114 protein-coding genes and 1 tRNA gene (1 of these 115 only partly in view) are annotated in these 115,343 nt (G+C 48.5%); 40 read left to right on the forward strand and 75 right to left on the reverse strand.

All coding sequences use genetic code 11. The features are described from left to right. Positions 1-198: 198 nt before the first annotated feature. Positions 199-1,014, forward strand: coding sequence for a YggN family protein (locus I4W93_RS16020; protein ID WP_205311806.1), 816 nt, complete (start codon positions 199-201; stop codon positions 1,012-1,014). 100 nt (positions 1,015-1,114) lie between these two features. Here the strand turns inward: I4W93_RS16020 and I4W93_RS16025 are convergent, their stop codons facing one another. From I4W93_RS16025 to I4W93_RS16040, 4 genes are read right to left on the reverse strand one after another with little or no spacing between them, the layout of a single operon-like run. Beyond that, on the reverse strand, positions 1,115-2,089 hold the full coding sequence (locus tag I4W93_RS16025; protein WP_205311807.1) for an L-threonylcarbamoyladenylate synthase: 975 nt from the start codon (positions 2,087-2,089) through the stop codon (positions 1,115-1,117). Further along, positions 2,086-2,913: a DUF6671 family protein gene (locus I4W93_RS16030; protein WP_224673500.1), complete on the reverse strand. Its 828-nt coding sequence runs from the start codon at positions 2,911-2,913 to the stop codon at positions 2,086-2,088. The genes I4W93_RS16025 and I4W93_RS16030 overlap by 4 nt, the downstream gene beginning before the upstream one ends. Continuing rightward, entirely contained in the window at positions 2,877-5,300 is a 2,424-nt protein-coding gene (locus tag I4W93_RS16035) for a DUF2309 domain-containing protein (protein WP_205311808.1), read from the reverse strand. The genes I4W93_RS16030 and I4W93_RS16035 overlap by 37 nt, the downstream gene beginning before the upstream one ends. After that, positions 5,297-6,730: an NADH-quinone oxidoreductase subunit L gene (locus I4W93_RS16040; protein ID WP_205311809.1), complete on the reverse strand. Its 1,434-nt coding sequence runs from the start codon at positions 6,728-6,730 to the stop codon at positions 5,297-5,299. Before I4W93_RS16040 ends, I4W93_RS16035 begins: the two co-directional genes overlap by 4 nt. 33 nt (positions 6,731-6,763) lie before the next feature. Between I4W93_RS16040 and I4W93_RS16045 the strand changes: the two genes are divergently transcribed. The 4 genes from I4W93_RS16045 (at position 6,764) to I4W93_RS16060 (ending at position 10,042) form a co-directional block, all read left to right on the forward strand. After that, positions 6,764-7,645: a LysR family transcriptional regulator gene (locus I4W93_RS16045; RefSeq protein ID WP_205311810.1), complete on the forward strand. Its 882-nt coding sequence runs from the start codon at positions 6,764-6,766 to the stop codon at positions 7,643-7,645. A 75-nt stretch (positions 7,646-7,720) separates the two neighbouring features. Next, the gene (locus I4W93_RS16050) at positions 7,721-8,068 is read left to right on the forward strand and encodes a RidA family protein (RefSeq protein ID WP_205311811.1); all 348 of its coding nucleotides are present in this window, start codon (positions 7,721-7,723) and stop codon (positions 8,066-8,068) included. 241 nt (positions 8,069-8,309) lie between these two features. After that, the gene (locus I4W93_RS16055; RefSeq protein ID WP_205311812.1) at positions 8,310-9,137 is read left to right on the forward strand and encodes an ABC transporter permease subunit; all 828 of its coding nucleotides are present in this window, start codon (positions 8,310-8,312) and stop codon (positions 9,135-9,137) included. After that, entirely contained in the window at positions 9,134-10,042 is a 909-nt protein-coding gene (locus I4W93_RS16060) for an ABC transporter ATP-binding protein (RefSeq protein WP_205311813.1), read from the forward strand. Before I4W93_RS16055 ends, I4W93_RS16060 begins: the two co-directional genes overlap by 4 nt. An 18-nt stretch (positions 10,043-10,060) precedes the next feature. Here the strand turns inward: I4W93_RS16060 and I4W93_RS16065 are convergent, their stop codons facing one another. Continuing rightward, complete coding sequence (locus tag I4W93_RS16065; protein ID WP_205311814.1) at positions 10,061-10,987, reverse strand: matrixin family metalloprotease; 927 nt, start codon at positions 10,985-10,987, stop codon at positions 10,061-10,063. A gap of 123 nt (positions 10,988-11,110) precedes the next feature. Between I4W93_RS16065 and I4W93_RS16070 the strand changes: the two genes are divergently transcribed. Genes I4W93_RS16070 through I4W93_RS16080 form a run of 3 tightly spaced genes read left to right on the forward strand, consistent with a single transcriptional unit; the run spans position 11,111 to position 12,893 of the window. Then, on the forward strand, positions 11,111-11,560 hold the full coding sequence (locus I4W93_RS16070; RefSeq protein ID WP_205311815.1) for an NfeD family protein: 450 nt from the start codon (positions 11,111-11,113) through the stop codon (positions 11,558-11,560). Positions 11,561-11,586: 26 nt separating this feature from the next. Further along, on the forward strand, positions 11,587-12,519 hold the full coding sequence (locus I4W93_RS16075; protein WP_224673502.1) for an SPFH domain-containing protein: 933 nt from the start codon (positions 11,587-11,589) through the stop codon (positions 12,517-12,519). A gap of 20 nt (positions 12,520-12,539) precedes the next feature. Next, a complete protein-coding gene (locus tag I4W93_RS16080) occupies positions 12,540-12,893 on the forward strand; it encodes a hypothetical protein (protein ID WP_205311816.1) in 354 nt (117 codons plus the stop codon). 103 nt (positions 12,894-12,996) lie between these two features. On the opposite strand, the gene I4W93_RS16085 is transcribed toward I4W93_RS16080, so the two are convergent. Both I4W93_RS16085 and I4W93_RS16090 read right to left on the reverse strand, forming a co-directional pair. After that, positions 12,997-13,908, reverse strand: a complete 912-nt coding sequence (locus I4W93_RS16085; protein ID WP_205311817.1) for an arginase family protein — start codon at positions 13,906-13,908, stop codon at positions 12,997-12,999. Beyond that, on the reverse strand, positions 13,905-14,360 hold the full coding sequence (locus I4W93_RS16090; RefSeq protein ID WP_205311818.1) for a hypothetical protein: 456 nt from the start codon (positions 14,358-14,360) through the stop codon (positions 13,905-13,907). Before I4W93_RS16090 ends, I4W93_RS16085 begins: the two co-directional genes overlap by 4 nt. 308 nt (positions 14,361-14,668) lie before the next feature. Here I4W93_RS16090 and I4W93_RS16095 point away from each other — a divergent pair, with 308 nt between their 5' ends. Together I4W93_RS16095 and I4W93_RS16100 are read left to right on the forward strand one after the other, a co-directional pair. Further along, positions 14,669-15,085, forward strand: coding sequence for a hypothetical protein (locus I4W93_RS16095; RefSeq protein ID WP_205311819.1), 417 nt, complete (start codon positions 14,669-14,671; stop codon positions 15,083-15,085). Then, positions 15,082-15,276 (forward strand): helix-turn-helix transcriptional regulator, encoded by a 195-nt coding sequence (locus I4W93_RS16100; RefSeq protein ID WP_205311820.1) that lies wholly within the window; start codon positions 15,082-15,084, stop codon positions 15,274-15,276. Before I4W93_RS16095 ends, I4W93_RS16100 begins: the two co-directional genes overlap by 4 nt. Positions 15,277-15,363: 87 nt before the next feature. Here the strand turns inward: I4W93_RS16100 and I4W93_RS16105 are convergent, their stop codons facing one another. Continuing rightward, complete coding sequence (locus tag I4W93_RS16105; protein ID WP_205311821.1) at positions 15,364-16,653, reverse strand: Xaa-Pro dipeptidase; 1,290 nt, start codon at positions 16,651-16,653, stop codon at positions 15,364-15,366. A 3-nt stretch (positions 16,654-16,656) separates the two neighbouring features. Beyond that, positions 16,657-16,944 (reverse strand): ubiquinone biosynthesis accessory factor UbiK, encoded by a 288-nt coding sequence (ubiK, locus tag I4W93_RS16110; RefSeq protein WP_205311822.1) that lies wholly within the window; start codon positions 16,942-16,944, stop codon positions 16,657-16,659. 139 nt (positions 16,945-17,083) lie between these two features. Between ubiK and rep the strand changes: the two genes are divergently transcribed. Next, the gene (gene rep, locus I4W93_RS16115) at positions 17,084-19,099 is read left to right on the forward strand and encodes a DNA helicase Rep (protein WP_205311823.1); all 2,016 of its coding nucleotides are present in this window, start codon (positions 17,084-17,086) and stop codon (positions 19,097-19,099) included. Here the strand turns inward: rep and I4W93_RS16120 are convergent. Beyond that, positions 19,073-21,679: a bifunctional diguanylate cyclase/phosphodiesterase gene (locus I4W93_RS16120; protein WP_205311824.1), complete on the reverse strand. Its 2,607-nt coding sequence runs from the start codon at positions 21,677-21,679 to the stop codon at positions 19,073-19,075. The two genes, rep and I4W93_RS16120, sit on opposite strands and share 27 nt — an antisense overlap. Before the next feature lie 220 nt (positions 21,680-21,899). Beyond that, positions 21,900-22,295: a c-type cytochrome gene (locus I4W93_RS16125; RefSeq protein WP_205311825.1), complete on the reverse strand. Its 396-nt coding sequence runs from the start codon at positions 22,293-22,295 to the stop codon at positions 21,900-21,902. A 615-nt stretch (positions 22,296-22,910) separates the two neighbouring features. Here I4W93_RS16125 and polA point away from each other — a divergent pair. Beyond that, positions 22,911-25,703 (forward strand): DNA polymerase I, encoded by a 2,793-nt coding sequence (gene polA, locus I4W93_RS16130; protein WP_205311826.1) that lies wholly within the window; start codon positions 22,911-22,913, stop codon positions 25,701-25,703. Between the two features lie 631 nt (positions 25,704-26,334). On the opposite strand, the gene yihA is transcribed toward polA, so the two are convergent. Next, on the reverse strand, positions 26,335-26,961 hold the full coding sequence (gene yihA, locus I4W93_RS16135) for a ribosome biogenesis GTP-binding protein YihA/YsxC (protein ID WP_224673504.1): 627 nt from the start codon (positions 26,959-26,961) through the stop codon (positions 26,335-26,337). Between the two features lie 181 nt (positions 26,962-27,142). Here yihA and I4W93_RS16140 point away from each other — a divergent pair, with 181 nt between their 5' ends. The 4 genes from I4W93_RS16140 to I4W93_RS16155 all read left to right on the forward strand — a co-directional run bounded on the left by I4W93_RS16140 (position 27,143) and on the right by I4W93_RS16155 (position 30,063). Further along, positions 27,143-27,769 carry a c-type cytochrome gene (locus I4W93_RS16140; RefSeq protein WP_205311828.1) on the forward strand — a complete coding sequence of 209 codons (627 nt, stop codon included), beginning with the start codon at positions 27,143-27,145 and terminating at the stop codon, positions 27,767-27,769. A gap of 583 nt (positions 27,770-28,352) precedes the next feature. Beyond that, the gene (locus I4W93_RS16145) at positions 28,353-29,003 is read left to right on the forward strand and encodes a class I SAM-dependent methyltransferase (protein ID WP_205311829.1); all 651 of its coding nucleotides are present in this window, start codon (positions 28,353-28,355) and stop codon (positions 29,001-29,003) included. Positions 29,004-29,056: 53 nt separating this feature from the next. Then, the gene (gene yihI, locus I4W93_RS16150; RefSeq protein ID WP_205311830.1) at positions 29,057-29,605 is read left to right on the forward strand and encodes a Der GTPase-activating protein YihI; all 549 of its coding nucleotides are present in this window, start codon (positions 29,057-29,059) and stop codon (positions 29,603-29,605) included. Between the two features lie 2 nt (positions 29,606-29,607). Beyond that, on the forward strand, positions 29,608-30,063 hold the full coding sequence (locus I4W93_RS16155) for a DUF2489 domain-containing protein (protein ID WP_224673505.1): 456 nt from the start codon (positions 29,608-29,610) through the stop codon (positions 30,061-30,063). A gap of 26 nt (positions 30,064-30,089) precedes the next feature. On the opposite strand, the gene I4W93_RS16160 is transcribed toward I4W93_RS16155, so the two are convergent. The 3 genes from I4W93_RS16160 to I4W93_RS16170 form a co-directional block, all read right to left on the reverse strand. Next, the gene (locus tag I4W93_RS16160) at positions 30,090-31,373 is read right to left on the reverse strand and encodes a metal-dependent hydrolase family protein (RefSeq protein WP_205311831.1); all 1,284 of its coding nucleotides are present in this window, start codon (positions 31,371-31,373) and stop codon (positions 30,090-30,092) included. A 106-nt stretch (positions 31,374-31,479) separates the two neighbouring features. Continuing rightward, positions 31,480-32,019, reverse strand: coding sequence for a DUF1285 domain-containing protein (locus I4W93_RS16165; RefSeq protein ID WP_205311832.1), 540 nt, complete (start codon positions 32,017-32,019; stop codon positions 31,480-31,482). A gap of 92 nt (positions 32,020-32,111) precedes the next feature. Beyond that, positions 32,112-32,187: transfer RNA gene (locus tag I4W93_RS16170), tRNA-His, on the reverse strand. A gap of 161 nt (positions 32,188-32,348) precedes the next feature. Here I4W93_RS16170 and I4W93_RS16175 point away from each other — a divergent pair. From I4W93_RS16175 to I4W93_RS16185, 3 genes are all read left to right on the forward strand, one after another. After that, entirely contained in the window at positions 32,349-33,173 is an 825-nt protein-coding gene (locus I4W93_RS16175) for a mechanosensitive ion channel family protein (protein ID WP_205311833.1), read from the forward strand. A 2-nt stretch (positions 33,174-33,175) separates the two neighbouring features. Further along, entirely contained in the window at positions 33,176-33,922 is a 747-nt protein-coding gene (locus I4W93_RS16180; protein WP_205311834.1) for a DUF481 domain-containing protein, read from the forward strand. 143 nt (positions 33,923-34,065) lie between these two features. Further along, the gene (locus I4W93_RS16185; protein ID WP_205311835.1) at positions 34,066-36,033 is read left to right on the forward strand and encodes a putative bifunctional diguanylate cyclase/phosphodiesterase; all 1,968 of its coding nucleotides are present in this window, start codon (positions 34,066-34,068) and stop codon (positions 36,031-36,033) included. On the opposite strand, the gene sbcC is transcribed toward I4W93_RS16185, so the two are convergent. The 4 genes from sbcC to I4W93_RS16205 all read right to left on the reverse strand — a co-directional run bounded on the left by sbcC (position 36,017) and on the right by I4W93_RS16205 (position 41,446). Continuing rightward, positions 36,017-39,001, reverse strand: a complete 2,985-nt coding sequence (sbcC, locus tag I4W93_RS16190; protein ID WP_205311836.1) for an exonuclease subunit SbcC — start codon at positions 38,999-39,001, stop codon at positions 36,017-36,019. The genes I4W93_RS16185 and sbcC overlap by 17 nt on opposite strands. Beyond that, the gene (gene sbcD, locus I4W93_RS16195; RefSeq protein WP_205311837.1) at positions 38,998-40,215 is read right to left on the reverse strand and encodes an exonuclease subunit SbcD; all 1,218 of its coding nucleotides are present in this window, start codon (positions 40,213-40,215) and stop codon (positions 38,998-39,000) included. The genes sbcC and sbcD overlap by 4 nt, the downstream gene beginning before the upstream one ends. 122 nt (positions 40,216-40,337) lie before the next feature. Then, on the reverse strand, positions 40,338-40,880 hold the full coding sequence (locus I4W93_RS16200) for a BON domain-containing protein (protein ID WP_205311838.1): 543 nt from the start codon (positions 40,878-40,880) through the stop codon (positions 40,338-40,340). A gap of 101 nt (positions 40,881-40,981) precedes the next feature. Further along, positions 40,982-41,446 (reverse strand): hypothetical protein, encoded by a 465-nt coding sequence (locus tag I4W93_RS16205; RefSeq protein WP_205311839.1) that lies wholly within the window; start codon positions 41,444-41,446, stop codon positions 40,982-40,984. 220 nt (positions 41,447-41,666) lie between these two features. Here I4W93_RS16205 and I4W93_RS16210 point away from each other — a divergent pair, with 220 nt between their 5' ends. Beyond that, positions 41,667-43,013: a sigma-54 interaction domain-containing protein gene (locus tag I4W93_RS16210; RefSeq protein ID WP_205311840.1), complete on the forward strand. Its 1,347-nt coding sequence runs from the start codon at positions 41,667-41,669 to the stop codon at positions 43,011-43,013. A 369-nt stretch (positions 43,014-43,382) separates the two neighbouring features. On the opposite strand, the gene I4W93_RS16215 is transcribed toward I4W93_RS16210, so the two are convergent. The 27 genes from I4W93_RS16215 to I4W93_RS16345 form a co-directional block, all read right to left on the reverse strand. Further along, a complete protein-coding gene (locus I4W93_RS16215; RefSeq protein ID WP_205311841.1) occupies positions 43,383-43,559 on the reverse strand; it encodes a DUF1328 domain-containing protein in 177 nt (58 codons plus the stop codon). A 232-nt stretch (positions 43,560-43,791) separates the two neighbouring features. Then, positions 43,792-44,511 (reverse strand): PepSY domain-containing protein, encoded by a 720-nt coding sequence (locus I4W93_RS16220; protein WP_205311842.1) that lies wholly within the window; start codon positions 44,509-44,511, stop codon positions 43,792-43,794. Then, a complete protein-coding gene (locus I4W93_RS16225) occupies positions 44,508-45,230 on the reverse strand; it encodes a PepSY domain-containing protein (protein WP_205311843.1) in 723 nt (240 codons plus the stop codon). The genes I4W93_RS16220 and I4W93_RS16225 overlap by 4 nt, the downstream gene beginning before the upstream one ends. Before the next feature lie 72 nt (positions 45,231-45,302). Further along, positions 45,303-46,046, reverse strand: coding sequence for a hypothetical protein (locus I4W93_RS16230; RefSeq protein ID WP_205311844.1), 744 nt, complete (start codon positions 46,044-46,046; stop codon positions 45,303-45,305). A 35-nt stretch (positions 46,047-46,081) separates the two neighbouring features. After that, positions 46,082-47,008 (reverse strand): ketoacyl-ACP synthase III family protein, encoded by a 927-nt coding sequence (locus tag I4W93_RS16235; RefSeq protein WP_027669435.1) that lies wholly within the window; start codon positions 47,006-47,008, stop codon positions 46,082-46,084. A 56-nt stretch (positions 47,009-47,064) separates the two neighbouring features. Continuing rightward, positions 47,065-48,552, reverse strand: coding sequence for a class I adenylate-forming enzyme family protein (locus I4W93_RS16240; protein ID WP_205311845.1), 1,488 nt, complete (start codon positions 48,550-48,552; stop codon positions 47,065-47,067). Positions 48,553-48,561: 9 nt separating this feature from the next. Beyond that, positions 48,562-49,308, reverse strand: a complete 747-nt coding sequence (locus tag I4W93_RS16245; protein WP_027669437.1) for an ABC transporter permease — start codon at positions 49,306-49,308, stop codon at positions 48,562-48,564. Further along, the gene (locus I4W93_RS16250; protein ID WP_205311846.1) at positions 49,305-50,207 is read right to left on the reverse strand and encodes an ABC transporter ATP-binding protein; all 903 of its coding nucleotides are present in this window, start codon (positions 50,205-50,207) and stop codon (positions 49,305-49,307) included. Before I4W93_RS16250 ends, I4W93_RS16245 begins: the two co-directional genes overlap by 4 nt. A 33-nt stretch (positions 50,208-50,240) precedes the next feature. Further along, complete coding sequence (locus I4W93_RS16255; RefSeq protein ID WP_084153414.1) at positions 50,241-50,513, reverse strand: acyl carrier protein; 273 nt, start codon at positions 50,511-50,513, stop codon at positions 50,241-50,243. A 23-nt stretch (positions 50,514-50,536) separates the two neighbouring features. Then, entirely contained in the window at positions 50,537-51,799 is a 1,263-nt protein-coding gene (locus I4W93_RS16260; RefSeq protein WP_205311847.1) for a hypothetical protein, read from the reverse strand. Between the two features lie 12 nt (positions 51,800-51,811). Beyond that, positions 51,812-53,686, reverse strand: coding sequence for an acyl-CoA dehydrogenase family protein (locus I4W93_RS16265; protein WP_205311848.1), 1,875 nt, complete (start codon positions 53,684-53,686; stop codon positions 51,812-51,814). Positions 53,687-53,708: 22 nt separating this feature from the next. Beyond that, a complete protein-coding gene (locus I4W93_RS16270) occupies positions 53,709-54,524 on the reverse strand; it encodes a hypothetical protein (RefSeq protein ID WP_205311849.1) in 816 nt (271 codons plus the stop codon). A 22-nt stretch (positions 54,525-54,546) separates the two neighbouring features. Then, positions 54,547-54,948, reverse strand: coding sequence for an acyl-CoA thioesterase (locus I4W93_RS16275; protein ID WP_205311850.1), 402 nt, complete (start codon positions 54,946-54,948; stop codon positions 54,547-54,549). 3 nt (positions 54,949-54,951) lie between these two features. Continuing rightward, entirely contained in the window at positions 54,952-57,339 is a 2,388-nt protein-coding gene (locus I4W93_RS16280; RefSeq protein ID WP_205311851.1) for a beta-ketoacyl-[acyl-carrier-protein] synthase family protein, read from the reverse strand. Between the two features lie 12 nt (positions 57,340-57,351). Further along, positions 57,352-58,104 carry an SDR family NAD(P)-dependent oxidoreductase gene (locus I4W93_RS16285; protein WP_205311852.1) on the reverse strand — a complete coding sequence of 251 codons (753 nt, stop codon included), beginning with the start codon at positions 58,102-58,104 and terminating at the stop codon, positions 57,352-57,354. A gap of 8 nt (positions 58,105-58,112) precedes the next feature. After that, positions 58,113-58,784, reverse strand: a complete 672-nt coding sequence (locus I4W93_RS16290; protein ID WP_205311853.1) for a Rossmann-fold NAD(P)-binding domain-containing protein — start codon at positions 58,782-58,784, stop codon at positions 58,113-58,115. Positions 58,785-58,804: 20 nt separating this feature from the next. Next, the gene (locus I4W93_RS16295; protein WP_037053276.1) at positions 58,805-59,098 is read right to left on the reverse strand and encodes an acyl carrier protein; all 294 of its coding nucleotides are present in this window, start codon (positions 59,096-59,098) and stop codon (positions 58,805-58,807) included. Between the two features lie 27 nt (positions 59,099-59,125). Further along, positions 59,126-59,566 carry a 3-hydroxyacyl-ACP dehydratase FabZ family protein gene (locus tag I4W93_RS16300; RefSeq protein ID WP_205311854.1) on the reverse strand — a complete coding sequence of 147 codons (441 nt, stop codon included), beginning with the start codon at positions 59,564-59,566 and terminating at the stop codon, positions 59,126-59,128. Between the two features lies 1 nt (position 59,567). Continuing rightward, positions 59,568-59,984 carry a hypothetical protein gene (locus I4W93_RS16305; protein WP_205311855.1) on the reverse strand — a complete coding sequence of 139 codons (417 nt, stop codon included), beginning with the start codon at positions 59,982-59,984 and terminating at the stop codon, positions 59,568-59,570. A 15-nt stretch (positions 59,985-59,999) separates the two neighbouring features. Continuing rightward, positions 60,000-60,782 (reverse strand): outer membrane lipoprotein-sorting protein, encoded by a 783-nt coding sequence (locus I4W93_RS16310; RefSeq protein WP_205311856.1) that lies wholly within the window; start codon positions 60,780-60,782, stop codon positions 60,000-60,002. Between the two features lie 10 nt (positions 60,783-60,792). Next, positions 60,793-62,016: an ABC transporter permease gene (locus I4W93_RS16315; RefSeq protein ID WP_205311857.1), complete on the reverse strand. Its 1,224-nt coding sequence runs from the start codon at positions 62,014-62,016 to the stop codon at positions 60,793-60,795. 117 nt (positions 62,017-62,133) lie between these two features. Beyond that, a complete protein-coding gene (locus I4W93_RS16320) occupies positions 62,134-62,736 on the reverse strand; it encodes a hypothetical protein (RefSeq protein WP_205311858.1) in 603 nt (200 codons plus the stop codon). Between the two features lie 16 nt (positions 62,737-62,752). Further along, on the reverse strand, positions 62,753-63,412 hold the full coding sequence (locus tag I4W93_RS16325; protein WP_205311859.1) for an ABC transporter ATP-binding protein: 660 nt from the start codon (positions 63,410-63,412) through the stop codon (positions 62,753-62,755). A gap of 7 nt (positions 63,413-63,419) precedes the next feature. Then, a complete protein-coding gene (locus I4W93_RS16330) occupies positions 63,420-63,950 on the reverse strand; it encodes a hypothetical protein (protein WP_205311860.1) in 531 nt (176 codons plus the stop codon). Beyond that, a complete protein-coding gene (locus tag I4W93_RS16335) occupies positions 63,947-64,786 on the reverse strand; it encodes a hypothetical protein (RefSeq protein WP_205311861.1) in 840 nt (279 codons plus the stop codon). The genes I4W93_RS16330 and I4W93_RS16335 overlap by 4 nt, the downstream gene beginning before the upstream one ends. 1 nt (position 64,787) lies before the next feature. Then, positions 64,788-65,822: a hypothetical protein gene (locus I4W93_RS16340; RefSeq protein ID WP_205311862.1), complete on the reverse strand. Its 1,035-nt coding sequence runs from the start codon at positions 65,820-65,822 to the stop codon at positions 64,788-64,790. Positions 65,823-65,865: 43 nt separating this feature from the next. Then, complete coding sequence (locus I4W93_RS16345) at positions 65,866-67,005, reverse strand: type III PLP-dependent enzyme domain-containing protein (RefSeq protein ID WP_205311863.1); 1,140 nt, start codon at positions 67,003-67,005, stop codon at positions 65,866-65,868. Between the two features lie 208 nt (positions 67,006-67,213). On the opposite strand from I4W93_RS16345, the gene I4W93_RS16350 reads away from it, so the two are divergent. The 3 genes from I4W93_RS16350 to I4W93_RS16360 all read left to right on the forward strand — a co-directional run bounded on the left by I4W93_RS16350 (position 67,214) and on the right by I4W93_RS16360 (position 70,339). Then, positions 67,214-67,399 carry a hypothetical protein gene (locus I4W93_RS16350; RefSeq protein WP_224673507.1) on the forward strand — a complete coding sequence of 62 codons (186 nt, stop codon included), beginning with the start codon at positions 67,214-67,216 and terminating at the stop codon, positions 67,397-67,399. Beyond that, entirely contained in the window at positions 67,399-69,426 is a 2,028-nt protein-coding gene (gene asnB / locus I4W93_RS16355; RefSeq protein ID WP_205311864.1) for an asparagine synthase (glutamine-hydrolyzing), read from the forward strand. Before I4W93_RS16350 ends, asnB begins: the two co-directional genes overlap by 1 nt. Positions 69,427-69,535: 109 nt before the next feature. Continuing rightward, on the forward strand, positions 69,536-70,339 hold the full coding sequence (locus I4W93_RS16360) for a 4'-phosphopantetheinyl transferase family protein (protein ID WP_205311865.1): 804 nt from the start codon (positions 69,536-69,538) through the stop codon (positions 70,337-70,339). A 55-nt stretch (positions 70,340-70,394) separates the two neighbouring features. Here the strand turns inward: I4W93_RS16360 and I4W93_RS16365 are convergent, their stop codons facing one another. Beyond that, complete coding sequence (locus tag I4W93_RS16365) at positions 70,395-70,982, reverse strand: acyl-homoserine-lactone synthase (protein WP_205311866.1); 588 nt, start codon at positions 70,980-70,982, stop codon at positions 70,395-70,397. A gap of 800 nt (positions 70,983-71,782) precedes the next feature. Here I4W93_RS16365 and I4W93_RS16370 point away from each other — a divergent pair. Continuing rightward, positions 71,783-72,739: a hypothetical protein gene (locus I4W93_RS16370; RefSeq protein ID WP_205311867.1), complete on the forward strand. Its 957-nt coding sequence runs from the start codon at positions 71,783-71,785 to the stop codon at positions 72,737-72,739. A gap of 34 nt (positions 72,740-72,773) precedes the next feature. Here I4W93_RS16370 and I4W93_RS16375 read toward each other — a convergent pair whose 3' ends face one another. The 3 genes from I4W93_RS16375 to I4W93_RS16385 form a co-directional block, all read right to left on the reverse strand. Beyond that, positions 72,774-73,505, reverse strand: a complete 732-nt coding sequence (locus I4W93_RS16375) for a helix-turn-helix transcriptional regulator (RefSeq protein WP_205311868.1) — start codon at positions 73,503-73,505, stop codon at positions 72,774-72,776. Between the two features lie 446 nt (positions 73,506-73,951). After that, positions 73,952-74,560 carry a single-stranded DNA-binding protein gene (gene ssb, locus I4W93_RS16380; RefSeq protein WP_205311869.1) on the reverse strand — a complete coding sequence of 203 codons (609 nt, stop codon included), beginning with the start codon at positions 74,558-74,560 and terminating at the stop codon, positions 73,952-73,954. Positions 74,561-74,580: 20 nt separating this feature from the next. Beyond that, positions 74,581-75,945 carry an MFS transporter gene (locus I4W93_RS16385; RefSeq protein ID WP_205311870.1) on the reverse strand — a complete coding sequence of 455 codons (1,365 nt, stop codon included), beginning with the start codon at positions 75,943-75,945 and terminating at the stop codon, positions 74,581-74,583. A 325-nt stretch (positions 75,946-76,270) separates the two neighbouring features. On the opposite strand from I4W93_RS16385, the gene I4W93_RS16390 reads away from it, so the two are divergent. Further along, the gene (locus tag I4W93_RS16390; protein ID WP_205311871.1) at positions 76,271-77,707 is read left to right on the forward strand and encodes an alpha/beta fold hydrolase; all 1,437 of its coding nucleotides are present in this window, start codon (positions 76,271-76,273) and stop codon (positions 77,705-77,707) included. Between the two features lie 7 nt (positions 77,708-77,714). Here the strand turns inward: I4W93_RS16390 and I4W93_RS16395 are convergent, their stop codons facing one another. Then, complete coding sequence (locus I4W93_RS16395) at positions 77,715-78,050, reverse strand: hypothetical protein (protein WP_205311872.1); 336 nt, start codon at positions 78,048-78,050, stop codon at positions 77,715-77,717. Between the two features lie 244 nt (positions 78,051-78,294). On the opposite strand from I4W93_RS16395, the gene I4W93_RS16400 reads away from it, so the two are divergent. Further along, positions 78,295-78,519, forward strand: coding sequence for an HAD family hydrolase (locus tag I4W93_RS16400; protein WP_205311873.1), 225 nt, complete (start codon positions 78,295-78,297; stop codon positions 78,517-78,519). 213 nt (positions 78,520-78,732) lie between these two features. Here the strand turns inward: I4W93_RS16400 and I4W93_RS16405 are convergent, their stop codons facing one another. Further along, a complete protein-coding gene (locus I4W93_RS16405) occupies positions 78,733-79,764 on the reverse strand; it encodes a LacI family DNA-binding transcriptional regulator (RefSeq protein ID WP_205311874.1) in 1,032 nt (343 codons plus the stop codon). Between the two features lie 271 nt (positions 79,765-80,035). Here I4W93_RS16405 and I4W93_RS16410 point away from each other — a divergent pair, with 271 nt between their 5' ends. After that, positions 80,036-80,407, forward strand: coding sequence for a TonB-dependent receptor plug domain-containing protein (locus tag I4W93_RS16410; protein ID WP_224673509.1), 372 nt, complete (start codon positions 80,036-80,038; stop codon positions 80,405-80,407). A 515-nt stretch (positions 80,408-80,922) separates the two neighbouring features. Then, on the forward strand, positions 80,923-83,745 hold the full coding sequence (gene uvrA, locus I4W93_RS16415; protein WP_205311875.1) for an excinuclease ABC subunit UvrA: 2,823 nt from the start codon (positions 80,923-80,925) through the stop codon (positions 83,743-83,745). Positions 83,746-83,765: 20 nt separating this feature from the next. Here the strand turns inward: uvrA and I4W93_RS16420 are convergent, their stop codons facing one another. From I4W93_RS16420 to I4W93_RS16430, 3 genes are all read right to left on the reverse strand, one after another. Continuing rightward, on the reverse strand, positions 83,766-84,227 hold the full coding sequence (locus tag I4W93_RS16420; RefSeq protein ID WP_205311876.1) for a methyltransferase family protein: 462 nt from the start codon (positions 84,225-84,227) through the stop codon (positions 83,766-83,768). A gap of 174 nt (positions 84,228-84,401) precedes the next feature. Next, positions 84,402-85,154, reverse strand: a complete 753-nt coding sequence (locus I4W93_RS16425; RefSeq protein ID WP_205311877.1) for an HNH endonuclease — start codon at positions 85,152-85,154, stop codon at positions 84,402-84,404. Between the two features lie 115 nt (positions 85,155-85,269). Further along, a complete protein-coding gene (locus tag I4W93_RS16430) occupies positions 85,270-86,097 on the reverse strand; it encodes a putative porin (protein WP_205311878.1) in 828 nt (275 codons plus the stop codon). 273 nt (positions 86,098-86,370) lie between these two features. On the opposite strand from I4W93_RS16430, the gene I4W93_RS16435 reads away from it, so the two are divergent. Then, on the forward strand, positions 86,371-86,757 hold the full coding sequence (locus I4W93_RS16435; protein ID WP_205311879.1) for a DUF4920 domain-containing protein: 387 nt from the start codon (positions 86,371-86,373) through the stop codon (positions 86,755-86,757). Here the strand turns inward: I4W93_RS16435 and I4W93_RS16440 are convergent. From I4W93_RS16440 to ccoG, 5 genes are all read right to left on the reverse strand, one after another. Next, positions 86,754-87,224 carry a hypothetical protein gene (locus tag I4W93_RS16440; RefSeq protein ID WP_205311880.1) on the reverse strand — a complete coding sequence of 157 codons (471 nt, stop codon included), beginning with the start codon at positions 87,222-87,224 and terminating at the stop codon, positions 86,754-86,756. The genes I4W93_RS16435 and I4W93_RS16440 overlap by 4 nt on opposite strands. Then, complete coding sequence (locus I4W93_RS16445) at positions 87,214-87,756, reverse strand: DUF6942 family protein (RefSeq protein ID WP_205311881.1); 543 nt, start codon at positions 87,754-87,756, stop codon at positions 87,214-87,216. Before I4W93_RS16445 ends, I4W93_RS16440 begins: the two co-directional genes overlap by 11 nt. A 67-nt stretch (positions 87,757-87,823) precedes the next feature. Continuing rightward, positions 87,824-88,477, reverse strand: coding sequence for a thiol:disulfide interchange protein DsbA/DsbL (locus I4W93_RS16450; protein ID WP_205311882.1), 654 nt, complete (start codon positions 88,475-88,477; stop codon positions 87,824-87,826). A 49-nt stretch (positions 88,478-88,526) separates the two neighbouring features. After that, positions 88,527-89,522: a serine/threonine protein kinase gene (locus I4W93_RS16455; RefSeq protein WP_205311883.1), complete on the reverse strand. Its 996-nt coding sequence runs from the start codon at positions 89,520-89,522 to the stop codon at positions 88,527-88,529. 23 nt (positions 89,523-89,545) lie between these two features. Continuing rightward, a complete protein-coding gene (gene ccoG / locus I4W93_RS16460; protein WP_205311884.1) occupies positions 89,546-90,970 on the reverse strand; it encodes a cytochrome c oxidase accessory protein CcoG in 1,425 nt (474 codons plus the stop codon). A gap of 271 nt (positions 90,971-91,241) precedes the next feature. Between ccoG and I4W93_RS16465 the strand changes: the two genes are divergently transcribed. Together I4W93_RS16465 and I4W93_RS16470 are read left to right on the forward strand one after the other, a co-directional pair. Then, entirely contained in the window at positions 91,242-91,604 is a 363-nt protein-coding gene (locus I4W93_RS16465) for a hypothetical protein (RefSeq protein WP_205311885.1), read from the forward strand. A 13-nt stretch (positions 91,605-91,617) separates the two neighbouring features. After that, positions 91,618-92,040 carry a DUF3010 family protein gene (locus tag I4W93_RS16470; RefSeq protein ID WP_205311886.1) on the forward strand — a complete coding sequence of 141 codons (423 nt, stop codon included), beginning with the start codon at positions 91,618-91,620 and terminating at the stop codon, positions 92,038-92,040. A gap of 12 nt (positions 92,041-92,052) precedes the next feature. On the opposite strand, the gene I4W93_RS16475 is transcribed toward I4W93_RS16470, so the two are convergent. The 4 genes from I4W93_RS16475 to I4W93_RS16490 all read right to left on the reverse strand — a co-directional run bounded on the left by I4W93_RS16475 (position 92,053) and on the right by I4W93_RS16490 (position 96,023). Then, positions 92,053-92,373: a ribbon-helix-helix protein, CopG family gene (locus I4W93_RS16475; RefSeq protein WP_205311887.1), complete on the reverse strand. Its 321-nt coding sequence runs from the start codon at positions 92,371-92,373 to the stop codon at positions 92,053-92,055. After that, the gene (locus tag I4W93_RS16480; protein WP_224673510.1) at positions 92,330-93,055 is read right to left on the reverse strand and encodes a nucleotide-binding protein; all 726 of its coding nucleotides are present in this window, start codon (positions 93,053-93,055) and stop codon (positions 92,330-92,332) included. Before I4W93_RS16480 ends, I4W93_RS16475 begins: the two co-directional genes overlap by 44 nt. A gap of 146 nt (positions 93,056-93,201) precedes the next feature. Continuing rightward, positions 93,202-93,969 carry a peptidylprolyl isomerase gene (locus I4W93_RS16485; protein ID WP_205311888.1) on the reverse strand — a complete coding sequence of 256 codons (768 nt, stop codon included), beginning with the start codon at positions 93,967-93,969 and terminating at the stop codon, positions 93,202-93,204. A gap of 68 nt (positions 93,970-94,037) precedes the next feature. Beyond that, positions 94,038-96,023, reverse strand: coding sequence for a DNA topoisomerase III (locus I4W93_RS16490; RefSeq protein WP_205311889.1), 1,986 nt, complete (start codon positions 96,021-96,023; stop codon positions 94,038-94,040). 182 nt (positions 96,024-96,205) lie between these two features. On the opposite strand from I4W93_RS16490, the gene I4W93_RS16495 reads away from it, so the two are divergent. Beyond that, a complete protein-coding gene (locus I4W93_RS16495; RefSeq protein WP_205311890.1) occupies positions 96,206-98,047 on the forward strand; it encodes a coiled-coil domain-containing protein in 1,842 nt (613 codons plus the stop codon). Between the two features lie 80 nt (positions 98,048-98,127). Then, positions 98,128-99,216, forward strand: coding sequence for an MBL fold metallo-hydrolase (locus I4W93_RS16500; protein WP_205311891.1), 1,089 nt, complete (start codon positions 98,128-98,130; stop codon positions 99,214-99,216). A 14-nt stretch (positions 99,217-99,230) separates the two neighbouring features. On the opposite strand, the gene I4W93_RS16505 is transcribed toward I4W93_RS16500, so the two are convergent. Further along, the gene (locus tag I4W93_RS16505; RefSeq protein ID WP_205311892.1) at positions 99,231-99,509 is read right to left on the reverse strand and encodes a superinfection immunity protein; all 279 of its coding nucleotides are present in this window, start codon (positions 99,507-99,509) and stop codon (positions 99,231-99,233) included. Further along, positions 99,497-99,667, reverse strand: coding sequence for a hypothetical protein (locus I4W93_RS16510; protein WP_205311893.1), 171 nt, complete (start codon positions 99,665-99,667; stop codon positions 99,497-99,499). The genes I4W93_RS16505 and I4W93_RS16510 overlap by 13 nt, the downstream gene beginning before the upstream one ends. A gap of 179 nt (positions 99,668-99,846) precedes the next feature. Between I4W93_RS16510 and I4W93_RS16515 the strand changes: the two genes are divergently transcribed. Both I4W93_RS16515 and I4W93_RS16520 read left to right on the forward strand, forming a co-directional pair. Further along, the gene (locus I4W93_RS16515; RefSeq protein ID WP_205311894.1) at positions 99,847-100,371 is read left to right on the forward strand and encodes an RNA polymerase sigma factor; all 525 of its coding nucleotides are present in this window, start codon (positions 99,847-99,849) and stop codon (positions 100,369-100,371) included. Next, a complete protein-coding gene (locus tag I4W93_RS16520) occupies positions 100,361-100,957 on the forward strand; it encodes a hypothetical protein (RefSeq protein ID WP_205311895.1) in 597 nt (198 codons plus the stop codon). Before I4W93_RS16515 ends, I4W93_RS16520 begins: the two co-directional genes overlap by 11 nt. Before the next feature lie 72 nt (positions 100,958-101,029). Here I4W93_RS16520 and I4W93_RS16525 read toward each other — a convergent pair whose 3' ends face one another. Then, positions 101,030-101,818, reverse strand: a complete 789-nt coding sequence (locus tag I4W93_RS16525; RefSeq protein ID WP_205311896.1) for a putative porin — start codon at positions 101,816-101,818, stop codon at positions 101,030-101,032. A 160-nt stretch (positions 101,819-101,978) separates the two neighbouring features. Beyond that, positions 101,979-103,082, reverse strand: coding sequence for an SLC13 family permease (locus I4W93_RS16530; protein WP_224673511.1), 1,104 nt, complete (start codon positions 103,080-103,082; stop codon positions 101,979-101,981). 169 nt (positions 103,083-103,251) lie between these two features. On the opposite strand from I4W93_RS16530, the gene I4W93_RS16535 reads away from it, so the two are divergent. Then, entirely contained in the window at positions 103,252-103,653 is a 402-nt protein-coding gene (locus tag I4W93_RS16535; RefSeq protein WP_205311898.1) for a hypothetical protein, read from the forward strand. Between the two features lie 28 nt (positions 103,654-103,681). On the opposite strand, the gene I4W93_RS16540 is transcribed toward I4W93_RS16535, so the two are convergent. The 3 genes from I4W93_RS16540 to I4W93_RS16550 all read right to left on the reverse strand — a co-directional run bounded on the left by I4W93_RS16540 (position 103,682) and on the right by I4W93_RS16550 (position 105,073). Continuing rightward, positions 103,682-104,629, reverse strand: coding sequence for a glycoside hydrolase family 16 protein (locus I4W93_RS16540; protein WP_205311899.1), 948 nt, complete (start codon positions 104,627-104,629; stop codon positions 103,682-103,684). Between the two features lie 95 nt (positions 104,630-104,724). After that, positions 104,725-104,934, reverse strand: coding sequence for a hypothetical protein (locus tag I4W93_RS16545; protein WP_205311900.1), 210 nt, complete (start codon positions 104,932-104,934; stop codon positions 104,725-104,727). After that, positions 104,921-105,073, reverse strand: coding sequence for a hypothetical protein (locus I4W93_RS16550; RefSeq protein ID WP_205311901.1), 153 nt, complete (start codon positions 105,071-105,073; stop codon positions 104,921-104,923). Before I4W93_RS16550 ends, I4W93_RS16545 begins: the two co-directional genes overlap by 14 nt. A gap of 39 nt (positions 105,074-105,112) precedes the next feature. On the opposite strand from I4W93_RS16550, the gene I4W93_RS16555 reads away from it, so the two are divergent. Together I4W93_RS16555 and I4W93_RS16560 are read left to right on the forward strand one after the other, a co-directional pair. Continuing rightward, positions 105,113-106,420 (forward strand): short-chain fatty acid transporter, encoded by a 1,308-nt coding sequence (locus I4W93_RS16555; RefSeq protein ID WP_205311902.1) that lies wholly within the window; start codon positions 105,113-105,115, stop codon positions 106,418-106,420. A gap of 128 nt (positions 106,421-106,548) precedes the next feature. Continuing rightward, positions 106,549-108,684, forward strand: coding sequence for a TonB-dependent siderophore receptor (locus tag I4W93_RS16560; protein ID WP_205311903.1), 2,136 nt, complete (start codon positions 106,549-106,551; stop codon positions 108,682-108,684). Positions 108,685-108,731: 47 nt separating this feature from the next. Here the strand turns inward: I4W93_RS16560 and I4W93_RS16565 are convergent, their stop codons facing one another. The 4 genes from I4W93_RS16565 to I4W93_RS16580 all read right to left on the reverse strand — a co-directional run bounded on the left by I4W93_RS16565 (position 108,732) and on the right by I4W93_RS16580 (position 113,703). Then, entirely contained in the window at positions 108,732-109,520 is a 789-nt protein-coding gene (locus I4W93_RS16565; protein ID WP_205311904.1) for a LytR/AlgR family response regulator transcription factor, read from the reverse strand. Then, complete coding sequence (locus tag I4W93_RS16570) at positions 109,505-110,560, reverse strand: sensor histidine kinase (RefSeq protein ID WP_205311905.1); 1,056 nt, start codon at positions 110,558-110,560, stop codon at positions 109,505-109,507. Before I4W93_RS16570 ends, I4W93_RS16565 begins: the two co-directional genes overlap by 16 nt. 57 nt (positions 110,561-110,617) lie before the next feature. After that, on the reverse strand, positions 110,618-111,364 hold the full coding sequence (locus I4W93_RS16575; protein WP_205311906.1) for a hypothetical protein: 747 nt from the start codon (positions 111,362-111,364) through the stop codon (positions 110,618-110,620). 200 nt (positions 111,365-111,564) lie between these two features. Beyond that, a complete protein-coding gene (locus I4W93_RS16580) occupies positions 111,565-113,703 on the reverse strand; it encodes a TonB-dependent siderophore receptor (RefSeq protein ID WP_205311907.1) in 2,139 nt (712 codons plus the stop codon). Between the two features lie 137 nt (positions 113,704-113,840). On the opposite strand from I4W93_RS16580, the gene I4W93_RS16585 reads away from it, so the two are divergent. Both I4W93_RS16585 and I4W93_RS16590 read left to right on the forward strand, forming a co-directional pair. Continuing rightward, positions 113,841-114,989 carry a PepSY-associated TM helix domain-containing protein gene (locus tag I4W93_RS16585; RefSeq protein ID WP_205311908.1) on the forward strand — a complete coding sequence of 383 codons (1,149 nt, stop codon included), beginning with the start codon at positions 113,841-113,843 and terminating at the stop codon, positions 114,987-114,989. Continuing rightward, positions 114,979-115,343, forward strand: the 5' portion of a protein-coding gene (locus I4W93_RS16590; RefSeq protein WP_205311909.1) for a PA2404 family protein. The gene runs 100 nt beyond the window's last position; the window shows 365 of its 465 coding nt (coding positions 1-365); it begins with the start codon at positions 114,979-114,981; its stop codon lies beyond the right edge, outside the window. The genes I4W93_RS16585 and I4W93_RS16590 overlap by 11 nt, the downstream gene beginning before the upstream one ends.

Consider the following 115,343-nt stretch of genomic DNA (forward strand, 5'->3'; position numbering starts at 1 on the left):
ACGGCGCTCTGCCATGACAGGCTGCTACCGAAGCTTAATAAAATGACTAAAAATTGGTCTAATTTACTAACACCCAACGTCTTCGCCATAGCGGAAATAATATTTATCTATGTATAACAGCAAGTTAAATGTTGGCATCGAGCTTGTAATAGTTTTAGCGTAATTAACAGTGGCTACCGGCCAGAAGGATAACCAAAAATGAAAACTTTACTTATCGCCAGCGGTTTTATGTTAACCAGTATCAGCACTGCCGTAATGGCGCACGATGAACACAGCTGTAACGTTAATTTTGATAAAGACTTAAGCATTAGCAGCCAGCAAGTCAGTATGAAAGATGCGGGTTCAGAGTTATGGCGCATCAGCGACAACGGTGATTTGTGGCTGGAGGGTAAAACCGTAAAAATCGACAGCAGCACCCGCGCCATGTTGCGTGATTATCAAGCTGGTATTCGTACGCAAACATTAGAAACGGTAGCTCTGGTAGAGGATGCCTTGGTACTTGCAGCTGACGCGGTTAATTCCGTGCTGACAGAGCTGACCGGTGAATCGTTAGAGCAACACCCGGCGCTGCAAACTGCGCTGGATAAAATTCGCAGCACCACTGCGGGTGTAGTTGAACGTAGCGGTGACACAATTAATGTCTATGGTAGTCGGTTTGAAAACATTGATGAAGCTTTTGGCCCTGAATTTGAACAGGCGATTGAAGAAGCAGTGACCAGTTCAATGGGCAGCATTTTCACCATCATCGGCAAGGCGATGAGCAGTGGCGAAGGCAATTTTGAGCAGCGCATGGAAGCGTTCGGAGAGCGCATGGAGCGTTTTGGCGAAGATTTGGAGGCACGCATGAATATACAGTCTAGCGCTTTGGAGCAACGTGGCGAGGCGATGTGCGCGAATTTACAGCAATTAGATGTACTGGAAAGCCAGATCCAACAAGCAATACCACAAATGCAAAAATACGATTTAATTGATGTAAATAGTAGCGGCAAAACAGCGTTTTATTTATACAACTAATGCCCAAGGCATATCAATTAACCCGTTTCAGTATTCTCCCAACCACAACTTTGGCGCGCTGCTCTCATCCTGACAGCGCGTCTTTTTTTTGCCTTATTTATCAACTTCGGTTGCAGCTTGCACGGCTCAGCCTGTCATTTACCGCGCGCCATTCGTCCGTATCCGGCGGTAACTCGCACCAGATAGCAGTTACCGGCAATTTATCGGCGGCAAACAAGGTTTGATAAAGCGATCGGGCAAACGCAGTGGCCAGCGATGGCATCTTTAATTTAGTGACCACAGCACTGCCGACGGTTTCGCTGTAGTGCAATAACGCTATCGGCTGCTGCTGTTGTGGCAAATGCAATAACAACTCTGCGCGGCTAAAGCATAACAACGGTTTATCTGGCTGATAATGCGCACTAACATTGCCTGGCACTGCCACATTATGCTGCCGTGGCTGTGCCACCGGCCGCCCAAGCACAGCTTCTATTTGTGCCGCGCTGATAGGCCCGGCGCGCACTATGGTGGGAATGATTTGGGTAAGATCGATAATGGTCGACTCAACACCAAACTGGCATTCACCACCATCTAGCACTGCGCTGATTTTGCCTTGCATGCCAGCCATAACATGCTCTGCGGACGTTGGGCTGAGCTTTTTAAACAAATTGGCCGACGGGGCTGCAACAGCAAGCTGCTGCTGTTGCAGCACAGCAAGTAATACCGGGTGCGATGGCATGCGCAAACCTACCGTATTCAACCTGCCGGTTACAACCGGGCTGACATGCGGCGCTTTGTGCAATAACAACGTTAGCGGCCCCGGCCAAAATGCCTCTGCCAGCGCATAGGCGGCAGTACTTACTTTACACGCCCAATCGTTAATCGCTTTTTTATCATGCACATGCACAATTAACGGATGGTTTTCCGGACGCCCTTTAGCTGTAAAAATTGCTCTGACAGCATCAAGGTTGGTGGCATCCGCCGCCAGGCCATAAACCGTTTCGGTTGGCACCGCCACCAGCTTACCTTGTTTTAACCAGTCGCCACACATTGCCAAATCAACGGCATTATCTGCCTGTAACAATACAGTTTTCATGGGTTACACTCCTGGCAATATTGTGGGTTAGCGTAGCGCTGTGTAACACGCTGCACCGCACTGAACTGGCAATGCTGGCAGCATGCGTGTTTTTCTAAGGTTAAACCGGTAGCACTATCGCAGGCTTCACATGGTAAGCCCGGCACGGCCTTGTCCGGCCAGAACCCTGGGGTATGACAACGAGGGCAAAGACTCATCAGCCGTTGCAGCAGATCGTCTGCGGCTTTAACAATGTGGCCTTGCCGCTCGGGGCTTAAATGCGCGCGTAAGTCATAACTAAGGCTGACGTCACCTTTAGCCAGCAAAGGTAGCGCCTGTTGCATGGCCTCTGCACTGCTAAGGCCCTTAACCACAATGCTGCCTTGTTGCAGTAACAAAAACTGCCCCGCGGCCACCTTTTCCAGTGCCTGTTGTAATTGCTCTGGCGCGCTGATGTGCCACTGCTGCGCCAGCGATGGCCCGTAAAAGCGGCCGGTAACTGCCCAGCCTGCCGCCACATTAACGCAGCACAGCAGTTCAAGGTTAAAGGTGCCCAAACCGTAAGGCCCGGGCGAAAAACTGCCTTCACTACCAATGCCAATGTCGGCCCCAGACAGATCTGCTGCTATCGCGGCCTTTCGCAAAGCGCACTCATAAGGCGTCATAATCCTGGGGCGCTCACCGGAAAAGCTGCCCAAAGCATCAGTATCAAAACTACGTATCTCTGTAAGCTGCCAGTCAAGACAATTTAACGCCGGCGCAATTAGCCGGGCTTTGTCGTGCTGAGTCAGTATTGCCGCCTGCAACGTCATAAGGTGACCGGCTGCCAGCTGTGGTGGTACCATTGCTGCACTTGGCCATCTTCGGCAAGCTGATACAGATACAGCCACTGATTATTCACCAGCGCAGCGACATCGGCTGAACGATTAATTACGCCGGTAATGGCATCACGCGGTGCGGCAATAACCACGCTTAAGCGCACGGGTTGATGCATTAACTTTTTACCATCATGCACCGACTGCCAGGCTAAGCCGGTACGTAAGTCGCCGCCGTTGCCTTCAAACACGCCGATATGGCCCGCCACCACGTTGTGCAGCAGTTTATTGCCGCTACCGTATTTATCCGGCGCCACTACGGAGGCGTAGTACTGCAGGTTAATCCAGTTAGTTACCAGCATCGGCGCGGTCATAATAGTGTGCAACAAGCTGAAATTCTTATCCTTGGCGGCATCGTAATCGTGCAAAAACGCCCGGCCTTTTAAATCCAGCTGTTTGGTGAGCTGGCGTGGCGCCACAATAAAAGCGGCATTATTGGCCAGGCCCCATTCCGGCCGCAGTTGTGCCCAGTCGGTACTGCGCAACTTAAAAAAGCGCGCTAATGTGCTATCGGTTTGGGCGGTCTGACCAAATTGTGCTGCCCGTTGTTGGCGGGCTTGAATGCCAGCTGCAGTTAACCAGCTGAGCCAATCGGCTTGCGCCGGCGCTTGATAAACCTGTAGTTCATCTGTTGTGGTGTGATGCATGCCAGCATAAAACCGCGTATCCGCCGCTATATTGATGCCATGATGTGCACTTAGTTGCTGCCTGACTGCGTCATCGTTGAGCATTTGCACCAGCACCTTTACATTTACCTCGCCGGTTTGGCCGCCACAGGCGCCGCAATCCAGTGCCGCGGCATGCGGGTTATTGCAGCTGTTGCTACCATGACCAAACAGCAGTACCACCGTCGCCAAATTCGTGGTTAAGCCCATCGCGGTTAGTATCGCTGCTGCTAACGCGGCTTGTTCGGCGTTCGTCAGCGCTTGCTTATCGTTAAACAGCTGCCAGCGGCTATCATCCAGCAGTTTATTCAGCGCATGCGGCGCCGCCGGGCGAAAAAAGGCCCGCTTAATCAGGCTGAGCAGTTTTGTCGGGCCGGCCGCCTCTACCATACCTAAACTGGACGACGCCAAATCAAAGCTTTGCTTCCAGCCAAGATTGGGCTGGCGCGATAACGGCGCGCTGTCAGGCCTGATTTGCGTCACAGTTAGTGCCGGCGCCAGTAATCCGGGGAGCTGCGGCCGCTGCACTGCACTGTCGGCAGCTTTGTAGGCGATGGGTAAACCAAAGAAGCCGGCAAAACCCAGTGTTTGAATATTACTGTGTTGCTGCTCCAACGCACGGCGCATCGGCTCTGAACGCACATCAATACAAAAAGCAGCCTGCATAACAGGGCGAGCTGGCAACGCTGTGATCACTTCTCGCTGCTTTTGCTGCAGTTGTCTAAGCAGTGGCTGCTGCACGCTTAGCTCAAGAGCACGTTGCCATGCCTGACGCACGCTCAGTGAAGCCTGAGCGTGCACTAGCATTGCGTGGTATTGTCTGGCCTGCAGTTGCAATGTTTCCAGCAGCGCAGTGTGTTGCGCATTTTGCTGCTGACTGTGTTGCCAAAGTACCCAATCCCAACCCAGCAGCATGTATAACAGCTGACACACCGCATCATTACCGCTGTTGCCCTGCAACTCTTGCTGCCAATCCAGCCAGGCCTGCCAGCCGGCCCAGCCTGACAGGCTTTGTAACAAGGCTTCAAAATAGGCCAGCCGGCTTTGCTCATCGGCGCACCAGCTATCGAGCCAGGGTTGCATTTGCGCCAGCAGTTGGCCGGGCTCATCCGGCAACGCAACAAACAACGGTGTTAGTTTAGTGCCGGTCAGCACCTGCAGCCCTTTGTCCTGCCGCACCACACTCAGCCAGCTGTGGTAAGCATGGTCTTTACTGTCGGCATCAACACTGAAGCGCTCCGGATACTGATGATACAGCGCCAGAAACTGACTCAGCTGCTGCACAATAAGCTGCTGCCACGGTAGCTTATGCTGCCGTTGCGTGTCGGCTGCAAGGTGATCGGTTAAACGCTGCCAGTTGCCAGCTTCAACCGGCTGAGACAAGGCCGCAACGGCATCATCAACGCTAATTGCCAGCTGCGCTTCATCTAGTGCCCGGCGTAAATGCTGCGGCGTGATCTGGTGTTGGTATTGTGCCAGATACCAGGCCGCACTCATCAGGCAGTCGGTGCCAGCCAGTAATTGCTGCTCTGCGCATACGGCAGCAAAAGATTGCTGCCGCTTTGGCCACCATGGATTAACGGCAATCAACTGATCCAAAGGCCACTGTGGGGCGATTTGGCAGGCCGCCTGGTTAATCAGTGCCATCATGCTGTTATCTGACATTGGTATGCTGCGGGTTACTGCGCTCATTTTAACTCCTGCAATGCGGCCATTTTATGCTCTTCAGCTGCCTGTCTGGCGCTATAAGGCCAGATTTTTAACGTGATGCGTGTCGCCCATTCATCCAGGTAACCACCGGCATTCAGCCAGATAAATACCTTGTTCATGGTTTTGTGATGGCTCTGATAGCGCAACAGCAGCGCCAGGATAAATAAGCCAGCAAAGGCAATACTGCTTAGCAGATCTGCGGCCAGTGAGATGCTATGCGGCGTCGGCATAACCGGCTGTAACAGGGTTTTCAGGCTGAAATACAGCGCCAGTAAGCCAATAGCGTACGCCAGCGCCAGCAGCAAGCGCTGCATACGCCGGTTATCGGCGTTCATTAACGCAGGGGCCAGCAGTACTGTTATCGCCAGTACCAGCAATACCGCACTGCTTAAACTGGCAAGCGGTAACAGCAGCTGTGTCAGCCCCAGCAAGCCGGCCGCCAGTAACAGCGACAACAGCCAGTGCCAGGCACGCGGCTGGGTTTGCCCGGCCAATTGCGCCGCCAGGTAATGATTCACCGCATTACCGCTGTGTAAAAAGGCGTAAGCCTTGTAACAGGAGTGCGCCAGCAGGTGCAATAGTGCCAGGGTGTAAAGGCCAAGAGCAATTTCCACCAGCATCAAGCCCATTTGCGCCACCGTAGACCAGGCTAACCGAACCTTTATGCTGATGCGGGTACTCATTATCAACGCGGCTAGCACCGTGCTCACCAGTGCGGTAATCAGTAGCAGGCTACTGGCAATAGCGCTGTAACCCAGCAATGGCGCAAACAACAGCAACAAAATGCCACCTAAGTTAATAATGCCGGCGTGCAATAAGGCTGATACCGGGGTAGGCGCTTCCACCACCTGGATCAGCCAGCCATGCAGCGGTAACTGGGCACATTTGAGCAGGGCCACCAGCACCAGCAATACTGCAGCACTGTGCAGCATGGGGTTGGCCGCGTCTGCTGAACTCAGCAACTGGTTTATCTGGCTAATACTGGCGGTATCAAATTGCAGATACAGCAGCGCAAAAGCCAGCGCCAACAAGGTTTCACCCAAACGGGCGCTAAGGGCTTTTTTATGCGCCGCCAATTGTGCCCTTGGCCGCTCAGGGTAAAACAGCAGCAATTGCTGCAGCGCCAGGCTAATGCCAACCCAACCCAGCCAAAACAACAGCAAATGGTTACTCAGCAGCGTAAACACCACCGCCGCCAGAGTGGCGGCCAGGGCGCGCATAAAACGCGGTTTATCGGTTTCGCCGGCTAACGCTGTTGCGCTATAGCGCCAGATCACCACCGCTAATAACGCCACCAGCGCCAGCAATACCAGCTTAAAAGAGTTAATGGTGAATAACATTTGCATAGTGCACCCAGAGCCAGAATAAACTGGCGCTATTGTGCGCAGCGCAATAGTATAAGTAAAATACATAATAAATAACTGAACGTTCGTTAAAAGAGAACTATGAGCCGGCTAAATTACCACCATCTGTATTATTTCTGGCAGGTTGCCAAAGGCGGCAACCTAACCGAAACCGCACAGCGGCTGCATGTGTCGCAGTCGGCTTTGTCGGCGCAAATTAAGCAATTGGAACACAGCATGCAGGTGCAGTTGTTTTCACGCCAGGGCCGCAAACTGGTGCTAACCGACAGTGGCTATCAGACATTAAAATATGCCGACGATATTTTTAGCCGCGGTGCCGAGTTGGAGCAACTGCTGTTAAAGGGCATGCAGCCGCAAAGCAGCCCGATACGCATTGGCACTCTGGCTACTATGTCGCGTAATTTTATTGAAAGCTTTATTACGCCTTTATTGGCAACGGCTGACAGCCGCTACAGCCTGGTGTCGATGAACCAGACTGCGTTACTTAATGCCCTGGCGCAGCACCACCTGGATTTGGTATTGAGCAATATTGCAGTACAGGGTAATGACAGCCAACTGTGGCAATGCCGCCTGCTGGCCCGCCAGCCGGTGGCCGTCATTGGCCCGCCGGGTAAGGCGCTTAGCGATAATTTAGCTGCTTATCAACAGCAACGCTGGGTTTTGCCGCCGGTACAAAGCCCTATCCGTACCGCCTTTGATGCATTCGCCGCGCAGTATCAACTGCGGCCAGACGTAGTGGCGGAGGCCGACGATATGGCGATGTTGCGATTGTTGGCGCGTGATAGCGGCGCACTAAGCGTGATGCCCGAGGTTGTAGTAAAAGACGAGCTAAAAAGTGGCCGGTTGCAAAAATACCTGACCTTGCCACAGCTGTATGAGAATTTTTATATCATTACCACTCAACGCGAGCTGCTGCATCCGCAGCTTGCTGTGTTACTGCAGGCATTTACGCAAACAACATAAAGCAGACGCACTGCTCCGACTGGTCAGCGGCGTAAGTTCAGGTTAGCCTGTAGCCACTAATCTGAGGAGTAACGCATGACAATACAACGTATTTTACCTGCCAGCCGCTATTCTGAAGCGGTAATCGTTAACGGTTTAATTTTTTGTGCCGGCATGGTGCCAGACACCCACAGCACCGATGCAACTTTACAAACCGAAGATGTGCTGGCGCAAGTTGATGCTTTATTAGCACAGTGCGGCAGTGATAAAAGCAAACTGGTTGATGCCACCATTTATTTGGCTGATATGGCCGATTATGCCGCGATGAACTTAGCCTGGGATAACTGGGTAGCGCCGGGTAATGCGCCGGCACGTGCTACAGTTGAAGCTAAACTGGCCGACCCGAAGTGGAAAGTTGAAATTAAAATTGTCGCCGCACAATAAAGTGGCCCAGTCGACCGCCATTCCGCGGTGGTCGATATTCCTGAGTATCAACTGCAGCGGCAGCATATTTCTGGTTTAACTCTAGATTAGTCAAATTGACCATTTGTTCGCACACATTTTAAATCAAGTTACAGAGAATAAATTATATTATTGAAATTTATAAAGAAAAAGCTGGCATCAATACTGCTAAGTTAATGTTGTCGTTTACTAATCTGCTATTCACTTTGCACAGGAAGCTGCTATGTCCAATTCTTTAACCCTGTTTCAGCACGCTGGCATGTATGCCAGTTTTGAACTACGCCGCTTGTGGCAAACGCGGCCGGGCTTGATGACGCTGGCCGCGACCACGGTCATTTGGGCCCTGCTGTTTCGCTACGCCATAATGCCGGCGGCAGATCTTATTGCGTCGCGCGGCTTTATTGATTTTATCAGCGGTGTGTTTGGCAATACCGGCTTACAGCAACTTAGCCAATGGCCGGCACCTGAACTGGCGGTATATTGGTTTTTTAGTCTGTTGCTGCTGCCGTTGTTCAGCCTGTTTTTTACTGCAAATCAACTATGTAGTGATTTGGAGCGCGGTACATTACGTTTTCTTAGCCTGCGCAGTAGCCGCACGGCCATAGTGCTGGGACGATTTGCTGGCCAAATGCTGGTGCAGGCCTGTCTTATTTTACTAACCCTGTTAGCTACTCTGTTGCTGGCAAGCTGGCGTAGCGGCGGCGTGTCGTTCGACATGCTCAGCGCCACCCTGGTTATTCTGCTGAACCTGCTGATTGTACTGCTACCTTTTACGGCATTAATGAGCGTATTCTCGGCATTAGCACGCTCAGCTAAACTGGCCGTAAGCCTGGCAATTGTTACGTTGGGCTTGTGCTTCGCGCTATTAAGCTGGTTTATTTTCTACTTTCCGGATTTCCTGTTTTTGCTCGGCTACCTACCAGGCGCTCAGGTGTTCCAATTGCTGCCACTACATGGTTGGCAAACTCTGCAGCTGGCGATATTACCGATAGCTCAGGCGGCGGCATTGTTGGTATTGGCAAGCATTTTTGTAAACCGGAGAGCATTATGAGCGCAATTATTCAATGCAATGACTTGAGCAAAAGCTTTGGCCGAAAAACGGCGTTGCAGCAGGTGAGTTTTGAACTAATACCGGGTGAAACTGCCGCATTAATTGGCCCAAATGGTGCCGGTAAAACGACCTTGTTCAGCATTTTATGCGGTTACCTGCGCCCCGACAGTGGCAAGGTACAGATTTTTGGTCATCAGCCTGGCAGCCATAGTTTGTTTGGCAAAGTAGCCGCGTTGCCACAAGATGCCCAGTTTGACCCCGCATTCGGCATTGGTGAGCAACTAGACTTCTATGGCCGCCTGCAAGGACTAAGTCGCAAAGCGGCAAGGGCTGAAACCACACGAGTGCTGGCACTGGTTGATTTATCAGAGCACTACGCGCACAAGGCATCGGCTTTGAGCCATGGCATGCGTAAACGCGCAGCAATTGCGCAAGCGTTTATTGGCGCACCGCAGTTGATCTTGCTGGATGAACCTACTGCCGGATTAGATCCGGCCAACGCCTTGCATATCCGCCAACTGATCGGCCGCTTAAGTGGTGAGGTAAGTTTTATGATTAGCTCGCACAATATTTTTGAACTGGAGCAGCTGTGCAACAAAGTATTGTATCTGCAGCTGGGCCAGCTTAGCAGCCAAAGCAACAGCGACAACGGTACAGCCGAGCAGCAATACTTAACTTTGCAACTGGAGCAAGATAGCAGCGATGGCCTAATCGCGGCACTTAACCAGTTAACCGGGCTAATTAGCTTGCAGCAGCTACAAAAAAAGGAGCTGGTACTGTGCTACAACCCGGCGCAAAACGCACAGTTTGATTTGGCCGTACTGCAGTGTCTGGCAGTGAATGGCTGGGGTTATCGCAACTTCATTAAAGGCCAGACATTAGAGCAAAAGTTATTTAGTGTGTAGGCGCTGTCGGCAATGCGGCTAAAGGCCGCATTGCTGCTTTAATGCCTGAACATCGGTATCTGTAAGTCCGCTTTGCTCTGCACTTAACGCAAAATACATCACCGACTCCGCCTTATCGGTATGCCCCAAGCCCAATGCATGACCAAACTCGTGCAACAATGTCAGCTCCAACGCCGTTGCCGAGGTATAAGCAAAGATAGTCATGCTGCGGGTGCGGCCATTGATCTGCATGGTACCGACCTCCGATGCCGCTATTTCGGCAGCTTGGTTTGGTAATAACGCGTTTCTATCGGCAACGGTCTCGTTTAAGTAACGCTGTTCACGTAACAAACGTTGTTGCTGCTCGTTTAATGCATCGGCCTGTTGCTGCAACTGCTGTTGCCGCTGTTGCAACTGGTTTTGCTGTTGTTGCAACGCAGCCAGGTTAGCGGCGGTTGCCTGCTGAGCGCGCTGTTCAAAAGCCGACGCATCGGCAGTATATTGTTCATTCTGGCGGCTAAACTGCTCCTGACGTTGCTTTAATTGCTTGGCCTGTTGCTGCAAATTAGCCTGGCGCTGATCGATATTGGCGTCATAGCGCGCCAGATTGCGCTTTAACCGCGCTTGCTGTAACAGCTGCTGTTGGCGCTGATCAAAGGCAAAGTTTATAGCAAAACCATCCAGACTATCGTAGCGAAACAACTCGCGTCCCAAGGCTTTATTCCACTGCTCTGCAGCACGATGCGCAGCTTGCTCGGCCTGCTCCAGTGTTAAATCAAACGCAGGGTCTAACTGGCCAATGCGCCAGGTTACCGGAGTCTGACACAAGAACTGCTGCATGGCTTTATCAGCATATTGCTGCAACAACTGCGCGGCTGGCGCGTCTTTGCGCACCAGCGCCGAAACTACCTGATAACTTGCATACAGCAGCAACACATAAAACAGTGCGCGCAGAAAAAATTTCATTTTGCTCTCCACTACAAGCCAGCGCTATGACAAAGCCTGTTACAAAGTGGCGGGAGTTTAGATTGACCACTTTGTATGGCATAAGTTAATGTGCAGCATAACAATTGTTAAGGAGCAAATTAAGTGAATATTGCCACCCTGTGGATTATCATCGGTATCGTGCTAATTCTGTCTGAACTGCTGGCCACCAGTATTATTGCGGTATTTTTTGGCATTGCCGCTATCGTTGTCGGTTTATTACTTAACTTTGGCCTGATAGAAAGCTACAGCGTACAGTTTTTGCTGTTTGGTGTGTTATCGCTGGTGCTGCTATTTACTGTGCGCGGCCAGTTTAAACGCTGGTTTGTCGGTTACACCGCCGACAGCAACGAGCAACCCTCCCGTTTTAGCGAAGATATTGGCAGCCGGGTCAGTGTACATGCAGATTTTGTCCAGGGTGCCGGCCGCGTGATATTAAACGGCGTGCAATGGGACGCCGAATCCGCCGATAACCTAAAAGCCGGTGATGTCGCCTGGGTGGTTGCCAACCATGGTATTAAACTGCAAGTCTCGGCGAGTAAGCCCGCAGCATAATTTTAAACGTTAAGGAGTAACAACAGGTGCAATTAGATATCAATACTATTTTAATGGCTGGCTTCGCGCTGGCGGTGGTACTAACCATTGTGAAAACGGCGCGCGTAGTGCCGCAAAAAAGCAATTTTGTTATAGAGCGCTTGGGTAAGTACTCGCGTACGCTGGATTCGGGCTTTCATATTCTGATCCCGTTTGTCGACAAAGTGGCTTATGTACATAGTTTAAAAGAAGAAGTGATCGACGTGCAGCGGCAAACCTGTGTTACCCGCGACAACATTCAGGTGGGTATCGACGGTATTTTATACCTGCAGGTTATCGACCCACATAAAGCCAGTTACGGTATTAACGATTACCGCTATGCATCAGCTCAGCTGGCACAAACCACTATGCGTTCAGTTATCGGCCAGACCGACTTAGACAAAACCTTTGAAGAGCGGGCAAAAATTAACGAAGAAGTGGTAAAAGCGCTGGACGAAGCCGCTGCGCCCTGGGGCGTTAAAGTGCTGCGTTATGAAATTGCCGACATTGAACTGCCAATAAGCATTAAAGATGCACTTGAGCAGCAAATGCGCGCAGAGCGCGAGCGTCGCGCCGCTATCGCTAAATCAGAAGGTGAGCGTCAGGCGATGATTAACGTGTCAGAAGGCCAAAAGCAGGAAGTGATTAACCTGTCTGAAGGTGACAAGATGCGCCAAATTAACGAGGCCGAAGGTCGCGCCCGCGAAATCGAGCTTATCGCTATCGCCACCGCTGAAGGTATCCGCCAAATTGCTGAAGCAATAAACCACCCGGGTGGTTCAGAAGCGGTCAGCCTGCGCGTAGCCGAGCAATACGTAAAAGAGTTCGGTAACCTGGCCAAAGTGAACAACACCATGATAGTACCGGCCGAGCTAGCCAATATCGGCGGTGCGGTTGCCGGCTTGACTGAAATTCTTAAGATTGCCCAGCCGAAAAAGTAATAGCATTTAAGGATCACGTTATGGCAACACAACAACTATTCAACGAAGCGCTGCTGAAACTGGCCATTATGATGTACCGCATAGACGGTAAAATACGGCTGAATGAACAAGAGCTGGTAGACGCCATCGCCGACAATTTAAGCTGGGACGGCATTAACAGCATTACCGCTATCCAAAGCCAGGCCATGGCCGATGTGCGTGACGCTATTCGCAGCGATAAAACCGAATCCTATTTGGCCAGCCTGAAAGACGACTTAATGTTTGATAAACAAAAAGCGCTGGATACCGCTAAGCAAATTATGCAAAGCGATGGTGAAGAAGCACAGAAAGAGAGACGCCTTTACGATTATCTGCGCCAGCAACTGCTGGTATAATTAGCGTTAAGTTCCAACATTAAAAGCCAGCAGCAATGCTGGCTTTTTTGTCTGCGGTTTATTAAAAATTAAATGTAGAACCTGTCGGTGAATACTAAAATCACTAGTCTATTGCTGTCACAGCTTTAATTCCTGCCTGTATCGCTGCAGCGCTATCTTTGCCATAACCGCCACCACCTAAAAACACCGTGGGAACATGCAGTGCTTTTAAGCGCTGGTACACCAGCTTATGGCTTTGCGCTACTTCGGCCACGCTAAGTGCTAAACCACCCAACGGATCTGTGGCTAAAACATCTGTACCGGCTACGACAAAAGCGATTTTATAGCCGCTGCTTAGCTGCTCTAATGCAGCACTAAGTTTATTCAGATATAACTCACCGCCGGTGCCGCCGGCTAATGGCACGGCAATATCAACTCTGCGCCGGCTCACTGCGTCGTTGGGATAAATATCAGCGTTGTATACATCCAGCAAGGTCACATTTTTATTATCGCTAAAGGTGCGGGCATTGCCGTTACCATGGTGGGCATCGATATCAATAATCAGTATTTTGTCATCGCCTGCTAACTCGCCACTGGCGATAAGCTGCTGATAGCTAATGCCTATATCGTTATAAATACAAAAGCCTTCCATCCGGTGTGGGCTGGCGTGGTGATAACCACCGGCAAGATTCCAGGCATCGACTCCACTTAGTGCCAGTCTGCCTGCTGCTAACGTACCGGCGACGCCCCAACGCATCGGCGACAGTATTCTGCTATCCAACCATGAAAACGACAGAAAAGGGATTTTCGGAATTTCCAGCGCACGGCATAACGCGGCTTTATCTTTGATCTGAATTTTCAGCAACTCATTCAGAGAGTTGAGAATGGCATCTTCAGCAATAGGACCCTGCAGTGCAATAACATCTGCAGCATTTAACACCGCGCGCACTTTACTGAATTTGCAGCCATCAAACGGGTGCAGAAATTTAAATATACCAACGTTAATGTTGTAATTTTCGTGATAGATAATTTTCATGCTGACTTCAGTTCATTTGCATAGCGCATCACGTTTGCCGGAGTCCAGATGCCGTAACCTAATATGCGACCGACTTTAGCATATTCTGCCGCATTGGGTTTAAATGACGGCTTTTTATTCGCGCCTCTTTTCAAAACATCTACAACTAAGTGCGAGCAATTATGGCGGGCTATCTGGTAGCGTGGCACGTTGTTCTGCAGGAAGTTTACATAATGCAGCATTGGCACTTCATTGAGGTTAGCAATATCAATTGTAATCGGCTTGCGGCCACCTTCATTCTCAATGTCATGCTCAAGGCTTTCAACATAAGCGCCCGGGTGGCTGGTTTTTATCTTCAAGTCTTTTTTGCCTGCCTCACCATCTGGCCAGAAGCTGACATAAACGTCTCTTATAGTCAGCGCGGCATGGCCAACATGCTTCTCATCCCTTAACCAAATATGTACCTTTACCATGGCTTGTCCCTCTGCTTTGAAAAGCCATCATGATATTCATTTAAATAACATAGATAAATAATTTGTTGCATTTAATTTAAATTAAACTGCAGCACCAGCTTTAATAGAAACCTTTGGTTACTGACTAAGGCTGTATTGCACATAACTAAGTAGCTCGCTTCAGGCTGGATTTTTTATGGCAGCATGCAAAAATAATCAATTAGACTTTACACAATGACACTAACACTTGACATGGCAATTTATCCGCTCTACTCTTCACGTGTCAAGCAAGCTTTACTTAAAGTCAACAACACTTACGAGGCATGAGTATGAACGACACAGCATCAACTACGTTGGCGCAACGCAACAAAGCGTCCACCAAAGCATTATTTGTATGGACCCTAGCTTGGTTACTGTCTTTAGCGCTATTAGCTTTTGGCCCGAAGCTTTTATGGAACTTTAGCGTCACCATTAGCCTTGCCGTTATCGCAGTTAACCTGGTTTTTGGTTACTGCATGATTATTACTAATAAAAAATATCTGGATGGTTTAGATGAACTGCAGCGACAATTGCACATGAACGCCATGGCGATATCGCTTGGGGTAAGTGTAGTATTTGGCGCTATTTATGGCCTACTGGAACCCGCCCGGCTGCTTGACTCAACACCCAGCCCTTCCAACATTCTGTTTGTGATGGGTATTTCGTATTTTATTAGCTTGGTTATAAATTTTCGGAAATACCAATGAAAAACCGATTAAAAGTATTGCGGGCAGAGCGCAATTGGACCCAATCCGATCTGGCAAAAGCACTAGATGTGTCGCGGCAAACCATCAATGCGATAGAGAATGAAAAATTTGATCCCAGTTTGCCACTGGCATTTCGTGCAGCAAAGATTTTTGCTTTACCGATTGAGCAGATTTTCGATGACGGTGAGTAATGATAAAAGCGTGGCCGCGCCTGTCGCGCTAATACCGCCAGGCCTTGCTGCAGTAAATCGCGCAGCAAGGCCATAGCTTAATGATGTTTAGTCAACCTTCTTTACCAGCTCGCCACCCTTAATAACCACCGGAATATTCTCCAGCAGGGTAATTTGTTGTAGCGGGTTGCCCTTTACTGCCACCATATCGGCGTATGCACCAGCCTGCAGCACGCCAACATTAAGTTGGCCTTGCTCGTTGCGCCAGTTGAGTAATTCAGCTGCCGTTACGGTGGCACTTTGGATAGCCTGCAGTGGTGTCATACCCCATTGCACCATATAGTTAAGCTGACGGGCATTAAGGCCATGAGTGTACACACCAGCGTCCGTGCCGTAAGCGATGTTTAACCCGGCTTTTACTGCTTTGCTAAAATTTTGCCGTTGTAGCTGGCCCACGGTGCGCTCTTTGGCCAGCGACTCGGGCAAAATACCAGCTGCTTCGCCTTCCTGCAGAATGTAGTCGCTGACATAAACATCCATTACCAGGTAGGTACCCTGGCGTTTGGCTCGTTTGAGGCTATCGTCGTCAATAAAACTGGCGTGTTCAATTGAATCTACCCCGGCTTCCAGCGCACGCTTAATGCCGCGCAAACCGTGGGCATGGGCGGCAACGATAGCACCACGATCATGCGCCTCAGCCACCAGCGCCTGCATTTCGTCCAGGCTAAACTGACTGGCATTGACGTCGGTATTGCGCGACAACACCCCACCCGTAGCGGTAAATTTAATAACATCGGAGCCGTATTTCATATTGCTGCGCACTTTAGTGCGGATCGCATCAGCGCCATTAGCTACCCCATCACCACTGGCCTGGTAGGTGTGTGGCAGCAGGTTATTGTCGCAATGGCCACCGGTCATACAAATCGCCGGGCCGGAAACACGCATACGTGGGCCAGCAATTTCTTTAGCGTTAATAGCATCGCGCAGGTCAACATCGGCAAAACCTGCCGCGCCCAAATTACGCACCGAGGTAAAACCTGCCTGCAATGTGGCCTGTGCAGCGGTAACGCCAAACAATGCCTGCCGCGCCGGTGTTTGCTGCAAACGACGGTAACCATGCTGCGCTGGATTGGCCGTTAAATGGACATGCATATCAATTAACCCCGGCAGCACGGTGTAAGCAGATAAATCGGTAAGCGGCAAAGCCCATTGTGCACTAGTTAACGTGTTTAGCGGCACAATACTGTGTATGCGATCGTGCTCAAGTAAAATGGCTTGCTCCGGCATCAGCTTGCCACTTCGCACATCAAGCAATTGTCCGGTTATAATCAGCTGGTCAGGTTGTGCCATCAGCGAAGACGACAGTAATAGCAGGCTAAGCAGAGCAGCAGCTTTCATCACTTACTCCTGATCTGAGCTGGGGAGCTGCTGTGGCGTCATATCTTGGGTTTTTTCTGCCATTAAAGCGGCCAGTTGCTGTTCCATTTTTTCCAGTTTCTCGCGGGTACGCAGCAGCACCTGGCGCTGCACATCAAACTCTTCGCGGCTGACAAAATCCAGATCGGCCAGTTTGCTTTGCAAAACTTGTTTTACCTTGGCTTCAACGTCATCGGCAAATTGGCGTACCTGCGGCGGAATGGCGTTGCCGATTTGTTTGGCGATATCTTCAATTTTTTTTGGATCGATCATTTTATTCTCCTTTGTTGCATCAACTACTTGCAGCATTTATTAAAGCATTGGCTTCATTCTACAGAGCAAAAGCCGGATAGCGAATGCTATTTAACGGCAAATTTCGTTACAATGCCGCCTTGGCTATAAGGGTGTGTCAATGAAGTTAAATCCGCAACAAAATGCTGCTGTTAAATTTATCTCCGGGCCCTGCCTGGTGCTGGCCGGTGCCGGAAGCGGTAAAACCCGGGTTATTATCAACAAAATTGCCTATTTAATTCAGCAATGTGACATGCCGGCACGGCATATCGCCGCGGTTACGTTTACCAATAAAGCAGCACGCGAAATGCGCGAGCGGATTAACCACGAGCTGCCCAAGGCCGCCACCCGTGGCCTGACAATCTCTACCTTTCATACCCTTGGGCTGGAGATCCTGAAAAAGGAATACCGCCATATTGGCTATAAAGCCAACTTTACCCTGTTTGACGACCAGGACAGCATGGCGCTGTTAAAAGAACTGAGCGAAAACGATATTCAGGGCGATAAAGACTTATTGCGTGCGCTGCAAAGCCGTATCAGCAGCTGGAAAAACGAATTAACGCTGCCGGCCAAAGCTATTAGCGAGGCGCAGGATGCGCAAAGCATCAGCTTTGCTAATTATTATCAGCACTATACGCAGCAACTTACTGCCTACAACGCACTGGATTTTGACGACCTTATTTTAATGCCTACTTTGCTGTTTCAGCATAATGCAGAGGTACGGCAAAAGTGGCAGCAGAAAATTCAGTATCTGTTGGTAGATGAATATCAGGATACCAATACCAGCCAATACCAGCTGGTGAAATGGCTGGTAGGTGAGCGTCAGCGTTTTACCGTAGTGGGCGATGATGACCAGTCTATTTACTCGTGGCGCGGGGCAAGGCCACAGAACCTGGCGCTGTTAAAAACTGACTTTCCGTCATTAAATGTGATTAAGCTGGAACAGAACTACCGCTCGGCCGAGCGCATTTTAAAAGCCGCCAATATCTTAATTGCCAATAACCCGCATGAGTTCGACAAACAGCTGTTCAGTGAAAACGGTTATGGTGTGCCGTTAAAAGTGCTGCCCTGTAAGCACGAAGAAGACGAAGCGGAAAAAGTGGTGGCTGAGATCATCTCACACCGTTTTATTAACCGCAGTCAATACCGCGACTATGCCTTGTTGTACCGCGGCAACCATCAATCGCGCCTATTTGAAAAGGCGCTAATGACCAACCGCATACCCTACAAAATATCCGGTGGCACCTCGTTTTTTTCCCGCAGCGAAATTAAAGATGTGATGGCGTATTTACGTCTGGTGGTAAACCAGGACGACGACAATGCCCTGCTGCGCATTATTAACGTGCCACGCCGCGAAATAGGCGCCGCGACGTTGCAACAAGTGGGTAACCTGGCCAATGAAAAACACATCAGCTTGTTTGAGGCGTGCTGCGACAGCGAGCTGTCGATGCATTTATCGGCCCGCGCCCACAATGCGGTAAAACAGTTTGCGCAGTGGATAAGCAATATAGCCGACAACGTACAGCGCGCCGATCCGGCTGAAGCAATACGCGATTTAATTCGCCAAAGCCATTATGAAGCTTGGTTATTTGAAACCAGCACCAGCCCCAAAGCCGCCGAAATGGCGCTGAAAAACGTTAACGAGCTGTATCGCTGGATCAGCGAAATGCTGCAAGGCAAAGATGACGACGAGCCGATGACCTTGCCCGAAGTCGTCACCCGGCTGACGTTGCGCGATATGATGGAGCGCCAGGAGCAAGACGACAATGCCGATCAGGTGCAATTGCTAACCTTGCATGCCTCCAAAGGGTTGGAGTTTCCTTATGTATTTATGGTAGGCATGGAAGAGGGTATTTTGCCCCATCAGGTCAGTATAGATGAGGACAATGTTGAGGAAGAGCGCCGGTTGGCCTATGTCGGCATTACCCGTGCGCAACGCGAGCTGATATTTACCTATGCCAAAGAGCGGCGCCAATTTGGTGAAGTGATCCGGCCAGAGCCCAGCCGGTTTTTATACGAGTTGCCGCAGGATGATTTAGAGTGGCAGAGCGCTGTACCGGTAAAAACTGTCGAGCAGCGCCAGCAAACCGGTCAGGCGCATATTGAGCGTTTACGCCAGTTGCTGAAGAACAACTGAGGGGGCACAGGCTAAGTCTGTTGCATTAAGCAATTCTGATACGTATTTGCCTTGCATAAAGCAGCAGCCTTCAGCCAGCAGTAAATTGAGTAAATCAGCACTATCGACGCCATCAGCCAGCAAACGGAATTTATAGTTCAACGCCAGGCTTTGCAGCATCTGCAACAACTGACGCTTTTGTTCGTTGCGTAACAACTGCCGGCAAAAGCCCGCGTCTAGCTTGACGAAGTCGAATTGTTGCTGCAGCAATAAGCCAAGCGGCGCGACATCAGCTGCAAAATTGTGCAACGCCAAACGTACCCCTAACTGCTTCAGCTGTTGCATATTAAGGTTAATGGGCGTGCCAGCCTGAATTAAGTCACGCTCGGCAAAGGCCAAACACAACCGATGCGGGTTCTCCAGCGCGCCAATACGCTTTTTTAGCATCTCATACAAATCGCTTTGCAGCAGGTGCTGCACACTCAGACGAACAGTGAGCAGCCCAGTATCGCGAGCACTTACGGCTAGTTTTAGGCAAGCTTGATGCAGCATTAGCTGTTCTATTTGCGGCAAAATACCGACTTGAGTCGCTTGCGCTGTAAAATCGTACTGCGTACCCAATTGTGGGTGTTGCCACTGCGCATGCACCTCATAACCCATCAGATTACGACCCTGCCCACATAAAATCGGCTCGTACACCGGTATAAACTGCTGTTGCTCAAGTGCCTGCAGCATGACTTGCTCAATACTTAATGCCTGCAACATTTGTTCGCGCATCGTTTCATTAAAAATTACAAAACGGTTGCGGCCCATTGATTTTGCTTGATACATAGCGGCATCGGCATCGCGCAGCAAAGCTTCTTCCTTGCCATGATCGTGCCTGAAGTAAGCTATACCAATACTGGCACCCGAGTGCACTTGTTGGCTCTGCAGTAAAAAAGGCTGGCGAACCATCTCAATAATACGTTCAGCCACTTCTTCGGCATCCGCTTCATTGAGCAAACTGGTTAGCAATACCACAAATTCATCACCGCCCAGACGCGCCACAAGATCATGCTCACGCACCGAGGTTTGCAATCGCTTACTCACCTCTATCAAAAAGGCGTCGCCGATATGATGGCCGAGGGTATCGTTGATCAGTTTAAAACGGTCGAGATCGATAAATAGCAGTGCCATTTTCAACTGCGGTTGACGCTTACTCAAGGCAAATTGCTGCTTTAACTGCTGTAAAAACATTTGCCGGTTGGCAAGCCCGGTTAACGCATCGTGATTGGCTTCGTAGAACAGTTTTTGCTCTGCTTTTTTCCGCTCTTCTACCTGCAACCTTAGAAACAAGTTGGTTTGACGTAACTCACGGGTACTTTCAAAAACTTTACGCTCTAGATCTTCTTGATGCCGCTTTTGTTGTTCAGTGGCTAATTTACGCTGCACAGCCACAGCTATGTGTTGCGACACAAAGCGCAAAATATTCAATTCAGACTCAGAGTAGCTATAACTTTGCGCGTAGGACTGCAATGCAATAACACCAATAACACGCTGCTCAATCAACAACGGCGCACCCAACCAACTGGTAGAATGCCGTGCTGGTTTAGCGGGATCAGCCATCCCACGCCGAATTTCCCCACTTGCGACCAATTGCTCTGCCGTATCGGCATTAATAAGCCGGGCATCACCACAGCGGATGACATATTCTGTAAAACCGCGATTAAGTGGCCGTTCCCGTGCGGGCGGTGAATATTGATCCAAATAGAACGGAAAAGTCAGTTTAGATTTGTTGCTGTCCAGCAGGGCAATATAGCAATTATCTGCCGGCATCAGCTCAGAAAGCACCTGATGTACGGCTTGATAAAAGCTGCTCATGTCGCTGCTGCTAGCAGTAAGCTCGGATATGCGATACAACGCGGCCTGCAGTTGCTCGGCACTGGTTCGTTCTTTGATTTCTTTTTGCAACGACTTATTAATGGTTCGCAGTTCTGCAGTACGTTGGCGCACGGTATCTTCTAACAATTCGCGGCTTTTTACCCGGTCCAGCGCGGTAATTGTATGGCCACCAAAGCTGCTGAACAAAGCCAGATCTGCGGCGGTATAAAGCTGTTTCGCGTTATAAGACTGAATGGCCATCACACCAATTATCTGCTGCTCCCGGCACAACGGAATACCCAGCCAGTGCGCGCAAGGTGAGCCTTGTGCTTGAATGTGTCCGTCCTGCACAAGCTGTTCAAACTGCTCTGAATCACATAATAATGGCTGGCCTGTACGAGCGACATACCCAGTCAAACCGCTGGAGAAGGCACTGGACGGCACTTGGGCAATTATTTTTTGGTCTTTTTCGTCTGAGAAATATTGCGGTGAATACTGTTCGCTTATGCCGTCGTAAAATACCACGTAGAAGTTTTCTGCGTGCAGCAGTTCGGCTACCATCTTGTGGATAGCAGGATAAAACTCCCGCATATCACTGATAGTACTGGCAAGTTCAGAGAGCTGCAATAATGCGCCCTGAATAGTGTAGGCTTGCTTATACCGCGTGGCTAACAGGGTCAGCCGTCGCAGCTTTATTTCAGCCTGGCGTAAACGCTTGTTCAGTTCTGTTGTTCCCTGCAACGATGAGCCGACATTTATGCCACCAGTTACTACCGGTGCGCTTTATTTTACTGGCTCCATTATGCACAAAGTTTAATCACATGGAAGAACTTAATCGGTACTTATTAACAATTAGCCAGTAACACTCGCTGCAACAGCGCAGAAAACAACAAAGGCCACATATTGTGACCTTATTGCTGTTCTCTCAGCGCGTAATATTTACGCTAGCAAAGCAAACGACTTATACGCCGTCTACCATAAACTCAATTGCTGCAGCAATTTCTTCATCACTGCAATCACCACAGGTACCACGGGCAGGCATATTGCGAATGCCTTCTATAGCGTGCTTAAGCATAGTGTCAAAACCTTGGTCAATTCGTGATTTCCAGGCAGCGTCACCCTTTTTCGGTGCATCCAACGCACCAGTACCATGGCAGGCAAAACACGCTGTCTGATAGACCTTTTCACCACTACGTGGGCCAGATGGCCCTGCATCAACTGCTGCGGCAGCACCGGCTATATAAACTTGACCTACAGGAGCCAGACGTTTGGCCAAAGCTTCTTTATCTGCGTCAGCGCTGGCATGAATGCCAAAAGTGGCTAACAGTAAGGCGACCGCGATGGTGATTTTATTCATGTTGTAAGTTCCCGTGGTAAAGTCCGCACAAAGTTTGCGCCATTATAGCCCTCAAGCGACCGTCAGGGGAAGCCCCAGACAGGCGCCGTTACTTATCATAGGCCCCATATGCATTAATGCGGCAGATCTCGCGCACAACGGGTGGGGAATTGCCCGACCACACTCAGCTTATGCTTGCATCGATGATGCTGTCGTCGCTTAGGTCCCGCCATTGCTGACATATGCCTTTAGTGCAGGATGAAATACATTTTTAAAGCAAAATTATTTAACGGTTTTACTTTGAATCTGGTGTCATTATGGTAGTCTACTTGGCCGGTGAATCGGTTGTATTGATATATCCATCACCGGGTTTGGACAACGAGCAAAAGCGTTTTCCACATAATTAGAAGCATAAGAATAATAATATGGGCGCTGTGACACACCCCCTATTTTTTCATATAAAACAAAGCATTAAAATAATAGCCCACTGACTCCTGCCTGCAGAAGCCAGACTGTATTTATTTGTTTTGCACAAAGTTATCCACAGCTTATTATGCTCTGACACACACCAACCACGGCTGGCAGTGCTTAAACTGCTGTGGCATCCTATAGCTTTATTCTCAGCAGGTTTCTCTCATGGCGACAATCAACGACACTCCGCTGATCCTGGTAGACGGTTCATCATATTTATTTCGTGCTTATCATTCTCCACCACATTTAACTAATTCCCGTGGTGAGGCTACAGGCGCCATATATGGTGTGGTAAACATGTTAAAAAGTTTACTGCGGCAATATAAGCCAACGCAGATGGCGGTGGTGTTTGATGCCAAAGGGCCAACCTTTCGCAACGAGATGTACAGTGAATACAAAGCCCATCGCCCGCCAATGCCCGACGACTTACGTAGCCAAATTGCACCTTTACACCGCATTGTTACCGCTATGGGCTTACCTTTGTTATGCATTGCTGGGGTTGAAGCAGATGACGTTATCGGTACTTTGGCACGCCAAGCCAGCCGGGAAGGTCGACATACTTTAATTTCAACTGGCGATAAAGACATGGCGCAGTTAGTTGATGAACATGTCACGTTGATTAATACCATGACGAATACACTGCTAGATCCCCAAGGCGTAGTAGATAAGTTTGGTGTCGGCCCCGAATTGATTATCGACTTTTTGGCGCTGATGGGTGATAAAGTAGATAATATTCCAGGTTTGCCTGGGGTAGGTGAGAAAACCGCTGCCGCGTTACTGCAGGGCCTAGGATCTATTGCACAGATATATCAACAACTAGACAAAGTAGCATCACTGACTTTTCGTGGCGCTAAAACCATGCAAGCCAAGCTCGAAGAATTCCGCAGCCAATTGGAGCTATCTTATCAGCTTGCCAGTATAAAAACAGATGTTGAACTGCCGTATAAACTGGCAGATCTGACATTAAGAATACCAGATAACATCACATTGGCAGAGCTATATAAAGAGTGTGAGTTTCGACGCTGGTTAAGTGACGTATTAACCGACCAGACCCAAAAGGTGACGATACAAACTAACCCGGCACAGGCCGACATGTTTGCCGCAACAACTGACGAAGCAACCACGCCATTAACGACAACATTAGCGTCTGATCATTATCAAACCGTGCTGGATAACGACGCTTTCAGCGCTATGCTGGTACAACTAAACAGTAGCGACCTAACTGCTTTTGATACGGAAACCACCAGCCTCGACTATATGCAAGCACAGTTGGTGGGTCTATCGGTAGCAACAGAAGCTGGCAAAGCTTGGTACGTGCCATTAGCGCATGACTACATTGGTGCCCCGCCACAACTCAGCCGCGATGAAGTCCTCAGTGCGTTGAAACCCTGGTTAGAAGATCACAGCAAAGCAAAAGTTGGCCAGAATCTGAAATATGATAAAAGTGTATTAGCGCGTTATGACATTGAGCTTAACGGTGTTCGTTTCGACACCATGCTGGAGTCATACGTACTGAATTCCGTCGCTGCTCGCCATGACATGGACAGCCTGGCACTGAAATACCTCGGCCACAAAACGGTCAGTTTTACTGACATAGCTGGCAAAGGCGCGAAGCAATTAACCTTTAATCAAATAGAGCTGGAAAAAGCAGCACATTATGCCGCTGAAGATGCCGATGTAACATTGCAGCTACACCAGAGCTTATGGCCGCAACTGCAACAACATCCTGGCCTGGTAACAGTGCTAACTGATATTGAAATGCCATTAGTAGACATTTTATCCCGCATTGAGCGCCACGGCGTGCTGATTGATAGTCATTTGCTGGCGATTCAGAGCGAACAACTTGCGAAGCGCATCGCCGAATTGGAACAACGAGCCTTCGACCAAGCTGGCAAAACATTTAACCTGTCGTCGCCCAAGCAACTGCAAGAAATTCTCTTTGAGCAGATGAAGCTGCCCGTCATAAAAAAAACGCCCACTGGCGCGCCGTCAACTGCGGAAGAAGTACTCGCTGAGCTGGCTCTTGAATATGAATTTCCGAAACTGATTACTGAGCATCGTGGGTTAAGTAAACTAAAATCAACCTACACAGACAAACTGCCTAAGATGGTAAATCCAGCAACTGGCCGGGTACATACCTCGTATCATCAAGCTGTTGCCGCTACCGGCCGTCTAAGCTCAACTGACCCAAACCTGCAAAACATTCCCATTCGTACAGAAGAGGGCCGGCGCATTCGCCAGGCATTTATCGCCCCTGCAGGCAAAAAAATTGTCGCCGTAGATTACTCGCAGATCGAGCTGCGTATCATGGCGCATCTGTCACAAGACAAAGCGCTGTTAGACGCTTTTGCTAACGGTTTAGACATTCACCGAGCCACTGCTGCTGAAGTATTTGGCGTGGCCCTGGATGACGTTACAACTGAGCAAAGACGCAGTGCCAAAGCAGTCAATTTTGGTCTAATTTATGGTATGTCAGCATTTGGTCTGGCCAAACAACTTGGCGTTGGCCGCAACGAGGCACAACAATACGTTGATCGTTACTTTGAACGCTTTCCCGGTGTACTTAATTACATGGAACGCACCCGTAAACAAGCTCATGAACAGGGATACGTTGAAACACTATTTGGTCGCAGGTTGTATTTGCCGGAAATAAATGCGCAAAACATGGCGCGCCGCAAGGGAGCCGAACGCGCAGCTATTAATGCTCCAATGCAGGGTACTGCAGCAGACATTATCAAAAAAGCCATGATAGTAGTCGATGATTGGCTGCAGCAACAAACAGGCACCGCCGTAACAATGATCATGCAAGTACATGATGAATTGGTGTTTGAAGTAGATGCCGATAAACTCGATAGTGTGATACCAAAACTGGTAGCGTTAATGGCACAAGCCGCCACACTTGATGTGCCATTGTTAGCGGAAGCAGGACAAGGTGACAACTGGGATCAGGCTCATTGATACAGCCAGATGGGCTAACATAAAATTATTTTTCCGGCCACGGAACTCGCAGACAACACGGTAGTCTGATGTATTAGTTATGTTATCCCTTTCTCCTGTTACTCCTTAGTGCCCCACTTCTTGTGGGGTTTTTTTTGTCTCTGATAGAGCAAAATGGCAAACAAAAAGGTAATTTAATTACCAAATAAAACCGCAACCCTCCGATAAAAACAATTTATGTTGTTTTATTACAAAAAAACCTTGCATTCTGACACTGACTGGTTAAAATTTGGCTTGTAGGGTACAGAGGTAAGATGTTCTATCTTTCAATGTCAGAGCCAGCGTGCTCCCGCAGACGAAAGTAGGCTTATTTTAGCCGCCCCACTGCTTGCAGTGGGGCGTTTTTTTCGCCTAAAAAACACCAACCCGAGAGTAATCAGGTTGGTTTTTGCACAGTATTCAGCGGCACATTGCAGAGTGCTCTGGTGCAAAATGAAATTTTATTAGATATTTTAGAGTAAATACTTCAAACCAGATAAGAATACTGTATAATGACGTTGTCTTAGCGATAAGACACCCTGTTGATTTGAAATTATAGCTTCTCCCCGTTTGCTATGGCCGACACCCAAGGGTGTCGGTTTTTTTCTGTCTGTTACTCAGTAACTGCAGCACCTTCAGCCTCGTACCACAAGTCCAATACTTGCTCTAACTCAGGCAAACCATGTTTGTTTAATGAGCTAAAGGCATGCACCGTAATATCCCCCATGAAAGCCAGTGTTGCCTCACGCACTTCAAGTAAAGTTTTTTTACGGGCACCGGACGCAAGCTTGTCTGCCTTAGTCAACAATATCAACACAGACAACTTGCTATCCACTGCCCACTGAATTAAATCCTGATCTAAATCTTTCAATGGATGGCGAATATCCATCAATACAACCAATCCTTTCAAACTGGTGCGTTTTGTCAGATACTCAGCTAACGACTTTTGCCACTTTTCCTTTACTGCCAGCGGTACTTTAGCAAAACCATAACCGGGTAAATCAATGAGTCGACGCTGATCGTCCAAACTAAAAGTATTAATTAACTGGGTACGGCCCGGTGTTTTGCTAGTACGGGCTAAACTGTTTTGCCGTGTCAGCGTATTTAAAGCGCTGGACTTACCCGCATTCGAGCGGCCAGCAAACGCGACTTCAATGCCTGCGTCAGCGGGTAATGCTTTTATATCAGGAGCACTGGTTAGAAAAGTGGCGCGCTGATAATTGATTTTTGACTTGTACACTGCCTTCTCCGGCGAATAATTTGATGTCATTGTAGCGGATCTGGACATAGAGCATAAGCTTTTGCTGACGCAATGGGATTTTACTTTCAACAGTTTCGTGTAAAATAGGCATAAAAATTAAGGTTATTACACTTGGTTGCCAGTATGCTGGCGCTTTAATGCGGACAGAGACGGATAAAAAATGAAAAAACTTCTATTTCCACTGACGCTGGTATTCGGTTTAATCGGAACAGCCTATGCATTTGATGGTGACGCCGAAGCAGGTAAAGCGAAATCCGCTACCTGTGCAGCCTGTCATGGCCCCGATGGCAACAGCCCGGTTGATATGTATCCTAAAATCGCAGGCCAGCATCCAACTTATCTCTATAAACAGTTGCGTGAATATAAGTTAGGCATGGAGACCGGCGGTAAACAGGGCCGGAATAACAGCATTATGTTTGGCATGGTCGCAGCGCTGTCGGATCAGGATATGAAAGATCTAGCCGCGTACTTCGCATCACAAAAAATGAAATCAGGTACAACTCCGGAAGATGTTATTGCCAAGGGCGAACAGCTCTATCGTGGTGGCGATGCCGATCGAGGCATTGCATCTTGTATTGCTTGCCACGGCCCCCGGGGCTCAGGCACAAGCCTGGGTGGCTTTCCAAAAATATCGTATCAACATGCCAACTACCTGAAGACCACTTTACAAGAGTTTCGCAGTGGCAAGCGGGCGAATGATTTAAACGGCATGATGCAGGATATTGCGCGTAAATTAACGGATGAAGATATTGAAGTGCTGTCACAATACTTGGGTGGTTTACACTAATCAGCCTCGCTTTGTCGCAAAAAAACCGGCGTTTATCGCCGGTTTTTTTATTTAACACAACTTATTTTGTGCGATATATCTCACAATCCATGTAAGAAAAACACCATTGTTGTATTTTTATGGAACTTTTAAGAAATAAAACTTATTTTATAACCATATGAATACATACAATATTACTATTTATCTTAACCGGCTTGATGTTTTTTTTACCGCAGAGCCTTGTCATCTGAACAGATCAGAGTAGATTATACAGCTGTTACAATTTGTAACTGAATAAAAACAGGGATTAACAGCACGGAAGTTGCTGTACCAGTACGAAAGTGCGCGGTGCCTTTATAACCACATCTGGATGATGTGCTGCGTGATTCACGCTCAAGGATGATTACGAAAGTATCAGGATGATCGTAAACAATAAAATCAGATACGGAAAGCCAGAATAATAAAGGGAACAGACTAACAGGGCGTTATAGCAACATCAGGACGATGACAGCGAATGAGAGAAGTGTCCACTTGACACAAACATACCCGGGGCGATAAGACAATCTTATCGCCTTTTCTTTTTGCCCTAGTCAGCTACTTTTCTATGTCTAATAACACTTGCCCACTGTGTTCACACTTATGCTGTAACTTATATCATCGTGATAAACGCCGTTCTTATCATCAATGTTCACGCTGCCAACTAGTATTTGCAGACCGCAACAGCGTGCTATCGGCAAAAGATGAGTTGGCGCAATATCAACTACACAACAACGACCTCAATGATGATGGCTATCGTCAGTTTTTGCTGCGCCTGGCCACGCCACTGTTAGCTGCCTTGCCAGCTTCTGGTTTACAAGGTTTGGATTTTGGCTGTGGTCCTGGCCCACTACTGGCGCAAATGTTATCTGATGCAGGCCAGCATATGGCCGTGTGGGATCCCTATTTTGCAGCCGATAATAGCGTATTACAGCAACAATATGATTTTATTAGCTGTACTGAAGCAGTAGAACACTTTGTTAACCCTGCCAGGGAGTGGGCACTGTGGCTTAAGCTACTTAAACCCGGCGGCACTTTAGCCATTATGACTAAGCGATACACCACCGCAGAGGCGTTCGCGAGTTGGCACTATAAACTGGATCCAACCCACGTCAGTTTCTTTTGCGAACATACTTTTTCCTATTTAGCCCAACGCGATAGTTTTGACCTGCATTTCGTTGAAAAAGATGTTGTACTATTACAGCGGCGAAAGCATTAGTCTTTCTGCGTAAAACTGGTTAAAATGTGCGCCCTTTTTTACAGGTAACAAACATGACTCGTCAGAAAAAAACCCGCTCCGCCGGCCCAAACGGTTTGCGCCATTTGTCATCGGAAGATATCCGCAAAACCCGCCAGCCAAAAGAGCAAACCAAAAAGAAAGGGGCCGGGTTAAAATCAGGTAGTCGCAATAGCGAAGTTGCGGTATCTGGCGTGACAAATACCAGCGCAGCGAATAAAGATCCGCGCGTAGGCAGCAAAAAGCCCATTGCGTTGATCAGCGAGGCTACTGTGCAGCAAACGGAGCAAAACGTAGCAGCCTTGCTACCCAAAGCAAGCCTGGCAAAGGCAAAGCCGGTGCAGTTGAGCGCCCAGCAAGAGTTAACCTTGATTGAAAATGATAGTTATCTGCAACAGTTGCTGGAGCGGGTAGAGCAAGATGAAGTGCTAACCGGTAAAGATGCAAAATATTTTAACGCCAAAACAGCTAGACTGGAGCAGCTGCTAGACGAGCTGGGGTTGAATGACGAGGCGGAGACGGATCCACTGGCGGCATTTGAACGTACTGATTGGCGTAAAGACTTATTAGGTGATGAGGACTAATATTGAGCAGTACAACACTGAGCATAATGGTCGCAGCAGCGCTGCTTGTCGCCGGATTGGCATTTTATGCCGGCACTCTACTGTGGCGACTACAGCAACAAACTCAGGCTAAGCAAAAAAAACTGAATGAAAAGCGACAGTATCTACGTGACAGTATTACGCTAATTTGCAAAGCCATGCGTGAAGAGCAATGTGAGCTATCTGAGGGTGCACTGCGAGTTTGGGTATTGTTGGACCATCTGGTGCCCGAGCGTAAACCAGACCCGGAAACAACTTACCCGGGCTTATATCAGATGTATCAGGTCGTAAAAGATATGCCCACGCATCAGGCGCGTAAAGAGCAAGCCAAATCCCTTACTCTGCAGCAAGATGAGTTGCGGTTGAAAGCTGAGCAAGATTTAAAGCAAAGTATTCTGGCAGATGCCAAAGCGTTATTGCTGCGGTTTCAGCCGGACTAAGCCGGCTGGTCTAACAGTGCAAACGGTTATTGTTTATATATTTGGCCTGCCTTCATAACAAAGCTTACCTGGCCCATTAGATTAATATCTTGCAGGGGATCGCCTGGCACAGCCACAATGTCAGCAATTTTTCCTGCCTTAATACTACCCAGTTCATCAGCGACGCCTAACAAGCGAGCGCCTTCTATAGTAGCACTTTGTATCGCTTCCAACGCAGGCATGCCGACTTCCGTCATGTAAACAAACTCGCGCCAGTTGTTACCATGTTCATACACACCGGCGTCGGTACCAAAGGCAATTTTAACACCGGCTTTATAGGCTTCAGCAAACGTTTGCTGAATTCTGCCACCTATTGTTGCAGCTTTGGGCCGCACTAACTCGGGGAAAAAGCCAGCAATAGCCGATTTTTCTTCAGCCCATTTACCAGCGCTGATAGTAGGCACGAAGTAAGTGCCCTGCTTGCGCATCATGGCCATGGTATTTTTATCCATATAGGTACCATGCTCAATAGAGTCAACCCCGGCTTTAATTGCCCGTTCCATGCCTTCTTTGCCATGAGCATGTACCGCCACTTTCATACCGTAGTCTTTAGCTGTGCTGACAATGGCAGCCAGCTCTGCATCGGTAAACTGTGGATTGCTACCGCTTTTTGCCACACTGAGTACACCACCGGTAGCGGTAATTTTAATGAGATCCGAGCCTTCTTTGTAACGCTGCCGCACAGCCTTTCGCGCTTCATCAGCACCATTGATAACACCGTCTTTCGGACCAGGATCAGCCATATAGACTGCAGCAACACCATTAGTCGGGTCAGCATGACCACCGGTGGTAGCCAGCGATTTGCCTGCTGCGAAAATACGTGGGCCTTTGATATAACCTTTTGCAATTGCTTTTTTTAATGCCGTGCTGATTTGATGGTTGTCGCCTAATTCCCTCACCGTAGTAAAACCGGCCATTAAGGTCTTTTCAGCAAAGGTGGCTCCACGCAAAGCGTAATCAGCTTCATTCATGGTAAAGCCTTCGCTGTAAACTGTTGGACTAAACTGGGTATAAAAATGTGTGTGCATATCCATAAGCCCCGGCATTACCGTATGCTGAGTTAGATCAATCACCACATCTTCAGTTGTTGGCTGGCGAAAACCTGCTTCTAGCGCAACTATTTTGTCTTGTTTCACCACTATAGTGTGCTCAGACAATACCTGTTTGTTTTCTGCAGTAATCAGCTTGCCAGCATGGATCAGTGTAGCGCCACACACTTGAGCAGATGCAAACAGAGTACTTAGTAGCAGGGCAACGGGCGTTTTATACATGTTATTTTAGCCTTCTGATATTTGGATAGTGCCAGTGTTAACCGCCACAGTGAAATTGGACAACCAGCTTGAGACAGGGTGTCAGTTTTCACCGACCAGTATCCGTTTAGACGATGGCGAAGCTAAACGGATATCCGGCACTCTTCAATTGATAATGTTGTTTTTTATTACAACTAACAGGCACGGCCTGGGCCGCTAATTGATAGTAAACATTGCGGCTTAGTTTAGCCCGCAAGCCACGCCACAGCTGTAAGTAAGGCAGACATTGCTGCTGCGGGTCGGCCCTAAGCCGCAGCGGGTACTCAGGACTTACCAGTACCTGTTGTTGCACATTAGTGGTCAATTGCAAGGCCGGGCCTGTTGCTGTTTCAAGCCAACACCAGTCCGTAACTAAAAAGGGGGCATCAGCGACTGTGATACGTATTTTTTCGACCGGTGTTTGCAGAAAATATTCGCCATGCTGCTGCAATAACACTGAAGCAAATAGCTGTACCAGCGCTGGACGTTGAATTTTACTGCCTTGATAAAACCAATTAGCGTCGGCATCAATATGCAAAGGTAAATCACCACAAAAGGGTGGGTCCCAGCTTTCTACCGGTGCAAGGTCTGTTTGTTGCAGCTGTTGTTGTAGCGTAGCTAAATCCATAGCGATGTACCACCTTACGCAGTATTTACTATCAGTGAAATCAGCTTAGCAAAACTGAGCGGGCGCGTTGGGGTGCTAATGATAAGAAAAAGTGGGGTGACTGATGGGGCTCGAACCCACGACAACCGGAATCACAATCCGGGGCTCTACCAACTGAGCTACAATCACCGCCGTGCAAAGTATTTTACCTAAGTTTATGCAGCCAACCAAGCATTTTTCTGTCCGGCCTGAAATCACTAAGCTGTCATGCCGTTTTCATGCATTCCACCAAGCTTCTATGCTACTATTCGCCCTGTTTGCTTAAATTTATTGATGCACAGGAGCGTGTTATGGAACAAATCACCCAGTTATTTCAAGAAAATCATGAGGTGCTGTTAGGCTACTTTTTGCAGCTTTTTGCCGCTATCGTTATATTTTATATTGGCCGCATGGTAGCCAAAACCGTTAAACGCTTTATGGAAAAGGCCCTGCTTTCCCGCTCGGTAGATAAAGCTGTGGTGTCTTTTATCGCCAGTATTGTTTACGCCCTTATTCTAATTGCTACTGTGTTAATGGCTTTATCACAAGTTGGCGTACAAACCACGTCTTTTATTGCTATTTTAGGCGCAGCCGGTTTAGCGGTTGGTTTGGCGTTGCAGGGCTCGCTGGCTAATTTTGCCTCTGGTATCCTGATCATTTTATTCCGGCCGTTCAAGTCTGGGGATTTTATCGATGCAGGTGGCATTACCGGCACGGTAGATAAAATTGAAATTTTCCAAACCACTATGAAAACACCAGACAATAAGTTGGTTATTGTACCCAATGCCCAAGTTACCGGTGGCGCTATTACAAACTATTCTGCCGAACCGATTCGCCGTGTTGATTTAGTGATTGGTATCAGTTACGACTCTGACTTACGCAAAGCCAAGCAAATTCTTGAGAAGATGTTAGCTGACGACGAACGGGTTTTACCGCAGCCAGAAGCTACGGTAAAAGTGGGCGCTTTGGCAGACTCTTCGGTTAATCTGAATGTGCGCCCCTGGGTAAACTCTGCAGATTACTGGGGTGTATATTGGGACACGTTGGAAAAGGTTAAACTGGCATTTGATGAACAAGGTATTGCTATTCCATTTCCACAAATGGACGTGCATATAAAGAAAGACAAGCAGGAGTAAGTATGAAGTTCTATTCAATTCTGGCAGCCGCTGTGGTTGTAAGCATACAAGTGCAGGCCGATGACACTGCCGCGAGCGGTAAAGTATGGACAACTTCAGCAGAATTAGGCGCCATTACTACGTCAGGCAATACTGCAGGCACGTCGGTTACCGGGAAAATTGATGCCAAACAAGAGCTTGAACAGTGGAGCAATCAGTATATTTTCAGCGCCTTTTTTAAGGAAGACGAAAAAACCGATGATAATGGCGACAAATTCAATGAACGCTCAGCAGAGCGTTACCTGATTTCAGCTAAAACAGCTTATAAGTTAGAGCAAGAGTTCGATAAGCTGTTCGCTTTTGCTTCTTATACTGACGACGAATTTGGTGCCTACACTAAATACACCACCCTGGCGGTCGGTTATGGAACGCGACTGTTTAACGTAGAAGATAAGTCACTGGATGTGGAAATCGGTCCGGGTTATTTCAGCGGTAAAAGGTCAACAGGTGAGAGCGAAAGCGGTCTGATCGCGCGTGGTGCGGCATCGTTTAACTGGACAATTAGCGAATCAGCCAGTTTTGCCCAAACGTTGAGTGTCGAGTACGGTAATGACAATACCCGTACTATCGCTGAAACCTCATTACTCGCCAAAGTTAACGGTTCATTGCAGATGAAAGCGGCATTTCTGCTGCAAAATGACTCTGATGTGCCGGTTGGTAAAAAAAGTACTGATACGCAAACTTCTCTCACACTGGTTTATTCGTTCTAAGCCGGCTGTTTTGCTTAATTTAGCCCGCCATTGCGCGGGCTTTATTTATTGATTGATTTAACTTACGGTCACTTAGGCTGCATCACTGACTTTTTGCGCTATGCTTTGTTTACTACTTCCCCTCACCATCGACACCCAACTTAATGACAGCGAGAAAGAATGAACAGCAGGGTAAATTAGTACAACAACCCTGGTTTGCAGCTGTAATTTACCTGGTGCTGGGCCTGAGCTGGATAGCCGGCAGCGACACCGTATTGGCCTGGCTAATTTCGGATTCCACCACCCTGACACAATACCAAAGCTACAAAGGCTATTTTTATGTCAGCCTTACGGCAGTTTTAGCTTGGCTACTACTTAACCAGAAGCAGCAACATGCACGCTCATTGAATGCAGCAGAGAAGCGAGCCCAACAGCAGTTGGCGTTAAGTGAGCTGCGGTTACGTACGTTGCTGGATAACACTCCACAAATTGCCATTCAGGGTTATCTGCCCGATGGCACAACTTTCTACTGGAATAAAGCCAGTGAGCTTATCTATGGCTACAGCAAAGAAGAGGCTATCGGCACGAACTTACTAGAGCTGATCATCCCTTCATATATGCATGATGCAGTATCGGAAGCCATGGCACAAATGGCGGCAACCGGCATTGCAATTCCATCGGAAGAGCTTGCTCTGCGACGCAAAGATGGCTCTTTGGTGCCGGTATATTCCGGGCATGCCGTGGTGAAGCTGGCTGATACTGAGGCGCAAATTTATTGTATTGATGTCGATTTGACCGAACGGAAAAAACAAGCAGCAGAACTGGCTTTTTTAGCCGATTTTGATGCCGTTACCCGGTTACCGAACCGGCAGCATTTTAGCCAGTGTATTAACCGGGCCATTGCCACAGCTAAAGTGAATAGTAGCCAATGCGCCGTTATGTTGATGGATTTGGATAACTTTAAAGATATTAATGACAGCTTTGGTCACAGTGCAGGCGATAAATTACTAATGCAGGTCAGCCAACGCTTGCAGCAATGTTGCACGCCGCAACACACGCTGGCTCGGCTGGGCGGCGATGAGTTTGGTGTGCTGGTGCAATCGGTGCAGTCAGTTGACGAGCTGGCTGAACTGGCAAATATGCTGCTGCTGCAGTTCGAGCAACCCTGCCAGCTTGGTAACGGCAATGACGTTATTACTGCAGCCTCTATTGGTATCAGCCTATACCCTGACCATGCACTAAACAGTGAAGACCTCATCCGCGCAGCTGACGCCGCTATGTACAAAGTAAAGCATGCCGGACGTAATCATATGGCGTTTTATTCCGATGAATTAACCGCGCAAGCCCGCAATCGCGTATTACTGGAAGGCCGGCTACGCACTGCGCTTAAGCAGGACAAGCTTGAGTGCTACTATCAACCTCAAATTGATATCGGCAGCGGCAAACTGATTGGAGCCGAAGTTCTGCTGCGTTGGCATGATACCGAACTAGGATTTATTTCACCTACGGTGTTTATTCCGTTAGCCGAAAGTTGCGGCCTGATTCATGAGCTGGGATTGTGGGTATTACAACACAGTTGCCAGCAATTTAGTCGCTGGCTGGAACAAGGCATAACGCCATTTAGCCTGGCGGTAAACGTGTCTGCTCATCAGTTTAGCAAAGACCAATTGTTTGACGAACTAACACAAGTATTAGCAGACAACGCCATGCCCGCGCATTATCTCGAACTGGAAGTCACGGAAAGCGCGCTGATGATTGATGAAGCCAAAGTTGTCGCCACCATGCGGCAAATAAAAGCGCTGGGGGTGCGGCTGGCAATTGATGACTTTGGCACGGGCTACTCTTCCCTGTCATACCTTAAGCGCCTGCCGCTGGACATCCTTAAAATAGACCGTCGTTTTATTGAGCATATTCCTCAAGCAAATGACGATATGCAAATTGCAAGTGCCATTATTGCCCTGGCCCACACCATGAATTTTAAAGTGCTAGCCGAGGGCGTCGAAACAGCCGAGCAATTGGCGTTTTTACGCCAGCAAGGCTGCGATTATTATCAGGGCTACTACTTCAGCAAACCGTTGCCTGCCACTGAGTTCATTAACCTGCTACAGCAACAGCCTAACTCACTACGCTGATTTGGCTGAACCCCAACCCTTGTTGCTTATCTACTTTAACCTGCACAGCAATACGCTCTTTTAACGCTTCGACATGGCTAATGATACCGATCATTTTCCCACTGGCATTAAGGTTATCTAACGCACTCAGTGCACTGTCCAGCGTGTCAGCATCCAGCGTGCCAAAGCCTTCATCCAGAAATAGCGAATCAATACGGGTTTTATTGCTCGCTAAATCCGATAACGCCAGCGCCAATGCCAGACTGACCAAGAAGCTTTCACCACCGGACAAGGTTTTGGTATCCCGCTCACTGTCGGCCTGCCAGGTATCCAGTACCCTTAACTCCAATTCAGCGTCGTTGTGGCGGGCTAATTGATAACGGTTATGCAATACCGCCAGCTGGCGGTTGGCCAATACAATTAACTGCTGCAGCGTTAAGCTTTGCGCAAAACGCCGATAACGGGCGCCATCGGCCGAGCCTACCAGGCTGTTCAGGCGCTGCCAGCATTCATACTGTTGCTGGCGCGTAGCAATGTCCTGCAACAGTTGCTGCTGGCCATCGCGACGCGCAGCATCGCTGCTAAGCCGCTGCTGCAGCTGACCCAGGCGCTCAGTCAGTTGCTGCACCTGTTGCTCCAATTGCTGCAATTGAGTATTCAGTTCAGTAACCGGCATTGCCGACAATTGTTGCTGCGCCAACAGCTGGGCGCGCTGCTGCCATTCGGCCAGCATGCGTCGCGCAGCTATTTCGGCTTGTTGTAAGCGCTGCTCTAACTGCTGCAGCGCATTGCATTCAGCGTCACTCAGCAGTGCAGCGTGAAATGCGGCTTCATCTGCAAAGCTGCTATCACTCAACGCCTGTTGCCACTGCTCAAGACTATGCTCGCTGTCGGTTCGTATTTGCTGCTGCTGTCGCACCAGTACTTGCTGCTGCCCCTGCCATTGCTGCAATTGTTGCAGTAGCTGCTGTAATGCGGCACTAATGCTTGCCAGGTCTGTACTTTCTACCTGTTGCGCCGGCACGTCCTGCTGCATCGCTTGCCATTGCTGTTGCCAATGGCCAAGTTGCACGGCAAGCTCGGCCTGCTGCTCTGCCAGGCGGGCGCTCTGCTGTTGCAGCAACTGTTGCTGATGTTGATTGCCGGTTTGCGCCGCAGCGATTTGCTGCTGTTTATCTTTGCCATGCTGGCGCTGTTGCTGCCACTGCTCAAGCTGGCTTAAGCGCTGCCCGGTTTGATCCAGGGCCTGCACTAACGCCGCTATTTCAGTGGCTACAGAACTCGCACCATCCGGTGTTGACTGCTGCCCAATGCTGTCACTTAGCTCAGCCAGGCCCGCTGCTAACTGGGCTTGCTGCAGGTGCAGCTGACGCAGCTCGGCTTGCAGCCCTGCGTCCCTCTTATTTATCGCTTCACCCTGCTGCTGTACCGATAGTAGTTCCGCTTCTTTGGCCGCCAGTTGTTGTTCGGTATCAGAACTATGTAACTGTTGATAAGACTCAACGGCCGGATGCTCCGTCGCTCCGCACAACGGGCAGGCGTGACCAGGCTGAAGCCGCGACCGATGTTCAGACAGCTGCATAATGACCAGCTGCTGGGCTAATAACAGCTTTTTGTCTTTTACCTGCTCAGACAATTCTTTATAACGTTGGCGCAGCTGCGCCAGTTCAGCATCAAGAGGCTTGTGCTTTTGTTGAAGTTCGTTGATTTGCTGCACAACGACGTCGTGTTGTTGTTGCTGCTTTTGCTGCAATTGCAGCTGTTGCTGCAATTGCTGTAGTTGATAAATACGTTCTCGTTGCTGTTGTTGTTGCTGGCGTAGACTTTCTGGTTTTGCCTCTGCCAAGGCGCCATCCAGCTGGCTAAGCTGGTTAGTAAGTTCTGTTTGCTGTGACGACAAGCTGGCAAGTTGCTGTGCTAGCTGCTGTTGCTGCACACTCAGCCGCTGTGCTTTTTCCTGCCCTTGTTGTTGTTGCCGCGTTATATACTGCATCCCTTGCCACAGCAGGCGGCCTTGCTGCTGTTGTCCATCGGCTAACAGCTGCTGCAGCTTAACTTGCTCCTGCTGACATTGCTGCTGTTGCTGGCGCTGTATATGCAGCGTTGTGTACAACGGCGCCAGCTTACTAGCCGGTAGGTGGCTTTGTAGTCGCAGCAGTTCTGGCCGCTGTGCTGCAGTGGCGGCTGTCGCCTGGGCTAACTCTTGTTCGGCCTGAGCAACTTCACGCTCTGCACTGTTGAGCTGTTCTCGCCAATTCAACGTTTGCCGCTGCTTGAGCACGGCCTGCTGCTGCCGGGACAAATGCTGTTTTAACTCAGCTAACTCGTCACTTAACGCCAGCTGTTGTTCGCTGCTCAAAAGCTCTACTGCACCTGCTTTTGCTTGCAGCAACTCGAGTTGGCTTTTTAGCGCGCGGCAATCGTTAAATACCTGCTGCGAGATCCGACCATAAATATCGGTACCAGTCAGCTCTTCCAGCAGTTCGGCACGCTCATTGGCATCGGCATTTAAAAAAGCAGCAAAACCGCCCTGCGCCAGTAGCATCGACTTGGTAAAGCGGCCGAAATCCAGCCCGGTTATCTCGCTAACCAGCCGCAGCTTGTCGCTGGTTTTATCCGTGAGGATAGTGCCATCCAGTTTGGCTAATTCGACTTTGGCCGGCTGCAAGTTGCCGTCACTTTGGCCGCGGGCTCGGCGCTGGCTCCAAAATGCCCGGTAACCTACACCTGCTACTTCAAATTCGACTTCGGCCAGGCACTCACTGGTATGACGCGTCATCAATTCATTGCTGGTTGGTGACGTTTTTAAGCGCGGTGTCTGGTGATATAGCGCCAAACAAATGGCATCCAAAATAGTAGTTTTTCCGGCACCAGTGGGGCCGGTAATGGCAAAAATATTACTTTGGCTAAACGGCGGCTGGCGAAAATCAATTAGCCATTCACCGCGCAGAGAATTAAGGTTTTGCAAGCGCACCGACAGCACCTTCATTCGGCGGCCTCCAAGGTCGCCAGCACTTGCTGATGCAGCGCGGTTAGCTGCTGCTGTTGTTCAACGCTGAGGGTTTCGCCATCCAACCTGGCCTGCCATACCTGTTGTGGCGTCAGTTCAGCCAGGCTTTGCTGCTCTGGCACGGTAAACGCGTTTGCCGTGGTGCTGCGCTGACGGCGTAAACGCAACAGTTCTACCGGTAAGTCCTGCAATAGCGGTTCAACCCTTTGCTGCAAATCAGTTAGATAGGCATCTGTTGCACTTATCACCAACTCGAGCCATAGCGTTTGATCTGGCGCTAGCTTAGTTGTGGCTTGCTGCACCTTGGTTTGCAACTGCGCCAAACTGGCATTAATACTACACAACGGCTGAAAGCAGGGTACCGTTATACTGGAAACCGTTTTCTCGCTACCATTAAACTCAACCAACCATAGCTGCTTTTGCTGGCCGGCCTCATCAAAACTGAGTGCTATCGGCGAGCCACTGTAGCGGATATCCGTTGCAGCTTTTAACTGCTGGCTTTGATGAATATGCCCCAGCGCAATATAGTCTGCCGCAGGAAAAGCATCAGCAGGAAAGGCCTCCAGTGTGCCAATGTAAATATCGCGTACCGACTCAGACCGACTGACGCCAAGCGTGGTCAGATGCCCGGTCATGATAATCGGCAACTGCCGCTGATGCTCTAGATTATGCTGTTGCGCCAAGGCGAAAAGCTGCTGGTAATACTGTGCTATCGCTTGTTGTAAATTACGTTGTTTGTCAGCGCCCGTTTGTCCGGCCTGGCTTTGCAGTAAGTCGCGGCTACGCAAAAACGGAATGGCACAAAGTAGTGCTGCCGGTTGCTGCTGTTGGTTATGTAATACCACCAACTGCTCACTCAGGTCACTGGTACCGCTGGCAAACACCCGGGTATGCAAGTACTGCAGCAGATTTTTGCTCTCATTTAATACTGCGGCTGCATCATGATTACCACCTAACACCACCAGCTGACAGCGACTGGGCTGCAATTCAACGATAAACTGATTGTACAGCTCACGGGCATAGCTGGGCGGTGTGGCGGTGTCAAAAATATCGCCCGCGACGATAATGGCATCAATGTGCTGCTTTTGAACCTGTTCAACTAGCCAGCGCAAAAACAACTGGTGTTCAACAGCGCGGCTGCGGCCAATAAAGTGCTGGCCCAGATGCCAGTCGGATGTGTGCAGAATGCGCATGAAGTAATACGGCCATAACAGAAAGTGTCAAAAGCATACCGGATAGCTGAGCAGACAGCAAAAAGCCGATCTGGCCCGGCCGGGCGCAGATCGGCTGTTAATTGAAGCAGGTTACCAGTTAATTACTGTGCAACTTGCAGTTTATCTATAACCCGGCTAACGTCATCGGTGTTTTTTGCTATGGCAACCGCCAAGTCTTTTTCGGCATCAGACTCTACTTCACCTTGTAAGGTAACAACACCGTTTTTTGCATCTACATCGATACTGGTGCCGCTCACCTCAGACTCAAACAACAAGCGGGTTTTTACCACAGTAGCAATTTTGGCGTCTTTTAAGGCACTGCCATCTTGCTCAGTCATCGGCTTGCCTGTGGCCATTACATTCAGCTGATTATCTACACCAGTCACACCATCCAGATTCTCTATCAGCTCTTCTGCCAGCGCTTTATCCACTTCGCTTTCAACTTTACCGGTTAAGGTAACCGCACCGTTTTTGACGTCGGTATTTATATCAAACGAGTTCAAATTGCCATTTAGCAGCAAAGTAGTTTCCGCTTTACCGTCAATCCACGCATCTTTGGCACCGTCTTTCCAGTCATTTGCAGCCATTGCCGTTGTAGTGGTTAAAGCCAGAGTCATCATCATTGCTAAAGTTGTATGTTTCATGTTGTCGCTCCTTTGTAGTGAGACCCCATGACTGATGCCAGTTTAATGCCATAAAATATCTTATTGTTTATTAAGGAATTTATTTTATCATTCAGCTAATGTTAATTTTTTGTTTGTATTTTTTGCCCGCTAGTCGGTAAAACTTTCAGAAGTGGTGCTAACCGATCTATCGCTATTTGCAGCGCCGCTGAAAAATGAGCCAAAGTAATTTTTGCACTGGTCGCACTTACTTGCTTGATCAGCTGCTTTAAACCCTGCAACTGTTGCTGCAACAGCCCTTCTAGCTCCGCCATGATCAGTGGTTGCAGAGCGGGATTGTACAAAGCAGCACACTGATGCAGATACCAGAACTCCACAACCGCCAGCTGATTACGATGATCAGGCTCGCTCATTGCTGTAGCCGGTAATCGCCTGGCGGCACTTTGATGTAGCCTGGACAACTCAAGAAAATTATATCTGAGATTACTATTATTAATCTGCTGGGCCGCCTGTTGAAAAAAGTGCTGTGCCGCCTGACAGACTGCATAAACATAATATAAATGCTGCGCTTGCTGGGTGTTATCCATCCTGGACCTGTCTGCATACATCACAAAAAACCTCAATTGCAGTTACCAATGTAGTAATTCATATTCAATTCATGTACCAAAGTGTAAACTTATGATTTATATGACCATTTCTAGAAATTACATTTTGGTTAGCGGTCGCTTTGGTAAGTTTTACCCACTGGCATTGTTAAATTTACAGTGCTGACATAGAGTTAGATTCTGATAACCTGTGAGATAACCTATGACTCAACCACGCTTATTTTTACACGTAACGGATAACGCCCTGGCGACTCAGTTGCTGCAGTCTGCTGTAGTACGACGTTTTGTGGTGGTTAAAAGCAGTGATAGCACCTCTTGGGCAGAACAATTGCTGGCGCAACCTTGTGACCTGGCGTTTATTCAAGCCGATCAGCACAGCAAGGCAGATTACCAACGCCTTACCGCCAGTAGGTTGCTGGCAGAAATTGATTTTATCGTTGTCAGCGATGGCAGCCCAGACCCGGCGTTAGACCAGCTAACACGCTGCGGTGCTGGCTATCACTTTCGCCAACCATTTGATATGGCGAGCATCTTTGATACGCTGCAAGATTTTTATCAGCAATTAAGTCAGCACCAGCAACAGCTAAAAGCTAATGTCAGCGCACTAGATCAGTTTGGTTTATTGGTTGGTTCATCCAAGGCTATGCTGAAGCTGTACCGCACCGTGCGTAAAGTTGCGGTAACTGAGGCTAACGTATTAATTTTTGGCGAAAGCGGTGCTGGCAAAGAACTGGTCGCCAACACCCTGCATTTAGCCAGCCACCGGGCTGAGCAACCTTTTGTTGCCATTAACTGTGGTGCGCTGAGTCCCGAATTGGTCGATAGCGAATTGTTTGGCCATACCAAGGGCGCGTTTACCGGCGCGCTGCGTGAACATAAGGGAGTCTTTGCTCAGGCCCAGGGGGGCACGCTGTTTTTGGATGAAGTAACTGAAATGCCATTGGAGCAGCAGGTAAAACTGTTACGCGTGCTGGAAAGCGGCGAATACCGGCCAGTTGGCGACGATAAGGTGGTGCAGGCCGACGTGCGTATTGTCGCGGCGACAAATCGCGATCCGCAACAAGCAATAACAGATGGTGTACTGCGCGAAGATTTATACTTCCGCCTGGCACAGTTTCCCGTGCCGGTGCCACCACTGCGAGACAGGGGTAATGATATTGTAGGTCTGGCACAACACTTTCTTGCCTACCGCAATTCAAAAGAGCAGCAGCAAAAACAACTGGCCAACGATACCCTTGCCATAATTTGCCAGCATAACTGGCCAGGCAATGTCAGAGAGCTTAAGCATGCCATTGAACGCGCGTATATTCTTGCCGACAACCTAATTCAGCCAGAGCATTTATTGTTAGAAGCGAGCCGCGATGATAACAGCGACAGCTGCCTCAGCGAGGTGCCGTGCGGCGTACCGCTGGAGCAGTTGGAAAAAGCCGCCATTTTAAATACCCTGGCGCAAAATGCCGGCAATAAAACCGACACCGCACAACAATTAGGCATCAGCGTTAAAACCCTGTACAACAAATTGGAAAAGTACCAGCAATCCGAGCCTTAAAGCGCCTCAGTCGGCAACTGCTTTGTTGGCAAAGTCGAGAGACAGCATCACCTGAAGCGAAGCCGGTGCAATACTGATGTGTAGTGCCGTACCACTGTATAATTCACCATCTATCACATAGCACATAGTGTAGTTGCGCGGCGTGCCGTGGCCAGATGCTGATGTGACGTGCCTGACAATGCTGGCTACTTATATTCAGGCTCAGCTTGGTTAGGCCGGCCAGTGCCAATTCTGCCAGCCCCGGTAGGGCACATTGCAGCCCAACCCGCAGCCAGCTTCAATGGCCAAAATGACAGCTGCCAGCTGACAAACGCCAGCAGCATAGCCACCAGGCTGTAGTAAAGTGCGTCAGCATTATTACTAATGCCGCTACAGTTTTGGCGCCCGGCCACGTAGCGCGTTAACCAACAGCGAGATGACCAACAGTACGATAAAAATAAAAAAGATCACCTTGGCAATACCGGCCGCCGCACCAGCAATACCACCAAAACCCAGAACTGCCGCGATAAGTGCAATAATTAAAAATGTTAATGCCCAGCCCAACATAGTGGTCTCCTTAGTGCAGCTTGCACAATGTGATTTAGACGCTGTTACTACTGCCAGCGCCGTGCCAGCTTGCAAGAATCACGGTAGGCCATTGTTATATATGATGTTAATTTATAATCAGCTTGTAGTTTTTTAGTGCGGAGGCCTGTCTTAGCAGAAAAATTTACCGGGTACCAAGTAAATTTTGACGCCAGGCCAAGCAGTACATCAACACAACGCACATTTTGTCATCTTAGCCGGGAGAGCGCCGGACAAAGCCGCGCCGCGCCAGCACGATAGTCCATATCAAGCCGCTACCGCACAGACCAAGGGCGGCGATGGCAAAGAACATCATCAATACATTGTTAAAACTGCCGGTGTTGGCGTAATCCATAAAATGCAGCTTGAGGAAAAAATCCGCCAGGCGTTTGTGCTCATCACTGTGACCAACCAACCTGCCGGACTGCGCTTCTATATAGACACTGGTGTTAATTTCATCGGCAAAATTCACCTGCCACAGCGGGTTTTGTTGCTTAAGAAAATCGGCTATGGGCGGCTGCATTAAGGTGGTGGAAGCTACCGCCCCCGGACCTGAATACGATGTTTGCGCCAGTACTCGGGCAAATTCCGCATCTACTGTGATGGCCTGTCCGTTAGTGGCATCTATAAGTGAATACAGGTTAGCGAAATGCGCATACAAACCGCGCTGATGGTTGAGTAAATAATAGGGCTTATTTGCCAGCGAGATTAAAGTTAAGGTGGCGCTGGCTTCATGTTGAGCTAAGACATCAGCGGGCTCTAACAAACTTAATTCGTGCCATGCGGGTGCCGGCGAATGCTCTGCTTTGTAGGTATACCCTGCAGCTTTATGATGGTCCATCAGGTTAAAATACAGCCCGGTGCCAAGCCAGATTAAAAACTGCAGGCTAACAATAAGCGAAGCCCATTTATGGATTTTCCTTGCCCATTTCATGGCTTAGCCCTCAGCGCACGCTTAGGGCGACTTAAGCTAAAATACAGTAACACTAAGCCAAACATTGTTGATATCAGCCCTAACACGCTGCACAAAAATAGCAGCAAATTATCAATGTCTTTACCATCGTTATGGTCCATCACATGAAAGCGAAACATCCAGTCAAACAGGCGCCAGAAATTGTGCCGTTTAGCAACCAGTAAGCCCGTTTCAGCCGACACATATATCGCCGGATCACCCAGATCTGTGAAATTTACCCGCCAGGCGGGTAGTGCCTTAGGGTTTAATTCAAACGGCGCATGCTCGGTAAGTAATTCAATACTGGCAACCTCACCATTGCCGGCATAGTAAAATTTCGCAGCTACCGCCGCTTGTTGCCTGGATAACGCGGCAATACGCTGACCGGTTCTGGCATCCAGCATTATGTTGTCCGGCCCCAGACTAAACCGATATACCACCTGCTCCAGGTAGAGCCCAAGGCTAATGTCCTTTGCCTTGGGGTAACGCTGCAACACGTTATGCAGCGGATAGGTTAGCTGTTGTGGGTCAATTTTATCTTGCCGGTTGTTAACCAGAGTATCACCATGAATGTAGTGAATATCAAAAAATACCATATAAGTGCCAGTAACCGACCAAACTACAAACTGCAAGGCTAGCAGCGTCATCAGCCATTTATGGTATTTTCTACTGGTTTTCCTGATCTGCGTTATTGCCATCATGGCTTGCTTCCCGCCGCTTTAAACTGCGCCAGTATGTTACCCTCAAAGCGATAAAAGACAAAAGCCCTGATTCTACAGGGCTTTTGCGGGATGTTTATCAAAAACAGCACTGATATCCAGCACCAACTGGTTATATTCGTGTTGGTGCCTATAGTTCCAGTTTTCACCTGGCGGCAACTGCTGTAACTGGGTCAGCGACTGACAAATATCCAGCCAGCTTTGACTGCGATCAACCGGTTCTGCCTGATGGGTAGCAGCAGGTGCGCGGCACACCGATATTTTAGGCGACAAACCATCCCCGGCCGACGCCAGGAGCCGAAACCATAAACCCCGTCCAGGTTCTGACCAGAAGATCCGCTCTTCCCTGTCCGAACCGCCCTGGAATTGATTTAACGAAAATACCCAGACTTCCTCGTATTGGCAGGCGCGCATGGCTTTTTCAGCATACTCCAGGGCACTGAACACCACGCCGGGACCATTTTCACTGACCGCCATGGTCTCAGTGGCAGCAGCATCAAACATGGCACAAATGGTGGTTACCAGCGCATTGCCAACCCTGGTGTCTAAATCCGGCATCCAGTAAGACAAGATAATCAAATCCGGTCGCCCATGCGGAGCTAATGCCGCCACCATCTCAGTATGAGAGGGTACGTAGCTGGCATTGATAATTGCCTGCTCCTGCTCAGTGGCGTGTGTTAATTCAACCGTACCAAGCGCCGATAATTGCTCCAGATAATGGCGGGTGCCTTCATAGTTCATCCGGACACTGCCTTGGCCAACCGGAAATAACTGACTGCGCAGCTCTTTTAAATACATCGGAAAATCCTTCTGATCAATGGTGCAAAATCCGCTTAGTGACGGATTAACGCTGAGGTATAAAAGAAGCCGGTACCGGTGGACAATAACAGGCACAAATCGCCTTTTTTGATTTTCCCTTCGTCACGGGCCGTACAATAATTGATAAAATTATCTGCGGTAAAACAATGGCCAATTTTCGGCACGTTATCGACATAGATCATCGACTTGTTGATCCCTAAATGATTTGCCACCGTTTTCCAGGATGATTTGTTGGTGATCGGCGGCAAAATCAGCGTCAGATCAGCCAGTTCATAACCGGACTTACCAATACTATCAACGACAAACTGCTTCAGTAAATCCAGGCTGTCTTTTCTGAATTCTTCCAACACCTTCGGGTCGCCAAACCCCATATGAAAACGACTGTCGATTTTCATATGGGTGTTCAGCACTTTTGATTTCGTACCATTGCGGGTAATTAAAGCAGCAGAAGCAGCATCACCGGTAATGGCTGTTCCCGGCTGTTTGCGCCAGTTACCAAAACTTCGATCGCCCGAAAGAATAATGATCGCTTCATCATCATTGGCCTCATGCAACAGGTTTTCAGCGTACTTTAATGCCATAATTCCGGCCGCACAGCTGCCCTGCGTAATGGCCATCGCATTACATTCAGACAGACCATACTGTTGCACCAGCTCGTTTAATAACGGTTGCAACGGCGCCTGATTACAGCCAACTGTGTGCGTGTATAGCAGATGGGTAATTTTGTAACCGGTATATGCCGGGCTTACCACAAGCTGATCCAAAGCCCCTTGTAATAACTTGATCAATGGCAATTGTGGATCGTATGCCACTTTGCTCTGGCCCAGAAAAGTGGTGTGTACAAAAATATCTTCATCACTGAGCTGCAATTCACTTTTGAGATCCGCAATAGCAACACGGCGCTCGGGCACAAAACAGACTAGTTCTTCAATACCTATCATGATGTTACTCTCTGATTAACCCCAATGACCGCACCGGACATACCGATGAGGTTGCTCTATGCTGCTTTGGTCAGTTGTGAAACATCGACCTTGCCATTATTCGACAGCGGCATCTGCTGCAAGAACTGAATTTCGGCAAACATATAATCAGCATCGACATGCTGCTGCAGCCAGGTTTTAAATTCATCCTGCGCTTGTTTCGTCTGCTCGACCAACACCACAAACAGCTTGGCAATTTCGTTGTCGTAACTGTCTTTCACACCAGCCACCAGACAAATTTCCACAGCCGGATTCTTATAGACAATCGTTTCCATATCGCGGGGATATATACAGAAACCTCGCTGTTTAATCAGATCTTTGACCCGGCCCTTGAAGTACAGAAAACCATCTGCGTCCTGCATAAACAAATCACCAGTGGCCAACCAGTTATCATCGCGATAACGACCGGCTACAACTTTGGCCCCGGCATCATTTTGCAGGTTAAAATATCGCTGGAACACCGAGGTACCCCGAACAAACAATTGTCCAACCTCACCGCTTGGCAACTCCTCCAGCACCACCCTGTTATGTTCGGTTGCCACTTCACGGAAAATTTTGGCATCAAGACCAGGCATTGGGATCCCAACCGAATCGCTCTTTTCACCGAGATATCCCGCAGGTAAATACGACACCCGTTTTGATTCGGTCAAACCATACATTTTCACCACCTCAGCACCGATGAACTGTTGTTTTAAACCAAGTGCGGTGTGCGACGGAAACACCCCGCCGGTGCTGGTAATTAAACGCACACCGTTGATTTTCTTATTAAAGCGTTCCAGATATTTGTGCAAGCTGCTGGCCAGTGCCGGAATTAACGGTAATACCGTAATGCCGCGTTTTTCGACAATATTCAGCAGGCTGATTGGATTAATGGTTTTGCGACACATCACCAGCTGACAGCCGGTCGCAAGACAGAAGAACAACTGATACAGGCCATAATCAAACGACAGCGGCGAAATCAGCATAATGCGATCACTTTGCCGAATTTGTAGGTAGCCTAGAATTGAACGCAGCGCCGAAATCACATTGGCATGTGTCAACATGATGCCTTTAGGCTTACCGGTACTGCCGGACGTATAAATAATCAAAGCCAGGTCAACCCCCGTCAGCCGGGGCTGGGTCAAATAATGAAAGGCAGGTGGCACCACGGCATGCAATTGTTGCGTGGTGACAGGTTTTAAGCTGCGCGCTTCCGGGTCAAGTACAAAATCTGCACCACAGTCATCTATAATATTTTGCAGGGCCGCTTCAGACATCTCCCTTTTGGCTGGCACAACCACACCACCAAGCTGCCACACCGACAACAAAGCCGCGACCGTTTCCAGCGTGTTGGAAACCATCACTACAACTTTCTGCTGATGCTGGAGCGAATGGCAATACTTTGCGGCCAGTTCCAGCTCTGCTGTAAAAGAGCCGCCATCATCGGCTTCAGTGCTGATACAACCGCTGAAGTTACCATTAAGAACCGGAGTAATTAAGTCTTTTAAAGTAAAAATGTTGTCCATGATCAAGTCCTATTCCCACTTAAATGTTTTAACCGAAATGCCGAATGCAATCAGGCACATCGCCGACAAAACTAAAAAATCCTGTGAGTTTTCGAGCAGGCTTTCACCATAAAAAAGCTGTGACTCGATTAAATCAAACAGATAACTCGCCGGTAAGGTCTGAGAAATAACCGCTAGCCAATCCGGGAAAAATGTTTTTGGAAAAGTTGAACCGCTCAGAAAAATCATGATTAGAAATATTGCATTGGCGATGGCTATCGCCGTTTGTGGACGACTGCATAAATTAGCAATAATAATTCCAACTGAACTAAACAAGACGCTGCCGATAAAAATCAATAACAATACCGAAAAGAAATTGCCATTTGGGTAGACCGAAAATAGTACAGCTGCGCCGGCAGTAACCAACATAATCCCAAGCACAATAATAATAAGCTGTCGCAACATTAAACCGATGGTTACATGAAACCGGTTTAAATCAGTCACTTTAAGTCTTTTATATACACCCGATTGAAAATCTGCAGCAAGGACGGTGGTCAGTGCAAAAATGCCGCCTGACATAATGGTAATGACAAACACTCCGGTCACTGTCATGAGTCTTGGATCATCGCCGGTCACACCAGCACCTTTCGCATCACCGAAAACTGATAACATTAAAACCAGCATCGCCAACGGATATAAAAATGACCAAAAAAGAGCAGTTTTACTTCTGTATGCAATAATACATTGCATAATAAAAAAATTAGCTAGTTGTCTCATGATGCTGCCTTTTCGCCTGTGAGTCGGACAAATACATCTTCCAGCGATGATTTCCCGATGGTTATCTTCGAAATAGAAAGTTTTTCAGACATGTCTTTGACAATTTGCATCAAACGGCCATTAATTGAATCGACACTAAATGAATACACACCGTCAAAGAAGCTCATACCGACAACGCCAAATTGTTCAAACGATTCAACATCAACCGGTTGTTCAAGCGTAAACTCAACTTTGAAATTGTCGTTATAAAGTTTAATGATTTCTTCTGGCTTATCTGTCACCAGAATCTCACCTTTACTGAGGATAGAAACGCGATCAGCCAGCGCTTCTGCCTCTTCAATATAATGGGTAGTAAATATGATCGTCTTACCTTCACTTTTTAAAGTTCGGATAATATCCCATATCTTTAATCTTATTTGCGGATCCAGGGCATTAGATGGTTCATCAAAAAATAGAATATCCGGATCATTGACGAGTGAAAGCAAAATCGATAACTGCTGTTTCTGACCACCAGACAAATCTTTGTATTGGCAGTCCAGTTTGTCCTGCAAATTCACCAGGTCAAAATATTTATCTACATGGTTTGATGGCGTAACGTAAAACTGCGAGTAGTACTTAATTAACTCGCGTACCGTCAAATTGTCGTAATACACTGGAGTCTGAAAAACCGGTCCAATTTTCAGACCAACCTTCTGTTGACCAGCCGCATCGAAGTATCTAATTTCCCCTTCATTAAATGAGCGCAACCCCATAAGTATTTCCAGCGTAGTCGTTTTACCGGAACCATTTGGCCCCAGCAATGCGAATATTTCGCCATGCCGGACATCAAAGGAAATTCCCTTTAATGCCGGTATTTTGCCGTACCGTTTTAGCAGACCACTGATACTAATAATGCTCATTGTCGTTGTTCCTTTAAAAAAGGGGGCCGCCCGCTAAGCGGCCATCTCGAATGAAATCATCTGGTTATGCATATCAGCCAATGATGTCATGTCATCAAACTCCAGTTCGGAAGGATCAATCTGAAAGTCGCTATAAATTTCTTCACAGGCGATAATCACTTCGACAATGTTCAGTGAATCGATACCGATTTCCGCCAATGGCACATGTGGATCCACGGTATCTGTTTTTAACGCTTCGGCTGTTACTGTGATCAGCTTTTGCAGTAATTCTGGATGTACAACGCTTTTATTCTCAAAACTAGACATAACTGTCTCCTTATAATGATTAACTAAAAAACATGAAGTAAATATGAAACACCAAAACTTATGCCTGGAGAAATCGAACCAAAGTCTGATTCTTTTCCACCATGGTAATAATTCGCTTTTATAAGAAGCTCTGAATTACCACCAAACTCTTTCTTAACTGACAATGATCCGATATAGCTACCATCATCCATGTTTACTAAAACACTTGGCTTCACCTGAGCTTCATATCCAGGGTGAAAACCGGTATAGGCGACATAAAGATAATTACGCCCCAAGTACTGTTCTTCAAATATTTTTGAATCAATAAATAAACTACCACCACCACTTTTCATATAATGACTAACCGACTGGTCTATCATTTTCTCTTGCATACCGTGACGAAAGCCGCGGCCATTATGAAAATATTCGACACTGAACCGCTGCTTATCATCGATATATCGGGTTAACCCGAGAAAAATATCCTGGTAGCTGCCAATTCCACTTAAACTTTCTAGCGTTTTTCCAAAGTAAAATGGATCCGTCAGATTACTTTTATCAATCTCGACTTGCACTGCTTCCAATACAAACGTTGTAGCCCAGGGTAAATTTCCATCCAGTGCCAGACCAAATTTTTCTGAGTAATCGCCAACTTTTGCATAAAACAACGAACCGTCGATAAAACGTTTAAAACTTATTTTTGACGCAATTTGTTTTCCACGATAAAAACTTTTATCATGCGTTGACACTAATAATGAATAATCTACAAAACCACCTATCATTTCATATTGTGCTTGATCTATCCCTGAATAGCGGGCCGGATCCATAGAATCGAAATTTTTCGTAGTAAATCCATTATCGATTAAATCTGCTGGCCGCCATTGAAACCCAGCGCTCCAGCCTAAATTCTTCCGGCCAACAGACACATAATGACCAGCTTTAGACAGACGATGTTCGTAATAATACTCAAGCGCTTTAATATCACTTTCATCACTACTATTTCCGCCTAACTGTTTAAGGCTATAACTAACCATGCCTCTTGTTTTAATTTTTGCGTCATCGCTAATAGTCCATTTTATCTGACTATCAACAATGGCATTATTCTCAAACAATTCGTTACTTTGAATGTGTCTCAGCTCTGGAATGTATGTTCCTTGATAAATGAAATCTAAACTAGCTGTAAGATTTGACATGTTGCCAGCTACCAAGTCATCATTTTCTGACGTTGTAAATGGGTCCACACCTTCGGCATAAACCGAAGAACTGGTCGCTATCAACACACTAATACGGATTGCTTTAGAGATATTCATTGGCAGCCACTACTAAAATTGAGGAAAATGATCGGCGTTTAACTCTTTGAAAGTCTCATCGATGTCGGCAATTGCCCGCAGTTTTGAACCAAGATGCGCCAGCGTGTTGCGATAGAAATATTTAACTGCGTAAATTTTCCCCTGATAAAACGACAAGTCATACGCTCGCTGATTGTCAGCAATGGCCTTTTGCGCAGCAACTGCGTTTTCCAACAACAACCAGCCAACGGTCAAATCACCAAAAGCGTTCATAAACCTGGTCGACATCAGATAGATTTGTTCCATTTCTCCGCCAGATAACCAGTCACCGAAGGTTGCAAGAGCAGTACTAAGCGCTGTGGTTGCAGTCTCCAACTGTTCAAATTGATCGGCCAGCTGCGGAAACTGCTGTTTTTGCTCACAAAAATTGATGACTTCTTCTTTAAAGTAACCAAAAGCTCTGGACGACTTGCCGAGGGATAATTTCGAGCGGACTAAATCTGCCGCCTGCATATAGTTGGTGCCTTCCCAGATACTCATGATTTTCACGTCGCGGCACTGTTGCTCGACCGGGAAATCGCTGATGTAACCATAACCACCATGCACCTGGATTGCGGTTTCACACACGGTCCACGCCTGATCTGAACAATAGGCTTTCACCACCGGGGTCAGGAGATCAGCTAAGGTTTCATATTTCTTTTTCAGGGCTTTGGCGTCACCTTCGGCATCATGAAGAGTGATGGCTAATGATGAATAGTTGGCGGCTTTGAGCACCAATGCACGCATACCATCTACTTTTGCTCTCATATCAAGCAACATACGTTTGACGTCAAGGTGAGCAATAATCGGTAACCGCTCTGCTTTTGGTGACGACATCGCCCGGATGCTGGTGCCTTGGATACGTTGCTGAGCGTAGTCAGCCGCGCTGTAATAGGCTGACGAGGCCAACCCCAGAGCATAAGTGCCCGTAGCAACCCGCGCCAGATTCATCAACAACAACAGTTGCGATAAACCCATGTTTTCTTTTTCGCCCAACAAGGTGCCGTAACAAGACCCGGTCTGACCAAATGACAATTGCACGGTGGCATTGCCTTTAAGGCCCATTTTCTTTTCCACACCATCACAGCTAACGTGGTTGTATTCGCCCGGGCTACCATCGGCATTAAGCGCATATTTGGTTACAACAAAGCAGCTCAGACCCTGGGTGCCAAGCGGTGCATCGTCCAATCGTGCCAGCACAAAATAAACAATGTTATCGGTCAGATTGTGCATACCAGATGAGATAAAAATCTTCGAGCCTTCAAGGCGGTAGCGGCCATCCGGCTCACGCAGCGCTTTGGTCCGGATCAAGCCTACATCTGAGCCCGCGTCTGACTCCGTCATCACCATGGCGGCGGTCATCGTGGGTGTCGTCAGGGCCTGGCTGTACAGTTGGCGTTGCTGCTCGGTACCAAATTTTTGCAGTAAATAAACGGCGCCAATATTAAAACCCGGATAAATGCAGAAGGCCGGATCCGCACCATACAACACACTGTAAATCGCTTGATTGATCACATAAGGCGTGCCACATCCGCCGTATTCCATCGGTGCAGAAATGCCACAAAGTCCCAGCTCCTGAAATTTGGCAAACACATACTGATAAACCTCAGGTACTGTGACTTCGGTTGGCGACAGCATGTTGCAGCCGGCTTTGTCGGCGAGCTGGTAGCTGCGCCCTAAATATTCACGTGCAAATTTAATGGCTAAATCAATAACCTGAATGCATGTCTCTTTATTTAGATGACTGAACGCCGGGGTATTGATAATGTGCTGTTCGACGTTCAGCACGTCGAACAACTGGAAATGCAGGTCCCGTTGATCCAAGCGGAACGACGAGTTTTGATTTAAAAATTGTTTGATATCATTCATCACTATTGCTCATCCTAAGTTGTTAGAAGTGCCGGGTATGGACGTTCACAGCCACGCTGACATCGGCGAAGCAGTAATAGCCCCGCAGCGCCAGCGACCCAAACACAATGTTCTGATCAGCAAAATCTTGTTGCTGGTGATCGTTAATAAATGCAATCCAGGGATCACTACCAAAGGCATGGCCATAGTGCGCGTGGCCATCGGACAACAAAGCGACGTCTTTGAGCGAACGCCGCACCGGAACAGACATGCTCTCCGGGAAAAATGGCAACGACAATATGCTGGCCTGGCACTTGCGGGCGACCTGCTTGGCGAAACTGGCAAAACTGATAATATTGTTGCCGCCACTGGCGACGCCGGTGTGCAGTAAGTCAGCGGCGTCACCCTCTTGTTGAATTTCAAAGAACAAAGTGGTGATACCAAAACCTGATTTGCCCCACTGCTCATTTTCCGACCAGTACTTCATTTCCATTGAGTTAATGTCGAGAATAGAAATAGCCAGTAACGGCTGATGGGGTTTGTGCTCAAAGTGGTACCGCAGGCAATATCCCCAGCAGGCACATTCATAAGCATGGGTAAAACTCTGACTAACCAACGCATCGTTTTCCAGCAAATTGCCAGATGCAATGGCGCCGGCTGAAAACACCGAATCCATCATGGTGCTGCACAAATAATGATGGCCGGCATCGCTGTATGAATAATCTCGATCAGCGCCAATACTTTGGGTGTGCTGCCTGATGACATCACGGATCTGTTCGGCACTTTGCTCAATGCTTTTGTCAGCAAACTCTTCGCTGAACGGCGAGTAAAAAGCATCCTTTAAAATAATCTTTGGCATAGGTCACTCCCGATGTTGCCGGTTAGTCGCTTTCTACTTCAGCGGTTAGTTTTGCTATCAGATAGTCAGGCATCGCCATAATGGTTTTTTCAGCGGCTTGCACACAGACCATTCTGGTGGTCACAGCACAACACAGCGTGTTACGGCTGCTGATCCGGGTTTGCCATACCACACCGCTACGGTCGATGCTGCGTAACACGGTTTTCACTTCAAGCTCATCCTCCAGGAAGATGGCCGCCTGATATTTGGCAGCGATGGCATGCACCACCAGGGACACCCCGTGCTCCTTATTCAGCCTTGAAAACGATAGCTCCCTGCGTTTTAGCCACCAATGCCGCCCCGTTTCTGCAAGTTCGAGATATTTGGCGTGATGGAGCACTCCACCCGCATCAGTGTCGGCATAAGAGACCAGATAGGTATTCATGCTTTACTCCACTTTTCCAAGCACTAAAGCACAATGTTCAAAGGTGACCGAGGTGAACAGAACCAAGATATGTCGAGGCTGCTGATCACGCTGCAGCACTGCCGGCTGCCAGATCGCGCCTTGTTGATCGGCGCTCCAGTAAGGTGCACCATTTAAGATGGCCGCGCCCAGGTTAACCATTTGTGGCAATACTGCAGTGGGTGAATAGCCTAAATGCATTGCTGCAGACGTCAGCTGGGGTGGCGTATCGCCGAACAGGCTCTGTAAAGCGTGGTGTTCATTTTTCATAAATGCAGCACTGCCCTGACCGACGCCAATCACCAGATCAATATCAGCGATCGCCAGACCAGATGCGGTTAAGGCTTGCTTTGCCACATGCGCCAGTTGGCTGCCGTTACCTTGTAAATCATGACCAATACCATCCTGATTGACGGTAAACGCCAGCACTTCAGCCAGTTTTTTTCCACCGCGCTGCTCGATAGCTGCACCCGATTCCAGCACCGTCACACTGGCACCTTCGGTCAGATAAAAGCCTTCACCCGGCACGTCGCCATCAAACTTGCCAAGCACCTGAAAGTGCTCACACAAGCCAACAATCAGCGGTGTCATTTCATCGGTTGATAAGTCTAAGATCCGCTCCTGATGGCCAATTTTGATTGCATCAAAACCAAATTTCATTGATCCAACCGGGCCGCATAAGGTGGTATTAAACCCTTTAATCCCGAATTTAATTGACACCTCACCGGCAGCCGCATTCAGGGTTGTCAGCGGAAACTGCGTGGAACTTGCGTAAGCCAGGCCACCGTCAAACACCGACAACATGTACTTCTCCAGCGACTTCTGAGCACCATGTAATAACCCGGCAACCAGACCGGTTTCATATCGCTTTTCGGCCATGACTTCGGTCAGGCCAAAGTTCGCTATAGCATGCTCAGTAGCCGTCACCGCAAACTGAATACTGGGAGAACTGCGGCGGGCGCTGTTTTTCGCACCGGTTGGCAACGCTACTTTGCCGATAAAAGTCTGGTATTGATCGTCGTTCTGGCTAAAGCTGCGTCCCTGTTCCAGCTGGGTCAGCCAGTCCTGACCTTCTGCTGCATCCGCAACACAATGACCATAACCACTGATATAAACCTTGCGTTGTTGCGGTGCTTTTTTACCAAACACGCCTGCAGCACGCGACACCACCAGTGACGAGTTATTCCCGCCAAAACCATAGTTGTTACAAAGGATGGTATTGATGCTGGCAGGTTGCTGCGGGCCATGGACATAATCCAGCGCCGCACAGCCGTTCCGAGGTTCAATAAAATGATTATTCGGTGCGTAATAGCCTTTTTCGGCACAGATCAGACTGATAATCAGCTCTACCACACCGCTGGCACCTAAGGTATGACCAACACTGGATTTAACACTGGAAATCTTAATGTTGCTGCCAAAGACCCGTGCCACTGCTTGTGATTCAGGGACATCGTTACTATCGGTGCCCGTTCCATGTGCCGAAATGTAGTCAATGTCCCCAAGGCCCACACCGGCGTTATCAAGGGCACAACGGATAGCGGTTTCGATGCCTTCACCGTTGTCATCGACCGAAGTCTGATGAAAGGCATCAGAAGAAAGCGCATAGCCAAGCACTTCGCCCCGGTGCTGATTGCCACGTTGTTTTGAACTGGCTAGATTTTCCAGAATTAACACACCGGCGCCTTCCCCCAGGCTGATACCTGAAGGGCTTGAAAAGGGGGCCGCTGGCGACTTACTAAGAACTTTAAGGCTGTTAAAGCCAGCTGCGATACTCTCAGACAAAGTATCAGTGCCAATCACTATCACCCGATCGGCTTGGCCCGACAGCAACAAATCCCGGCCATAACCGATAGCGGTGTTACTGGAAGAACAAGCCGATGAAATGGTTACCTTTATACTCTTCAGCGCCAGATATTCACAAACCGTTGTGGATACGTGATCGGTCAATGCAGCGTAAAAATCGTGCGGATTAAGGGTGGCTTTGTCGCCAAACAACGCCGCTTTCATAATTTTTTCCACGTGTTGAATGCCGCTGTGTGAAGTCCCCACCACCACTGCAGTACGCTCGCTGTCAAAATCTGCTTTGCGAAGGCCAGCCGAAGTCATGGCTTCTTCCAATGCTTTGAGCGTGAACCAGACCCCACGGTCAGTTTTTTCAGTGAGTGCCGGGTCTAAACCAAAGGTGTCATGGTTCGAAAACTCTGAAGTCAGATTACTGAGCAACTGATCAGCAGCAATATTCTCTGAAGGGACAATAGAACACTGCCCTGTCAGAATGGCGTCGGCCAATGTAGTGGCATCCCGCCCAAGCGGGGTGAACACGCCTAAACCGGCAATTACAACAATGTCCTGATCCTGGATTAAATGTTTCATCTGTAACTGTCCTTAACGAAGGTGGCCGCCGTCAACTTTGATGGTGGTGGCTTGAATGTAGCCGGGGGTCAGTAAGCTGTGGACAACGTTAGCCACATCCGCAGGGGTGCCCATACTGCCAATCGAAGCATTGTTGAGCGTGTGTTCAAACATGGCCGGATCCAGCGCTGTCACCATATCGGTAGCGATAAAACCCGGTGCAACGGCGTTGATATACATCCGCTTCCGGCCAAATCGCCGTGCGAGCAACTGTGAATACCCAATAATGCCGCCTTTGGTGGTGGCATAAGGCACCTGGCCTTCTTTGCCATAAACACCGGCCGCCGATGCCATAAAAATCACCGACGAACAACCGGCTTGCTGCAGCAACGGCACCATTTGTTCAGTCAGCGCAATAGTGCCGCTAAGATTGGTGTGAATAAGGCTGGCAACATCGGCGTCTGCCATCGCCAGAAAAGAGCCATCATTGGTCATGCCGGCATTGTTAATCAGGACATCAGCCTTGCCGCAAGTCTGCGTAACGTGCTGGACAAAAGCCGTCACTGACGACAAATCGGCCAGATCCATTTGCTGAATATCCGCGTCGATCCCAAGATCTTTTAACTCGGCAGCCAGGGCGTCGGCTTGCGCCATACCACTGCGATAAGTCACTACCAACCGGGTTTGCGCCACGGCCGGAACGTTTTGTTGAATTTTGGCAACCAGCATGTCGACAATGGCTCTGCCGATGCCACGCGTGCCGCCTGTAACAATGATCGTTTTCATCGATATTCCTAGATATTACCTGCGGCGATGCCACTGCCAACCGGGATTATGCCGCCGGTGGTGGTTAGATTTTTCAGACCGGCATACATCTGCAGCAGCTCAGCAATGTGTTGTACCGGTTGCGGCTTGTACTTCATGCCGTAAACTTTCAGGCTCTGTTTCGCCTGCTTCCAGCTGTCGCTGGCGACACTTTCTTTGGGCGGATGGATCAGGAAGACATTCACTGACACGTCAAAACGTGCGACTTCCTTGGCGATACTTTGTACCGCCGCAATCACTGCATTGTTGGTGATGGGGTTTGACGGCGAAGCGACGCTGTAATTGACGCTGTGGTCATAACACAGCACCCAGATGCGGCCGCCGTCAGCTCTGGCCAGATGTTGCGACCCGTACTTCAACACTTTGAGGACCTCGGTTAACCGCAGTTCCAATCGCTGCATGGCGGTCACTGCATCTGCTGCAAATTCAGATAGCTCATTGAAACCACAGGTTAAATCAAGGTAGATATTGTAGTAATACCGACCTTCATTGCTCAGTTGTTCAAAATGCTGCCGCACTATGGCGGCACCATCAGTATGTTCTGGCAATTCAAGGACATGACACTCACGGCCAGCGGCCTGCAGTCGCTCGATCAGAGACTGCGGGATGAGGCCGTTGCTGTTGATGAAAAGGTCTGACATGGTAGCTCCCCGTTGCAGCGTTACGCTGCGATCTTCATGCGTGATTGCACCATATCGATGACACTGCCAATCGATGCACAAACTTCGTCAATAAAAGTGCTGTCGATTTCGATTGGCTTGAACTGGTACTTTTTCTCAATCCCAACCAATAAATCCAGGACGTCTACCGAATCCAGACCCAGTCCCTGCTCGCTGAGGATCAACGTCTCCTCGGAGAAGTCTTCAGCGCTGTAACCGTCATCCGCCAGCTCCAGACGGTCGAGGAAAATTGAATTCACAACAAAATCTAAAATTTCATTTCTTGAAAAGTTCATAGGTATTACTCCGTTAGTTAAGGTCAGTTACTTGTTTTGATAGAGCGTTAAGCTCGCTTTGGCGACGTTTTCGTCACCGCATTTCGACACACAGGAAAAACGACAAAATCTTGAAGTCGCAGTCCCGTGGTCGGATAAATCATTCAGTGGTTTAGACTCAATGATCACAACATCCCCTGGCCTGACCGGCTTTATAAACTTGGCCCGGTCAATCGAGGCGATAAATCCTTCGGCTTTTTCACCGAGTTGGTTGTTCAGCCAGGCACGGCATGACTGGGCCATGCTCTCTACCAGGATGACGCCCGGCACTACCGGATCCCCCGGGAAATGGCCGACGAAAAAATCTTCATCGCCCATATAAAGCCGCACTGATTTAATGAGGTTTTCCTCTTCACAAAAGCTGACTTCGTCAACGAATCTGAAAGGAGCCGTTTGTCGCAAAAATGAGTCAAGATCTATACCCTGCATATCAGCCTCGAATAAAAATACTAATCGTTCCCTGAACCATCAGTTCTTTACCGGCAAACACTCCAAACTCGAAGCTATATACCGGCCTTCTTTCTTCTATCAGCCGTGATTCCAGCCTGATAGGAAAGTGCACCTGGCAGAGAGATTTCCGTTCCACGTTCTGAAACGATGCAATAACGCCACGCTGCCCCTGTTTTTTGTCCCTTAAAATTAACCCCGACGACTGTGCTGCATACTCGAGCATCACATAGGTATCCACTTGCGCCGCATCGGCGAATTTGTACGGATTGTCACTGCCGTACAATTCGGTCACGACTTGGGTTTCATCGAGATACAGCACCTTATCGACAAACCGGAATGGCGCGGTCTGGGCCAGACCTTCGATATAACTTGCTGATAATTCATTACTCAGTTTCACAGGGAGCTCTCTTCGTTAATTTTTCCGCAATCCCGACTTGCTGAACGTCGTCTCCGGGTAACTGGAGATCTGGTAATCACTCATCCTGATCCACACCGCCGAGTTCTTCCGCAAGCTGTCGTAGATAGCAATTTTCTCTAACTTTGCTTTGCCCTGATGGTCGATAAAACTCTTGTACTGGATGGTTTTCAGTAACCGTCCCGACACGGTGAAATGCCTGGTTTCAATGGGCCGGTCGTGTTCCAGATCGTATTTAAGCTCGATTTTGGCAAACGTCGCCTTGGTATTGTTGCTGACCAGACTGACATCCAGCTGCTTGCCGTCAGCCGTTTGCTGGCTGGTAGCAACCGTATAACCATTCAGATAAGAGGTATTCAGTACATCTGCGATGGACGCGGAGCCAAACACCCGTTGCAGCGGCGCGATACGCACCACATTGGAACTGCCAGGTAAATACAGCCATAAATCTTTGTCGCGAATTAAGGTGCGGCGACCTTGTTCAGTTTTTGGATACAACACTTCTATCAGTGCATATCCCTGCTCACTAATCTTCACGTCAAGCTGATGTTTTCCGACAATTTTTTCGTCCTCTAACGTAATCACTTCGGAATCGAAGGAAAAATCAGTGCCTTTAAATCCGCGCAGGTATTCCATATTCTCCAGCACGGCCAGCACGGTACTGCCAGGCGCTGCAACATGGGCAAGGTCGGTCGGCAGTGAAGCAGCGGCTGCCTGCAACTGTGTACTGAGTGCCAGCAAATTTATTACGGTTGCGATCTGTTTGATGGGTAGTTTCATTCTTTAACTCCTAGCGTTGCATAGCTTCGTTGATAGGCAACCTGCCTGCCCGCCAGGCTGGGAAAAACCCCCCGACCAGGGTGGCAACCAGCGTCAGGAGTGCCGGTACCATCAGCACCTGCAAATCCAGCAAAATACGCAGTGGGTAGGCAAAGGTGGACCCTGGTGGTGTTGGCATGGCGATATTGGCGTAGTTGATAACCTGGGCCAGTAATGCGCCGCTGCTAATACCGACCAGCACCGCAAATACACCGACAATCAGTCCTTCAATCAGCACCATCAACAGCACTTCAGTGCGTGAGGATCCAAGCGCTCGTATCGTCGACAATTCCGACACCCGCTCCATCACGCCCATGGTCATGGTGTTGAAGATGGCGGCGAAGATGATGATGATGACCAGCGCAGTGACGAAGCTGAAAATGTTGTTAAACATCGCGACAATCTGATGATATTGGTCCGACATTTCCGACCATGATTTGATGCTCAGGCCAGCTCCGTTATTGGCAATCACTGCCCGGATCAGGCGGTCGCTTTCGTCCGTCAGTTTTGATTCGTCGAGCAGCACCACCAGATTAGTGACTGCGTCTGAATACTGTACTTCCTGCATCAATGACAGATTCATTTTGATGAAGCGTTTATTGAGTTCCTTGGCGCCGGTATCCATCACCCCTGTCACTTCCATGTCAACGGCATTGATAGCTCCGCCATCGGTCGTGGTTAAGAAGGTCAGAATGTCGCCGACTTTTGCCCCTAGTTCTGCCAGTAATTCGCGGCCAACTAATGCGCCTGCCGGCTTGTGGGAAAAGAGTCCGGACCCTTCGACAATGGATACCGCTTCGCTGATTTGCGCATCGGCATCAGCGTCGACACCGTAGGCCAGAATGCCAACCGATTTATCGCCAAATGAAATCAAGCCCTGGGCTTCCACACGATGGCTAACCAGCTTGACTTCATCCAGCGCCGCCAGCTTGTCCGCGACCAGTACCGCCTGCTCTTTGGCGATCAGGCTTTTGGTATAGGCTTCCTCACCGACAACTGCCGCATGCACCTGATAATGTCCTAACTGCGAATAGATGCTTCCCAGCCGGAGCCCTTCATACATTTGTGCAACATAACCACCAAACAGCACCAGGCTGATGGTGCCGATCAGGATGGCCATACAGGCAATCAAATTTTTACGCCAATCGCGCAAGACATTCAGCACGATAAGTTTGCCAAGAAATAACAGATACATAACTAACCTTCACTTTGAAGTTGATAATGCTTATAGCAACAACGCTTTGGTTGAAGACGCTGGGTTCGAAGCCTTGCTGTTCGCGGGAATGGCAGCGGCCAACCGGCGAGCACACTGCTACACATCCGTTGCCAATCGCGAGCTGACCTCTGCCAGCATCTGTTTAACGCTCTGCTGCAGGCCTGGATTGAACTTGGTGAATTCGCTGCTTTGCAGCACAAACTCCAGGTCAGAACGGGCAATCGCCGCTTTATTCATAAATTCCGGCACTCTGGCTGACACAATGCCGCGGTTTAGCCGGGCGGTGACATTATCCGGGTACTTGCTGACCGCTTTGTCGAGGTAGCGAAAGCCCCTAGCACTGAACGATCCGGCCTGCTGCGCGTTGTTGGTATAAAACAGCGCTTTACGGGCGTATAAAGATCCGAGGCTCGACATCAGCTCCGCTTCCTGCAACAACGCTTTATCCAGCGTCAGCTGATCCGCTAACGTCAGTAATTGTTCCAGCTGGGAAATCTGCGTATTCAGTTGTGCTTCCGTCAGGGCCGAATCAGCCATCAGCTGGTTGGTGGCAGCGACCTGGACCACGGCGGCTTTAAGGTACGACTTCTGATCCAGCTCGCCTTCAATTAAAGGATCAGCATGGCTGGCGGTGCTGACCGGTTGTTCACAGCCGGCCAGGCTGAGGACAACTAACGCGATTCCGAATTTCCTAAACATGTTTATTTCCTTTAAGTTATTGAATTAATTGGCCATCGTGCATATCGAGAGTCCGAACGGCGCTACTGGAAAAATTTCTATCGTGGGTTGCAATCACCACAGTGACCCCTTTGTCCTGATTCAGTTTTTGCAGCAGCTGATACACAACAGCGGTATTTTCGCTGTCGAGGTTTGCGGTGGGTTCGTCGGCAATAATCAGCTCCGGCTTTTTAGCAAAAGCCCTGGCTATCGACACGCGTTGCATTTGTCCACCGGACATCTGCTTCGGTTTTCGCTCGGCAAATTCCTCCATACCCACGTCAGCCAGTGCGGCAAGTGCTTTTGCTTTGGCCTGCCGATCTTTCAGTAAATAAAGTGGGTACATTACATTTTCGAGCGCGGTTAACGCCGGATGTAAATTAAACTGCTGGAAAATGATCCCGATGTGCTGCCGGCGAATGTTTGCCAGTTCACTATCACTGAGCTTTGAAATATGCTGATCATTTAACAAAATCTCGCCGGAACTTGGGGTGTTAATCAGCCCCAGCATGCCGAGCAAAGTACTTTTGCCACTGCCGCTTTTACCGGTCAGGCAAACCAGTTCGCCACGGTTAATCTGCAGACTGACGTTGTTGACTGCGACGGACTGCACCTGGCCGTTCCGATATTCTTTGCTGACTTGATTGAGTTTTAACATGTGGATATCACTCTTCGGGTTGCTGCGAACTGACGCAGGTAAAGTTGGCCGGCAATGTGTCAATCACATCCTGCATCTGCTGCAGCGCAGCACTATCGAGACGATACCCGCGAGGGCTGACAAAACGAATGGCAAAACTGTTATCACCAGCCGACCAGGAATACAGCTTGAAATTGGCGTCAATGCACAGGTGATCGAGGCCACGTGCGGTTAACTCGGCACTTTCAACCTCAAGATCGTGAAAGATAGCAACCCTGGCATCGAGCAAGATGCCCGGTAACGGGATGGTGGACGGCATTTTGATCCGCACCAGAATGCGAGGCGCTAGTTCATGCGTCAGCACGGTGCTGACAAAACGATCCAGAAACCGGTAGTACTCATAAAACGACACCACAATAGGTAACCGTTCATCAAACTGCAGTTGCATAGCAATGTGCAGCTCGTCTTCTGCCAGTAAGGCATTGCCCAGTAATGCTGGCAGGACTTCAGGCTTACGTCGCTGAATGTCTAAACTTCCAATAAATCCTTGAGTATTCATAGCACTTGGCACTCTTCAATATGGATGTGGGATTGCGCATTGAGGCTGGCATTCAAAAAGCAGAAATAACCTTCCGATGCGATTGACGACAATTGGTAGTGTTTGGACTCACCTTGCTGACGCTGCGGGTCTCTGGCGATGGAGAGCCATGGATCTGAACCGCACACATGGCCATATTCATCATATAAATCAGGCAAGTAGGAAAACTCAGCTAAAGTTCTTTTCAGCCCTTTACGCATCTTTCCTTCAAAAAAGCACAACGCAATGGTGCGCTCGGGGTGACGTAAAGCGGCCTTCTGAATTTCTCCGGCATATTCGTACAGCATCACGGTTGGATTGCATTTACCAATACGAATCGCTTCAACATCGGTTAACAGAGTTACAGGTTGATCCGGCAACTCCAGATGCACTTGGGTGATGCGGTGACTGGTTTTACCCCAGGACACATTGTCTTCCCAAAAGCGCATTTGCAGTGGATTAGCATCCACAATGGTGAGCAGGATATGTTTGACATCTGGTTTGTGCAGCAGGTGCTGGCGAACCAGAAAGCCCCAGGTTGCACACTGCATCGCATTGGAATAGGTGCAGCTGATACCGGTGCCGGTGGCGACAACCTGACTTAATTCGGCAGGCTCAAACCAAGCGCCTGAACAGACAATGTCGAGGGTCGAACTGCAGATATAGTGCGAAAACGCAGTCTGCGGGCGGGTTGATGTAACGGCCTCTGTTAACGCGATAAGCTTGCTGCTAAGTGCCGCAACAAAGTCCGCCGGCGGCAATCCATTCAGGAAACCACTTTGGACAATATTGATGCTGTTAATCCGGAGGCTATTCATGTTAGCGTACTTTCGTTTTGCTGTAGATTTCGAACAGGCAACGATAAGAACTGCCTTCCATCCGGGTAAATGCCATCAAATCCCGCTGGATCATGGGTTGTTTGACAGCACCGGAAATCACTAAGTCCAACAGGATCCGATTGGAAACAAACTTAATTGCCAGCGCCACCGGCAAACTTGGTTTACGTTCCACCAGGCTGTGGCAATAACATCTCGCAATTGCTTCCAGTTGCTGCACAGCTAAGAGCTGCTCGACCGACAACTCAATCCGTTCGTTGTTCTGCAGCCATTGCACATGACCCATTAACGCGCGGACAAAACGAGGCCGGACCTTTGACAAAAAGACCGACGTTGACGCCAGCCCGCCACCGGTAAGCAGATTGGTCTTTGCCACCCGGACTTTACCGCTGACATTGCCAAGCTGCAGCGATCCATCCAGAAATGGCATCCCAACGGCAGTTTTGGTTAATTTTTTAAATTCTTCCGGCGGCACCAGCACCGAACTTGGATAGAGCTTTTGCGTTGAAGCCGCTGAAATTGACCCGTAATCCAGGCGATGACCTTCAATGATCCACACTTTGTCAACATCCAGTTCCAGCATGTCTCCATCTTTGGTAAAAATGGTATTCCACTGCTGAATCGAAGGCCCGCCGCCATCAGCCATCAGAAAGCCGCCAAACTGGGCTATCCCCTGCTGATGCCAGGAATCAACTTCGCCAATTTGCGCATCGCTGGCAATAAACGAAAACAACAATTTGCCAAAATTGGTTACTAGTGCATGAAAGTTGTTATTCACTAAACCTTTAGCTGCAAACCCTTCCAGCAGATTCTCAATATTTTGTTCAATCTCATTAAAAGGTGCTTGTTGCTCCGACGGAAGCACCTTGCCTTGTTCAATCGCATGGAAATCATCATGGTCAATAATCATCTGTGTATCGACAGTTGAAATCACACCATTGCGGATAATACGTTTTAAGTAAGGTCCTACCTCGCCATACTGAGATAACCCTTCGTATATACTATTTTCAAGCTTCACGCTAAATTACCACCTTCATTAAAATTAAAGTTTCACAACAATCTCAAATTACATATTCTTTATATTCTTTCAACGCCAAAAACTTTGAGACGGTATACATTGAGTTATAGGCACCACAGTTTTCAAATAAAACCTTGTCACCTATATCAATATTATTTTTACAGCTTTTTGCCTCACCAATCACGTCATCGCGATTACATGAAGACCCTACAAAAATATAGTTTTTTGCTTCACCAGCTTTATCACTAAAAACAAAGGGAGTGTCATACTTACGAATAACATGTTCGGTTTTGGCAAGAAGAAAGTTCTGCGCCATACCGCCATCACAGACAATGATATTTTTTTCATTAATTGATTTTGTACTGACAACTTCAGTCAAAAAGTAACCAGCTGTTCCAAAGATTGCGCGACCTGATTCATGAATGACGGTGGCTTTTTGTTGCAGGCCGGATAAAGCGTCGCGATATGATTTGAAATCAATATTCTTTTCGCGCCAATTTGCCGGAATACCGCCGCCCAGATTAATTACGGCTAGCGGGTAGCCGAGCATTTCGCTGACCAGATCATAAAGTCCCTCCACTGCGGCAACGCAGGCCTGCGACTTTTTCAGAAAATTATTGGACCCGGCAAAGATATGCAGTCCGGAAACTTTGATACCTATATCAATAACTTTGGCAATTGCGGCGCGCAGTGCGGGCAAATCCATACCAAAGTGATCATCAGGATATGCAGCGGCACCTTTAACAACGGCATCAAAATTTAATCGCAACAACACGTCATTATTAAAATCACGCTCTTGCTTTACTTCAGCAATTACATCTAACTGAGCCAGGTGGTCGACAATAAATGTGGCATTGTATCGAGAAGCAACCTCTACCATTTTTTTCGAATACGCGGGTGTGTTTATATACACCTTTTGTTTAGTACCTGAGCGCAGCCGAAGTTCACCTAATGAAGCAACTTCGTAACCATCTTCAAAGTGATATGCAGCCCTGGACAATAACTCAGGACAATGGTTTGATTTTATTGAAACAACGAGTGGTGTACCCAAAGCTTCTTTCAAATCCTTATAATTCAAACCAACCTGCTCAACAGAATAAATGTATGCAGGTGTAACCAATTCATTTCGTGTAGCCCGAAGCAACTCAATGACACTATTTTTCACGTTATCCACTGTACTCATACAATTAATTCTCTAAGTTATATGCTTGACCACTTCCTTACTGAGAACATTCCAGCAAGGTATGCATACACAATAATTTAATTTTTACTGACTGCCTGCTGTCAGATGTGACAGATAACGGCATTAAAAACCCAACAAGTAATTAAGAGAGAAAACATTTTCATCAAGCATTCCGACGCTAAATGGAATAATTTTTCCGTCGAAAACAATGAATATTTCCACACAACAACTAAATAATAATTTCCAGCAGCATTTATTACTGCTGTCAGATGTGACAGCTGTCAGCAGGGTTGGATCTTGTAAGCTAGAGGCTGGTCATAAAACGGCTCACCTGAGTGCTGGAAAAAAACACGCAGCACGTAACGGTAATGTCATGATGGATAAGGGCACTTAATGTGTGGTTTAAGCGTAATTTATAAATTTCAGCAGGCAGCCGTCGATCCGGCAGATTTAGCCACCATGTCAGCAACCATAGCCCACCGCGGGCCTGACGAAGCGGGTTATGCCATAGTGGAGCAAGGTAAAGTGGGACTGGCGCATGTCCGGTTAAGTATTGTCGATTTAGCTCATGGTCAGCAGCCGATGTTTAGCCGGGACGAGCGGATTGGCATCAGCTACAACGGCGAAATTTATGATGCCGAGCTGCACCGGCAACACCTGCGGGCATTAGGTCATCAGTTCCGGACTACTTCAGATACCGAAGTGTTGTTGTGCTTGTACCAGGAATATGGCGTGGATTTTGTTAGTCAGCTCAATGGCGAGTTCGCTTTTGTACTTTGGGATGGTCATCGAAACAAACTACTGGTCGCACGGGATAGAACCGGTGTTAAACCCTTGTATTATCACCACAATTCCCATGAAGTGATCCTGTGCTCGGAAGCAAAAGGGATCCTGGCGTTAGATCGGATCGATCGCGCTTTGAACCCGGCATATTTTTTAAGTACGCCCTTTGCCTTCCAGGTGCAAGGAATTTCTGCATTCAGTCAGATCCTGTCGCTGAAACCTGCCCACCTGCTGTTGATTGATCAACAAGGCATCACCGAACACTGCTATTGGCAACCTAACTACAATACCGATCACGATATCTCATTTGCGACGGCACAGGAGCAGGTAGAGCAGTTGCTTGACCAGGCCGTAGCACGTCGGTTAGTTGCAGACGTCCCCGTGGGTACCTATTTAAGTGGCGGCATCGATTCAACTCTAACCTGCGCGATGATGGCGAGACATCATTCTAGTTTCAAAGCTTTCAACCTCAGTTACGTCAACAGCGAATACGATGAATCGTCACTGGCGGCAAAAATTGCCGCCCATTATGGTGTTGAAATGCATACGCTGCCCTGTACCAAAGACGATTTGGCGGAGCATTTGGAAGACGCAATTTTTCACAGTGAAATGTTGATTGCAAATCCGGGTCATGTCGGCAAAAAACTGTTGTCAAAGTTCGCCCGGCAACATGGCGTGAAAGTGTGCCTGACTGGGGAAGGTTCGGATGAGTTTTTTGCCGGTTACGCATATTTTAAGCAAGAGGCTTTGTGGCGCATGCTCGCTGCAGGCGGTGAGCAGGAAGTTCTTGGCCGGCAATTAACTCAGCAATTTGAAGAAAATGAATACCGCTCGCAGGAGCTGAGCTGGACTAAAAGTAATAACTGGCGCAGCGATCAGCATATTTTCGGCTTTCCAAGTTTTAAACAAACCGTGGTGACACAGCTAAGTAAAATGGTAGCGCCTAACTTATACCATCCGGATTTCATTGACTACTCCCGGCAACCAACGCCGTTTCAGTTGTTAAAGTCCAATTATCCGCTGGCGCAAATGCAGCAATTAGATCCAGTGAATGCATCACGGTTGTTATCTCTGAGTACCTTGTCCGACTACATTATTCCGGTGCTTGGCGATCGAGCTGAGATGGCAAATTCATTGGAATGCCGGACACCATTTCTGGACAACCATCTACTGGATTTTGCCACTCGGTTGCCGCAATCCTATTTATTAAAAATGGATACATTGCGCGAGAAATATTTACTACACGAAGCCTTTAAAAAAGATTTGCCGCCTTTTATGTATCAACAGCACAAACATCCATTTTCGGCTGATGACTGGTATGCATTGTCGCAGCAAAGCAAACGCGGACAAGCACTGTTTCAGCATTATCTGTCGCCACAGCAGATTGCGGCAGCAGGTATTTTTAATCCCAAGTATGTCGCAACGATGCAACAACTTTGGCAAAACCTGCCTCCAGCTTCACCGATGTTGAAAAAGATCCAATCAACGATGGGGGTCATTCTGGGATCACAAATCCTGCACGAGCGGTTTATTGCCAATCGCATCAAGCCGAGACAACCGATCATGCTGATTGACCGCAGCCCACGGCAGCAAGGGCAGCTTCCGGCACAGCAACAGACCGGATATTGCCTGTCATGATCCGGTGTGATACATCACTGTGGCAAAGCGATAGCATTGGCCATAGGCAACATCAATCTCAAACCGGATCACCAGTCGGTCAGTGGCAGGAATCTCCTTGGAGTGCCCAATGAAGCCGCACATTCAGGTTTATTTTTGTGAACATCGGCATTTTTTACAAGATGACTGGCAAGCTGAGGCGTTTGCTTGCCTGAATGCTAGTGAACTGAGCCGTTATCACCGGTTTACCCGACTACAGCCAAAGCGCACGTTTTTACTTGCCCGATTATTACTAAAAACTGCGCTCGCCAGCAGGCTGGGCCGAGCCGCCAGCGACATTCACCTGGCTGCCAGTAAAAACGGTAAACCCTATATTGTGGACGAAACCGAATTACAACTGAACATTTCCCATTCTGGTAAAGCGCTGGCGGTCGCCATTGCCGACTGTACTCTTGGCATCGATGTTGAGGATCAGCTTAAGTTGCAAAAAGTGCTGCCGCTGGCCGGCCAATATATTAATGACCAAGCAGCCGCAGATATTGCTTCCACTGCAAATGCCGCGCTGGCGCTGGATCGACTAACGTTGTACTGGACGACGCTGGAAAGTCTGGTGAAGTTTCAGGACAGTTCAATATTTAAGGCGAGGCGTGAATTTGTGCTACCGCCTGCAGTATGCAAAGACCGCTGCAGTTTTAACTTTGCCGGGCAGCAGTTTTTTTCCCTGGCGGTGGCGAACGATTTTAGGATCACCTTATGTAGCCCTTTGTCAGAGCACAGTTGTGATTTTCAGCAGGTAACCCCTGACACGCTAAACCTATTACACCAAGGGTCGGTGTCCGGGGCGGATAAGGTGTTGCAAAGCGCAAAGAGGGCGTCAATGCAATGGACTGTGACTAAAGCTGCAACAAACGACAGCAGCACAGCGACTGTATGAGAGATTCGGGACCGCTAGGCAGCAAGATCGCCGGCCACAGCGGCCGGCAAGACCATCAATGTTTTACAATACACAGGTTTTCGTTAACTTCAATTTGCAGAGCGACTGAACGTTCAACACCAATTTGTAGTGCTTTACCATCACCCATCCGGCGCATCGTCACGCCCAACTGGCGTAAAATTCGCTCGCAGGCCACGGTAGTGACGGTGACGTAGCTGGTAATGCCATGCTGTTTAGCAAAATCGTAAAACGAGCGGATTAACTCAATGGTGGTGTCAGCGAAGTAACCATCATCGGTATTGCGTTTGTCTTTGTTGACGGCAAAGCGGCTGATTTCCCAGATATTCTCTTCCACCGGTGCTTTTTCGCCTTGTAACAGTTGTGGGAAAATATCCTTGAGCATGTAGTCGCCTTGTGAAGGCAGAGCGCGCCAGCAGCCGAGGACTTGTTGGTCATCAGTGCTATTCACCGCTATGTGGTATGGCTGCAGGTCATCAAACTGATCCCGTTCACGTCCTTGATTTGAAGTAATTTCCCAGCCAAGGCGTTTAATAAACGTATCGTGCCGCAATTGAAACACTTGATCTAAAATTTGTGGGTTGTGGTTTACTGCATTTTCCTGGAAGAAGATTACATTTTTCATTTTGAGCACGCCTTGGTTGAGTTGACGTGTTCAAAACTATTTTCTTACCGGTTACTGTCATAGCTGATACATCTGACGGGGTCAGGTAATATCCTTTACTTTCAGATGGTTAATTCGAATTATGCTGCAGGTGTAACATCTGACAGGTAGCGGAATTTACCGTTGGCTGCTTGTCTAAAAAAAGTACATTCTAAAGGCCTGCAGCGCAGTTACGGTTGGATGGTGGCTATCTGGGGACAGCAAAAACCAGCATCGGCAATTCCACACTTATATCGTATTATCGGACTTAGGCTCATGGCTTCACCCAGACTTTTTAAACCGCTACGAACTCGTATTTACATCGCTCCGATATAGCCTCCCGTTTGCTGCTAAAACGTTATTTGCCCAAAACCAAAGACTTCATCCTTCCTGCTACCATCGTGATCCCTCAAGGTTATTTATTTGCCCATATCACACGCACCACCTGCGGGTAAGCTGATGGTGACAGTAGTTATGCTTGTTCCTGTTGCTGCAAAAGTATCAAGGTGAGTGACGCTATTGGGTACCTGTCACTAGTGACAGGTGTCGGCCTTGCCCCACTCTGCTAAATTGCTAGCCATAGTTAAAGCACAACAGTAGCGTGGGTCAAAACCGGTTGATATTGCAGCTGTCTGCCAATGGCAATGACTCGATGTCGAATAGCATATCTGTGCGGCTCGCAGCTGCAGCCGGATTTGTATCGCCATCAGCCCTGTCCTGACAAACCGTCACCAGCATGGATGGATCCACCAGTAGTTGCCTAGAACAAGCCGGAGTGAAGTTTGAACATTACCAACACCGAACGTGCGGTCAAAGAAGCGATGAATTTCGCGCTGACCGCAGCATTGAAGAAGTCACCCCGATCTGGATTTGGTTGGGTTCTGCTTGACGGACAAGGTCGATATCTTGATTCGAACAGTATGATTATTGGCGCCGACCTACTAAAGCTGTCGATGTCAGTCGAACGATTTTCTACAACTTTCAGGCACTTAGTGCTTACATCTGATCCTGTAACCGCCATGATTGATCAGGAAAGACTCATTCAGGCATTGGCGTCCAGCGAATGCAAGACCATCACTATTGGTTTTTGTTCTGATGTGCAACGTGACACGCCCTGGCAACAATGGCTGTCAACCTGGAAAGGGAGGGTCTATAACTTGCCACATACCCAGCTCACTGAAATGCTCAGTGCCGGGCCGAATAAAGTGCTGTTAAACGGTTTGCCATGGTTGACCAGTATTTCTACTGCCAACCTGCACGGTGCACCATTGAAGCTGATTGAATTTAAAAATGAATTTGGTTTTAGCGCCTACATCAGAGAACTCGCTAACCAATCCAGCGTAATTCTGTACACCGCCAGCCAAAAAGACATTCTGGAGTGTCTCGACAAAAAGAATTTCTCAGAAGCCGACCAGCTGATTTGTGAAGTTGACTCTTTGGCTCGACTGGAATCCATACTGCGGTATTGCGCTATGGAAAAACGCACCAGTGCGGTGATCTTGTGCGATATTGAGTTCCTGCAGCAACTGGTTTGTGCCGGAAAATGTGATGAAATCGTGCATCACTTGGGACTTATATCGGCCGAGCCAGCCGATGTGCAGCTGCAGCAGTGGACTATTCCATTTGATCTATGGTCGATTATTACCAGCGATGCCATCGGCAAATGTCTGCGGCTGGTATTGCGCCGTAACAAAACCGACGCCATCACAGCCCCAGAATACAGGATAAATAATAGCTGAAGCTATGCTGGTCAAAGAACGGTAAAACAACGATTTAATTCGGACGGGCTTTGATCAAACCATGAATAATTGCTTTAGCTACGGCATGTTGCCGATTCACTGCCCCTAACTTTTCCGTCACACTGGATAGGTGAAAATTTGCAGTACGTTCAGTTACACCCATGATCTGTGCTATTTCCCAGGCTGTTTTCCCTTCACAGGCCCAAAACAAGCTTTCTTGCTCTTTTGGCGTCAAAGCTTTCATTGGGTGACTTTCAATATTCAGGCGCAAACAAGCTTCAAAAGCTGAAAGACCAAAGTACTGGGCATAGGGTAAGGCATCTAACAACCTTTTTCGCAAATTCTCTGGCCGGCTGGAAGATAAACTGAAGATGCAAATTTCACCGCTCGGTGCTTTAACCGGTACCGACAGCCCATCGGATAATCCGAACTCTTTGGCTGCGTTCATTAATTCCATCCCTTGCGGGCCGCAGTACTTCTGATTGTCCATCAGTGTACTCCACATAATCGGTGCGGAGTTTTCAAAACAATAACGCACAACCGGATCATGCTTTTTCATGTCTTTTTCAAAATAAACTTTGTACCACTCGGTCGGATAATTCGACAGGACAAATATTTTTGGGGCACTGAGGGACACGGCGCTGACAGTGGCAAACAGGTAGTGTTCCAGATCGCACAATTCGCATAACTGTAAAAACTTTGCATCTAAATCGATCACATTTTCAGCCTTTTCAATCGAACCGACCAAACACTGCAGTATTTCCATGTCCATAACTCATTAACACCCATCAGTTGAGAGCTGTCATATTTTATTCAAAAATCAAACAAAATAAATTATTTGCGGAAAATAATAAACCACAAAAAAACATTACGCACAAGCTTATAATGTTTTATTTACATTGGGGTATTTGTACTGAATGTTATGGCTAAACGCTTTGTAGCAATGGAAATGCCACAGAGCGTGATTACCAGCGCAGAAGATTGGTTTTATTGTGTGTGAAAATGAAGGGGCTTGTTTTAAGAGTAGACGTATGTAGGCTGCTATCGACGACTTGGTATTTGACTTTACATTTTACAGTGGTTTAAATCCCCAATTCATAAACAAAATTCACCCAAAAGCTGAATAGCTTGGATTTTCAATATAAGCCTCTAATTAAAGAGGCTTCTTTGGCCTTCTTCTTAAAACGTCTTTACATTTTAAGAAGTGGTGAGTCAGAACGGAATATCGTCGTCGAAATCGATTGGCGGTTCCATTGGTGCACGTTGCTGCTGCGCCGGTTGCTGATACCCCCCCTGTGGCTGGGCTGGTTTTTGGTAACCGCCTTGCTGTGGTGCTGCTTGCTGGTACCCGCCTTGTTGTGGCTGCTGATAAGCTGGCGCTGTTTGTTGCTGTGGCTGTTGGTAACCACCCTGTTGCTGGGCTGGCTTTTGGTAACCGCCCTGCTGGCCGCCGCCCATACCACCGCCTTGCTGCTGGCCATCACCGCGGCCATCTAACATTTGCAGTTCGTTAGCGACGATTTCTGTGGTGTAGCGTTCGACGCCGTCTTTATCGGTCCACTTGCGGGTTTTCAGCTTACCTTCAATATATACTTTGCTGCCTTTACGTAGGTATTCGCCAGCTATTTCGGCTAAACGCTGGTATATCACCACACGGTGCCATTCGGTTTGCTCTTTTTTTTCGTTGCTGGCCTTGTCGGTCCAGCTTTCAGAGGTGGCCACCGTTAAGTTAGCCACTGCACCGCCTTGCGGCATATAGCGCACTTCCGGGTCGGTACCCAGGTTACCAATTAAGATTACTTTATTAATGCCACGCGCCATGCGAATTCTCCTAAAAAATGTTAAGCCCCGGCTGCGGTAATTACCGCCTGCGCCTGCGCTGTGTCAAATTGTGCTGAACTGACTTTCAGATAACAGCGCTTTTCTGCCAGAACAATAGTTACTTCCTGCACCCCTTGCAGCGCGGTGAGCTGAGCCGCCAGAGTGTTGGCTTGTTCGGTGTTAGAAACCGATAACCGCAGTGATAAACGCTGAGCGCGTGGTGGCAGCAGCAGGGTGCTGGCTACTGCCAGCCATATTAAACCAATAACGGCCAATGCAGCAAACAATGCTTGGTAGCTAAAATGTTGCAGCAGGGTACCGCCCAATACGCCACCTAAAAAGGCACCAAAAAACTGACTGCTGGAATAAATCCCCATAGCACTACCGCGCTGGCCGGCCGGTGCTATGCGCGATACCAGTGCCGGCAGGCTGGCTTCAAGAAAGTTAAAGCCGATGAAAAACAGTAATAATGCGCCGGTCAACGGCCAAAAGCCCGGTTGCAGCGCCGCCAGCAGCATGGCAGCGCTTAACAGCGCAATAGCCAGCAGAAAAAAGCCTTTTTCCTGTGCTTTACGCATAGCGATAAGCATCATTGGGATCATTAACACAAAAGAGCCCAGCAGCAGCGGCAGGTAAAATTGCCAATGTTGAGTAGACACCAGGCCATAATGCTGCAGCAAAGACGGCAGCACGACAAACATGGCGGTCAGCATTAAATGTAGCAGCAATACACCAAAATCTAACTGCAGCAACTGGCGGTGTTTTAGCATGGCGCCCAGGCTTTCTGGCAGTGCCAGCGTTTCCGCCATCGGCGCTTTATTTACGCTGTTGGGTAATAAAAACGCTACCAGTAACATAGCGCAGCAGGCCAGCAAGGCGGTAAACCAAAATACGCCGCTAAGCCCGCCCCATTTTGCCAACAAGGGTCCCAGTACCATAGCTGCGGCAAAACTTAAGCCGATACTGGCGCCAATAATCGCCATTACTTTGGGCCGCTGCTCTTCACGAGTAACGTCAGCAGCAAAAGCCAGAATTGCCCCGGCAATAGCGCCGGCACCTTGTAAAATACGACCTAAAGTAACCAGATAAACTGAATCGGCCAACGCGGCCACTACTGAGCCGAGCGCAAATAAGGCCAAGCCCCCCAGCATCACCGGGCGGCGGCCAATACGGTCAGATAACCAGCCCAGAGGAATTTGTAAAATAGCCTGGGTTAAGCCATAAGCACCGATAGCCAGGCCAATCCATAGCGGCGAAAAGCCCGCCAGCTCAGCGCCATACAGCGCAAACACCGGCAGCAGCATAAACAGCCCCAGCATGCGGCTGGAAAACACCAACGCCAAAGCCAGCGCAGCGCGTTTTTCTAATGAATTCAATTGATGCATCAGGTAAGAGTTAACCGCTTAAATAAGCGCGCAAGTGTAGCACAGTCAAGCGCCACGTTCAGTAGCTACGCTGAATTAAACCGGCCGTTGCCAGCGCCTGTTATCAGTTGCGGCCAAGCAATCTGAGCATCGCTTCGCTGTACTCAACTAGCGCAGCTTTCCCCGCCTGCGCTGTTAATTCTAAGCTGGCAGCAGTGGCATCTTTAAGCCAGCCCAGCATAATCCAGTGGTTTATCATGGTTTGACGACGTTCTGAAGTTACGAAAAAGCGTGCTAGTATACGCGTTCCTCGCCATTTTTAAACTTATGTTAATTAAATAACGTTATGAACCTGACTGCAAAACGCATTACTGTCGGACCTTACTTGTTGTTGTTGATTGTAGCCATGGCGGTGCTTAGTGCTATGCCAACCCATGCCAACGAAGAGCATAGTGTTGCGGCAGAACTGCCACAGCACTGGCGGCACACTACATTACAGGAACCCTTTTACAACGGTAATATCAGCGTAGTGCAGGCTGGAGACAGCGCCGCACCGGTATTGTTGCTGATCCATGGCTTGGGTGTAAACGGTATGCTGGATTGGCTGCCGGTAATCAGTGCCTTTGAAACACAGTATCATGTCATCAGTATAGATTTACCTGGCTTTGGTCAATCTGATAAAACCATTGCACAGCTGTCACCGGCACGCTATGCCGAATTGGTGCATTGGGTGGTTAAGCAATTTAGCAACCAACCGGTAATTGTTGCCGGCCATTCCATGGGGGGCGCCATTAGTTTGCGTTATGCCGCTGATTATCCACAACAGGTCAGTAAGCTGATAATGCTTGATACTGCCGGTATTTTACAGCGTACTATTTTTGTCCGGCATTTGGCCCAGCTACCTGAATCATACCAATGGATGGAGCAACTTGGCCCAGCTAAATCGCTGTTTAACGCGGCGCTGGGTAAATTTAACCGCTTTGCCGACAGAGTAACCGCTAAAGTCTTAACCGGGCTGGACCACTTACCCGATCCGGCCCAGTTACTGCTAAGCCAGCCACTGGCCCAACGTTATTTATACCGCGACCGAACTAATCTGAATGCGGCATTGGGGTTAATATACGAAGATTTTAGTGATGCCTTAGCCAGTGTTAGTGTACCCACGCACATTATCTGGGGTCAGCAAGATAGCGTGACGCCGCTGCGTACCGGGCAATTGCTGGCAAGCAGGATGCAAAATGCCCAGTTACATGTTATTGCCGGTGCCGGCCATGTGCCAATGGCTGATACACCAGAACAACTTTTAGCGGTGCTGAAACAGGCGTTGCAACAAGCACCAGAAAAAGCGGTGTTACCTGAGTTTGTTGCCAGCGCGCAGGATTTACTCTGCAACAACCAACGCAATCAGGATTACCGCGGTCACTACAGGCAGGTTCGTATTATTGGTTGTCGTTATATCAATCTGCAGCAACTGACGGCTGAGTCGGTGTATCTGGAAAATGCGGTGGTCAACATGCAGGATGTGCGGTTATTTAGTAGCGAAACTGCGCTAACATTGCGCAATGCGGCAGTTACGCTTACCAATGTCGATTTGCACGGCACTACGGCGCTGCATAGCCGCAACAGTAAAGTAGATGCAGCAGGAGTGCACTTTTATGCCTCTGAACAAGCCATCAGGCTGACAGATAACAATGCCCTGTATTTTTCGGTCAGCCGGATTGTCACACCAAAACAAACTGTTCTACACGGCTACTCGCTCGGCAGTCAGCTGAGGATGCAATAGCAAATTATTAACTGTCCGCCGATTCAGGCTTTACGCTATTACTCTGACGGTGAAATAACCCCACCGACAGCAGCAACAGACTCAGCGGCAATAAGCTTAAGTGAAATGCAGTCTGGCCATCAAAACTGGCAAAGGTATAGCCGAGAACCATAGAGCCAATGGTGCCGCCCAGTGCAGAAAATACCACGATCAGCCCGGTCATTGGCGCATGCTGCATTTTAGGCAGTGCGCTTAACATAACCGAGTTAATTACCGGGTATATCGGTGCCATAAACAAGCCAATTAACGGAAACACATATGCCGCCAGCGGCGCAGTAAACAGGTTAACAGCGGCGTTCGGCATAATATCCCGCGTTAACCGGCAGTGTTAGCAATATCAGCAATGCCATCGCCAACAGACAGCTGTTCAGCAGCCAATACCAGGATATTTTTTTTTACACAACCCCGGCCAATATGCGCCCCATTGCCAGACTGGCGGCAAAAATACTGGTTAGCTGCACACTCAGCTGGTTCGGAAGCTGCAATACTTCATTGTTAAAGGTTGGCAACCAACTGCCTATACCTTGCTCAATAAAGGCGTCGACCGTTTGGGCTCACTACGCTGGATTTTGCAAAAGGGCGGCTTAACGCTAAGTAGTGCAGAGGAAAACCGGCTAATGCAGCAAAAAAACACGCATTATCTTGAACTTATCGATCATATTACACCGGCTAACCTCTATCCTGGTGTGGCAGCCTTATTTGCGGATTTAAAGCAACACGGTATAAAAATCGGCCTGGCGTCAGCCAGTAAAAGCGCCAGCGTTAGCGGTTAGTCGGTATAAATTTTTTACTCCGGTGGCAACGCACAGACTGCAATACCCGCTGGGCTCGCCCCAGCAACTCGCCCTTTTGCCTACGGCAGGGCTCAGACACTCTGTGTCGCCCCATCTGGCATCACAGTCAGTGAGGACAAGCACATTGCTCCGTAAGCGGGCTCGGCGTCTAATAAACGCAAGCCACGAAAAAGTTTAGCCAAACCAGCCGCCTCAGTGTTTTCGTAAGCTCGACTGGCGTTCAATTAACTTTACCGGCAGCAACTGTGATGCGGCTTTGCCGCCGTTAATCCGGCTAAGCAGTTGTGCTACCAGTAATTTACCGCCAGCATGGGTGTCCTGTTTTACCGTGGTCAGTGACGGTGTGCAGTAGGCCGACATAGCAATATCATCAAAGCCCACCAGCGCCACCTGCTGCGGCACCTTAATGCCGTGCTCCAGCAAGGCTTTCATCGTGCCCATAGCAATGGCATCACTGGCGGCAAAAATTCCGTCCAGGCTGCCAAGCTGACTAAATAACGTCTGCTGCGTCTGCAAATAACCCGCCTGAGCAGTAAAATCGGTATTTAACTGCAGTGCCGGCTCGACGTTAATGCCCGCTGCTTGCAGCGCATCCAGGTAGCCCAGATAACGCATTTCAATTTCGGTATGACGAATGTCGCCTAGAAACGCTACTCGCTTGCAGCCTTGGGCAATTAAATGCGCCACTGCTAATTGCGCGCCCTGGCGGTTGTCGCTGCCAATAACCGGGAAGCTCTCATTGCCTGTGGCGGCGCCCCACACCACAAAAGGCACACCGGCACTACTTAACTGTTCAACCCGTTCATCATGCTCGCCCTGACCGATAACAATCAGGCCGTCGGCGCGTTTGGAATCAAAATAGTAACTGCGCCAGTCTTTATCGGTGGTTTTACTGGTGCTGAGTAACATGTCATAACCCTGCCGGGTGAGCTCATCGGCTATTACGCCAAGAATATCCAGTAAAAACGGGTCAGTAATCGCCTGCTGAGTTTTAGCATCGAACAGAATAATGACCGCTATAGTGTAGCTTTTTTGGGTGCGCAAGCTGCGCGCGGTGGCATTCACTTTAAACTGGTGTTCGGCAGCAATTTGCTGCACTTTCTGCCGTGTTTGCGCGTTAATGACCGGGTTATCGCGCAGTGCACGCGACGCAGTCGACTCTGACACCCCAGCTAAGCGGGCAATATCAGATAAAGTCAGGGTTTTTGCCGGTTTTATTCCCACGATAGCTACTTTTACTCAGGTTTTTACTCACAGTAAGGGCGATAATGCCTTAATGGGCACGGGGTCGCAACGACACTGTTAGCCACACTGCACAATTAAAGCGCAAAATTCTTTTGCAATCGTATGAAAAAACAGCATTTACGCTATTGCAATCGATTGCAATATCACCTATGTTTAAATCCGCCCGGCACCGAAGCGAGTAAAACAGGGTAAAAAACACCCATTAATAACCGCCGGCTTTATAATCGACAGGATAGCAGGAGAACAACAGATGGTAGCCCGACTCAATAAAATCAGCGCCGCACTGGCACTGCTTTGCAGTATGCCCCTTTTCGCCCAAACCAGTGCTGACACCACAACTGACACCGAAAGCCAAGGTGGCATAGAACAAATTGTTGTTACCGGTAAAGCCAGCGGTATGTCCGGCTTTAAAGTAGACACCAGTTACGCCATTACCAATGTGTCGGCCGAAAATATTGGCCGCTTGGCACCGAAAAGCACCGCTGAGTTATATACTGTAGTGCCTGGCGTCTGGGCAGAAAGCTCGGGCGGTGTTGCCGGCGCCAATGTGTTTGTGCGCGGCTTTCCCAGCACCGGTGATGCGCCGTTTTTAACTATTCAGCTTAACGGTGCACCAATTTAGCAAATTTAGGTGTGCAACTGGATATTACGCAGCAGTTAAAAGCCCAGTTATCGGTAGCTAACCTGACCGATAAAGACGGCATTACCTAAGGTGATCCGCGCAGCGCCGGCAGCCCGAACGGCCGCTACATTTTGCCGCGCAGTATCGATTTTAGTATCAGCTACAGCTTTTAAGATCCACTCCCTCGCTTCACCCGTATTGCATCCGCTTAGTCGGAGGCTTTTTTGCTAATCAGCTAAACGTTTGCAGCGCATTACAACACCCGCCCCGGCTCGCCACAGCAACTACTGCGGGCTTCCATGCCCTACGCGAGCCAGCTAAAGCTGTTCAAATTCGTTCCTGACGAATTTGTCGCCCTATGCTGTCGCAGCGCTCAGACACTCTGTGTCGACCGAAACGGGGTTATAATACGCAGCCGGCTGCACATCTAATCCACCTATGCTGGTTTTTTCTTAACCTTATATAGTGTATATTTGTACAGTTTCAGTATCTTTACTGCCTAACCGGAAACCATTATGGATAAAATCGATATTCGCGGCGCCCGTACCCACAACCTGAAAAACATCTCGCTGACCATACCGCGCGACAAGCTGATCGTGATCACCGGTTTATCCGGCTCCGGTAAGTCGTCGCTGGCGTTTGATACGCTGTACGCTGAAGGGCAGCGCCGTTATGTCGAGTCGTTATCGGCCTATGCGCGACAGTTTTTAAGTTTGATGGAAAAGCCTGATGTCGACCATATCGAAGGCTTGTCGCCGGCGATATCAATTGAACAAAAATCCACCTCGCATAACCCGCGTTCAACCGTGGGCACCATTACCGAAATTTACGACTACCTGCGGCTGCTGTTTGCCCGGGTGGGCGAGCCTCGCTGCCCCACCCATGATTTACCACTGGCGGCGCAAACCATCAGCGAAATGGTGGATAAAGTCACCGCCTTCCCCGAAGGCACCAAATTAATGGTGTTAGCGCCGGTGGTGCAGGAACGCAAAGGCGAACACGTAAAAACGCTGGAAACCTTAGCTGCCCAGGGCTATATCCGCGCGCGTATTGACGGCGAGGTGTGTGATTTATCTGATCCGCCAACGCTCGACTTACACAAAAAACACACCATTGAAGTAGTGATAGACCGCATTAAAGTGCGCGATGACGTTAAAACCCGGCTGGCCGAATCGTTTGAAACGGCGCTGAGTTTATCCGGTGGCGTGGCCAAGGTAGCGTTGATGGACCAGCCCGACGCGGCCGAGCTGGTGTTCTCGGCCAATTTTGCCTGCCCCAGCTGTGGCTATTCGATGGTCGAGCTGGAGCCGCGGCTGTTTTCGTTTAACAACCCGGCCGGTGCCTGCCCCAGCTGTGATGGTTTAGGTGTTAAGCAGTATTTTGACCCGAACAAAGTCATTGTTAGTGACGAACTCAGCCTGGCCGGCGGTGCCATTCGTGGTTGGGATAAGCGTAATTTCTATTATTTTCAGATGTTAAAATCATTAGCCGAGCACTACGGCTTTGCCTTGGATGTACCCTTTAACAGCCTGACGAAAAAACAGCAGGACGCCATTTTACGCGGTAGCGGCCATACGGTAATTGATTTCAAATATTTAAACGATCGTGGCGATATCGTGCAGCGCAGCCATCCGTTTGAAGGCATTTTACCGAATATGGAGCGACGCTATCGCGAAACCGAATCAAATTCGGTGCGTGAAGAGCTAAGCAAATATCTGGCGCATCAATCTTGCCCTAGCTGCAACGGTACCCGCTTACGCGAAGAAGCCCGCCATGTGTTTATTGGCCAAACTAACCTGCCAGAAATTGTCGAGTTATCGATTGGCGACTGCATGGCGTTTTTCCAGCAACTGGCGTTAACCGGCCAGAAGGCGCAAATCGCCGAAAAAGTACTCAAAGAAATTCAGGACCGCTTAAGCTTTTTAGTAAACGTTGGCCTGAACTACCTGAATTTATCGCGCAGTGCTGAAACGCTATCTGGTGGTGAAGCACAGCGCATCCGTTTGGCCAGCCAGATTGGCGCCGGTTTAGTCGGCGTGATGTATGTACTGGATGAACCTTCTATCGGCTTACACCAGCGCGATAACGACCGCCTGCTAGGCACACTTACGCACCTACGCGATTTAGGCAATACCGTGATAGTAGTAGAGCACGATGAAGACGCCGTGCGCATGGCGGATCATATTATCGACATTGGCCCGGGCGCCGGTGTTCATGGCGGTAATATTGTCGCTCAGGGTACGCTGGCGCAGGTAATGGCGGCGCCGGAATCCTTAACCGGCCAGTATTTATCCGGCAGCCGTAAAATTGCAGTACCGGAAAAACGGCATAAGCCAGGCAAAAAGTGGTTAGAGGTAATAGGCGCCAGCGGCAATAACTTAAAAGACGTCGATGTGGCTATTCCGTTTGGTTTAATGACCTGTATTACCGGCGTGTCCGGCTCGGGTAAATCCACCTTAATAAACGACACGCTATTTCGGGTGGCGCACCGCGTGCTGAACAAAGGCGAGGGCGATGACCCCGCACCGCACCGCGAAATAAAAGGCATGGATCATTTTGATAAAGTTATCGACATTGATCAAAGCCCGATTGGCCGCACGCCACGCTCTAATGCTGCTACCTATACCGGTATTTTTACTGCGGTACGCGAGTTATTTGCCGGCACGCAGGAAGCACGCTCACGCGGTTATCAGGTGGGCCGCTTTAGCTTTAACGTTAAAGGCGGGCGTTGCGAAGCCTGTCAGGGCGATGGTGTAATAAAGGTAGAAATGCACTTTTTACCCGATGTCTATGTGCCGTGCGATGTGTGTAAAGGCAAGCGCTATAACCGTGAAACATTAGAGATTAAATACAAAGGCAAGAATATCCACGAAGTGCTGGATATGACGGTAGAAGATGCGCAAGCTTATTTTGAAGCCATTCCGGCAATAAACCGCAAGTTGCAAACGCTGTTGGATGTTGGCCTGAGCTATATCAAGCTGGGCCAGTCGGCCACCACGCTATCGGGCGGTGAAGCACAACGGGTAAAACTGGCGCGCGAGCTAAGTAAACGCGACACCGGTAAAACGCTGTACATTCTGGACGAGCCCACCACCGGCCTGCACTTTTACGATATTCAGCAACTGCTAAACGTACTGCACCGCCTGCGTGACCACGGCAACAGCATTGTGGTGATAGAGCATAACCTCGATGTAATCAAAACCGCCGACTGGATCATCGACTTAGGCCCGGAAGGCGGCAGCGGCGGCGGTGAAATTCTGATCGCCGGCACACCAGAGCAGGTAGCAGCTTGTGAGAAGTCTTATACAGGGCATTACTTAAAGCCGTTGTTGGGCTAGTAACCTTTAAGGTGCGGCGCTTACAACCAGCGCCGCACTTGTTGGGTATAAGCCTGATACTCATTCCCAAATTTCTGCAGTAAATGCCGCTCTTCCGGCGCTATCTGAAACCGGTTCATATACCACACAAACAGCGGCAGCAACGCCAACGCCGCCGCGCTGCTTAAGTAAAACGCCCAAGCTGTTAGCAACAACAAAAAACCTAAATACATTGGGTTACGGCTATAGCGGTAAATACCACGGATAACCAGGCTGGAGCTTTGCTCCGGCACCCGCGGGTCTACCGTAGTATTGGCGCGGCGAAACGCCAACACACCTGACAGTGCCACAGCAATACCCGTAACAGCAAACACGGCGGCCAATATCAGCCGCCAGCTCTGTGGCAGCTCCAACGGCGAAAACCACTGCGCCAGCAACCACATCGCTAAAGCAAACAGCGCTACCAATACAATTGGCGGGATTTTAAGTTCAAGTGTTTGCATGACAGCCATCCGTGATTTTTCTTCGTTACATCATACTACTTGCAGTGGCTTTTATGCGGAAGTTTGCTTGCTACTACACTTTTAGGCGCAGAAAAGTGTTGGGTTCTCACATTTTTAGGCGCAGAAAAGTGTGAAATATTGCATTTTAAGGTGCAGAAAAGTGCGAAACAGCAGTCACGCCTGCTGAAAAATATGTTCACGATGAAAAGCTAGAAACTGTGCTGCAGGGTAAAATTTTTCTGGCAAGGCGATGCGCTTGCCATGAAAACTGGCAATCGCTGACATAAAAAACGCATCTGTTGCATCGGTAACTTGGCTTGATACCACTACTCGATAGTCACCATCGACGGTAATTATGCCCAAATCAAAGGCTTTATCATGTAATGCTGATAGGGCTAAGCCGTTATGAGGGTTTAATCGGTTCGCTTCGTCTTGGCTCCAAGGCACTATATGGCTGGCAACCAATAACTTGGGGCTAGCCAAACCGCTAATACAGCAGCGCTGGTTATAGGCACTTAATACCGCATTGCGAAAAAACTGCTGGCCTATGCGTACTGTTACTTCGGCTAACTTTGAGGTGCTTTTTTCAGCAATATTGCTCTGAGCAATGCCTTGTTCTGCACCAAATTCTTTCTCGGCTTGCGCCATAGCAATTGCAAAGGCTGCCCAGTCTTGCTGCATTTCTTGCCACATTGCTTTATCAGCCGCTGAGGCCCCAGTTAAACCCGAACGGCCTGTTGACGTGATTGCTGGGTCTAAGCTGGCAATATTAGACAGCTTCATTGCCAACGCCGATGGTGTGCGGCCGATTAAATGTGCGTACTGAATAATCTCTGGATTCTTCGAATGCAAGCGACCAAAGGTTAAACGACAATACAGGCTAAAAGCCACTAAGCTTTGTTGTCTTGTCCAACCTGATGTTGCCATGCTCGATTCCAAAATTGTGAAATGTTAGTTACACAATATAATGTCACTGAAACTGGCAATAAAAAAGGGGCAACAATTGTTGCCCCTAAAGCGCTAGTGAAGCTACCAGAGGAAATTAGAACTGGCCGGTAATGCCTAAGCTATAAGCCTTCATGCTATCGTTATCTGTATTGCTGGCAAAGCTGGCTTCAACTGCCCAGTTTTGCGTAAAGAAATGCTTAGCATTTAAGCTGTAATCGTCAGCTTTGCTGTATGTCAGACCTACAGAGGTCATTTTGCTGAAGTAGTAATCTGCAGCCATTGCCCAGGCGGAGCTGCCATCGTTATCTTCGATTGTAATACCAGCAGTGATGAAACGGTCACCATTCAAGCTGGCAAAGTATTTGCCGCTGATACCAAAATAGTCGAGCGAGTCATCGGTGTAGGCGGTAAAACCAACGTAGTCGCTGCCCTGCAATTGGTGGTTGTAGCTGGCAGAAAAGCGATAATCATTACTGCCGTCTGCTCTGATGGCTTCAGCACGTACGATAAAGTTGTTTGAAACCAAATAACCCAGTCCAAGTTGGTTGATATTTTCATCACCAAAACGGCTGTAGCCAGCTGACACGACCAGACCATTTTCGGCGAAGTACTCACCGCCGATGGTCCAGGCGTTGTTATCAAATACACGGTTGAAAGACGCTGAAACATTTGTCACTTTGTTAATATATTCAAACTGGTCAAGTGGACCAAGAGTTGTTTTTTTATCGAAAAAATAGCGCCCGTCCAACTGCCAGCCATTATCAGAAATGGTACGGTTTACTAAGATATCGTCTTGTAAATCGACATAGTCAAAACGCAGATGCGTCAGCTGTAATCCGGTGAATACTTGATATTCTTCAGCTGCAGCTGCAGCAGCAGAGGCCGCCATTGCGATAACAGGTAATACATATTTTAACGTCATTGTTTAAGATCCCTAATTTAGTGATAGCGGCGCGCATAATACAGATGGCCACATGAAATGTAAAATATAAGTACAAATTATTTTTACATAAACAGGCAATATGTTTACTTTACAACCTAATATAGGAATTTTTTAAACCGTACAGCATAAAATATCAGTCGCAGCTAAAATCACACTAAGTAAATATTTATTTTACATATTTGCAGTATAAATTATCTATTTGCTTTTATTTACTATTACGCCAAAATACGGCAAACCGTTGGGAGAATAAGTATGTTTAGAGCTCTATTTTTAATCATTGGTATTAGTCTGGGAAATGCTGCGCAAGCGACCACGCTGCTTGCTACGGCGATTGACAAAACCACCGCGATGCCAGTTGCGCAACTGTTGGCTGCACCGCAACACCATTTAGACAAAGTGGTCACCATTGCTGGTACCGTCGACTCGGTATGCAGCAAGCAAGGTTGCTGGATGAAATTTGTTGCTGCCGAAGGTATGGGGCCGTTTCGTATTAAAGTGCGTGATGGCGAGATGGTTTTTCCGCTAAGCGCAAAAGGTAAAATGGCCTATGCCAGCGGCACAGTTAGGTTATGGCCGCAGGGCGAAGACCAGCCGGATGCTTATCAGCTGGTGCCGACGGCAGTAGAAATAGCAGATTAACCCAGACTGTTTAAACGCAGCTGCACTAAATAACGCCGCAACTGCGCTACCCGATGCGGCCGGTTAAACAGCTGATACAGTTGTAACCAGTCGGCGGGTGGCATCCAGCAGATACCGTTGTGCCAATGGCAGTGCTGCGGCTTGAACACCCAGTTAACCACGGCGTTGTTTTGCTTAACAGCGATACCGGCCATTAGCTCAATATCCGGCCAGCCCGCGCGGCTAAAGCGGGCAAAGTTTGCTGAGGCATACTCCGCATGCGCCGCTGTTAACTGCGGCTGAAAACTTACCGATAACAACTGGTAGATTGCAGCAAAATCAGTCTCAGCACACACAATATCAATATCATTCGGTGCGGTTTCAAGCCCCAACTGCCACAACAGGCAACTGCCGCCAACACCAAACTGAAAGGGTTGCAACAAACCGCAAAGCTGCTGCAGCTGTGCCGGCAAATTATTATCGTTCATCTAAAACCTTTATCTGCCGGGCCAGATAGGCCAGCTTTTCATTGTTCAACTGCCGGTAGTCAAAGTAAGGACAGACTAATACGCGGTTGTGTTGATCAACCGCAAATTCATGATTCTGCCAGTTAAACTGCGCCGGCAAGCCCGCATCCAATAACGCTTTGGCATGAGTACGGCCAGCGATAATATGCACCGTTTCCGCCACGGGCTGAAGCTCAGGCACGCTAAAAAGCAATGCTGTACTGCTAGCAGCCTGCAGTAAGTGTTGCTCGCGATATTGCTGCCAGCTGCCGGCATGTCGTGTATAAACATATTGCTGAGTATCCAGCGCATACAACAGTTTGGCATAGACATTAAATACTTTTCGCCAGCCATTGCCACAGGCTCGATTAATCAGCTCTATCTCACCACTGTGCAGTGGTTGCACCGAGCGTAAATCGGTGTATTCCGCCATCGGAGGCCGGTTGGCAATATAAACACGAAGCCCTGCGCAGCTATCGCCCAGGCCGATCGCAGTGGCATTTTGCGCTGCCATAACTCAACACCATGCTAGTGGGAAAATAAAAAGGCAGCCGAAGCTGCCTTTATCGATACGACTGGAATCAGGCGTCTTTTTGCAGTAAGTAATCTATGAGCTGTTGCATTTCTTGTTCATAGTTGCGTGCATCCAGCGCTTCATTTTTAATTTTGTATTTGCCATTCACCACCAACATTGGCACGCCGGTTAAGATACGACGGTTGGACAACTCGTCCTGTTCTTTCTTCATCTGGTTGGCTGCACCGCGCACCGAAAAGCTTTTCATTGCTTTGTCATAAGTTTCGCCATCGATATCGTTAATTAACATCAGGCTACGGATATCGTTCTCGTTGGAAAAAGGCACTCTGCTTACGTGTATTTGATTGAAAATTGCGGTGGCAATCTGATTGCCCTTACCCTGACTTTTAGCTATTAAATAAGCGCGTGATAAAGCATTTTGCATTTCTGGAGTAGCTGCGCGGATAAAATCGACATGCACTTTTTTAAACTCAGTACCCTCTGGTAGCTTTTTAGCAATACTTTGCGCTATGGGTTCAAATGCATTACAGCCACCGCAATAGAACGAGAAGAATTCTTTTACTTCTGGCTTAGCCGTGGGTTGCTCGGCAATAACTTCGTAATGTTTACCTAATTCAAATTTAGATTTAGATTCCGTTTCAGCACAAGCTGCCAGTGGCAGCATTAATGACAGTGCAAATACAGATAACAGCTTTTTCATTATTTTAATGTCCTTTGTTAGAGCCTTTGGGCCACAGCTTAGCAAAAACTTAGTAATCTGGCACTAATGAAAGCGGGGCTTGTTGCAGTAAAAACAATTGCTCCTTCAATGCCAGACATTGTTGTTCCCAGTATTTGTCTGTCGCAAACCAGGGAAAGTTCATTGGAAAGGCCGGATCTTGCCAACGCCGAGCCAACCAGGCCATATAATGCACCATGCGCATCGCCCGCAATGGCTCAATCAGTTTCAGCTCTGCCGGGTCAAAGTCGCAGTATTGCTCGTACTCTTCCAGCATCAATTCAAGCGTGTCACGCTGCTGTTGCCGGTCACCGGACAACATCATCCATAAATCCTGTATCGCGGGTCCGTTGCGACAATCATCTAAATCAACGAAAAACGGCCCCTCGCTGGTATAAAACAGGTTACCAGCATGACAATCACCATGCAGTCGGATCAGGCGCTTAGGCTTATACTGTGTGATGCAAAGTGCTATAACCTGGTCCAGCGCACTGTCGAAAGCCGGTCGTAAATATGCCGGAATAAATTCCAGTTTGCTAAGCACATCACGGCTTTGTAACAAATGGCTTTCGATACTGAACGCCGGACGATATGCAAAGGCTTTCGCTTTACCCACCTGATGTAAGCGACCAAGAAAACGACCTAACATCGCTAGCTGCTCGTCATTATCGATCTCCAATGTACGGCCACCACGGCTGGGGAACAGTGCCAACTGGTAGCCGCCGTATTGTAACACCGACTGCCCGTCCTGCCGCAGCGGCACCACCACCGGAATATCAGCCGCAGCAAGCTCAAAAGCAAAGTCATGCTCTTCCTGTAATTGTGCGGTGCTCCAGCGCTGCGGCCGGTAAAATTTTACTACGTACTTTTGTGGTATCTCCGCCGCGCCGCGCCATGCACTAAACTGATATACCCGATTTTCATAGCTATTTAGCGCGGTGAGCCCGGAACTAATATCCAAGCCCAGATGCTGCAGGGCATCAATAATGATGTCCGGCTGCAGCGTAGAAAAATCAAATGCCGTCATAAAGCTCCCTGGCGGCTAACGTTTTAGCGGCCTACAAAAAATGTCGTCGACTGTTCAAGCTTTACATCCGGGTTTTCTGCCTGGCGCACAGTAAAACGAATATCCAGACTGCGCGACTCAGTAATATCCGGGTCCAGTGCCAAACTAACTGGTACATTTAGGGTTTCGCCGCCATTCAGGTTAACCTGCTGCGGACCTATCCAGCTAAGACTTTCACCACCGTCGACGCTCAAGTTAAACATGACAGCTTGCTGCGACTTATTAGAAATGCTTATGGTATAGGTGTTTTCTACCCAGCCTTCGTTAGTTTCCCGGTACATTGCACCGCGATCTCGGATAATATTCATCTCAAACGGCACCCGGCTATACAGCGTCCAGGCAAAGGCACCACAAACTGCAATAAGCACGAACAAATAACCTAGCAGTTTTGACCGCAGCACCTTGGTGGGTTTGCCATTCAAGCTGTGCTCTGTGGTATAGCTGATCAGGCCGGTTGGGTAACCCATCTTAGTCATGGTGTCGTCACAAGCATCAATACAGGCACCACAGTTAATGCATTCATACTGCAGGCCATTACGAATATCAATGCCGGTAGGGCACACCTGCACACAGAGGTTGCAATCGATACAATCGCCCAGGCCTTTTTCCTGGTAATCTTTGTCTTTACGGCTGCGCGGCCCACGGTTTTCGCCTCGCGTTTCGTCATAGGTAACGGTAAAGGTGTCTTTATCAAACATCGCCGACTGAAAACGGGCGTAAGGACAAATGTGTGTACACATAATTTCCCGCATCCAACCCGCATTGCCGTAGGTACAAAGGGTAAAAAACAGTACCGACACCAGAGCCCAGAAACCTGCTTGTAAGGTAAAAAATTCAATAAACAGCGGCCCTACCGGCGTGAAGTAACCGACAAAAATCAGTGATGTCAGTAAGGAGAACGCTAACCAGCAAAAGTGAGTAGCTGCTTTTTTAACAAACTTAGTGGCCGACCACGGATCAGCATCCAATTTCATGCGCTGATTACGCGTGCCTTGAATTTTCTCTTCAAACCAAATAAAAATGAAAGTCCACACCGACTGTGGACACAAATAACCACACCAGACCCGGCCATAAAAAGCGGTAATAAAGAACAATGCATAAGCGGCAATGATAAATATCCACGCCAGTATGGTGAAATCCTGCGGCCATAAAGTTAGCGAAAAGATATTAAATTTCTGCTCGGTAATGTCCAATAAAATGGCCTGATGACCATCATAGCGTAGCCATGGCAACAGCATAAAAAGGCCCATAAAGACAAAGCCCATATAACGTCTAATAGCTTGATGCAGGCCTTTTACTGCACGAACGTAAATACGGTCACGCGGGTTATACTGCGCCCCCTGTCCAGCCGGCTTATGCACCTCGACATGTACAGGAATATTCTTTATATCTATTTTTTGCTGATCCACGGCTTACCCCGCTACTGCCATTTGCCACTTGCCGCTGAGTATAACATTTCGCGACAAGAAGTTTTTGACCTGCAACAAAGCAAGTATCGTGCCCTGGCAGGTAACACCAGCAAAGTTGCATTCCCACTAGCGAAAACTGACAACTGAAGCAACAGAAGCAGTATTTATTGTAAACTTAGTTTACAATAATACGATATCAACACGGTCACGATGCAGTTGGTGCTGCAATCCGATACAATGGTGCTGTTATATATAATGGAGCACCCAATTTATGAAGAAGTTTTTTTGGCTCGTGTTAATAATACTGCTGGTCATTACGTTTTCTGATCATGATTTGATCAGGCCGTATAAAGAGCAGCTGTTTGAGCTAATCCTGGACCAAGCCGCTATTGCCGGTGACGATAAAGAAGCCGCACTGCGCAGAACTCGAAAGCAACTGCTGGCATTATCAGAGCAATGGGGTGAGGGCCAACGCACGCAGCTGGAAAAAGCCAGCAGCAGCCTGGACAACCTGTTGAAATTTCGGCGTAATTATTGTGTGAATAAAGATTTTAACCCAATTTTGTTTGGCGAGCCCTTGCGTCAGAGCTGCGATGTTATTGAAAAGAATTACCCAAATTTAAGCAAACCTTAAGCAGAGGCAACCCATGCGTACATGCGGTATAGAGATAAAAGGCAGTGAAGCCATCATCTGTCTGATGACATTACAAAGTGGTCTGTTTGAGTTACCAGACTGCCGGCAAAACCGCTTTGCACTAAGTAAAGATGCTGAACAGCTGCAAATGCGTCATTTTCAGTTCACCTTTGCCAAGTTCATTGAAGACTATCAGGTAAGCCAATTGGTGATTAAAGAACGCCCGCAAAAAGGTAAGTTTGCTGGAGGCGCCATTGGATTCAAGATTGAAGCCGCACTGCAACTTATTGCAGGTTGTGACTGCACTATCATCAGCGCCAGTCAGATCAAAGAAGCGATAAAACGTCACCCGATACCGGTGGATTTCAAAGATACTGGTCTGAAAGTGTTTCAGGAGACGGCTTTTTTAGCTGGCTATGCCTTTTTAGCAAAATAGCCGCCAATTCGGCTATTTTTTTTGCTTACCTAAATGTCGCTTTATGGGCTTACTGGCCTGTAAAATGAGTTTGCGGATCAGTTTAGACTTAGGCTCACCAGTCGCCTGGCTGAGTTGGTTTAATGCGTCTATCGCCTCCTGACTTAACGTAAAGGTGGCGTGGCGCATTGGCAAACGCGTGGTATCGTCAACTTCCTCGGGGGTAGGTTGGCGCATACTCACGATACGCGGCATGCCCATTGCATAATCGTTAGCATCATCAATAAATTCGTCAGCCGTAAAACCGGGTTTACCGGGCGGCCGCGACTTTTTCTTCAGATCGGTCAGCGCCATCTTCTTGTATCGCCTTCATTGCCAGTAACTCGGTCACTATATCACGGATTTCCTGAGCCGCTTTACCTGCGGGCTCTACATCCATTACTGATAGCCCCTTTTCCTCACTATCGTCATAAGCATTTCTATTGTAGGTAATGGCATCTAACACGCGGATATTGAACGATTTACACACTTCTTTTGCATCTAATATCCGACCGGCCTGGTTAGGCAAAGATGGACATTGCGTGATAACACAACCAACAATCATGTCAGGGTTGACGACATTGCAGGCACTGACTAAGTCTTCCAAATGTTCCAGCGTTTTCAAATCACGACGTTTCGGCCGCAGCGGAAACAAAACATGTGTGGCCACTACCATTGCAGAACGCAATGCCACACTGTCCTGGCCACCGCAGTCGACAATCACCACGTCGTAATGCATTTCAAGACTTTTCAATTCGTAGCGAATTTTGCCGTACATTTGCACACAGTTGATCCAGGGTAATTCAGCATCGAGATGCCGCTCCTGCACCCAATCTGACGAGGTTCGCTGCGGATCACAATCTACCAACATCACATTGGCATTTCTCTCGCGCGAGAAATACACCGCGATATTTTGCGCCAGACAACTCTTGCCGCTGCCGCCTTTTTCTCCACCGACTAACAAGATCATTACGTCACCCTCATTTTCGTATATCACCGATACCTAAACGGGTCGGATTTTAAGTGTAGATGAGGATGCTAATTTGACTAGCTAATTTACAAAATGATTTTATCTAAGCAGATGCTTTTATTCATAAAAGCAAGATAAGCGGGCTTCACAACAAGACAACCCGCTAAATTTACTTAAATTACACGCTTACGTCGCCACACCAGACCTAAACCAAGCAATAAACTGAGCCAACCGCTACTGCCGCCGCCGCTGTCGTCACTGTCATTGCCACCAGTTGCAGATGTATTGGCAACCGGGTTCAGTGTCGCGGCACTATCAGGGCGCGCATCAACAACAACCATACTTTCGATAGTAATTAGATTGGCTGCAACTAACGGCTTATTGTCTTCCCGGTCTGCTGCACTATAGTTTTGTAACGGCAGCTCGCTGATGCCGGGGAAGCTAAACCGCGGCAAACCGGCAATATTGTCTACAACATCCATATCCTGGCTTTTGATCTGACCGAATACAGTAAAACCAGCATTCTGCACGTCCAGGTTTGCAGCGTTATTAGTTAGGTTAATAAACCACTGATTGGTAGCACTATTTGGATCGCCACCCAACTTGGCCATAGCAATAGTTGCCCGAACATTAGACCACTTTGGTTCATTAATGATGGCTGCATTTGTCGCCACCGCCTTTAGTGGTAGTTGCTGATCAAAAATAAAACCACCGCCCTGAATTACAAACCCTGGCACAGAGCGATGTATAACCGTACCGTTATAACGGCCGGAGTTAACGTAGTTTAAAAAGTTTTGCACTGTTACCGGTGTAGTTTGATCGAACAAATTAATTTCAAATTTGCCCATGTTGGTTGTTACTTCTACTATTGTTGCCTGCGCTATATCACTGCCAGTTAACATTGCCAGTACCAGCAAGGTTTTTAGTGCTTTGGTTGCCATATTGATGCTCTCCGTTAATTGTCTGCAGAATAAGGCAGGCAGCAACGCAAAATCCAGCGGAATAACAATTAATTACGCTTAGTTACAGCGCCATTAGCTTTAGCCTTGTTGCGGTATCGACCAACAGCTGTTTTGCTATTGCTAGCTGGCTTGCTTTTACGCCACGTGCGTTTTTGTTGTGGCAAACCAGTTGGTATAACGACAGCTGCGGCAGCTACAAGCTGCTGTAGCTGAGCAAGTAAGGGCTGCATAAAACTTTGATAGCTCTGTTGACGCTGGCAAATGGCATTTAAAGCAACCTCCCAGCGCGCCGTCATATCCGGTAGAACCGCTTGCTCTGGTAAGACTGAGATTAACGCTGCCCCCGTCGTCGTAGCGCAGATTTTCTTTCCATCACGCTTTAAAAAGCCTCGCTTAAAGAGTAATTCTATAATGCCGGCACGCGTTGCTTCTGTCCCCAAACCATCGGTATCACGCAAAATTTTACGAATTGTCTCATCTTTTACATAACGACCGATACCAATCATGGCTGCCAGCAAACTTGCATCGGTAAAGGCTTGTGGTGGTTGAGTATGCTTCTCCAATACCTGTGCAGCCTTACAAATTAATTGCTGCCCTTGTACCAAGGTAGGTAATGTTTCGTTTCGCGAGTCGGCGTCATCAGTGTGCAAGTTTTCAGCGCCAAGCTGGTCACCACGATAGAGTTGTTTCCAGCCGGCACTGGTCTCTGTTCGTGCTTTAGCAATAAAACAACCGCCAGCAATGTCAAGCTCAGCTTTGGTGTCGTTATTGCAGAAGGCAGGATAAAACTGTGCCAGGTACTGCCGGGCAATCAATTGATACAACCTCTGTTCTGCCTGAGTAAGCTTTTGTATGTCAGTACGCTTTTCTGTCGGAATGATCGCGTGGTGCGCCTCTACTTTTTTGTCATCCCAGGCTTTACTGACGAGCTTAGTGTTTGCTTGCTGCACTGCTTCTGCTAATTCCAGCGAATTTGTTGCTATCGCCTGACACACTGCGGCGACCTGCCGTAAATGTTCACGCGGCAAATACCTATTGTCTGAGCGTGGATAAGTGATCAGCTTGTGCCGCTCGTACAATTGTTGACAACAATCAAGCACTTGCTGTGCGCTCATTCCATAACGTTTAGCTGCATCAATTTGTAGCGCAGATAAATTGTATGGTAATGGTGCTGCCTGTTTTGTCGCTTTCTGCTCCAATTTCATCACCGTGACCAATTGCCCGCTAACTTTCTGTTGCACTTTTTCCGCCAGCGCCTTCAACAACACCCGTCCTTCCTCGTCCTGCCAAGGTGCACAGGCATTACTTGGCTGCCACATGGCATTAAATCGGTACTGCTTATCAGTTTCGAGATGAGCGACCACCTGATAGAATGGCTTGCTGACAAAATCAGTAATGTGCTGGTCTCGTCGCACTACCAGCCCCAGTAGAGGCGTTTGCACCCTACCAACTGACAACACACCCTGATAACCAGCTTTTTGCCCCTGTAGCGTATAGGCTCTGGTCATATTCAGGCCATATAGCCAATCAGCGCGGCTGCGCGCCAGGGCAGACGTCGACAACGCAACAAACTCCTTATTCGGTCTTAATTGGCTTAGCGCCTTTTTTACTGCCGGTGGATTTAAATCATTAATCAACAGCCGCTGTGCTTTCGCTAACTTTTCCGTACCTACATTGCAATAAGCTAGTACCTCGTCTACCAAAAGCTGCCCTTCACGATCCGGGTCCCCTGCGTGTACTATACTATCGGCTTGTTTCAAAAGCTTTCTCAGTACATTAAGCTGCTGTTCAGCTGATTTGCGTACTGTTAACAACCATTTATCAGGCACTATCGGCAATTGTGTTGCCTGCCAGCGTTTGTAGTCTGCGTTATAATCCTCTGGTTCAGCTTGCTGTAGCAGATGGCCAATACACCAACTGACCACATCACCGTTGGCAAGACGTATAAAACCGTTATCTTTGTATTGCGGTTTAGGTAATACTGCAGCTATAGCCCTGGCTAAGCTGGGTTTTTCTGCGATGTATAGGATCATGCTAGCGCCTTACCTTGCACAGTTTAGCTGTTCATACATACAGTATGTTTAACCGGTATAGTCACTTATTGCAAATAAAATGTAATAAAAATTTGGTTTTGCTGGAAAAGTGAATAGAATATCTCCCAGCCACCACCGGTATGCTTTAAACACTTACATTTACGTCAGTTGGGTATATAACGATGCAATATAGTGAAGTTAAGAAAATCTGTGACGAATTGCACAAAACAGGCAAAACTGTTTCATTGGATTATTTAATTTCTCAAGTTCCTGGTGCTCAAGCCAGCCTTGTCGTACATTATCAAAAGTGGCGTAATGAACAAGCGAACCGTATGCCAGAAGCATCACCAACCGACAGTATGTTTAGCCCCGATTTTGTCGCTGCTTTTCAGCGCGAAGCAGATGCGCATACCAAAAAGCACACTGACCAATTAAATCAGCAGTTGCAGCAGGCAATGCAGGCTGAAGTTCTGGCAGCAGAGCATAACCGCGAGTTGCAGCTTGAAGTTGAACAGCTTCAGCATCGTAAAGCTGAACTTGAAGGTAGCTTACAACAGCAGCAACAACAGTTGTCTACTCAGGCTGAGAAATTTACCAGCCTGACTGAAGAGCGCGACAAAGCACAGGCAAAAAGCCGTGAACAAGAAGCTTCGCTGGAAAAAAGCCACACTGAACTTGAGCAAGTTAAGTCTGAGCTAGCGCTGGCTGATCAGGAAGTTAACGCCAGTAAAGATAAGCTGGCTCAATTGGAAAAGCAGCTTGAATCTACTTTGCAGCAGGCTGCCGAATCGAAAAAGTTGGCCAGTGAAACTAAAGCAGAAGTTGAACAATTGCAGTTGAAATTGATTGCAATGCAACAAGCTCAGGATGAACTGGAAGAGCAATTACAAGCCGAGCAGCAACTGAATCAACAAAAACTACAACAATTACAGACAGAGCTAGCTTCAGCAGAACAACAGTTAGAGCCGCTGCAGCAAAAAGCCAAACAGGCTGAGCAAATAGAACAGCAATTGCAGGCACTACAGCAGGCCGAAACAACCGCAAAAGCCGCGCTGGAAAAAGCACGCCAAGATCAGAAAAAGACCCAACAAGATTTGCAAACGCGTGAGCACGATGTCACCGAGTTGCAAGCCATGCTCAGCGAGTTTGAAAATAAACTGCAGCAGGCTACAAAAACCGAGACTCAAGCAGTCGCTTTAAATAAGCGCCTGCAAGCGCAGCTTCAACAGTTGCAAGACTCAACAGAGGCCCGGGATAGTCAACAAGAAAGTCAGCTAGGCTCCTCTGCTGATAACAGTGCAATTATCGCTGAGCGCGATCAGGCTCAGCAATTGCTTGCTGAGGCGCAACAGCATTTAGCAGATGCAAAAAAGCAATCCGAACAATTATTAACTGAGCGTGATGACGCACTTGCAAAACTTGAGCAGGCGCAATCTGAACAGGCTAAATTAGTGCAGACGCCACAACCTGTTGCTGTGGAAGTAGAGCAAGTTATGGCTAATCCAGAAGCGGATGCCACCATAAGCCGGTTAGAAAAAGAAGTTGATAGTCTTAGCAAAAAAATTAGTGAACTGAGTAAAGAACTTGACCATAGCAAGCGCGATGCCGAGACCCAGCATGACAATGCTGTTAAAGCTCAGGAGCAGCTTGATGCCATGCAAAAAGCGCAAAGCGCTGATATCGATGAAACCCAGGATATTCAGGCGACACTGGAGCAATTACGCGCCAACAATGCCATGCTAAAAGAGCAAAGCGCCATTACCGCCAACCATCAAGCCGAACAACGGGAAGTGATGCGTCAGTTGCGTGAAGAGCTGCAACAACAGCGCGATCTGGTTGCCGATATGCAATTAGAGCAAGAAAAACTGAAAAAGCAAAAATCACAACTTGAACAGCAAGTTAGCTTTGTTAAAGATAACGCCGCTGCTACCATTGAGCGCTTAACCCGCTACCGTGAACAAGCGCAGGAAAAAATTGAAAAGTTAGAGAGGAAGGTCGGCGGCAGGCCTTCGGATCAGCTTTAATTTTTTCAGCAGAATGCGCCCTTGTGGCGCATTATTTTTGTCTGCATCGTCTATTAAGTCAGGGCTCTAAAGGACTACCCATGCACTCTTCTGCATTTCTTACGTTAATCGTCATCTTCAGCCTGGCTGCCTGTAGCACACCCAACAACGTGCAACAACAGATTGGCGAGCGGGCAGTGATAGAGCAGGTTACTGAGGGTGAGAACCAGGGCATGTACCGCAATCTGTACCGCCCAGAAAAAGGCTACCCCGACTACCCGGTAACCTGTGAGGCTAACTGTTATCCGGCACACCCGGCTGTGGCTTGTAAGGCACCAGCACAAGATTGCCAGTTCACTGGCACGCAGCGGGCGCCGGAGCTAAAAACCGGCTATAGCCTGCAATGGCTGGGGCATGCCAGCTTTTTAGTTAACACGCCCGATGGCCAGCAACTGCTGTTTGATCCGGTATTTGGCCAGTTTGACTGGCCGGTAAACTGGGCGCAGCACCTGGCCGGCATTATCAAACGCCCCTACACACCTGCACTGAGTGTAGAGCAATTAGCCGCTACCGACGCTGTGCTATATTCGCATTTACATTACGACCACTTCAGCCATGCCAGTATTGCGCAAATAGGCACCGCTGCAACCTATTATTTGCCGCTGGGTATGGCGGCTTATATGCCTAATGGCGGCTACAACATTGTTGAACAAGCATGGTACAGCCAAAGTCAGCAAGGTGAACTGAACATTCATTTGTTGCCGGCGCACCATTTTAACAGCCGCAAGCTATTCAATGACAATAACCGCGCTTTGTGGGGCGGCTGGCTATTGGAATATGCCGATAAAACACTATTTTTCGCTGGCGATACCGGTTACTCGGACCACTTTAAAGATATACAGCAACGCTATGGCGATATTGATATCTGCCTGTTGCCGATAGCCTCTTATCACCATGAAACTGACGGTGACTGGTACCGCTATGTGCATACTACGCCGGAAGATGCGTTAGTGGCCGCAAAAGAGCTGGGCTGTAAAGTGATGATCCCCTGGGGATACGGCAATGCCAGCTGGCAGATGGGTGATATCAGCTCGCATTCACCCTTGTTGCGGTTGTTACATATGCAGCAGCAACTGGAAAGCCAGGTGCCGCTGCTGATTTTGAACGAAGGCGACAGCGTCGCCCTCTAACTAAGCTCTGAGCATTACAGTACCGGCTTTAACCGGGCTTTGGCGGCCAGCTTATTACTGAGTTTGCCGGTAATGGCCCATACCAGTAGCGCCAGCCAGGCAATCCAGGAAACACCCGCCGGAATATTTAACAGCGCGATTTTGCCCAGATGCTGGCGGTTAAACGCCAGCGCTAGCAGACTGGGTAAAAACCACAGCGCGAAAAAGAACAGACCAAAGCTAACTAAAAACAGTACATCAGCTTGTAGCCAGGCCTTGCTGAGTGCTGTGAGAAATTGATTTAACGTATCCATTTCTTAGCTCCCGTGGTGGCTTTTTCTATTGCAGCCTCCGCAACAATAGCAATTAGCCACATTGCCGCAAAAAAGATGCCGAACGATATAAGCTGTTGGCTATCAGCCTGATTCCAGGCTGTCGTAAATGGCGTTAATAATTGTTGTAGGGTTTCCATGGCGATATCCTCGTTGTTATAAAATCGTCATCAGTTAAGTCATTGATTGTTTGTCAGCTGTTACAGATTATTTTTTTATTTTTTTATGTAACACTTGGCGAAGACAACCAGACTTAACAGGTAAGCGTGGTAAAAAGCGGCGTTACCCGAACCCAAACTCAACAGCAAGGCAGCGTAGTTTGACAACAGCACCTAATAGCGCGCAAAGCGCGATCGATTTTGTATTGCAGCTGTGGCAGCAGCATCAGGGCGCTATTAGCCGTGCGCTGTTGGCCAATGAAGCCGACCCGGCAGCACGGCAGGATTTAAAACAGGACATTTTTCTGGCATTGCACCAAGCGGCAACTAGGTTGCAAGCCGCAGAGCTGCCGCGCGCTTACCTGTTTCGCATTGTGCACAATGTGACGGTAGACCATATAGCCAGGGCGCAACGACATAAGTGGCAACCGCTGGATGAAGAAATACAGCAACAAATGTTGGATGATTGTCCGTCAGAGCAGTTAGGCGAGGCGCAACAAAGCCAACAGTTAATGCAGGCGGTAAGACGCTTATCGCCGGCTAACCGCCAGGTAATTCTTTTGGCGATGGAAGATTTAGATGCACCGGAGATCGCAGACATTCTGCAAATAAGCCACGGTGCCGTACGGGTGCGGCTAAACAGAGCCAAAACAGAGTTGATGGAGTTAATGCAAGATGGCCGATAATTTTGATTTTGCCGCCCTGGCAAAAAGCTGGCAGCAACAACCCGTGGTGGACGACACGCCGCCCAGTGCGGCTGATTTAGCTCAGGCCAGTCAGCGCCAGCGTGAACAAAAGTTGTTGATGTATGCCGAGTGGCTGGGTGCGCTGGTCATGGCCGCTGCCGCCTGCTGGCTGGTATTGGCAATGCCGGATGCAATAGGGTACTTAGCCGCTGCGTTTTTGGCGCTGGGTGCGCTGGGTACCTTGTATGTTAGCTGGCATATACACCGGCCAATACTGGCCTACGACAACTGGAGCAGCAGCGGGCTGCTACAATTTCGCCAGCGCGCTTGCCAACTAAGTTTGCGTTACTATCGTTACACTCAGCTTAGCTGTGCCGCACTGATACTGTTTACGGCCGCATTGTGGTTGCTAGATTGGTGGCAGTTGGCTGCAACATCAACCACCCTGCTGCTGTTTTACAGCCTGATTGCATCGCCGCTATGCTTATTCGGTATGTACCGGATGCAGCAAAAAGTGCGGCAAAAAAACACTGAGCTGGCGCAGCTGACTAGGCTGGCAGAAGATTTTCAATACAGCGAAAAATGATAGTGCCTCGGAACCCAATGGCACTATCAACTTGATCAACCACAGCGCGCTATTATGCTGTGGTTGCTTAGCTTAAAAACGCCAGCTGACTCCCAAATCCCAGGCATACTCTGAGTCTGATGCATCTTCAAGCCCGATACCGGCTTTAAGCTGCAATTGTGGTGTAACAAACCAGCTACTGCGAACGCCGACACGATCGACACTGACTAAATAATCTTCCGTCGTATTTTCGTTAATAAAAGCGCCAACAGATAGCGCTGAATCAAAATAATAATCTAATGCCAAAGCCAGGCTATCACTACGAATCCCATCGTTATTGAAATAGCTTGCGCTAAAGTTTAAAAAACTGCCTGAGTCAAACACCCAGATTTTCTCTGAACTGACGCCAAAATGCTGATAGCTGCCACGGTTTTCTACGTCTTCATTTTGCAAATGCAGTTTTACCAGCCAACCAGGTTGAATATAGTAACCTGCACTGAAACTGGTTTTATGGCTGGAGAACTTACTTAACCGCATGTGCTCAAGCGAAAAATGCCAATCATGCTCAGTCGACTGATAGATGCCGCCAATATTCCAGGCGTCGAGTGATTGCCCGTCATACCAAAAGGTCTGGTCTATATCTGAACTCAGATAATTAATCGCCACTGAACTGCGCCGGCCAAATTGCTGCAAAGCCGCATAAGGCAGGTTTTGCTCAGAGCTATCGCCGCTGAGATAATAGCGGTAGCCCAGATTATTGCTGCTAAAACCATAGTCTTCATAATTGTTATTGAAATGGCTAAAGGTTACCTCTGAAGAAAATGGCTCTGCAGCCACAGCACTTACACAGACAAACAGCGTAAAAGGTAAAACAAATTTCATTTAAAATCCTTATTAAACAATACAATAACAGTCAATCATCTTCAAAGCTTGATGCACCAGCAGAAAGTGATTGAAGTTGTAAGCCCAGCTTAACTCATAAAACTGCTGTGCTGGAGGCTGGCGTATTTGACTGCAAAGTATTGGAAGGTTCAATTAAAGTTTACAAAATTAACAGACCAATGCCTAAACTAAGCAGAAACACCGGTAGCGACCAGCAATGAAATTCACGCCAAAGGCCCGGCTGTTTGCTTAACCTTAGCGCAATTAAATTCGCCAGCGAGCCGACAGCCAAACCAAAACCGCCTACTGTTACACCCCAGCTAAGTGCGCGCCAATCAGCGGTGAAGTGCTGCAGAAAAATCGCCGCAGGCACATTGGATATAAACTGCGACAACAAGGCTGAACCGTTATAGCTACCATGAGGCAACGCCATTAGCTGCGCGGCTAATTGTTGCAACAACGGCAGTTGCGCCAGCAAGCCAAGATCAATAAACATCAGCATAAATACCAACAGCAACAACCAGTCGATACCCGTTACCACGCTGCGCTTAAACACCGCATAGGCTGCCAACACGGTAATGGCAGCGATGGGCGCGAACTGATACTCCATTGCCAGAATAAACAGTGGATAACCGGCCAGCGACCAGACAAATAACCGGTGGTTATCACCACTGTTATCGTGCGGCACGGTAATGGTTAATGTAGCCGCACCAAAGGCCAGGCAACTTAGCAGCAGGACCAGCAGCAGTAGACTCAGCGCCAGCGGCGCCATCATCAGGCTAAATTGCCAAAAGCTATGGCCGGATGCTTGCCACAGCAACAGGTTTTGCGGGTTACCTATCGGCGTTAAAGCTGAGCCGGCATTAACTGCCAGCGCCAGAAAAATAATTAATCTGCCCACCGGCATACCGGTTAAACGGCCAATACTTAAGCTGATGGGTAGCAGTATAAACAAGGCGACATCATTGGTAACGATGGCCGACAGCAGCGCCGCAAACAGTAACATCAGCAGCGCCAACAGTCGCTCAGAATGGCAGCGCGGCAGCAGCCAGGCCGCAAACCGGGCCAGATAGCCGCTTTCTTCCAGTGCCCGGCTGAGTAACATTAAACCCGCCAGTGCGGCAATGATATGCCAGTCTACCAGCGCTACAAGGCCCACTGCGGTAGTGGGATTAAACCAGAGTAATACTGACAGCAAAAGCAGCAGTGTCAGTAGCAGGTAGTCTTCTGTTATATGGGATAATACTCGGCGCAACAATAACATGATGGCATAGTAAGGTAATGAAGATAAGTTGCTATTCTAACGCTAAAATCTCGAGCTGTATGCCCAAGCTGTGACGAAGCAGAAATGTATCCACACTTTATGTACAAACACGATATATCGTGCGATAACAGCGTCAATGTAACTTTTTTGTGATTAAAAAGGATTTCAAATGAAAGTTTGGCCGCTGTTTGCCCTATTCAGTCTATCTGTTTTTGCTTATGAGCCTGAAAATGATCAGGTGCTGCGCTTTGAGCATTCTCCGTTTAAAGATGTGCAATTGCAGTGTGAGCGCGATAAACACATCGTGCCTAAACGCAGTGAGTTACAGCTAGACAATTATGCCTTACTGGCAGCCGACAATGGTGAGCGGGTCGCGATTATCACTCTGACGAATACCGCTGGTGGCCAGCGTATTTTTAATCAGGACCATATAGTGGCGGTGATGGCCGATTGCGCCAGGCTGTTCCCTCAAGCCTTTGAGATCCGCCTGGCCCCTCGCCAGCAAACCAGTTTACAAATTCATTTTGGCCGCACCTTGCAACCGGTGTTGCAGTTAATCAGCAGCCAATAAGAAAGCTAATGCATAGGCATACCACTGTTTACAAACCACAGTAAGCAGGTAGGCCTTTGTCCGGCACCCTATCCACAGCATATTGCCCGTCGGCACGCAGTGCGGCAACCTTTGCCTCTACTTCAGCGGTACTAAGCCGCTGATCTTCCACATGTAGCACCCAGTCAATATCCTGTTGATACTGGCGTGATTCGCTTGAGTCAATCGGACCAACAGAGCCATCAGCGCCTTTGGGCATAAACCACAGGTTAAAATTCATCGACATTGGCACTTCCGGTGCCACGGCCGCACTGTGCTCGCCGACTAAATTACCATCAACATAGTAATGCACTGCGTCAGCGGTTACATTCATTACCAGGGTATGCCAGCCGGCATAGTCACCGGGTACGCGGCTGTATTCGTTGACCTTGGTCCAAGGCTCCAGCTGAAAGGTTTCCCAGGTGGTGGTCCACATCGCACTGTCACTGTTTTCACCCCAGCCACCGTTGGGCAGATACTCAAAATCCACTTCGCTGTAATCCGGATCCAATGGCGTCGCTAGCGGGCTGATGGCATAAAAGGTCTGGATCACTTCGTCACCATCCGGGCCGTAAGTAGGTTCGTTGCGGAAAAACACCCGCGCAGCATAGGTGCCATATAGGTATTTACGTGCATGGCAAATTTGCGTGTGGCGGGTGCCGGCACCGCTACCATCGGTTATTGAGCTCATGCGGGCAATACCGAACTGAGCACCGCCCGGCGCATCATGAGTACTAATGCCTTCTGCCGACCAGGCAGCGCCGGCAATACCCGGATGGCCGGTTTCTGTGCGTGCTGTCCAGCCGTTAGCAAATAAGGCATCGGAGTTGGCATAGTTAAAATCGTCAAACATAAAACCGGCCTGCTCAGGTGCAGCAGCAGTTTGGTTTGAACCCGGATCTGTATCCCGGCCGCAACCGGCCAGTAATAGCAGTACAGCAAATGATGAATAGCGCATAGTGTTCCCCATTATTGTTTAAAAAACAGCCTAACGGTAAAATGACAACGCTGTCAATTGCTATTTTTCCCAATTGCTATCTACTACATCGTTAGTTATCTGCCGCTGATGGACGCAAAGTTATGTTGTTGATCCAATGTGATAATACAATCTACCCGCTGCGGCTGGTCCAGCGCTTTATCAAACTGCGGCAAGGCTACCGGCATGCCGGCCAGTACAGCATTGGCATCCCTGATAGCCGTTTGCATATCATGAGTTCCCGGCACACCGCGCTGCGCCAGTAGCGGATGCTCAGCTTGCGCCAACTGTTGCCGCTGTGCTTTTGCCCGTGCCCTGAGCCCCACTGATACCGATAACCGCTGGCAGACAAAGGTCGGATTGCAGTTTCGCCATTAACCGGGCTAAGGTAGTTTGATACTGCGCGCTGTTGCGAAAATCGGCCATGCTAAATACCCGGATAAATAACCTGATAATGAGTCTACTATGCTAAACGCCGCTGCTAAACCCCTTGTTAAAATGGTAGAACGCTACCTGCCAGATCCCTATGTTTTTGTGTTGTTGCTCAGCATAGTGGTGTTTGCCGCTGCCGTGCTATTGCAGCAGCAAAGCCCGCTTGCAGTAATAGGTTACTGGGGCGACGGTTTTTGGGGGCTGCTGGGGTTTTCCATGCAAATGCTACTGGTGCTGGTGGCCGGCTATATGCTGGCCAGCACTCCTTTGGTTAAAGAGCTGTTAGATCGTTTGGCGGCGCTGGCAAAAACCGCCGGCCAGGCCATTTTACTGGTAACGGTGATCTCATTAATCGCCAGCTGGTTAAACTGGGGTTTTGGTTTAGTTGTCGGCGCGTTATTTGCCAAAGCCTTAGCACGGCGCATCAAGGTAGACTACCGCTTGCTGGTAGCCAGCGCCTATTCCGGTTTTGTGGTGTGGCATGGCGGTCTGGCAGGCTCAATACCGCTAACTATTGCTACACCAAACCATTTTAGCGCGGCGCAAATTGGTATTATCTCTACCAGCGACACCGTCTTTGCCGGCTTTAATCTGTTTCTTGTGGCGCTGTTATTTATCGCTATTCCACTGGTTAACTATCTGATGCTGCCCAAAACCGGCGACAGCGTCTATGTTGATGCAACCAAACTACAGGACGAAACACTGCCCGACAGCACCACAGAACGCCCGGCAGATAAACTGGAAAACAGCCTGCTATTGGCCTTACTGGTCGGTTTTGCCGGTGTCGCTTACTTGGTGCAGTACTTTGCCAAAGGCGGTACATTAAATCTGAATATCGTCAATTTTCTGTTTTTATTTCTCGCCATCGTGCTACACGGCACACCCCGGCGTCTGTTGCACAGCCTGCAGCAGGCTATTCAAGGTGGCGCAGGCATCGTTATTCAATTTCCGTTTTACGCCGGCATTATGGCCATTATGCTGCAATCGGGCCTGGCGCAAAGTATGTCGCAGTGGTTTGTCAGCTTTGCAAGCGCAGAAACATTAGCGTTCTACAGCTTTATCAGTGCCGGCATTGTAAATATTTTTATCCCCTCTGGTGGAGGCCAGTGGGCGGTACAAGCGCCGGTAATGTTGCCGGCGGCACTGGAGCTGGGGGCCGATGTCAGCCGCATTGCCATGGCCGTGGCCTGGGGCGATGCCTGGACCAATCTAATTCAGCCATTTTGGGCGCTGCCTGTGTTGGCCATAGCCGGGCTAAAAGCGAAAGACATTATGGGGTTTTGTTTGGTGCAGCTGCTAGTAACCGGGGTGATTATCAGCCTGGTGCTGTGCTTTGCCTAAACCGCAACACTAAGTGGCAGAACACTAAACTAACAGTTGGCAGCAACGTTTTACCGCAAGTTAAACTTAATGCTATTGATAATAGTTATCATTAATGTATGATCATCGGAACTTTTTTGGAGGTGATGATGCAGTTAACCATAAACAAATTAACACTGGCGTTGGCAGTGCAGCTGGCGAGTTTACCCGCCGTTGTTGTCGCTGCTGATTCGCAGAAAAATGATGACAAAGCCGTAGAAACCATTACCGTACGCGGCCAGTACACGGTTAACGAAACCATCGACACCGCTACCGGCCTGGGTTTAACCCTGCTGGAAACGCCGCAGTCAGTCAGTGTTATGACGGCACAACGAATAAAAGATTTAGATATCAGCGCTATTGCCGATGCGGTGCTGCAAACACCGGGCTTGTCATCCAAATCGTTTGACAGCACACGTAATACCTTTAGTGCCCGTGGTTTTGATATCGATAAATTTCAGCTTGATGGCGTGCCTATGGCCTGGAGCCTGGCGGGTGACTCCGGTGAAACCATTACCGATGTAGCCATTTACGAGCGGATTGAAGTGGTACGCGGAGCTACCGGTCTGTTAACCGGTGTCGGCGAACCGTCTGCGTCCATTAACCTGGTGCGCAAACATGCCAACGCTCGCGAACTTAGCGGTAACGTCAACGCTGGCATTGGCAGCTGGAATAAACGCTTTTTAACCACCGATGTGACCACACCGCTGACAACTGACGGTAATGTACGAGCCCGCATAGTGGCGAAAAAAGAGCTTATCCACAGCTTCCGCGATTTGGCGCAAGAAGATAAAACAGTACTGTACGGCGTGCTGGACGCCGATTTGAGCAACAGCATGACCTTAAGCCTGGGCAGCAGCTATCAGGACAATAACCCCACGGCTTCTACCTGGGGAGCGTTGCCACCGTTATTTAGTGATGACACGCCAACCAACTGGGACAGAAGTACCACCACCGCGGCTAACTGGACGCGTTGGAACTCTACCAGCAAAAACCACTTTGCCAGCTTAACCCAGCAGTTTAACAATGGCTGGCAGTTAAACGTTAATCTGAACCACAACAAAAACACCGCAGACACGCGCTTGTTATACATTTACGGCGCTGCAGATCAGGCTAGTGGCGAAGGCTTATTTGCCTGGCCGTATAACAGCACAGGTTTTAGCAAACAAACCAGCGTTGATATTCAGTTGCAGGGCAGCTACAGCCTGCAGGGTCGCGAGCATGAGTTTGTTATTGGCGCCTTAGACAGCCGGCAACAATCTGAAGTGCAAACCTATGCGGCCCTGGTGTGGCCTGGCACCGGTAACTTTTATCAGTGGGATGGCAGTGTCCCTGAGCCGGATTGGGCCACCACAGCGGAGCAAGCGGTAGATCTTGATACCGACCAACGTGGCTTTTATGCAGCAACACGCTATGCCATCACAGAACAGCTGAAACTGATTGCCGGTGGCCGCTACACCGAGTGGCAACGCGCCGGCGTAAACTACGGTGTCGCCCAGGATTTTGGCGATGATAAGTTTGTGCCCTATGTTGGCCTGACGTATCAGGCAGCAGACAACCATATGCTGTACGCCAGCCATACCGAAATTTTCACGCCGCAAAATGCGTATGACCGTAACGGCAACTTCCTCGATGCCATCGTCGGCAGCAACCAGGAAATTGGCGTAAAAAGCAGCTTCCTCGACGGCGTATTACAAACGGCTTTTGCCGTGTTTCGCATCGAGCAGGATAACCTGGCGCAGGCCGATGCGGCCTATAACGACCCGGCGAATAACTTTTTCCCGTCGTTTGCTGCCCGCGGTTCAGAAAGCAAAGGCTTTGAACTGGAAGTGATCGGCCGCGTAGATGACAGTTGGAATATCAGTGCCGGCTATTCGCAGTTTAGTGCGCAAGACCGCAATGGCGTGGATATTAATGTTAACCATCCACGCAAAAAGCTGAACCTGTTTTCTACCTATGAGTTTACCGATACGCTGGCAGGCCTGACAGTAGGCGGCGGTTTAAGCTGGGAGAGTGAGTCATACAGTGATGTAATACCGCTGTTGTTAACCGAGCAAAGCTATCAGGTTAAACAAGACAGCTTTGTACTGGCCAACCTGATGGCGCGGTACGAGATTAACCCGCAGCTTTCATTGCAGCTGAATGTGCACAACCTGTTTGATAAAACCTACTTCAACGGTTTAACCCAACAGTACAACTATGGTGCACCTCGTAATTTTAGCTTAGGCGCCACCTGGTCGTTTTAGCACTAAACACCAGCGGGCTTTGCTGCCGCTGGCCTTATGTCTGCAATTTAAAGCCCCAGCCAGCGGGTAAACTCACCATTGCGACTCTGGCTGGTTTTTAGTTGCACTGCCTGCCGCTTTAAATGCACCGTCAGGGTATTTTTACAGTACCGCTCTAATTTTTCGATATAGTCTGCATGCACGATATCGCTGCGATTAATGCGGAAAAAGCGGCTTGGGTCCAGCACCTCTTCTGCCGCGCTAAGCGAAGCATAGGGTAAATAATGCCGTTTGCCGCTGTGATCAAATGCCATCACCAGGCTACCATCGGCTTGCAGGTAAACGATATTCGCCACCTCCAAAAAATAAATATGCTGCTGATGGCGGATAGCGATGCGTGATACATAGTCGGGTTTAGCCTTTGCCGGTGGCAGTGTCTGCAATAATGCCCGCAGCTGTCCTACGGCGTTATCGGCTTTATTGTTGTCGGTTAAGGCGCGAAACTTTTGCCATGCCATGGCTAATTTAGCGCTATTGTAAGGTTTTAGCAGGTAGGCAATACCATAGGTATCAAATGCAGGCAGCATAAATTGATCATAGGCAGTAATAAAAATTAACGGACACGGCGGTATCAAACGTTGATAGCAGCTAAAGACATTGCCGTCGCTGAGCTCTATATCGGAAAAAATGATATCAGGTAGCAGCATACTGTGGTCAAGTTCGCTGAAGTAGCGCTCAACCTCAGCGATGCTGCTAAGCTCGGCCAGCACGGTCACCGGATCCGGTAATTGCTGCAGCAGGCGGCATAGTTTGCTACGCGCCAATGGTTCGTCTTCAATGATTACGGCGTTATACATACTGATCCTGCATCCATTAAGGGTACTGTTACGCTAAACTTATGCTCTTGCTCATCAATGTGTAAGTTTCGCCCGGTCAAAAACCGCAACTGCCGGGCTAAATTTTTTAACCCTATACCATTGCCGGCTTGCACCTTGGCTTTGGGCCGGCGCAAGTTAGTCACCACCAGGCTGTCTGGGGTGGCACTAATGTTAATTTGCAACGGTGCAGCATTGCTGCCCTGATTATGTAAAAACACGTTTTCTAACAAAACTTGCACGGTAAAAGGCGGAATAACGCGGCCTGCAGGCAGGGTATCTTGTTGTATCTGTAGCTGGTAACCCTCGCCAACCCGGGCCTGCATCAATTTAAAATAATGTGCAGAAAACTCAATTTCTTTTGCTAAATCCACCAGCTGCTTTTCGGCATTGTGTAGCGATAAGCGGTATAAACCGGCAAAGTTATCCAGATACTGACTGGCCCGTTCGGGGTCGAGGGTGATGAGCTCATCCAGCGTATTTAGCGAGTTAAACACAAAATGCGGGTTCATTTGCGCTTTTAATTGCTGGATGTGTAATTGTGCTAATTGTTGATTGTAGTCAGCCAGTTGCTGCCGATATTGTTCAGCTTGTTTACTATGGTGATAGGCCAGGTAGATGCCGGCATAGATCACCACTTCAACGATGTAGCTTAAGTTAGCTTGCAGCAGCGCATTGGCGTTATAGTTGCGCGCAATATTGCCAAATATCGCCGCTATAAGCAGGCCCGTCATGTTGCTAAAAGCCAGATAACACAGCAGGGCAATGATTAAAATCTGTAAATAATGCCGCCAGTTAAGTTGCTGCTTGGCAAACTTATGCCGTGTTAACCAAAACTTTAGCAGGATAAAAATGAGTAGTGCTGACAGAAATTGTGCAATCGGCCCTTCCGGCGTAAAGGTATACCAGGACAACATGCCTGAGCGCACTCTGTTGCTAATCACCATAAAGTAGCTGAATAAAAACACCAGTAGTAAAAATGTGCGGTCGACCTGAAGATAAGCCATAAATCGTTGCAGCATAGCGTGACCATTATCCTTAAAGCTAAAAGGCGCCTGGCAGCGCCTCGTTAGGTTGTGTTATTTCGCGTCACCGCCAGACCAGGTATGTGTCACCTCGCCTTTACTGTTTATAAACTGTAACTGCACCTCGTCATGCTCGTCTACAAAAAACATTGCTCGGGGTGAGCCATCTTTAGCAAACAGAAACAGGCCGTTGTTTTGTGCTGCTGTTTTGCCTAATAAAATACGCGGTGCACCACCAATAAGGCCTTGCTGTTCGTATTCTGAGATTTTCTTATTCCGCTCGGCTTTATCAGTTATTTGGTTTAATTCGCGCATAATTTCACGGGTACTGCTTTGCGTTTCAAATTCGGCACGGTCATTAAAGGCTAAGCCTGAGCGGATAACCCGCTTGTCACCACGTTTTTCATCCACGGTGAGCAATTGCATAACCTGATCGCCGTCGTATTTATCAAATGTCAGCGACATACCGGCACTGTGGCCACGTTCATTTTTGCTGCCATCATAAATAAACCCACCGGCTTCAATACCTTCTTCATTGAAAAACAGCATACCGGAACGTTTTTTACGATCTTCGTTAAGTACGGTGCCGTTAACCTGTTCAGTGGTTGGAAAACGGGCGGTGTTGGTTAGCAGCATTTTTACGGTACCATCGGCCTCCACAATATTTAACCGCTCAACCGTCAGAGTTTCAAAATGGCCCTGCCGTTCTGCTTTCATACCGGTAGTCAGGATAACCGCAGACAGTGCCAGGCTTGCGATAGCAGCGCCACGTAATAGTTTGATTTCATTTTCGATTTTCATAATGTTTCCCGCTGCTAATTTATGTTGTTGTAATCAGTTGCACTCAGTTTGCTGCGCTGAGATGCTTTACGCCAACACTGTTGAACGAGCTAAGGAATATTGCTGATGAGCTGAGGAAATCCGCTGATAAGTTTTACGGGATCTGAATTCTGGTTGGTTACCGGTGCAGCAGGTAATTACAGCTGCACCGGGTAGTCGTATCAGAATGAATAACGCAGGTTGGCACTGATCGCACGGCGCTGGCCGTAGAAGCAGTCACCGCGGGCTAAACAGGAGGTGATCACCGTTTTATCGGTAATGTTCTGTGCTTGCAGGCTCAGGCTATAGTCGCCAAAGTTGTAACCTACCATGGCATCAAACAGCGTGTAACTGTCGGTAGTCAGCGGTTCATTCAGTACGACACCGCCTTGCTCAACATAAGCTGTGCCATCGGATGTTTCACCAACGTAACGCACACCGGCGCCAAACTGCCAATTTTGCAACATGGCCGGGCGCCAGGTAGCCCAAACGGAAGCTAAATGCTCTGGCTGGGCAGACAAGGTTGCGCCCATCTCACCCAACGTATTGCTCTGACTCACATAGGCATCGATATAGGCATAACTGGCGTAGATATCCAATTCTTCCCAGGCCAGCTGAGCTTCCAGTTCGATGCCCTCTGCAGTTACTTCACCGTCCTGCACCTGACCATTCGGGTTTATCACCGCCGGATCAGACGCCTGAGCTGCCGACAGTGTGGTAGTGCGATTTTGCTCGGTAATATTAAATACAGCAGCCGTAAGTAAATGCTCAGTACCCTTGGGTTGGTATTTTAAACCCGCTTCCCACTGCTCACCTTTTTTCGGCTCAAAAGCATTGCCGTAGGCATCTGCACCCAGTAGCGGTTCAAACGATTCGCTAAAACAAATATAGGGAGAAACGCCGCTGTCAAACAAGTACATAAACCCTAAGCGGCCGGTGGTTGCATATTGGCTGGCTGACGAAGATAACTCAGGGTTTGTGGTCGCCTTATCGCGACGAATAGCGGCAGACAGCAACCATTTGTCGGCAATTTTCATATTGTCCTGTAAATATACCCCTGCCTGATAAGTGGTACTGGACGGATAATCGATAATATCGGCTTCGGTAGGCAGGTTAGCTACCTGGCCATATACCGGGTTGTATAAATCCAGCAGGCCGCCGCCAGCCGCATAAAAACTGTCGTTGTCGGTGTAAGCATGCTGATAATCAAAACCCGCAACCAAAGTATGCTCTACTGCGCCGGTTTCCAGCTTGCCATGCAGCTGTAAATCACTGGTCAGGGCGCGAGAGCTGGCATCACTCAAATACACTACCCGGTTTACACTGCGGTTGTCGTTCTGCAACTTAGGCGCCCAACCATACATGGTATGGTAGTCGGCATGGCTGTCGCTATAACGGCTGGCCAGGCGCAATTGCCAGTCGGCGGATAAATCATGTTCAACAATGGCGGTTAAGGCGGTTTGCTCCGTGTCGTATTGATCAAAGCCCGGTTCCGAGACAAAACGGCTGCTGGGGATTTGGCCAAACTCGTTCGGCAATATAGTGCCCTGATGCGGAAAAAACTGCGTACTGGAACCGGATTCATTTTTTTGGTAATTGGCTAAAACGGTAATTTTAGTGGCATCGCTGGCTTGCCAGCTCAATGACGGTGCCAGTACCACACTGTTGTCCGGTACATAGTCGGTTTGGGTATCGCTGTCGCGCCACAGCGCGACCATGCGCCCTTGCAATGAGGCGTCTTCGTTTAATGCCCCGGTAATATCGCCGGCCAGCTGCTTGCGGGAATAATTACCCAGTTGCGCCCAAACTTGTCCGCTGGTTACCGGCTCTGGTTTCTTGCTAACTAAGTTAACGATACCGCCAATGGAGCCCTGCCCATATAACACTGAGCTGGGGCCTTTTAAAATTTCTATTTGCTGCAGTGCATAAGGTGCAATACGCACATTATTGTAGTAACCAAACAGCGATTTTAACCCATCCAGATACTGCACCGGCGACACGCCGCGAATTTGTGACCAGTCGCCACGGGTATCAAGGCCGTAGGGGCCGTTATATAAACCCGCGACATAACCCAGGGCGTCTTGTACGGTTAGTGCGCCTAAATCGGCAATACGCTCTTCAGTTAACACGGATACGGACAAGGGTGTTTCAATAATGGGCGCGTCTGACTTGGCCCCGGACGCGCTGACATACGAAATCAAACCACGTGAACTTTTCACGGTAATCACTTCGACGGCGTCTTCACTGACGGTTGGTTGCTGAGCATTTAAAGAAAAGCTAAGGGCGGCGGCAATACCGGTGGCGAGCATTGAATACTTCATAAATCACAAATCCTGTCGCTGTTTAAGATGCTGATCATTGTAATTGAGAATCAATATCAATTACAACTACGGTTGATAAGCATTACCATTAGCATTAAACTATGCGGTAAGAATGAAGGTACAAAGGCAGTGGTAGTATGGCAAAACTCAATAATCGTTTTTGGTTTCAGTTGCACGGCTGGTTTTCACTGCCTATCTGGCTGATTTTCTGCTTCGTCTGCCTTACTGGCACTATTGCGGTATTCAGTCACGAATTGACCTGGTTAACCAACCCGGCCTCACGCGCCACTAACCCGGATAAGCTGCCGGCAAAACCAGTGGCAGAGCTGGTAGCTAAAGTGCAGCAGGCATATCCAACGGCTGATGTTGGTGGTGTTATGCTATTTGAGCCTTATCTGGTGCATGCGATTACATTTACCGATCAAGACAAGCCGTTTGCTATTGCCTACGTAAACCAGTACAGCGGTAAAATTCAGCAAATCAATGAAGGTATTACCTTTATTGGTTTTATGCGCAGCCTGCATGGCTGGTTGCTGTTTCCGTGGCAAAGCAGCCATAGCATTGGCTATTACTTAGTGTCTGCCATGGCGCTGGTAATGCTGGGTGCGCTGGTGACCGGCTTAGTGATTTACAAAAACTTCTGGCGCAGCTTTACCCAACCGAAAATACGTTTTAAGCAGGGTAAAAAAACCATCCTGACTGATTTACACCGTTTAGCCGGTGTTTGGTCTATTTGGTTTTTGATGGTGATGAGCGCCACAGGGCTGTGGTATCTGGTACAGGCGGTAATGTGGCATGCCGATATTGATATCGAGCCACATGCACCATTGGTGGCGGTAACGGATATTCCGGCGCAGCACAGCGCCCCCCCGGTTAGCTTTGCTGATGCCATGCACATTGCGCAGCAGCGCTTCCCCAATTTTCAGCCCAGCTATCTCATGTTGCCCGAGCACAATCGCGGCATGTATAGCCTGATGGGCGGCGGCGAGCATATCTTTTATGATCAGTACTCGTACAACCTGAGCATTAATCCCTGGACCGGCGACATAGCCCACGAAAAATCGCCAGCAAACATGACAGCACTGCAATCGGTAATGCATATTGCCGACCCATTGCACTACGGCACACTTGGCGGCGTTTGGACCAAAGCCATCTGGTTTTTGTTTGGCCTGATTTTATCTGGCATGTCAGTTACCGGTTTTATGATGTGGGGCAGCCGCACCGTTAAAGCCGTGCGTGCAAGCCGCAATGCCCGCTCTTTACAGGAGATTAACCATGGCGCGTAGTAACAGTTTTTGGCAGCGACACAAATACAAACTTAACGCTCTGGTGCTGTTGTTGCCACTGTGGTTTTTGTATCAGTCATTAACGCCCCAATTCCCGCCAGCCTGGCCGGCACAGCAAGTAGGCGAATTTGAAATAGCGCCAATGCCACTGAATTTAGAACCACCCTATGCACACCACGACGAGTACGTTAAAGACTTTATGCTGATGTTTAGCAAAGGCGATATCCGTACCATCCGCCAGGGTTATGTAAATATCGGCCCGGCCGCCTTGCCGCTGGCGCAGTTGCAACAAAGTGAAGAAGGTATACTACACGGCAGCCGCCACGGCCAGCATGTGCACGCTATAGCGCCAGC

It is taken from the genome of Rheinheimera maricola, assembly GCF_016918075.2.
Taxonomy (GTDB): domain Bacteria; phylum Pseudomonadota; class Gammaproteobacteria; order Enterobacterales; family Alteromonadaceae; genus Alishewanella; species Alishewanella maricola_A.

Coding starts and splice junctions, on each gene's coding strand:
- I4W93_RS16020 (WP_205311806.1), top strand. CDS start 199: ATGAAAACTTTACTTATCGCCAGCGGTTTTATGTTAACCAGTATCAGC.
- I4W93_RS16025 (WP_205311807.1), bottom strand. CDS start 2,089: ATGAAAACTGTATTGTTACAGGCAGATAATGCCGTTGATTTGGCAATG.
- I4W93_RS16030 (WP_224673500.1), bottom strand. CDS start 2,913: ATGGTACCACCACAGCTGGCAGCCGGTCACCTTATGACGTTGCAGGCG.
- I4W93_RS16035 (WP_205311808.1), bottom strand. CDS start 5,300: ATGAGCGCAGTAACCCGCAGCATACCAATGTCAGATAACAGCATGATG.
- I4W93_RS16040 (WP_205311809.1), bottom strand. CDS start 6,730: ATGTATTTTACTTATACTATTGCGCTGCGCACAATAGCGCCAGTTTAT.
- I4W93_RS16045 (WP_205311810.1), top strand. CDS start 6,764: ATGAGCCGGCTAAATTACCACCATCTGTATTATTTCTGGCAGGTTGCC.
- I4W93_RS16050 (WP_205311811.1), top strand. CDS start 7,721: ATGACAATACAACGTATTTTACCTGCCAGCCGCTATTCTGAAGCGGTA.
- I4W93_RS16055 (WP_205311812.1), top strand. CDS start 8,310: ATGTCCAATTCTTTAACCCTGTTTCAGCACGCTGGCATGTATGCCAGT.
- I4W93_RS16060 (WP_205311813.1), top strand. CDS start 9,134: ATGAGCGCAATTATTCAATGCAATGACTTGAGCAAAAGCTTTGGCCGA.
- I4W93_RS16065 (WP_205311814.1), bottom strand. CDS start 10,987: ATGAAATTTTTTCTGCGCGCACTGTTTTATGTGTTGCTGCTGTATGCA.
- I4W93_RS16080 (WP_205311816.1), top strand. CDS start 12,540: ATGGCAACACAACAACTATTCAACGAAGCGCTGCTGAAACTGGCCATT.
- I4W93_RS16085 (WP_205311817.1), bottom strand. CDS start 13,908: ATGAAAATTATCTATCACGAAAATTACAACATTAACGTTGGTATATTT.
- I4W93_RS16090 (WP_205311818.1), bottom strand. CDS start 14,360: ATGGTAAAGGTACATATTTGGTTAAGGGATGAGAAGCATGTTGGCCAT.
- I4W93_RS16095 (WP_205311819.1), top strand. CDS start 14,669: ATGAACGACACAGCATCAACTACGTTGGCGCAACGCAACAAAGCGTCC.
- I4W93_RS16100 (WP_205311820.1), top strand. CDS start 15,082: ATGAAAAACCGATTAAAAGTATTGCGGGCAGAGCGCAATTGGACCCAA.
- I4W93_RS16105 (WP_205311821.1), bottom strand. CDS start 16,653: ATGAAAGCTGCTGCTCTGCTTAGCCTGCTATTACTGTCGTCTTCGCTG.
- ubiK (WP_205311822.1), bottom strand. CDS start 16,944: ATGATCGATCCAAAAAAAATTGAAGATATCGCCAAACAAATCGGCAAC.
- rep (WP_205311823.1), top strand. CDS start 17,084: ATGAAGTTAAATCCGCAACAAAATGCTGCTGTTAAATTTATCTCCGGG.
- I4W93_RS16125 (WP_205311825.1), bottom strand. CDS start 22,295: ATGAATAAAATCACCATCGCGGTCGCCTTACTGTTAGCCACTTTTGGC.
- polA (WP_205311826.1), top strand. CDS start 22,911: ATGGCGACAATCAACGACACTCCGCTGATCCTGGTAGACGGTTCATCA.
- I4W93_RS16140 (WP_205311828.1), top strand. CDS start 27,143: ATGAAAAAACTTCTATTTCCACTGACGCTGGTATTCGGTTTAATCGGA.
- I4W93_RS16145 (WP_205311829.1), top strand. CDS start 28,353: ATGTCTAATAACACTTGCCCACTGTGTTCACACTTATGCTGTAACTTA.
- yihI (WP_205311830.1), top strand. CDS start 29,057: ATGACTCGTCAGAAAAAAACCCGCTCCGCCGGCCCAAACGGTTTGCGC.
- I4W93_RS16160 (WP_205311831.1), bottom strand. CDS start 31,373: ATGTATAAAACGCCCGTTGCCCTGCTACTAAGTACTCTGTTTGCATCT.
- I4W93_RS16165 (WP_205311832.1), bottom strand. CDS start 32,019: ATGGATTTAGCTACGCTACAACAACAGCTGCAACAAACAGACCTTGCA.
- I4W93_RS16175 (WP_205311833.1), top strand. CDS start 32,349: ATGGAACAAATCACCCAGTTATTTCAAGAAAATCATGAGGTGCTGTTA.
- I4W93_RS16180 (WP_205311834.1), top strand. CDS start 33,176: ATGAAGTTCTATTCAATTCTGGCAGCCGCTGTGGTTGTAAGCATACAA.
- I4W93_RS16185 (WP_205311835.1), top strand. CDS start 34,066: ATGACAGCGAGAAAGAATGAACAGCAGGGTAAATTAGTACAACAACCC.
- sbcC (WP_205311836.1), bottom strand. CDS start 39,001: ATGAAGGTGCTGTCGGTGCGCTTGCAAAACCTTAATTCTCTGCGCGGT.
- sbcD (WP_205311837.1), bottom strand. CDS start 40,215: ATGCGCATTCTGCACACATCCGACTGGCATCTGGGCCAGCACTTTATT.
- I4W93_RS16200 (WP_205311838.1), bottom strand. CDS start 40,880: ATGAAACATACAACTTTAGCAATGATGATGACTCTGGCTTTAACCACT.
- I4W93_RS16205 (WP_205311839.1), bottom strand. CDS start 41,446: ATGGATAACACCCAGCAAGCGCAGCATTTATATTATGTTTATGCAGTC.
- I4W93_RS16210 (WP_205311840.1), top strand. CDS start 41,667: ATGACTCAACCACGCTTATTTTTACACGTAACGGATAACGCCCTGGCG.
- I4W93_RS16215 (WP_205311841.1), bottom strand. CDS start 43,559: ATGTTGGGCTGGGCATTAACATTTTTAATTATTGCACTTATCGCGGCA.
- I4W93_RS16220 (WP_205311842.1), bottom strand. CDS start 44,511: ATGAAATGGGCAAGGAAAATCCATAAATGGGCTTCGCTTATTGTTAGC.
- I4W93_RS16225 (WP_205311843.1), bottom strand. CDS start 45,230: ATGATGGCAATAACGCAGATCAGGAAAACCAGTAGAAAATACCATAAA.
- I4W93_RS16230 (WP_205311844.1), bottom strand. CDS start 46,046: ATGTATTTAAAAGAGCTGCGCAGTCAGTTATTTCCGGTTGGCCAAGGC.
- I4W93_RS16235 (WP_027669435.1), bottom strand. CDS start 47,008: ATGATAGGTATTGAAGAACTAGTCTGTTTTGTGCCCGAGCGCCGTGTT.
- I4W93_RS16240 (WP_205311845.1), bottom strand. CDS start 48,552: ATGGACAACATTTTTACTTTAAAAGACTTAATTACTCCGGTTCTTAAT.
- I4W93_RS16245 (WP_027669437.1), bottom strand. CDS start 49,308: ATGAGACAACTAGCTAATTTTTTTATTATGCAATGTATTATTGCATAC.
- I4W93_RS16250 (WP_205311846.1), bottom strand. CDS start 50,207: ATGAGCATTATTAGTATCAGTGGTCTGCTAAAACGGTACGGCAAAATA.
- I4W93_RS16255 (WP_084153414.1), bottom strand. CDS start 50,513: ATGTCTAGTTTTGAGAATAAAAGCGTTGTACATCCAGAATTACTGCAA.
- I4W93_RS16260 (WP_205311847.1), bottom strand. CDS start 51,799: ATGAATATCTCTAAAGCAATCCGTATTAGTGTGTTGATAGCGACCAGT.
- I4W93_RS16265 (WP_205311848.1), bottom strand. CDS start 53,686: ATGAATGATATCAAACAATTTTTAAATCAAAACTCGTCGTTCCGCTTG.
- I4W93_RS16270 (WP_205311849.1), bottom strand. CDS start 54,524: ATGCCAAAGATTATTTTAAAGGATGCTTTTTACTCGCCGTTCAGCGAA.
- I4W93_RS16275 (WP_205311850.1), bottom strand. CDS start 54,948: ATGAATACCTATCTGGTCTCTTATGCCGACACTGATGCGGGTGGAGTG.
- I4W93_RS16280 (WP_205311851.1), bottom strand. CDS start 57,339: ATGAAACATTTAATCCAGGATCAGGACATTGTTGTAATTGCCGGTTTA.
- I4W93_RS16285 (WP_205311852.1), bottom strand. CDS start 58,104: ATGAAAACGATCATTGTTACAGGCGGCACGCGTGGCATCGGCAGAGCC.
- I4W93_RS16290 (WP_205311853.1), bottom strand. CDS start 58,784: ATGTCAGACCTTTTCATCAACAGCAACGGCCTCATCCCGCAGTCTCTG.
- I4W93_RS16295 (WP_037053276.1), bottom strand. CDS start 59,098: ATGAACTTTTCAAGAAATGAAATTTTAGATTTTGTTGTGAATTCAATT.
- I4W93_RS16300 (WP_205311854.1), bottom strand. CDS start 59,566: ATGCAGGGTATAGATCTTGACTCATTTTTGCGACAAACGGCTCCTTTC.
- I4W93_RS16310 (WP_205311856.1), bottom strand. CDS start 60,782: ATGAAACTACCCATCAAACAGATCGCAACCGTAATAAATTTGCTGGCA.
- I4W93_RS16315 (WP_205311857.1), bottom strand. CDS start 62,016: ATGTATCTGTTATTTCTTGGCAAACTTATCGTGCTGAATGTCTTGCGC.
- I4W93_RS16320 (WP_205311858.1), bottom strand. CDS start 62,736: ATGTTTAGGAAATTCGGAATCGCGTTAGTTGTCCTCAGCCTGGCCGGC.
- I4W93_RS16325 (WP_205311859.1), bottom strand. CDS start 63,412: ATGTTAAAACTCAATCAAGTCAGCAAAGAATATCGGAACGGCCAGGTG.
- I4W93_RS16330 (WP_205311860.1), bottom strand. CDS start 63,950: ATGAATACTCAAGGATTTATTGGAAGTTTAGACATTCAGCGACGTAAG.
- I4W93_RS16335 (WP_205311861.1), bottom strand. CDS start 64,786: ATGAATAGCCTCCGGATTAACAGCATCAATATTGTCCAAAGTGGTTTC.
- I4W93_RS16345 (WP_205311863.1), bottom strand. CDS start 67,005: ATGAGTACAGTGGATAACGTGAAAAATAGTGTCATTGAGTTGCTTCGG.
- I4W93_RS16350 (WP_224673507.1), top strand. CDS start 67,214: ATGAATATTTCCACACAACAACTAAATAATAATTTCCAGCAGCATTTA.
- asnB (WP_205311864.1), top strand. CDS start 67,399: ATGTGTGGTTTAAGCGTAATTTATAAATTTCAGCAGGCAGCCGTCGAT.
- I4W93_RS16360 (WP_205311865.1), top strand. CDS start 69,536: ATGAAGCCGCACATTCAGGTTTATTTTTGTGAACATCGGCATTTTTTA.
- I4W93_RS16365 (WP_205311866.1), bottom strand. CDS start 70,982: ATGAAAAATGTAATCTTCTTCCAGGAAAATGCAGTAAACCACAACCCA.
- I4W93_RS16375 (WP_205311868.1), bottom strand. CDS start 73,505: ATGGAAATACTGCAGTGTTTGGTCGGTTCGATTGAAAAGGCTGAAAAT.
- ssb (WP_205311869.1), bottom strand. CDS start 74,560: ATGGCGCGTGGCATTAATAAAGTAATCTTAATTGGTAACCTGGGTACC.
- I4W93_RS16385 (WP_205311870.1), bottom strand. CDS start 75,945: ATGCATCAATTGAATTCATTAGAAAAACGCGCTGCGCTGGCTTTGGCG.
- I4W93_RS16390 (WP_205311871.1), top strand. CDS start 76,271: ATGAACCTGACTGCAAAACGCATTACTGTCGGACCTTACTTGTTGTTG.
- I4W93_RS16395 (WP_205311872.1), bottom strand. CDS start 78,050: ATGCCGAACGCCGCTGTTAACCTGTTTACTGCGCCGCTGGCGGCATAT.
- I4W93_RS16410 (WP_224673509.1), top strand. CDS start 80,036: ATGGTAGCCCGACTCAATAAAATCAGCGCCGCACTGGCACTGCTTTGC.
- uvrA (WP_205311875.1), top strand. CDS start 80,923: ATGGATAAAATCGATATTCGCGGCGCCCGTACCCACAACCTGAAAAAC.
- I4W93_RS16420 (WP_205311876.1), bottom strand. CDS start 84,227: ATGCAAACACTTGAACTTAAAATCCCGCCAATTGTATTGGTAGCGCTG.
- I4W93_RS16425 (WP_205311877.1), bottom strand. CDS start 85,154: ATGGCAACATCAGGTTGGACAAGACAACAAAGCTTAGTGGCTTTTAGC.
- I4W93_RS16430 (WP_205311878.1), bottom strand. CDS start 86,097: ATGACGTTAAAATATGTATTACCTGTTATCGCAATGGCGGCCTCTGCT.
- I4W93_RS16435 (WP_205311879.1), top strand. CDS start 86,371: ATGTTTAGAGCTCTATTTTTAATCATTGGTATTAGTCTGGGAAATGCT.
- I4W93_RS16440 (WP_205311880.1), bottom strand. CDS start 87,224: ATGAACGATAATAATTTGCCGGCACAGCTGCAGCAGCTTTGCGGTTTG.
- I4W93_RS16445 (WP_205311881.1), bottom strand. CDS start 87,756: ATGGCAGCGCAAAATGCCACTGCGATCGGCCTGGGCGATAGCTGCGCA.
- I4W93_RS16450 (WP_205311882.1), bottom strand. CDS start 88,477: ATGAAAAAGCTGTTATCTGTATTTGCACTGTCATTAATGCTGCCACTG.
- I4W93_RS16455 (WP_205311883.1), bottom strand. CDS start 89,522: ATGACGGCATTTGATTTTTCTACGCTGCAGCCGGACATCATTATTGAT.
- I4W93_RS16465 (WP_205311885.1), top strand. CDS start 91,242: ATGAAGAAGTTTTTTTGGCTCGTGTTAATAATACTGCTGGTCATTACG.
- I4W93_RS16470 (WP_205311886.1), top strand. CDS start 91,618: ATGCGTACATGCGGTATAGAGATAAAAGGCAGTGAAGCCATCATCTGT.
- I4W93_RS16475 (WP_205311887.1), bottom strand. CDS start 92,373: ATGGCGCTGACCGATCTGAAGAAAAAGTCGCGGCCGCCCGGTAAACCC.
- I4W93_RS16485 (WP_205311888.1), bottom strand. CDS start 93,969: ATGGCAACCAAAGCACTAAAAACCTTGCTGGTACTGGCAATGTTAACT.
- I4W93_RS16490 (WP_205311889.1), bottom strand. CDS start 96,023: ATGATCCTATACATCGCAGAAAAACCCAGCTTAGCCAGGGCTATAGCT.
- I4W93_RS16495 (WP_205311890.1), top strand. CDS start 96,206: ATGCAATATAGTGAAGTTAAGAAAATCTGTGACGAATTGCACAAAACA.
- I4W93_RS16500 (WP_205311891.1), top strand. CDS start 98,128: ATGCACTCTTCTGCATTTCTTACGTTAATCGTCATCTTCAGCCTGGCT.
- I4W93_RS16505 (WP_205311892.1), bottom strand. CDS start 99,509: ATGGATACGTTAAATCAATTTCTCACAGCACTCAGCAAGGCCTGGCTA.
- I4W93_RS16510 (WP_205311893.1), bottom strand. CDS start 99,667: ATGGAAACCCTACAACAATTATTAACGCCATTTACGACAGCCTGGAAT.
- I4W93_RS16520 (WP_205311895.1), top strand. CDS start 100,361: ATGGCCGATAATTTTGATTTTGCCGCCCTGGCAAAAAGCTGGCAGCAA.
- I4W93_RS16525 (WP_205311896.1), bottom strand. CDS start 101,818: ATGAAATTTGTTTTACCTTTTACGCTGTTTGTCTGTGTAAGTGCTGTG.
- I4W93_RS16530 (WP_224673511.1), bottom strand. CDS start 103,082: ATGTTATTGTTGCGCCGAGTATTATCCCATATAACAGAAGACTACCTG.
- I4W93_RS16535 (WP_205311898.1), top strand. CDS start 103,252: ATGAAAGTTTGGCCGCTGTTTGCCCTATTCAGTCTATCTGTTTTTGCT.
- I4W93_RS16540 (WP_205311899.1), bottom strand. CDS start 104,629: ATGCGCTATTCATCATTTGCTGTACTGCTATTACTGGCCGGTTGCGGC.
- I4W93_RS16550 (WP_205311901.1), bottom strand. CDS start 105,073: ATGGCCGATTTTCGCAACAGCGCGCAGTATCAAACTACCTTAGCCCGG.
- I4W93_RS16555 (WP_205311902.1), top strand. CDS start 105,113: ATGCTAAACGCCGCTGCTAAACCCCTTGTTAAAATGGTAGAACGCTAC.
- I4W93_RS16560 (WP_205311903.1), top strand. CDS start 106,549: ATGCAGTTAACCATAAACAAATTAACACTGGCGTTGGCAGTGCAGCTG.
- I4W93_RS16565 (WP_205311904.1), bottom strand. CDS start 109,520: ATGTATAACGCCGTAATCATTGAAGACGAACCATTGGCGCGTAGCAAA.
- I4W93_RS16570 (WP_205311905.1), bottom strand. CDS start 110,560: ATGCTGCAACGATTTATGGCTTATCTTCAGGTCGACCGCACATTTTTA.
- I4W93_RS16575 (WP_205311906.1), bottom strand. CDS start 111,364: ATGAAAATCGAAAATGAAATCAAACTATTACGTGGCGCTGCTATCGCA.
- I4W93_RS16580 (WP_205311907.1), bottom strand. CDS start 113,703: ATGAAGTATTCAATGCTCGCCACCGGTATTGCCGCCGCCCTTAGCTTT.
- I4W93_RS16585 (WP_205311908.1), top strand. CDS start 113,841: ATGGCAAAACTCAATAATCGTTTTTGGTTTCAGTTGCACGGCTGGTTT.